The organism is Anabaena sp. PCC 7938 (assembly GCF_049315035.1).
In the GTDB taxonomy this organism is placed as follows: Bacteria; Cyanobacteriota; Cyanobacteriia; order Cyanobacteriales; family Nostocaceae; genus Anabaena; species Anabaena cylindrica.
In genome coordinates this window covers 2,426,347-2,522,500 of sequence record NZ_CP186034.1, presented here as the reverse complement: position 1 = coordinate 2,522,500, position 96,154 = coordinate 2,426,347, and the positions used below count along the sequence as shown (strand labels likewise).

The following is a 96,154-nucleotide window of genomic DNA, read 5'->3' as shown; positions in this document are numbered from 1 at the left end:
GATGCTAACTTGACTGGGGTTAATCTGGAAGGTGCCAAGCTGGAGGGAGTTACTTTCATTAATACCATCATGCCAGATGGTACTATTCGGAATGAAACCCCACGAAGATAGTGGAATCGCAATTCCTCGTAGGTTGGGTTGAGGAACGAAACCCAACATTAACGATATCTAAAAGAATTGATAAATATAAATTAACTGTACAAATATTCCTACATCATATATTCACTTTAACAATACCTTATCCAAATCGAAAAAAGTCTTAATTTGTAGGTTGAGGAATGAAACCCAAGGCATTTTTTGGGTTGCGCTATCGCTTAATCCAACCTACAAAAAATGGACAAGATATTGCTTTAAACCAACACAATATTTTGATATTGTTCACTCACTTCCTACATCATCTGGAAATTCTAACTTCATACCAACACCCCAATCAATTGTATATATACCCTGGGTGACATAACGATGAAAACTCGAATATTGCCAATCCTTGGGTGCCATTACATATCCATGTCGCACCGGATTATAATGAATGTAATCAACGTGTTGCTGAAAATCAAACTCATCACGAATTTGGTGTTCCCAAAACCGACGTTGCCAAACAGCTTGCTCTTTTTTGAGTTGACGTGATGCAGAGATTTTTCCCTTATATTGTGGATGACAAAGACGAGTAAAATTGCTCTTAATTAACCGCCACCGCCGCGAAAAATCATCATCTCCTGGTGGCAATGTCCAAATACAATGTAAATGGTTTGGTAAAATAACGATCGCATCTACAGTAAATGAATGCCGCTGGATAACTTCTCTAAAAACTTTGCGTAACAGGAAAATTTTTTCTGGCTCACACAAAAATTGACGACGATTGTAGCTGACTTGAGTAAAAAAGAAAGTCCCTCCTTCTACCTTAGCTCTGCGGTATTCCATAGATAATATTTTAGTGCGATGATCCGCCCCACCGCTATTTTTTGGATGTCTGGGGGGCTTTTGTCAGTACGCTGTTCTTGTAGCTCAGCACAAATTTCTAATTTTGCCAAAACTATAAGTTTCTACTTAGACGGGGTATAGTTCTGGTTATTTCAATGCTAATCTTACCGTTAAAGTCGGGAATGGGTGCGGCGATTTTAGTAAGAATAACCTGTACTTGGGTAATAAGAACGCTCTCTGGGCGATTGCTATCCTCTAAAATACTATCAGCTATAGCTCCAGCTAATTTTTCTAAAAGTGCAAACTTAGATGTCTTGACCAAATTTTGAATTAAGCTGATAGTGTGACGATAATCTATCGTATCTTCTATGGCATCAGTTTGGGCAGCTTTGGTAATATCCAACCACAATTTTACATCGACCTCAAACCATTGTCCTAATACCTGTTCTTCTGCTAAAAACCCAGTATAGCCGTAGCAGCGAATCCCTGTTAAGTGAATGCAGTCCATAAAAATTTGAGGTTTGAGCGTGAATTTAGCACTTTAGATTTTAAATTAAATACCTACAGAAAATCTAAAATTTAAAAATTGTTGTATCGGTTTATATTAATTTAATGCAGCTTAATTTTCATAATCTTAATCAACTTTGGTCTTATGTATTAACGGAAACCCTCAAACGCTTGGGTTTAAGCTGTGCTGTCATTTGTCCAGGTTCTCGTTCGACACCGTTAACTGTGGCTTTTGCTAAACAAGCACCGGATATTGAAGCTATTCCGATTTTAGATGAACGTTCTGCGGCTTTTTTTGCCTTGGGACTAGCAAAAGCAACTCAAAAACCTGTTGTATTAGTTTGTACATCTGGAACAGCAGGAGCGAATTTTTATCCTGCGGTAATTGAAGCTAAAGAAAGTCGTGTTCCTTTACTAATATTAACGGCTGATAGACCGCCAGAATTAAGAGAGTGTCATTCTGGGCAAACTATCGACCAGGTAAAATTATATGGTAATTATCCCAACTGGCAAACAGAGTTAGCTTTACCTAATGCAGATAGGGAAATGTTAAGTTATCTCAGGCAAACAGTAATTTATGCTTGGGAACGTTGCCAATTTCCTACAGGAGGAGTAGTACATTTAAATATATCCTTCCGTGACCCCCTTGCACCTGTTGCGGATGGTACAAATTTTACATTAGATTTAGAAGACTTCTTTGCTGGGATAGTTGCTTCATTTCCTATTCCCCATTCCCCATTCCCCATTCCCCAAGAATGGCAACAATGTCAAAGGGGTATTATTATTGCTGGTTTAGCCCAACCTAACCAACCTCAAGAATATTGTAAAGCGATCGCACACCTTTCCCAAACACTCAACTGGCCTGTTTTAGCGGAGGGACTCTCCCCAGTCAGAAATTATGCAGACTTCAATCCTTATTTAATTTCTACCTACGACATCATTTTACGTAATCAGCAATTTGCCGAAGTCTTAATACCAAAGATTGTAATTCAAATAGGAGAAATGCCGACTAGTAAAGAATTACGTCATTGGTTGATTTCTACCAAACCTCAACATTGGGTGATTGATAGTTGTTCTCAAAATTTAGACCCTTTACATGGAAAAACGACACATTTAAGAATATCTATAGAAGATATTGAACAATTAAAATATGAGGGAATGGGAAACCGGGAAGAAAATAAATATTTACAACAATGGTGTCAAGCTGAGATCAAAGTCAGAAAAAATATTGACCAAACTTTTAAAAATATAGATGAATTAATTGAAAGTAAAATTGCTTGGTTAATTTCTCAACATCTTCCACCAGGGACACCTTTATTTATTTCTAATAGTATGCCAGTAAGAGATGTAGAATTTTTTTGGAAACCGAATAATTTAGGAATAATTCCTTATTTTAACAGGGGTGCTAATGGGATTGATGGTACTCTTTCTACTGCTTTAGGAGTAGCACATATTCAACAAAGTAGCGTAATGTTGACAGGAGACTTAGCCCTACTGCATGATACAAATGGTTTTTTAATTAGTAAGAAATTTCTGGGACACCTGACAATTATTTTAATTAATAATAATGGGGGAGGAATTTTTGAACTGTTGCCAATTGCTAAGTTTGACCCACTTTTTGAGAAATTTTTTGCTACACCACAAGATATTGATTTTTCTCGGTTGTGCGCTACTTATGGTGTACAACATGAGTTTATTAGTTCCTGGCCGCAATTGCAGGAAAGATTACAGATATTACCAAAAATAGGGATAAGGGTTTTAGAGGTAAGGACAAATAGGAAATTGGATGCTCAATGGAGGAAAGACAATTTAGCAAGATTGTCATAATTATTTTGAAAGCTAATTGAAAAATGTGATCTCAGCGAACTAGGTATCAAACCTCAAACCTTAAATCACTAACGCAGAAAGCTGCTAATTATCCACATCAATATAAACGTCAAAACAGTAGAAAACTGATTTGATGTCAAGTTTATAAATGGCATTTGCTGTAATATCCAGGTGGCTATTAGCCCCCCTGATATTAAACCAATAATTAGACTTCCTAACGTGAATAATACGGCTCTGCCAAATTTGTTTTCCTTACGATTGAGAAAATAAATACTAACTCCTACTCCAACTACTAAGGCCAGCTGTAGAACCTGATCTCTAGCGGCAGGGTAAAACAAACTAATAGCGCTTAAACTCAGATACCAAGCTCCTGGTAATAGCACATCAGGCATACTTGGTTGATCCAACATTCTTCGCAGCCATGCAGGTGACTGCTCACGAGGGGTAGGATTTTCTTTCTGAGGAGATTGCGATCGCATTTCTGGAAAGCGGATACGCTCAGGTACTTTAATTTTACCTTCTTGACGCATCCGTAGGCGCTCCATTAAAATCGCATCATAAGCTGATTCAATTAGTTCTAGACCCTTGCCATCACCACCATGTTGATCCAACAGGCGATTGCGAGCGTCCTGAATTTCATCAAAACTAGCATCTTCTGATACCCCAAGTTTTTCGTAGGGATTTTGATCGCTCATGGCAATTTGTTACTTCAGCCTTGGTAAGCAGCAGTTTTCAGTTTACTAAAACACTAACCTGGGTCTATGTTGTTCCAAAAATAGTTGTCCCAACTTATTCCCATCCTTTAACAGGATATTAGCACGGGTTAGTTTGTTTGACCCAGGAATTTTAACTATGGACATTTTAACATATTGTTATAACACTGTGTATATCATCCAGTTGCTGAGTAGCTATAGCTTTACTTCCCATGGTAGTAAAAAAATATCTCCTGCATGAGTATCCATTTTGCTATCAGCAAGCTACAGAAGTCTGATTTGTATAACTAAATCTTACTTTGAGAGGATGTTTTAAATTTTTATCTGACTGGTAACACCGTGTTCTATTGAGACAAAACGCTACAAATAGGATCGGAACAACCATTTAGTGTATATACTGAATTGCAGACCTGATTGCCGGAAGATTGGTGCCTACATCGTTCATAATTATGACTACAGTTTACTGTGAATAATCAGGATACTTGTACCTAGACCCTGTAGATTCCTAATTATGGACGAAGTGTAAACTGTGTTTTTACACAATTCCCCTTGTTAATCCTATGAATTTTTGTGTAAAGTGATGATCATGGCTCCTGCCAAGATTCTTGTAGTTGATGACGACCCTGCGGTTCGGAATTTAATCCAACGCTTTTTGATTAAACAGAACTATCAAGTGGAAGCTGCCGAAGATGGTAAGGCAGCCCTGGCTCTATTTGAGCAATTTAACCCAGACTTGGTAATCCTAGATGTAAATTTACCAGATGTCATTGGCTTTAATCTCTGTCAAGAGATGCAAAGTCGTAATGGTGTTTTTGTACTCATGCTAACTAGCCGGACAGATGAAGCTGACAAAATTCGCGGTTTCTCTAAAGGCGCTGATGACTATCTCACCAAGCCATTTGGTCTGGGAGAGCTAGAAGTAAGAGTAGCAGCTATTTTGAGGCGGCAGCGAGTTGTAACTACCGCAGAACAAAAACGCCTCATTTTTGAAAAGCTGATGATTGATCCTGTACGGAGGGAAGTGACACTTAACGAGGAAATAGTACCTTTAACTGCTTTAGAATTTGACTTGTTACATTTTTTAGCCAGTCATCCAGGTCGAGTTTGGCGGCGAGCAGAACTTATTCAAGAGGTCTGGGACTATGAATATGTGGGTGATCAGCGAGTTGTTGATGTCCATATCGGTCAAATTCGCAAAAAGATTGAAATTGATGCTAGTCAGCCTGCATTAATTCAGACTGTGCGTGGTGTAGGGTACAAGTTTGAATGTTCCACTCATCTGCAACAAGAAGTCCAATCCTAAATCTGGAGTTTTGCAAATCTTGACTGTTTGAAAATCAGCTAAAGATTAGAATACTGTGCATCTGAAATGGTAATTACCGTTATCCTGCCTGCGTTATCAATTTTTTCACGATTGTCTTTGGCTCTGGCATGGCTAATGGTAAATTTCTCTGGCTTAATCTGACATTAAGAGTGTTCCCAGAAATCAATTAGCAAAGCAGAATGAAGCAATGACAATTGGACATTTTTTACTGGGAATACTCTTAGAGAACTCCACAAAAAGAAATGCCTCATTTCATTCTGTATAGCGTAGCGGATGACTCCTATGTCGCCACGCTACGCTATAACTATACAAACGAAGTACTGACATTAATATGTATTAACGTTTACCAAAAATAGTGGATATGTCTTCTGATTGTTCTATTACTTCCAGTTCTAATTCAGGTTCAGGAAAGGAAAATTCTACCACTGGTTCAGGTATGGAAACTCTGATATCAGCACTATTAATAATAGCTCCTAACAGTCCTAACTCAGCTTCTACCAACTGATCAATGGCTTCTCCGAGCATATTTTCTTGTGTATAGTTAGGTCGGGCAACTAGCACGATACCATCACTATAGGGTTGAATTAACAACGGATCATTGGAAATGCTGAGAGGATTTGTGTCTAAAATTACTAAATCATAACGTTCTCGTGCATCTTCTATCAGGCGGCGCATTTCGCTCGATTCGATAATTGCGGCAGATTGACGAACAGGTCCGACGCTGGGAATAATGTATAAATTTTCCACATCAGGAACTAAGCGAATACAGTCACTCAGGCTGGAATAATAAAGCAATGGTTCAACAGTGGCATAAGAATCAGGAGCTATTTTTAGGGATGCAGCTTGGGAGGGCGATCGCAAATCTGTTTCAATAATCAATGTTCTTTTACCAGCAAGTGCGGAAGCTATCCCCAAGTTGTAAGCACTGACGGTTTTACCTTCTTGGCTGCTGACGCTGGTAATCAATATCACTTTAACGTCATTGCCGCCAATCCGGCGCAAATTACTGCGAAACTTTTCATAAAACTCTAAATAGGGAGAATCTGGGGAAAGTATTACGGGTAAAGCTTCCGGAGCCAAATCATCAACTGGCATTAAAGGCAATTCTCCCAATAGTAAAACTTCCCGTGCCTTGAGACTTTCGCGGATATCTTCTTTGGTCTTGAAAGTTCCTTCCAGTGAACCCAGCAAAAATATTACCCCACCACCAATTACAGCACCTAAGAAACCACCGATAGCTAAGGTTGTAGGTATACTCCTGGTGGGAACGGCAACGTTAGTAGCTATGGGTGGTCTAGCAATGGTGAAACTGCTCACGGTTTCTGCTTCTGCGGCTTGAGCATCTGTTAGCTTGGCTTGCATTTGGTCATAGATAGCTTTTTTCAGACCAACAGACTGCTCCAAGCGCGATCGCTCTAATTGTTTATTAGGTATGAGAGAATATTCTCGACGTAATTGTGCCTCTTGTTGAATTTGCTGTTTTAGTTGTTGTTCGAGCGTCTCTCGTTGGGTTTGTAAAGCTACCATTTGGTTAGCTAATGCCTGACGCGTTGGATCTAAGCTACTTTGGGTGCGAATACCTGTCACATTCCCCCGCAGTGGAGCCGCAAGACCACCACCACCTAAAACTTCCGCAGCCCGTTGTTGCAGTAATTCTTCAGAAGCTTCTTTTTGACGCGTTAACTGAATCATTGTCGGGTGTTCAGGTCGTAAATCCTTGCGGAGAACGGCGATTTGTGACTCAGTTTGATAAATTTGCGATCGCAAATTAGCAATAATGGGATCAGCACTCAAAGCAGAAGAAACATAAGCCTGTCCAACTGTTAACCCCAACTTATCTTCTAAAGAACGAAGTTGAGCATCAATTCCAGAAATAGTTAGTTGAATTCCTCTTTGCTGATTTTGGCTAGCACTAATCCCATTAAGCAAACTACCATTTTCTGCTGCTAAAATAGCTGTTCTCTCCCGTCGATCATATTCTTCTAGTTTATTCTCAGCAGCTTGGAGTTCTTGTTTAATTTCTGGCAAACGCTCATTGATTTTTTGAATAATCGCCTTTAATCGTCCAGTATTAATCTCACTACTTAACTGAACTATTCCTTTCATCAATTCTTGCAATACATCTTTGGCTCTGTTGGCATCGCTATCTACATACTTCATTGTGATCGATGTAGATTCTAATTCTCCTGCTCTATTTCTACTCGGAAATTTAATTCCTACATTTTTAGCAATAGTTTTCGGGTTAGTCTTGACTTTGGCTGCCACCGTCTCAATGACTGGATCTGATAGTAAAACTTCTGGTGTTAGTTCTTTCCCCTGTGCTTGAATTTCACTACCAGTTTTTGAGAAAGAAACGGTTGGGGTATTATATGTCAACGCAGATTCGGCCATATAAGTAACTGGTGGATCTGGTTGTATAGCAACTACTGTTGACCCTATTACCACTAAACCAAAACTAGCTAGTCCAACCCACTTGTATTTTTCAAAAGCAATAAGATAGCGCTTAATAATTGGTGGTGTCATAGCATTTATCTAATCATTAGTTATTTTATTACTTACGAGTTATAAACTCTTACTTCTAAGTAAATTTTTAATTTGAACTACCACCGAATAATCCGCCACCAAAGTTCTGGAAAAAGTTTAGAAATGATTGCACATTAAAAAACGGTTGCGTGATGGTATTCAATAAATTAGTAATTTTCCCGACCAGATTTCTACCAACAACTATCACATCATTGTCTTGAAGTGCCACATTTTGAGAATTATCACCTGCGAGTACCTTTCTAGCATCAAGTCTTTGAGTAACAGCTTTACCCTGTTCAGGATCAAAGCGAACCAGAGCAATATCCCGAAGATTAGCCGTGTCGAGACGAATACCCCCCAAAGCATCTATAAATGTACTCCCATTAGGCAAAGATTGAGTTGCGATTCCTCCTGCGGCATAGTTTAAAACTCGGACTTTAATCTGAGGAATAGCTAAAGTTGAACGTGCCACGAGTTTGCGGTCATAACCGTCATCAGTACCAATTTCACGGCGCGGTACAATGATTGCATCCCCATCTTGTAAGCGTAAATTAGGGAGTGAACCACCATTTTGCAAGGCAGCATACAAGTTAATATTTTGTGAAATTATAGAACCATCCGTTAACTGACGACGTATTTGCACTTTTCGGAGGTCTGCGGTCAAAGTTGACCCCCCTGCTAAGGGTAAAATCTCAGTAATTCGCGGCATTCCTGAGTTAGCAGCATAAATTCCAGGGCGAAATACTTCTCCCGTAATAGTAACTTGAACTGGGCGCATCTGTGCTAAACTTATCACCACGGGATCTGTAGTAATACTGCTTAAAGCCAAACGAATTTTTTCTTGGGCTTCTTCCAAACTCAAGCCTAGTATAGAGACTTTCCCTACTTGTGGAATAACAACATTACCATCTTGACTAATAGCAGCTTGGAAACTCAAATCTGGACGTTGCCCAGTTAGTGATAAAGATATAATGGGGTCAATAACATAACGATTTAAGCCAGTGCGAATTTTTGCCTCTGCTTGCTGCAAGGTTAAACCTTGTAAGGAAATTACTCCCAATAGTGGTACGACAATATTGCCTTCTGGATTAATAGCAGCTTGAAAACTTAAATCTGGAAATCGCTGCACCGTAACACCAATAGAATCTCCAATTCCTAAGCGGTATAGACCAGGGGGTCGCTGAACTATCACACTGATTGTATCTCCTATACCTAAGAGATAACGGTTGAATTGCGGTGAGATTTCATCATTTTCACTGGGAGGCATCACCTCAAAACTTGCTGGAGGCAGAGGATTTTGTTCTGGTGATTGTTCTAATGATGGCAAATTTTGAGACATAACAGGTTTTATTGTTATTGATAAATCAATACCTACCTGAAGAGTGATCAAAAACAGGGCGCTGAATGTACGTATATGAGAACTGGACGTTATCAACATCTATACAGTGATAGTTGGTTAAATAGAATACTTTACAGAGCTACAGACATCAATGCTGCTTGCACTGTTTCACCGAGAGACTGAAGTTTCTTCCAAGATGTTTCCACTTGTCCAAAAGGCTCCATTGGTATCAGAATACTCACAGCCACCCAAGGAACACGCTTTTGCTGCCATTGTGCTATTTGGTCTACAACAAACCAGTAAACTGGCGATGAAGTTCCACTATTTGGCATTGCGTACCATTGTAAGACAGCAAAAGTTGATTTTTGTGTTGTTGCCCTAAAGAACCTAGCCTTAACTTTGATAGTGGCATTTGCTTCTGGACGAGATGGCTGTTTAACAGTAAATTCAGCAGCCCGATATTGAGCTATATCCCACTTTCCCCAAGTTGACTTGCCCCAGCCACTAACGTCTGTCCACTCTACTTCTGGTTGATCTCTTGGGCCATTTTGCGGTAGCAAAAGCAGTACAGCTTCAAGTGACTGATCTTGTTGTTCGAGTGTTTGCAATGACCATTTATGTTCACCTATTTGGGTTTCCGACTGTTGAATAGTTTGCCACCCAGGAATACTTAATCCTACTTTACGAATATTTTTCAATTGCTTGAGTTGAGTAACTGGTGGTGGCTGCTTCCATTGCCACTTTCCTGTTAGATATCCAGGAACTGCTCCCACTGCTAACAGCAGTAGCAGTAAGATTAACACTGCTACCTGATTCCATTGCTGTTTTCTGAAAAATTTGGATAAGGAAATCATTGAGTAAAATTTCCAACACTTAGAAAGGATTGTACTGGATAAAACGAGCAAATATTTCTTTTATGCTTCTTCTACTGTTTCTGCTAACTCAATTGCTGGTTTTTCTGGGAAATAACTATTCATCCAATTGAGTAAAGGTACTAATGATAAGAGCATACAAGCGGAGTAGAGATCACCACCCCAACCATCATGCAGCCATGTAAATGCTCCTTGATTACCAGTACCGTGAAAGAAAGTCAATAAGGTATTACGAATAATATTGGCTGTCACACTAATGACAATAGCAATGGATAAAAACCAGGCTGTTATACGCCGTGAAGACATGGTTTCTGTCCAATAAAGTAATATTAAGCTGACGTAGAGGGTGGTAAATAACATTTTCAACCCTGCACAGTAGGGGGCTACTTCCACAATTCGTCCATTTACGTAGAGGTTGATTCCATCTACTATGACGTTCATGCCAAACTGATTGAGGATAAAGGCTGCTGTACTGGCGATAAAGCTTTGTAAAGGAAAGGTATAGGGCGCTATTATGTAAGGTAACGCTGTTGGGGTAGCCAAAAACACTAATAAAAGGGGAAAACCTTGCAATTGTAAGCCTGGTATGCCCTTGAACCATAAGCATAGTCCGACCAGTATGGTAGGTAAGGACAGGTTAACCCATTCGGATACACCACTTAGGTAAAAAATCACGCCTGTTATTAATAAGCCGATGCTAACAGGATGGGATGAATCGGGCAACCGTTGCCATTTTTTCCGATTTGTCCAAGCGATATAACCAGCAAATGGTAAACCGATAATACCGTGGCTGAAATATTCATGTTCAATGCTGATACTTTTGTGTAACCAACCATCTAACCAATGTAGCAAGATCGGAGCATAAAGCAGGAAGAAAATTATTAAAATGCCTAAGTTTAACAATTGGCCTGTACTGCGGATTTTAATTTGTTGTTGGAATTCCATAATTTTAATTCACAATTAAATCAGGGTTATTTTCACGTTATGAAACAAAATCACTATTAAAATTTGCCGTGAATAGTGGTTATTAGTGAAAACTAAAATTTAATTTCAGCTCATTTTTTGGCGATGTTGAAGCTTGAAAAGATAGCAGTTACAACTTCTTTAATTTGACTATTGTTTAAACCTGGGTACATGGGCAAGGATAATATTTGTTGGGATAATTTTTCTGATTGAGGGAAGTCTCCTTGTTGATAACCTAATTGGCTAAATGCGGGTTGAAGATGACAGGGAATTGGGTAATGAATACCAGTTTGAATTCCGACTGCTGTCAGTTGATCTTGTAGTTGCTGGCGTTCGAGAGGACAAGAATCATCAATTTTGATGACATAGAGATGATATATATGTCCTGTGCCACTTTGGTTAACCATGGGGATTACACCAGCAGACTCTAATGATTCTAGTTCTATATTATACTGTTTAGCAATGGTAAAGCGATCGCTATTCCACCCAGATAGATGAGGTAATTTTTGGTGTAATATTGCTGCTTGCAAGGTATCTAAACGGCTATTAGTACCTGGTTCAAGATGCACATACTTTTGAGATGAGCCATAATTTCGCAACCGACGCATTTTTGCCGCTACGTCTGCATCTCGTGTTATTACCATTCCCCCATCCCCAAAAGCCCCTAAATTCTTGCTGGGATAGAAACTAAAGGCTGCTGCCATGCCCACCGAACCTGCTTTATATCCTTCTCTTTCTGCCAAGTGGGCTTGGGCTGCATCTTCAAAAATTAGCACTTTATGAGTATCAGCAAAGTCAAATAATTGGCTTGGTGATACCATTTGACCATATAGATGTACGGGAATAATAGCTTTGGTGCGGGGTGTAATGGCTTTAGAGGCTGCTTCCAAGTCAATTAAAGCTGTTTGGGGGTCACAATCTACTAAAATTGGTGTAGCACCAGCACTAACCACACCGATCAGTGTGGCAATAAAAGTATTAGCTGGTAAAATGACTTCATCACCAGCACCGATGTGACAAGCTTGCAGTCCGAGAGCGATCGCATCGGTTCCCGATGCCACACCAATTCCGTACTCCGTACCAGATGCCGCTGCAAACGCTTCTTCAAAATCGGATACAGCTTGTCCTAAAATAAAATCTCCCTTTGCCAATACATCCTGAATTGCCTGTTGCAACTGAGTTTGAATCGGCTGATGTTGTAAATTTAGGTCTACAAAAGGAACTTTAATAGTCATTTTATTTCTGTCCTGTGAGTATCAAAAATTCAGTAGCAACATACTATCTCACAAAATGTATTACATTTTCAATTTCACACATAGCTGTTGTCTGAGCAATTAATAAAAAAACAGTGAATTTTTGATGAAATTTCAATTTTTAACAAACATTAATAACTGATCATTTAAATCCCAACTCAAAATGAATATTCACAGCTTGTACCTGCCCAATATAAGATAGGATAGCCAATTCTCTTTGACACCAAATAATTAGGTTTATAGACTCGAATTTTTGCCCAAAATTATGAGGCCATAACAGGCGCAGTTTACATTCCCGCAACAGCAGCAAAAAACTGATTGTAGCGTTTTTCTGTATATGGTAAAGATTTGAGCCTAAGTTAATACTCATGGGTAAACCCCATTCCTACAGGCTTGACGATGCAAAACTATATCTCACTGACATATTCTCCTTAGTAAAAATTCTCTACTTAAGTAATATTTTTATTACTAGTATCTACCAATTTTAGAGATTCTCTCACCAACCTCTGGAAGCAAGTAAAAATTTTTTTGCCCAACCTGTTGATCGGAGGTGAAATTGGGGAATGCTGAGAAATAGAACATAATAACCACATGATAGTGGTTATAAAATTGACCGTATCGAAAGATTATCAAGGTAGTACTGGTGATGATAGAACCTGAAAATAAATTATTTGCCCCTGATGATGGTTGGAATTCTTTAGAAATTCAAGAGCAAAAACGCCTAAAAGTCTTGACAGAGTTAGGTTTACGACAATTAGAAACCATTCCGATATTTGAAGAAGCCACTCAAACCGCTGCCCACTTTTTGGAAGCCGAAATTTCCATTTTGGGATTTATAGATCAAGAAATTCACTGGTTCAAGTCATCGGTGGGTTTATCAAGGTTAGGACTGATGAATAATTTGGCAAAAAATCGTCAATTATTACGTCGAGAGTCCTTCTGCACACAGGTGGTAGAAAGCTCACAAACGATAGTCATTAATGATACTAAAAACAGCATAGATACAGAAATATTTACCAGCGATTTAGTGCAGAAGTATGGCATTCGTTCCTACTTAGGAGCGCCATTAATTGATGCTGCTGGATATTGCTTAGGTGCATTAGCAGTGATGGATCGCAAACCACGTAATTTTACAGAGCGAGACATTGAGTTTTTGCAAATCATTGCTCGTTGGAGTATGAGTGAATTTGAGCGTAATCGTTTGTTACAGGGGAAATCACCAAAAAGCAACATTAGAAGCATTTCTAGTTTGCCATTTTCAGAAGAACAGATCATTGACCTCAAAATTTCCCCACCAATTCTAGAAACAGCCTCTGGTTCTACTCAGCAACTGAAACTAGAACTCTTAGGCCAATTAACTCAAGAGTTGCGTACACCTTTAACATCTGTACTGGGTATGGCTGGTGTTCTTGGCCGGGAGATTTATGGGCCTTTGACAACTAAGCAGCGAGAATATCTAGAAATTATTCAACACAGTGGCAAGTATTTGCTTTCTTTGGTGAATGAAATTACTGAACTAGGAACAATAAATGATGCTTCGGATGTGCTGAACTTAGTTTCTGTGGATATTGAAATGCTGTGTCAACAAGCCATATATACACTAGCAGAAGTAGCTGTCCGTCGTGATCAAGATATTCGTTTGTCTATAGAGCCAGGACGCAATCGTATTTGTCCTTTAGATAAAGATAAGGTACGGCAGATTTTGTATCACTTGCTATTTAGTGTGATTCAACTTTCTGCCACAGGTAGCATTATTCGTGTTCATATTTCTGGCAGAGAAGATACGCTCTCTATTACTGTTTGGGTTTCCCATCCCTATTTGGGAGATGGAATTACTGAAATTGACCCTTACGTACACACTGATTCCTTGTCTATATTAGAAATAGTCGGTGGAGAGGAAAAGTATAATATTGCTACAGATAATCAGGAGAATTTGCCAAAAAGATTGAATACATCACAAAATCTGATTGAAGAGCAACAAGGAATACTGGTTAATACGTCAGATCAGGATTTAGCTAATTTATCTGGTCATCGATCTCGTGAAAAAATAGGTTTGTTACTTAGCTGTCATCTAGCAGAACTTCATGGCGGACACATTGCCATACAAGGTTCACTAGAGTCAGGATACCGCTATGTGATTTCTTTGCCACTGCAAGCGGCGAAACCCCGACAATTAATCAATAATGAAACCTAATCACAACCTGAGTTCGGTGTTAGGAGTTCGGAGTTTCTCCTATGCCTACGGCACGGCTTCGCCGAACGGAGACGCTACGGGAACGGAGTTATGATTTTTAAGAGCGAGAGAATAAGGGTTTGAGACTCCTACTGGGGGCGAGTTGTCCACAAATTATCTTATGTCTAGCTCAGGTTAATCATAAGGCACAATTTTTCAATTGCTAATCTCAGTTGTGATCTTTGGATAACGACCGGCATTATCATAAAAGCCAAGTTCTGCATATAAGTGCTAATTGGTGACAACGTTGTTTATGAATTTAGTCTGGCAAAAATTTACTTTATCTTCTTTACCGCTGAAGGAATACCTGTCTACGAGTTATTTGCATCGTTTGATGGTGGGAATTTTACGTCCTTGGCGGCAAACCAGTCTTTTAATGCAGTGGGGAGATACAATAGCGGCGGCTCTTCTCAGTCTGGTCTATGGTTTTGCGCCTTTTGTCTCCAGTGTTTTAATGCTGGTATTAATGGTGGCTTGTATAGGATTTTGGCTGTTGTTGACTTTATCTGATGAAACTACTTCTGTAAATGCAGCTTCTGTCACTCCTATTCATCTGTTGGTATTACTGTATTGGGGAATAGCTGCGATCGCTACAGCTTTATCCCCAGTGAAAAAGGCAGCGTTGAATGACTTGGCAATATTAACACTCTATTTATTACTCTTTACTGTCTGCGCTAGGGTGCTGAGATTTCCCCGCCTTCGGTCTTGGCTGATCACTGTTTATTTACATATATCCCTAATTGTCAGTGTCTATGGGATTCGACAATGGTTTTTTGGTGCTAAACCACTAGCAACTTGGGTTGATCCAGAGTCTGCTCTATCTAAGACGACTAGGGTTTATAGTTATTTGGGTAATCCCAATTTACTGGCAGGATATTTGATACCAGCAGTAGTGTTGAGCTTAGTGGCGATTTTTGCTTGGCATGGTTGGCTGAAGAAATCTTTAGCTGCAACGATGTTTGTTGTCAATACTTCCTGTTTGGTTCTTACTTATAGTCGTGGCGGCTGGATTGCTTTAGTAGTAGCACTTTTGACGGCGATGGCATTGTTAGTTTATTGGTGGAGTTTGGAAATGCCGCCATTTTGGCGCACTTGGTTATTACCAATTATTGTCGGAGGTTTGATTGGAGTCTTGGTGCTGGCTGTGATATTTGTCGAGCCTGTGCGTTTGCGGGTTGTGAGTATTTTTGCAGATCGTCAAGATAGTAGTAATAATTTCCGCCGTAATGTCTGGGATGCTGTTTTTAGGATGATACGCGATCGCCCAATTATTGGTATTGGCCCTGGACACAATTCTTTTAACAAGGTTTACCCTCTCTACCAACAACCCCGATATACGGCTTTGAGTGCCTATTCAATTTTTTTAGAAATGGTTGTAGAAACTGGCTTTTTGGGTTTAGCGAGTTTTCTCTGGTTGGTAATTGTTACTTTTAATATGGCATTTATTCAACTGCAAAAGTTACGGCAATCTAGAAGTGTGGAAGGACTTTGGATTATAGGTGCGATCGCAACTTTATTGGGTATGCTCGCTCACGGAACTGTGGATACTGTCTGGTATCGTCCAGAGGTTAATACTGTTTGGTGGCTAATGGTGGCCTTAATTGCCAGCTATTGGCAACCTTTAAATCAACCAGCAAATCAATCTAGAGTTGTTCAGTAGAATTATCCAGAAATTAGATATCAGTCCTGTATAAGGATTTGATATTCATTTGCCGATTAGTCTAGTTGTCAGCATTATTTCCACTGACAACTGACTATTTTTTTATAGCTAAATAGCTAATTGGTGTAACCTGAGTTCGAGATAAGATAATTTGTGGAAAACTCCTACTGGGGGGAGTTTCAAACCCTTATTCTCTCGCTCTTAAAAATCATAACTCCGTTCGCGTAGCGTCTCCAAACTCCTAACTCCTAACTCCGAACTCCGAACTCAGGTGATACTAGTCCCTATAGCTGCTGGCCCCTGGTGCATTAGGGTCACGATAACGGGTTGGTTCTTCGTTGCGCTTTTTACCTGCTAACCCAGCTAGACCTAAAAGACCAATTAATCCCAGCCAACCCCAATCAGTATTAGCGCGATCATCATACACAACCCTATTTGGTGCCGCAGTGTCAGTTCTAGGTTGAGTGTCTTGGGCTTGTGCGGGGAAACTTAAGGGTAAAATTCCCATAGTCAAAGTCAGAACCCCAACGCCTACTGTTTTGGTTAAATTACTTATCATGCTAAAAGTGCCTTATATCTTACTCAGATATTAAACAGTGTATCTATTTCCACAATTTGCTAAATCAATCTCTGGGTATAAACTCGGTTCGCTTCTAAATCAGGCTAAAGAAAGATATATATGTGAACTAATTTTATTTTTAACTAATTTATAAAAACCATTTATAAATGGTTTAGCGATCGCGTAAATTAAATACACGGGTGGTTTACTGGCGGTGAAATTAGGTGATGAAAAAACTCTGGCTGCTATTCAGCATATTATTTGTGGGACTATTAACAATTACCCAAGTATCAGCTCAGAAAAAAATACGACTAAAAATCAACCGCTACTTAGAAGTTCGCAGTACTTCTGGAAATGTTACCTACCGAAATAGACAGATTTCCCAATTAGCTCGCATAGGCATAAAACTACAAAATGTAGGAGATAGCATTAGTACAGGCCAGCGTTCGAGTAGTATGCTTGCCCTAGATACTGGTATTGGTTTTATTCAGGTTGCAGAAAATACAAAACTCGAAATTCAAAAACTGCAAACAACTAGTCAGGGTGGACACGTTACCAATTTACAGGTGACAGGTGGACAGGTACGGCTGAAAATACGTGCCTTTACACATCAAGATTCCACCTTGCAAATAGAGACTCCAGCAGGGATTACAGGCGTGCGAGGGACAGACTTTGGTGTGAGTGTTCAACCGACTGGTAAAACAGGTGTAGCAACTCTCATCGGCAGTGTAGCAACAACGGCTCAAGGTCAAAGAGTATATGTAAATAGAGGTTTTCAGACCATAGTGATTCCAGGAGAACCACCTTCAGTACCTACTCCATTGCGAAATGATACAAGATTAGATGTGCAAGTACTAGAAGAAAGAAGCAATCAACAAGTCCGTATTGTTGCTAAAGTTGATCCAGTTAACTTGGTCATGTTGCTAAATCAACCGCTGATTACTGATCGAAGTGGAAATTTTGACATTACTATCCCTATGCCAGCTAATCGGCGTGTTGCGATGAGAGTAACAACACCTTTAAGCAAAAAACAAGATTATGAATTAATTGTTCCTTAAAAGCTAGTGAATCAAGCCAAAAAAGAGAGATGCGATGACCTACGGTCGCGCGTAGCCTATCGCTGTATAATCCCATAGGTCAATTAAAAATCTGCATTGGTCTAGAGTTTTTATCCAATTCACGTAATTTTAAATTTTTCAACTATAATATTTAACTGCTTATTGTTTGTCACAATCAGCTAATCGCATACACCAACCCGCTATCCATCGTGCAAGATACCGATTCTATGAATGACCTTGCTGCTGCACTGCAACAGCCAGTAGATTTAGATTTTGAACTACCAGATCCCGAAGACGAACAGATTCTGGAGTCTGATTTTTTACAGCAGCTAGATGTAGCTTGGCAAGTATGCGATCGCTTTGATTTACAAACAGAAATTTGGCGTGGTCGCATTTTACGCTCAGTCCGTGACCGAGAGAAAAAAAACGGAGACGGACGCGGTGCAGGTTTTCTCAAATGGCTCAAAGAACGGGAAATTAGTAAAACTCAAGCCTACAGTTGGATTCAACTAGCAAATAGTGCTGATACCTTGATTGAAGATGGCAAACTTGACCCCAGTAGTGTCAATAACTTTAGTAAACGGGCGTTTGTAGAAACAGCCAAAGCCGCCCCAGAAGTGCAACAAATGGTGAGTGAAGCCGCCCAAAAAGGCGATCGCATCACCCGCAGAGAAGTCCGTCAACTCACTGACGAATGGACAGCTATGTCCTCAGATTTATTACCTGAAGAAGTTAGGGAAAAAGCCGCAGATAACACACTGCCACCGCGCTATATTGCCCCTCTGGTCAAAGAAATGGAGAAACTGCCAGAATCACACCAAAAGGCATTACAAAGAGATATAGCCGCCAGTCCTGATGTTGATACTCTCAAACAAGCAACCACAGAAGCCCGTCAATTAGGAAAATATCTCAAATCTGCTGCCCAAGTCCAAGCTTTGACTGAAGAAAATGTGGATATTGAAACAGCATTAGAAGAAGCGCAAAGAATCGGCTGTTTGAGCATCGCTGCTGACTTGGTAAATCAAGCATCTCAGATGGAACAAGGTATAGCCAAGTTATATATGACTTGGAAAAAAATTAGTAATTTAGCAGACAGATTATATGTTGATACTGGAGCGAGTACACCCAATCTGCGATCGCTCCTCACTTGCATAGAACCCCTTGGTGGTGAAATCATGGAACTGCAACTCAGTGGTGCGACTGAACACACCATTCGGTTACAGATTCAAGAGACAAATTAGGTAATGGGTAATTGGTGTTCTCTAAATACCAATAAGCGATCGCTATTAAGTTCATGTAACGAGGGATTAGCGATCGCTCTCCAGTTTAAGAATCATGGACATTGCAGCGAAATTGAGAATGTGCCGTACTTTCCCATAACGCACCCTGCAAGATCAGGCGATCACTCAAAAGTAAAATGTCTTTGATGAAAGATCCGCGATCGCAACAAAGTGTTCATTTTACCGTTGCCATCCCGTAAATAAATGGAATGTGAGATATAATTTATTTGTCACTCAATCAATCTATATTAACTTGTTATGGATTCTTTCAACCTACGCACACTACGCACAAAAGTTATTACGGAAATAAATCTTGTCCCACCAGATAAATTAGAAGAATTATATAACTTTATTCATTATTTTCGCTTAGGTATAGAAGTATCTCAACCTTCACTTAATAAAAATATGCAGTTTGCTGGATGTTGGAATGATATGTCAGATGAAGTATTTGCTAACTTCAATGAAGAAATAATCACCCGCCGCCACCAAGCATTTTTAGGAAGAAGAAGTGATGAAGCCAGCGTTGATTGACACAAACATTTTATCTTTTTTCTTCCGTAATCATAGTCTAGTTATCGAGCGTTTTCAAGCCTATTTGAAAGAGTATGACAAAATTAACATTAGCATCATCACTTATTATGAAATTGTCAGTGGATTAAAACATCGTGACGCGCAAAAACAACTCACATCTTTTCAGGAATTTGTCTCATACAATACGGTTTTACCTCTAACTACAAGCTCTGCCATAATTTCTGCTGATATTTATGCCAATTTAAGAAATAAAGGCACGCCAATTGACGATATTGATATTCTGATAGCAGGAATTGCCGTAGCCAACGATTTGATTATTGTCACAAATAATATCAGAGATTTTGGAAAAATAGAAAGCTTAGAAATTCAAGATTGGAGTAAGTAATATGACAATTTGCTATGCCTATTACTGATTATTGTAAATAAAAGGCGATCGCTCTTGGGGATAATTAGTGCGATCGCCATAAAAGATAGGGTGGGTTATGCTCCCGTCGCTAACCCACCTAATTTATTTAATTAAAATGACAGCGATGGTGTGTTAATTAAATATAACGTACCCTGCAAGATCAGGTGATCGCACTAGGCTTTATCTAGTTGTGAGTAACTTTGGAAAGCTTGACCACTTTGCTTAAAGTCAGCAGTAAAGACAGGGTAGAGGTTAAAAGTGGCTGTCTTTGTTACTGAACCTTCAGCCTCAGGAAAACGAGGCTTTACTGTCCACCAATAGCTAATTTGGGTGGAAGAAACTCCCGGTGCAAGATAGCCAAAATTTAGTACGGGTGCATTACTATCTATAATCTCGCCGTTACTATTAGTAATATGTGCATCAAATAGTGCTGAGTCATCATCAACATCTACATAAACTTGCACATCTTTGAGAGCAATGTTTCCGGTATTTTTCACAGTCACATTAGCGACTATAAAGCTACCATTGTCTACGACAGTTGTATGCGACCAGAAAGAATGCTGAAGTTGGAGATCGATTATTTTGTCTTTTGTGCTAAAAGAATCTGTTTTCCAACTGTTGCTGTAAGCAGCTACACCATTTTTTGCCATAATTTAAAACATCCTATCAGAACTTTTTTTTCCCACACCTTTTAGACGTTTACCAAACCCAATTTGTGAATTTTTCGAGTTAGTAGCAATTTTTTCCCCAAAAATCCACCCTCAACCCCCCAAACCCTTCTGCTCCTTACCTTTCAACCCCTGCAAAATCTTCTCAACTTCCCCAAGAGCCGGATACAACAACTGATGACTCAACGCACCTTCATAAGCCTGTATCGCCCCCAACCTATGCCCCAAGCCCGCCAAAGCTTTTCCCAGCCAGTAATCAGTTATAGCCGGAATCTAATAAAAAGCGATCGCCTTCCGCAAATCAGAAAAGCGATCGCTCTCTGGTAAAATGACTTTGATGAAAAATAAGCGATCGCCATTTCTGCGTAAAAACCAGCAATCACATTACAAAACAAACCTTACAAAAAATGGATGTACCAGCTTTTTGATTTCATTTAGGTTTCCCCAATTGACCCCATCATTGCAAGTGTAGAAGTTCGCACCAGAAATTGGTTTATTTAGACGTTTTACTAGCCCCATTTGTGAATTTTCTGAGTTATGGGCAAATTTTTTCTCTATCACAACTTACAGGAAAAAGCCAATAAAAAAAGTTATTATTTTTCTACAACTTCAAAGAGCCAGATTGATGTCTGATCTTTTTGTCTGATAAAAGCATTAACCCCAAAGGGAGCATTAAGGAGAGATTTATCACCAGGATCTGTCATTTTATCCCAAGTTAATTTTGCTGGCTGATTGCCATTTTGATTAATAACTCCAATATTAATTTTTTTATTCCCTTCAGTATCTAATGAAGTTGAAAATTGTAAATTTCTTTTTTCTTTACCTATCCCACAATCAATTTGATAATTAGATGCAAAAGAAAAACTATCACTATTAAATCTTTCAGCGACTAATCGCAATGAATCAATATCACCTAGAGGCCATTCTAAAGACTTATTGTAAGCACCTATAGGTTTAAGAATACATTGAGTCTTGTTAGCTATTTCAACCATCCTTTTATATGTTATGCTCATTGGTATTTCGATAGTTTGATTAGGAAGAATTTGTGGTTGTAGATCAGATGAACTAGCTTGATCGTGGTCTAAAAAACTTATAGGTGAAGAATTAGCATGATTATTAAAACTACCAAAGGCAATAGTTACACTCAACAATAAAGCAATAAAAATTTTAGTTAGAGATTTCATGAAATATATATCCTTATTTAACTCAAAATGATAATTGTTTCGCAAGATAAAAAATGACATTGGTGAAATTAAGCATCCAAACTTTGCAAAAACTCAGTAACTACTAAAAAAGAGGTAGAAAAAATACCTACCTCTTTTTAGATCAAGTTATTTCACTTGATATATCCACTGAACTCGGCCATTATTGTTACCCATTATGGCTCTACCGGTGAACTGACCATTGACTTTATTTTTGTCATCAGCATTAGACATCTCATCCCAACACTGTTCTGCTGGAGCATTGCCTTGATCATTACGGGTGCAGAGATTAATTTTTCTTCTTCCTACGGGAGGCCATGAAGCTCCAAATTGGAAATATCTTCCAGTATTTCCAACTGCATAGTTAGAGGCAAATGTAAAATACCCAGCACCACTCTCTGTCCAGTCTCTATATTGAGCAGTTAATGGAGGAACATCACCAAGAACCCAATTTCCTAAACTATTGTAACCACCCACACGGGTAAGTGTAGACCCAGTTTGATTAGCTATCACCATTTGAAATTTCTGTGTCGAGGTGATTAGCCCTACAATTTGATCTATGGTTTGATTAACATCAATTGCAACATTGACGTTAGCACCCACTGGTGACTGAGCATGGGCATTGCCTGAAAAACCACCGAAAGCGATGGTTATAGCCAGTAGGAAAGCAGCAAAAACTCTAGTTAGAGATTTCATCGTCACAAATCCTTGATGAGTATAATTTAATCAGTGGTTATTTTTTCCCCACATTATTTAGACTTTTCCCAACCCGCATTTGTGAATTTTTCGAGTTACGGGCAAAATTTTTCACCAAAACTTCACCCTCAACCCCCATAATCCTTTCTCCCCTTACCTTTCAGCCCCTGCAAAGTCTTCTCAACCTCCCCACGAGCCGGATACAACAACTGCTGACTCAAAGCACTTTCATAAGCCTGTATCGCTCCCAAGCTATCCCCCAACCCTACCAAGGCTCTCCCTAACCAGTAATCAGCCATAGCCGGGTTAAACGCCCTTAATTCCTGACATCCCTCACAAGCCGTTTTCCACCATTGTTTACTAGCTCCAACATCTCCCAGCCACACCGCAGCAGGTACGGATTGCAGATAACCCCCTCTTGGTAATATATGCCATCCTTTCTCCAACGCCTCCACTGCCTCCCGATGTCTTCCAGCCAAAGCTAAAACTCGTCCATGACGAAACCAAGCATCAGCTAATTGGGGCTGTAGTTGCGTCCCCTGTTCAGAAACACTACACCCTCGTTCAAACTCTTGAAAATGTTCCACCAACACCCGCCCCGCAGTCGCCCAAACACTCCAGCATTCAGGAAACCGCTTCAACATCTCCTCCAATATGGAAGCAAGAGTCGTCTTACTCCCCTCTCCTAGTAGTAGGGTAGGGGGAGAGGTCGCAACTGATAAAATTTCGCACAACGCCCGATAAATTTCGCAATCATGGGGATACAGATGATAAGCTTTCTCCATCATCTGTACCGCCTTCTGATATTCCCCCGTCTCGAACAAGCAGCGCCCGTAATAATACCAACCATAAGGATGATGCGGGTGTTCTGCGGTAAACTCTGTTAACATCTCCACACCTTGCACCCAATCCCCTCGGAGGATGTAATAATATGCCAGGGAATTGTGAGCCTCAACCCCATGAGGAGCCTGTCGCAGTGCAGAAGTAATCATCTTTTTAGTCAGTTTCCCTTCTTTACCAGATACCAAGCTCATCTGACAACGCTGATTAATTTGTCGTTGCAGTACCCGGAAATCATCTCCAGCTAAGGCTATAAGTCTGCTCAACCGCTCTCTAGCTGCTGGAATATCCCCCACCGCCATTAACCCGTCATAGCTGTAAATCAATGAGAAAACATCATCTGGGTTGATTGACAAAACCCGCTCACAGGCGCTAAGAGTACCAAAAGGATTTTCTCTTCTCTGATGCACCTGTGCCAAAGCCAGCCAATGAACTACTTTCTCCGGTTCTAAAGCAGCCGCTAAATTAAAGGCGATGATTGCCTTCTGACTCTCACCTCTGCAAACTGCAATCAATCCTTTTATGTGATGCTGAGTTCCTTCATTTTCAGACAACAATAAAGCTTTTTCATATATTTCTAGGGCCTCTTTTTCTAGTCCCATCAGATGCAAAACTTTACCCAGTTGCAGCCACACATCAATTAATTGAGGTTGTCGCTCAATCACTTGATAATATTCGGCAATTGCTTGTTGCCAGTTTCCCATTTCGTAAAATAAGTTAGCCAGTTTTAATCTTTTTTTCCATCCTTGGGGATATTTCTGAACATACTTACTTAAGGTGATGAGTTTCTGCTTTTGTCTAGCTAGGTTCTCCTCTACAAGTAAGTAAGCATTCATCTCCAGCCCAGAGAATTGGGTGAACTGTACCAAGGATATGGCAATTTTTCCAGACATATTACGGTTACTTTATAGTTAATTTCTTCGTACTGGTTTTTGCTTCTAATTGATGATTTACAATAAGGAATCACTGCATCACACTGAGCTTTTCGTTTGAGTAGCATCCCGTAGGGAAGTGTTTCATTAGATTGAATATTTTCTACTATCAAAGTTACCTTGTTCAAGGATGGTGATAAGAAATCAATACAAGTGTTATCTTCTCCTGTCAGATACTTCTCTAACTGCTTTTTTAGAATATTTCGTGCCTGTTGAATACGTTTGCGAACATTCTCTTCAGAGAGGGTGAGTTGTTTAGCGATATCTTGATAGGATTTTTCTTGGCAGCAGTGTAAAATAAAAGGATGGCGCAATCTATCGGGCAAGGATTCAATTTTGTAGCGGAGATATGTCCACATCTCCAAATTCAAAATATTGGATTCAGGAAGTTCTGCCCTAGAAGCAAACGCCGGATGATCGGCAAATTTAATATCATCAATGTTTTCAACTCCTATGGCTTCTCGTTCGCCTTTTCGATGCACATCCATGCAGAAGTTATAAATAATTCGAGTTAACCATGCTTTAGGATATATAATTTCATTGGCGTATTTTTTCCATTGATTACAGGCTTTGAGCATTGCCTGATTCAGTACATCTTCGGCATCATGAGAATTACCTCCCATCCACTTTAAGCAAAGGTTATAAAAATAATCTTGATATGATAGCCATAGTTCCCAAAAATCCCCACAATCATTTTGAGATAAATCCCTTAATTTGCTTTGTTTCGGCAATACATTCCTGATTTTCAGCCCTGATAAGCAGAACAAAAGTTCTTGTTCTGGGTTCGCTTGTATATGTGAATTCCTGCTCATTATTTAAAACCTGAGTGATGATGCACTGTACAAAAGACTGAAATATTATGCATGCTAGGAATCCAATTTGATTACTGTATCCCTGACGGGAAGCATAGCCATAATTACTCGTGAAGACTCTTAATAGGGAATAGGGAAAGAAGGCTGCTAGGTGTATATGTAATTTGTATGGCTACGCCACACAAGCCATCAAAAATTAAATAGGATATATAGCAATCCTAAATAAGATATGAACAACTCTTTTTCTCTACTTCTGCGCTCTCTGCGGTTTGTTTTAAAAATTCCGTGATGCCTCCGGCACACTACGTGAACATAAATCAAATAGGATTGCTATATGTTGTAATATGCATTTAGAGAACTCCACAAAAAAGATGATCCAATCTTGTGGGATGGGCATCTTGCCCGTCCTTATATTATTAGCGGGCAAGATGCCCGCACCACAAGAAATTTTGGGATATTTTTTTAATTGGAGAACTCCTAGAGAACTCCACAAAAAAGATGATCCAATTTTATGGGATGGGTATCCTGAATTTCTTTGTACTATTAGTTGGCAGGACTTGTACTGAGCTTGTAGATAGCGCGGCGTTAGCCATAGTATGTCTGTACCACAAGCAATTTTGGGATATTTTTTTTATTTGGAAGTCTCTTAAATGATACTTAGTTTTTATAATCAATAATTGAGTTAAATTCAGGATTTTTAATCTCAGTCAAATTCAAGTCAATTGAGTTAAATTCAGGTTGTAAAAACCTGAATTTGTTTCAGAGGGAACAGAGAACAGGGAAATCTCATGTTTTTAAACATGAGATTGAAATAATGACACTGTTTTTTTTGACTGAGCTTTAAACTCAGAACTAAAGTTTCTGATCTGTTGCCTTACAAACATCAAATAGGCTAAAACCCTCTTTTCCGTGCGGTTTCTTAATTACAAGTATTGAACTGGCAATATCATTTCCAGTTCTGGGCTGCTAATTCTTCCATTTTCTTTGCCAATTCCACATCTAAATTGCTGATAGCATTATCGATGTCGTGGGTAACAAGATTCACCCGGACGGTGTTGTAAACATTTAACCATTCCGGGTGATGTCCCATTGTTTCCGCGTGAACACCCACCGTTACCATCCAACCTAACGCAGTCGGAAAAGAGTTAAATTTGTATTCTTTATACAACTTACCTTCTTTAATTTGCCATCCAGGTAAACTACTCAAGGCTTCTTGTAGTTCTGCTTCACTGAGCTTATGTCCTGCCATTGGTGACTGTACTCCTGATTAATGTAGATATTGCTTCATAGTAACAAGTTCACTCAACTGGGGTTTGTTAACAGACATAGATGCACTCAGAGATGGGTAAGAATTTTCTCACTTACCAATTACCAACACTGGTGCGAAAACTTACTTCCCATAGATGAGTTGACGATAATCGCTCTTCATAAAATTAAACATATTTATCTACCTGTTGCTAGATATGTCTTTAACTCAATTTATGGTAGTTTACGTCATGGATTAAAAGTAACAGCTAAAATAGTCATAACAGGTATTGACCTATATTGATCAAACCACCACTTAATTTGTACTAAAATTTGCATAATTTATCCACTACTGCTGCTGCTTTGTCGGAATTAAAAATAAAAAATAATATAGCTTAAGGTTTTCAGTAATTTTGAATAGTAGGCTTTTTTCTGCAATGCTTTACTAGTAGTCGTTCAATAAATAATTGACCAGGAATTTTAGATTAAAAAAATGTGGTAAAATTACCGTTCTTCAGGACGGAAAAATCGTAAATCCCAAATCGAGTGACCGAAATCTAAAATCTAAGATTATTTGACAGGTTAATGACAGGAATAACTAATTTTATATGAACGATAAAAAGTCTTCTGAGCCAACCCAATCTGATACCAAAGCTGTCGAAGTCGGGGAAGAAAAACAACAAACTCAAAGCTATAAACCATTTCCAATTGTGGGGATTATAGCATCTGCGGGAGGATTAGAAGCATTCACCGAACTGCTGGAGAATTTACCAATTAATACAGGAATGGCATTTGTACTGATTCAGCACTTAGAACCGAATCATCAGAGCCTACTGACTGAAATTCTAGCTAAGACCACTCAGATGCCCGTCCATGAATCGTACTCTGGCATAGTCATAGAACCGAACCAAGTCTATATTATCCCCCCGAATGTGAAAATGACCCTGGAACAAGGGATATTAAAACTCGTACCCCGTGAGAAAGTTGAAGGGAGATACAGACCAGGTGATGCCTTTTTAAATTCATTAGCAGCAGAGCAAGGAAACAAAGCAATTAGTGTTGTCCTATCTGGAAGTGATGCAGACGGCACAATGGGAACACAGGCGATTAAGGCAGCAGGTGGTATTACCTTTGCTCAGTCTGAAACATCTGCTCAATTCCGGGAAATGCCGAACATTGCCGTTGCTACAGGTCATGTTGACTTCATTTTGTCACCAGAAGAAATTGCTGAAGAACTAGCAAAAATTGCTCTTCATCCTAACTTTACCCGGTCAAATCTTTCACCAACAGTTGAGCCACCTATAGAAAGTCAGGATGCCTTGCTTCAAGTCTTTGCTTTACTGCAAGGTGCCAGCGGGGTTGACTTTAGCCGCTACAAGCAAACCACATTAAAACGGCGGATTGATCGACGGATGATGCTGTACAATCTGGAAAGGCTGGAGGATTACGTCGAGTATCTCCAAAACCATCCGGCCGAAGTACAGGCTTTATACCACGAAATTCTCATCAATGTCACCAGTTTTTTTCGGGACAGTAATGCTTACCAAGCCTTAAAGGAGAGAGTATTTCCGAGTATTGTTAAAGGTAAGTCAGTACAGTCGCCAATTCGGATCTGGGTGACAGGATGTGCCACTGGTCAGGAAGTTTACTCGATTGCCATCTGCTTATTAGAGTTTTTGGAAGATGTCATCTCCAAACCTGCTATCCAAATTTTTGCGACAGATATTAATGAAATAGGAATCGAAAAAGCCAGGTCAGGTATTTATAAGCAGAACGAAATAACTGATATTTCACCAGAACGGCTCAGACGCTTTTTTGTTGAAGTGGACGGTGGATATCAAATCAACAAATCACTTCGTGAACATTGTATCTTTGCTAGACAAAACTTGATCAGTGACCCACCATTCTCTAATCTAGATCTGATTACTTGTCGGAATTTGCTGATTTATTTAGACTCCGGTTTACAAAAGCAGTTGATGACAATTTTCCATTACAGTCTCAAACCCACAGGGTTTCTGATGTTAGGTAATTCAGAGAGTGCGGGAGAATTCTCAGACTTATTTGCCTTAGTAGATAGAAAAAACAAGATTTATTCTAAGAAATTAGTACCTACTAACCTGAATTTTAACTTTTCCAGGGGTAACTATCCCGTAGCGAGAGTAAACCTTGACAAAAAAATGAGTGAGAAGTCTTGGGATATTGATGATTTACACAAAGAAGCTGACCAACTTGTCTTAAATCGTTATGCCCCAGTTGGTGTTTTGATCAGCGACAATATGGAAGTTCTCCAATTTCGCGGAGATACCAGTTATTATTTAAGACCCGCTCCAGGTCAGCCCAGCTTTAATTTACTGAAAATGGCTCGAAAGGGCTTACTAGAAGAGTTGCGTACCGCAATTCATCAATCCAAAAGGCTGGATGTTTCCGTAAGAAAGGAAAATTTACAGATTGATGGCAGTGAATCGCCCAAGAAAGTCAATTTTGAGGTGATTCCAGTCAAACTTCCCTTAGCAGTAAACACTCGCTACTTTCTGGTCTTATTTGAAGATGTACCTTCATTAGCAGAACAAACTTTTCTAAAACCTGAAAATCAAGAACAGGGAAACATAGTTTCGGAAATAGTTCAATTCAAACAGGAATTGTTAGCCGCTAAACAGGAACTTGCTCTGACTCAAGAGTATTTAGAATCAATGATTCAGGAGCAGGAAGCCACAACTCAAGACTTGAAAGTGGCAAATGAAGAAATCCTGTCAAGCAACGAGGAACTACAAAGCACTAATGAGGAGTTGCAAACAGCAAAAGAAGAAGTTCAAGCAACTAATGAAGAACTGAAAACAACCAACGATGAACTGCAAAGTCGAAATCTAGAATTACACCATGTCAACAATGATCTGTTGAATTTGCTTAGTAGTGTGAATATTCCGATTTTAATCTTGGCAAATGATTTGCGGATTCGGCGCTTCACTCCCACAGCACAGCATCTCCTCAATTTGATTCCTACAGATGTGGGGCGACCATTTAGTGATATTCGCTCTACAATCAATGTTGTTAATTTAGAGTCATTGCTATTAGAAGTAATTGACACTTTGAATGTCAAAGAACTAGAGGTACAAGATCAGCAAGGGCATTGGTATAATCTGCGAATTCGACCTTACAGGACGACAAGTAATCAAATTGATGGCGTGGTGATGGTATTGATGGATATTGATGACATTAAGTGCAGCGCCCAGCAGCTAGAACAGTCGCGTAATTATGCCGAAGCCATTGTGGAAACTGTACCACAACCTTTAGTGGTGATTGATTCTAGTTTACGAGTTATTACAGCCAATCACGCTTTTTATCAAACCTTCCAAATTTCCTCAGCGCAAGCAGAACAGCAACTGATATGCGAACTAGGAAATGGTCAATGGAACATTCCCAATCTAATCACGCTTCTAGAAGAAATTTTCCTGAAAAATACTCGGCTTCACGACTTTGAGGTAGAGAAAGTCTTTGAGAAAATTGGGTACAGAATTATGCTGCTCAATGGTTGTAAAATTACTCAACAAGATAATGAACCGATGATTTTGTTGGCAATTCAGGATATCACGCAGCAGAAGCAGTTCGCGGCAGAACGCGCTCAGTTACTGGCTCAGGAGAAGTCAGCCCGCTTGCAAGCAGAGGTATCTAACCGCGCTAAAGATGAGTTTTTATCTATTCTCTCCCATGAACTCCGCAATCCGCTGAATGCCATTTTGGGATGGTCTCAGTTACTCCGCACGCAAAATCTGAAGGCAGATCAAATCTCTCAAGGACTTGAAGTCATTGAGCGCTGCGCTAGGGCGCAAACTCAACTAATTGAGGATCTTCTAGACATCTCCCGCATTACGACTGGCAAACTCCATCTCAACAATAGCCTCATTGATCTCGTTTCTGTAATTGGTTCAGCCCTTGAAGTTGTACGGTTGTCCGCAGGAGCTAAAAATATTGAGATCATAGCTCGTTTGCAACCTGGAATTGGAAAAGTACTGGGTGATTTAGACCGCTTGCAACAGATACTCTGGAATTTGCTTTCTAATGCTGTTAAATTTACCTCTGAGGGGGGACGTGTTGAAGTCACTTTGGAACGTGTTGATTCCCAAGCCGAGATTCGAGTTAGTGACACAGGTATTGGGATAGCTAATGACTTTCTCCCTTATGTTTTTGAGCGTTTTCGTCAGGCTGATAGCACCAAAACTCGCGCCTATAATGGAATTGGGTTGGGATTATCAATTGTCCGTTATTTGATTGAACTTCATGGTGGTACGGTTTATGCAGAAAGTCCAGGTGAGGGGCTAGGATCAACCATAATCGTTAGGCTACCGCTTTCTGCCACGATTCAGGAAAAATATTTTCCTGGTGATACTGAGAAGTTCCCATTAGCAGAAGGTTTGGAATCATCCGTTGATGGTCTGCCGTCACTGAAAGGTTTGCGTATACTCGTTGTAGATGATGAGGCAGATATGCGTGAATTACTGATGATAATACTGGAGGATTATGGGGCCCAGGTAACGACGGCCAAATCTGCTCAAGACGCGCTCTCAATATTGACAAGCAACCCTGGGATATATGATTTGCTAATATCTGATATTGGCATGATGAACGAGGATGGCTATAGTTTAATCCGGCAGGTGCGATCGCTTAGTGCTGAGGCCGGAGGACAAATTCCCGCAGCAGCTTTGACAGGGTATGTTCGTGATGAGGAATGCCGAGAAGCTTATTTGGCAGGTTTCCAAATGCACATGGCTAAACCCATTCAGCTAAATCAACTGGTAATCATGGTTGCGAATCTAGCTGGACGAGGTGGTGTTTGAAAGGGCAGAGGGGCAGGGGCAGGGGAGCAGGAGGGCAGAGGGGCAGGGGAGCAGGGGGCAGAGGGGCAGAGGGGCATGGGGCAGGGGAGAGTTAGAAAAGTCTATTGTGTTTTCTTGTTTTTTCTGCGCCTGAGTTTTCTGAGCAGTATCTTGAAATAACGAAAATTCAAATAACGTTTATACCGTTGGGCGACTTCTTTACCTACCAATAACACACCTAACCAAAATATAACTTCAGCTAAAACCAATAATGCTGGGATTAATAAGGCTTTTTGAGCTACAGAAATTGGTAGAAATGGGACAATTATAGCGATCGCTAACCAGGGAAAAAATGAGACGATAATTAGAACCAAACCCAGCTTTTTCATAACTTATGTTTATAACAGAATCTGAGTTTAGTATTTTTATCTGTTGGGCTGGAGTGGCTTATCCTACATTAATACCTATTTCCGACGTTCTTGCAATTTGCGATATACATCCTTTAAGTCAACTTGATGATGTGCGATCGCCACGAGGGTATGATAAAACAGATCTGCAACTTCACCTGCGATCGCATCTGCATCATCATCTTTACAGGCCATTACGACCTCGGCGCTTTCCTCACCAATCTTTTTCAATATTTTGTTATCGCCACCAGCCAATAACTTACAGGTATAAGAGCTTTCATTGGGGTGGTCACGGCGATCGCATATCACATCAAATACCTGCGACAACATATCCCCTGGTGGTGGGATAACTTTCCCATCTATTTGATGAAAACAACTACGCTCCCCAGTGTGACAGGCAATATCTCCCAGCTGCTCCACTACCACCAGTATGGCATCGCTATCACAGTCATAACGAATACTCTGCACCTTTTGAATATGTCCAGAAGTTGCTCCCTTGTGCCACAACTCCTGACGCGAACGGCTCCAAAACCAAGTTTCTCCAGTTTCCAACGTCTTTTGTAAAGACTCCCGATTCATCCAAGCCATCATCAAGACAGTACCATCCAGATAATCTTGGACAATAGTTGCCACTAAACCCTTGTCATCGTAGCGAATTTTTTCCACAGGGATAGCAGATTGGAGCGATAGCGCAAGCGCTGACCGGGGGTTTCGCAGTTCGGGAGAAGACATACCAGAAATTTACTTTAAATTTAACAATGATTGATGCATTCACGATACCATTCTCAATAGAGCAACTGGCATCTTTTTAACAAACATCTTGATTAAGTCTAAGATTATCGTAGTCTGCAAATCTTAAAGATATCTAAGGGACTTCCAAATAAAAAAATGTACAAAGATTTCTTGTGGTGCGGGCAATCTTGCCCGAAAATCATCAAGGACAGGCAGGATGCCCATCCCACAAGATTGAATAATTTATTTTCTGATGTTCCCTAAAGAGTAAGTTTTGGTTCGATTTGTATTAAAATATTGTTATTTTTTTGATTCAGGCAACCCCACAAGGATAGAAATTTTCTGCCATTTTTGACCCTATCCTAAGATAGATAAGCTCTTTTTATTGCCCATTTTTGAGAGGAAACCTTGGTAAACACCACAATTAAAACGACAAAATCTCAAGAAATCTTTGCTGCTGCTCAAAACCTGATGCCAGGAGGAGTAAGTTCTCCAGTTCGCGCTTTCAAATCTGTTGGTGGACAACCCATAGTTTTTGATCGCGTTAACGGAGCTTACCTTTGGGATGTAGATGGCAACAAATACATTGACTATGTTGGGAGTTGGGGCCCTGCCATTTGTGGTCATGCCCACCCAGAAGTGATCACAGCACTGCATACAGCCTTGGAAAAAGGAACAAGCTTTGGCGCACCCTGTGTGCTAGAAAATGTTTTAGCAGAAATGGTGATAGATGCAGTTAACAGCATCGAAATGGTCAGATTTGTCAATTCTGGCACTGAAGCTTGTATGGCAGTACTCCGGTTAATGCGAGCCTTCACCAAACGGGATAAAATCATCAAATTTGAAGGTTGCTATCACGGACACGCTGATATGTTCCTGGTCAAAGCAGGTTCTGGTGTCGCCACACTTGGCTTACCCGATTCCCCAGGAGTACCCAAAGCGGCAACTAGCGATACATTAACAGCCCCTTATAATGATCTGGAAGCTGTCAGAGCCTTATTTGAGGAAAACCCCAACCAGATAGCTGGCGTAATTCTCGAACCAGTAGTTGGTAATGCTGGTTTTATTACTCCTGACGCTGGCTTCTTAGAAGGACTGCGGGAGCTTACCCACGAGTATGGGGCTTTACTAGTATTTGATGAAGTAATGACTGGCTTCCGTATTGCCTATGGTGGCGCTCAAGAAAAATTTGGCATCACTCCAGATTTAACAACACTCGGTAAAATTATCGGTGGTGGCTTGCCAGTGGGAGCTTATGGTGGTCGCCGCGATATCATGTCAATGGTTGCACCTGCTGGCCCTGTATATCAAGCTGGGACTCTTTCCGGTAATCCCCTAGCCATGACTGCTGGAATCAAGACACTGGAATTACTACAAAAACCCGGTACTTATGATTCTCTAGAACAGATGACTCAGAAGCTAACCAATGGGTTGCTCAAAATTGCTCAAGAAACAGGTCATGCAGTCTGCGGTGGTAATATCAGCGCCATGTTTGGTCTATTTTTCACCGCTGGCCCAGTACATAACTATGAGGATGCGAAAAAAGCAGATACAGCCAAGTTCGGGCGTTTCCATCGTGGAATGCTAGAGCATGGTATTTACTTAGCACCATCTCAGTTTGAAGCTGGGTTTACTTCTTTAGCTCATACAGACGAAGATATTGAACAGACCTTAGCTGCTGCAAGGGATGTGATGTCTAGCCTGTAAACGGGAACGCTTAACAGGGAACAGTGAATGAGTTTTCTTTCCTGTTAAGAGTTCCCTAACCCAACGCCTCGGCATTAAACACTACTTAGCAGCCACATCCATTATGACCACAGCCTTTGATGGTTTGATGACCCTCCGCACAACCATCAGAGCAATAGTGTTTATCGTCTTTGAGGATAGCGCTTTCTAATGAAACAACACACAAGCAACTTGGACAGGCGCATTTCATTTGATTTACGGTTGTCATATCAATTTCTCCATTTTGTTGTTGAAAACAATAATATAACATATGAACAACAATTCATACATTTTAGGAAAAATTAAACCTAAAATTTAACAACACACGAAAGTCGCCACCCTCAGTCCTATGGCTAATGCCACACTACCGAATTCGCGGTAATTGAACGGGGGAGCAGGGGAAAAAGGGTTTTAGGCTTGTTTACTTTTATTTATACAGTTTGGTTTGATTCTGCCTACCTAGTTCACGATTGTTGACTACGTAAATCATCATGATGAGCTGTTATACATTGATTTTGTATAATTAATAATTTACTTTTTCAGTATTTTTACATAAAAACCTAAGAGATAATAGCTTGATTTTAATGAGATAATAGTTGGGAGAAAAAAAATTAGTTTTAGCGCATAGTTTATTCTAATAGGAGTTACGCATTGACAGGAAATTTGAAATAGGCATCGTCGTAAAACCCGTATTTCTCGTAGGAGTTTAGCATTGCTAAACCCTTAGAATATCGTTATTTTTCCGATTAACATCATCATTCATTAAAGCCGGAAATACACTATATTGGTTAAAGCATACCATAATTAGTTTGTACAGTACCTAGATCCTATCTAAGTACTTTACTATCACTTCAATTAGCATCGTGTATAAATTTAAGAACTCTTTAAAGACTAGTTTTCAGCAAAAATTATCTGACAAAGTTGAAACTTGTTCTCAATAATAGAATCTGAGTCTAAATTTTCTACCTTATTTCGTTATTTCGTTGTGCAGCGAGTTAAAAGTGCATGAGCTATTGCTTCAATCCTACCTGTTCCCATCCTAAAAATGTGGCATCTAGTCCAAGATGCCAATCTTGTGACTCGCCACTAACGTTGCGTGGTAAATGTGGTCAATATCGAGTGTATAAACCTTTAGGACAGGGCGGTTTCGGAGCCACATTTTTAGCTAGAAATGAGGCCTTGCCAGGAGAACCAAGTTGTGTAATTAAGCAACTGCGTCCTTCAGGAACGGCTCCACACATATTGCAAATGGCACGAGAACTGTTCGAGAGGGAAGCCAAAACTTTAGGTCAAATTGGCAATCATCCACAAATACCGCGCCTACTGGACTATTTTGAAGACGATAAACAATTTTATTTAGTTCAGGAATATATCAGTGGTGCTACTCTCCAACAGGAAGTAAGAAAAACTGGAGTCTATAGCGAAGCTGGAGTCAAACAGTTCTTGAGTGAGATCCTGCCATTGCTGCAATACATCCATGAACTAAAGGTAATTCACCGCGATATCAAACCAGCTAACTTAATTCGCCGTTCTCAAGATGCCAGACTAGTACTGATTGATTTTGGAGCTGTCAAAAACCAAGTTACCCAAGTAGCTGCCGAGCAATCAGGACAGACGGCATTGACAGCTTATGCAATTGGTACTCCTGGTTTTGCTCCTCCAGAGCAAATGGCTATGCGTCCGGTTTACTCTAGCGATATCTACGCTCTAGGAGTGACGTGCATTTATCTTCTAACTGGCAAAACGCCTAAAGATTTGCCATACAATCCTACAACGGGTGAAATCATGTGGGAGCAGCTTGTAGATGTGAGCGCACATTTAACAACTGTGTTAAAAAAAATGTTAGAGGTTTCAGTCCGTAATCGCTACCATTCAGCCCCAGATGTTCTCAGAGCCTTGGAGATAGAACCATATTTAGATAGTTTAGCAAAGGGGTTAATAGTTCAATCTGATGTTGATCTCAAAGAATCAGCAAACAATAAGTCAGATAATTCTATTGGTGTGTCTACTCATCCTGGTTCTAATACTCATGGTGTAGCGGAAGTAGCAGCGGCAATCCGTGCTAGACGTGCTAAGTCATCGGAAACGACTGGATTCCGAACTGGGCGAATTCAGCAGAAGAAGTTAATCTCTAAATCTCCCGATATAGCTAACACTGATATTAATAATTCTCAAGCTGGCCGCAAATTAAATTCTCAAACTCTACTCCAAGCATATGTTAAGGGAAGACGGGATTTTGCTTCGTATAACATCAGTATGTTGAGCTTACAAGGTGCTGATTTATCGGGAACTAATTTCCATCACGCTCAATTAAAACAAACTAATCTCCAAGGTGCAAATCTCCAAAATACTGATTTTGGCAGAGCTAGTCTGATGCAAGCGAACTTAAGGGATGCTAATTTGACTAAAGCTTACTTAAGTAATGCTGATTTAGAGGGGGCTGATTTGAGGGGTGCTGATCTTAGTTATGCTTATATGAGTCAGGCTAATCTCCGGGGGGCTAATTTATGCGGTGCTAATCTCACCGGCGCTAAAGTTACCGATGAACAAATAGCACTGGCTAAAACTAATTGGTTGACAGTCCGCCCCAATGGTAAAAGGGGATTCTTGTAACTTTACTTTTGGGCTGAATTGACAATTGAATGTGTTAAAGCATCAATTCTAGGACTTACGCACTATACAAATTAGACATGATATCAATCAACGATGATTGGTGATTGCAGGCTTTTGAGATAGCAGATTATTCAGGTGCGTTAGATGTAGAAAATCTGTTAATTGTGCCAAATTATCGAGTCTGATGCACCCTACAAGAGACTACTGGTACTAACTGGAAATTTTTAAACCTTATTAATCAAGTAATAGAAATTGACTTGACAGATTATTATATTAATAATATGGGTAAAATTCTAGGTATTTTATCTAGTACCGTGATGGAATAGGTATTGTATATGCTTCTCCAATCAATTGCTGCTGAACAAAGAACGGTTTTATATAACGTTAGTTGGGATACCTTTGAAGCCTTATTGAGAGATACAGGGGAGGATAGAGGTTCTCGCTTTGCTTATGACTGCGGTACTTTAGAAATTATGACTCCACTTTTTGAACACGAAAGCCCGAAAATTCAATTTGATAGATTAATATTTTCCTTAGCTGAAGAATTAGATATAGAAATCAGAAGTGCTGGTTCTACAACATTAAAACGTAAACTCTTTGCAAAGGGAATAGAACCAGATAGTTGCTATTATATCCAAAATGAAGCAGCTATTAGAGGTAGGGAAACTTTAAATTTAGAAACAGATCCTCCTCCAGATTTAGCGGTTGAAATTGATATTACTAGCAGTTCTGTGAATAAGTTTAATATTTATGCGGCTTTAGGTGTGGCTGAATTGTGGAGATATGATGGTGAAGTTTTAAAGTTTTATCAATTGATGGAAAATCAATATATTGAGATTAAGTTTAGTATGGCTTTTTCTCTAGTTTCTGTTGGGGATATAAATAGATTTATTCAGCAAAGTAAAACTATGGGTGAAATTGCTTTGTTAAAATCTTTCCGCGCTTGGGTACGGGGGAAATAGGGTAGTTTGCTTACTCTAAAGACAAGGAGGAAATTTTGAATCAATTGTGACCATACTAATTCACCAGCAAGCTGTCCATAAATCATTACTGTTGCAACGTTTAGCATATATTTACGATTGACAGTATATTCTGGGTTGTAAATATGTGCTATTGCCAATCCTCCTATAATCTGACATGGAGTATATACCATAATACCAAATGCACCGAGTGAATTTAAAGTTGCAGCAGCCGGAATCAGTTCATGAATAACACGGTGTTTTATTTCTTCTACGGCTTCTTCCATGTCGTTAATATTTCGATCTGACCAGTTACCGTTAAAAATTGTTTTGAATAACTGCGAGTTTTCTTCTACTTTTGCGGGTAAGTTAAGAATTACATCACGTCCATCCTGTATGGATTGGATGACTCGGTTGTAAAGGCCAGCAATCTTGTTGAAAAATCCCATAAAGAGGTTATTTGTGTAATTTTGTCTATAGCACAATATCATTTTTTACAAATCTTATATAGTCAATAACTATTGATAAATCCCTATAGATGATTGATATAATGTAATCACATTATGTACATACACAACAAATGAGTAACTCCTATAATATTCGTAGCACCAAAATTGGTAACAGTTCAGGGTTTCGACTTCCTGCTGATTTTTATCGTGAACATCCCCAATTTGCTAATGCAGATGGTTGGATTGAGGTTTTATCCCCAGATACAGCAATTGTGCGAATTATTCCTCAATTGAATGATGATGAAGATGCAGAAGACTCTCTATTAATGCGGCTGTTTCTTGATTTTGCTACCACAGAAGCATTGAAAAATAATACACTACAACCTTATACAACAGAAATGTCTGAAGCTGCTCATCAACTAATTGAAGGTGTGCAGTTAGACGATGAGTAAATTTGTTAGTAATAACTGGGAAATTTATTTTCATCCTCAACTATTTGGTACTCAATATCAAGCATTATCAAACCGCGTTGTTAATTTGCGCGAACAATTACCAGAAGCTGAGTTTAAAACTCATGCAACAGTGAAACTTTTTGCAGCAATTACAATAGCAATTGAAACTAAAATTCCCTCTGATCCTTTTGCTAGTCATTTTGTATTAACGGGTGCATTAAAACGCTATAGTCGAGTCAAAAAAATGGGTTTACCAGAACGGTATCGACTATTTTTTCGGGTGTTTGATACCCCACAATTAAAAGCAATTGTGATTTTGTGGTTGGGATTTCCGCGTAAAGAAGGCGCTAAGGATGATTGTTATGATGTATTTACTAAAATGGTAGCGCGAGGGAAGTTTCCAGATAGTTTGGATGAGTTGTTAGCAGATTGTGAAGTGAATTTGGACAAAGTGGAGTAGCCGTAGTTTGGTTTGACGGAAGGAAACCCAACACCAACTTTTAAACAGCATCTAATAATTCAAACCAACCTATGATGAAACTTTACCATTATTATTTGTCGCCTCTGCACTAGTTACAATTAAATGGGTTAAAGCGTCAATCAAGCGATCGCTCTCCATGGGGATAATATCCTCACCATATAAAACTTTTTGAGTGATGGCAAAATGTGCTATTGAACCAATTAAGATTCTCGCTGTTGCTTCAGGATCGGGTATTTTTAATTCTGGATGTGATCCTAAGTATTGACTAATAGTCTCAATTGCTGGTTTGGCAATAGAACGGATAAAAACTTGCGCTAGTTCTGGAAACCGGACAGATTCACCAATCAGCACTCGCTCAAACGCCAGATATTCTGGATCTGTCATCATTTGCTCTAAAGCAGTTTTTGCCAAACTCCGTAAAACTACGAATGGTTCTCCCACCAGGGGATGTTGACCAAAAATTGACTGAAACTGTTTTCTGGCTAGTCGTTCTATCAAGGCGCTGAAAAGTCCAACTTTATCTTGGAAGTGGCTGTATACCGTCGCTTTAGATACTCCCGCTGCTTCAGCAACCCGATCCATGCTAGTTCCTGCGTAACCTTGTTTTAAGAACTCCCTCATTGCTCCTTGCAGAATCTTTTCTACTTTATCTGAATGCCCTCGCTCTATCTCCCCAATTTTTGGGCGTACCATATTTTACTATTATCCTTATTTGTCAACAGTTCTATATAAAGGAAGGCTGCCTAGTTGACTTAACTAGTCCTTCTAGCCTACAGTTTAAAACTAAACGGTTTAGTTTTTGATGCAGATCAAAAATATTTTTCTCAAGTGCAAACTTCTACCTTAATACTCCTCAGTTAAGCAATTTGCATTTTCATGAACAAATTTTGCATCGCTTAAAAGGTATGCTATTGTGCAGAACCCCAAGCTACAAGGTTCATTATCTTCTCACTCTCTGATTTGGCTACCAATTACGATATCTATAATTGCCTCATTTACTGTTGTAGGTGTTGGTACATTTACTGTGATGCGGTTGAGAGATAAAGCCGAGGATGCAGTAATGCCAGTGATCATCATACCCGAACTGAAAACAGTTACAGCTTTGGGAAGGATTGAACCACAAGGAAAAGTGATTAAACTCTCATCTGGTGGATCTGGTGAAGGTAGCCGGATAGAAAAGTTATTGGTGCAGGAAGGAGAGAAGGTACAAGAAGGACAGATAATTGCTATTTTAGACAATCGCGATCGCTTGCAAGCTGCATTACAGGAAGCAGAGGAAGAAGTCAAAGTAGCCAAAGCTAATTTATCCCGCATTCAAGCTGGTGCAAAACGTGGAGAAATTGCCACCCAACAAGCAACTATTACCCGTTTGATAGCAGAAAACCAAGGGAATATGGATACCCAAACTGCTGCTATTGCCAGCTTGCAAGCTGAGTTAGTCAATGCAAAATCAGAAAACCAACGTTATCAGGAACTATATGTAGAAGGTGCAATTTCAGCCTCTCAACTCGATAGTAAACGCCTAACTCTAGAAACTGCCCAAAAAAGCCTGCAAGCAGCACAGGCAGAGTTAAAGAGTATCCAGTTAACAGGCCAACAACGAATCAAAGAAGCGATCGCTACATTAGATCAAATTGTGGAAGTGCGTCCAGTTGATGTAGTCGCAGCCAAAGCCGAAATTGGTCGTACTCAAGCAGCTGTGAAAAAAGCAGAAGTTGATCTTCAACAAGCTTACGTGCGATCGCCCCAAAATGGACAGGTATTTGAAATTCACACCCGTCCTGGAGAATTAATATCAAATAATGGCATTGCCGATATTGGCCAAACTAGTCAAATGTACGCAGTTGCCGAAGTTTACGAAAGCGATATTAAAAAACTGCATCCAGGGCAACAGGTACGGGTATCTGGTGATGTTCTACCGATGGAATTACAGGGAACGGTGGAACGGATAGGTTTACAGGTACAGCGGCAGAATGCAATTAATACTGACCCTTCTACCAATATTGACAACAGGGTGATAAAAGTCCATATCCGACTAGATCCAGCTTCGAGTCAGAAAGCTGCCAATTTAACCAATATGCAAGTCAAGGTAGTGATCGAACTTTAATTTGCACGCAACAGTTACTCTTTAGGGAACACCAGAAAATAAATTATCCAATCTTGTGGGATGGGCATCCTGCCCGTCCTTGATAATTTGCGGGCAAGATGCCCGCACCACAAGAAATTTTTGTATATTTTTTTATTTGAAAGTCCCTTACTCAAAGAATACGGATTGAATGAACCGCAAAGACGCGAAGGACGCGAAGGAAGAAGGAAGAAGGAAGATAAATATTCCCCTTCTTGTTCTCCTTATTCCCTCATCTCTAATATGATGCGAATACTTCAACAGTTGCGACGACGGACACCTCTGGGGTGGTTGCAACTAAGTCATGATAAAAGTCGCTTGCTAGTAGCGTTATCAGGTATTGCCTTTGCTGACATTCTCATGTTTATGCAGCTAGGCTTTCAAACTGCACTCTATGACAGCAACACTAGGTTACATCGCAGTTTGCACGCGGATATTATTTTAACTAGTCCCCAAACCCGTAATTTGCAAAGTATGTCTACTTTTTCTCGACGGAGACTATACCAAGCAATGGATATACCAGGGGTGCAGTCAGCAGAAGCAATTTATCTCAATGTCATCACCTGGAAAAATCCTCAAACTCGTAAAGAAACAGCAGTGTTGGGAATCGGCTTTAATCCCAATAGACCAGTTTTTGATTTACCAGAAGTCAATCAACAATTAGCTGCAATTAAACTACCAGACACAGTTTTATTTGATCGGGGTGCGAGAGGAGATTATCAAAAAGCGATCGCACAAATTGACCAAGGTAAAACCGTTACGACTGAAATTGATGGACGCACGATTACTGTCGGTGGGTTATTTAAAATAGGTGCTTCTTTTGGCACTGATGGCAGCTTAATCACTAGTGATCAGAACCTATTACGGTTAGTTCCCAAACGTCCATCTAGCAGTGTCAGTCTTGGTTTGGTGAAAATTAAACCAGGCTATGACTCGCAACAAGTAGCCAAAAATTTGAGACTGTACCTTACAGATGATGTGAGAGTATTAACCCATGCAGAATTTATTGAATTTGAGAACAATTTTTGGAGAACCAATTCACCCATTGGATTTATTTTCAGTTTAGGTGTCTCAATGGGATTTGTGGTGGGGGTAATTATTGTTTATCAAATCCTTTCCGCTGATGTCAATGCCCATCTACGTGAATATGCTACCTTTAAAGCCATTGGCTATCGAAATTATTACCTGTTAATTGTGATATTTGAAGAAGCTTTGATTTTGGCTATTCTAGGCTTTATACCTGGTTTAGCGGTATCATTGGGGCTTTATCAATTAACCAGACAAGCCACTAACTTACCAGTATACATGACGATCATTCGTGGTATGCAAGTTTTAGTGCTGACCATTACCATGTGTGCAATTTCTGGTGCGATCGCAACTCGTAAACTCCAAGCCGCTGATCCTGCCGATATGTTTTGAACATTAGTCTTTCATAACTCTTGTAAAGACGTTGTATGCAACGTCTCTACTTTGTCACCAGATGTTTATTTTCCCAGATAATTAACTAGCTTTGACATTGACATCCATAAGGTTTTCAATCAAAGCATAAACATCACTACGGCTGAGTTTTTCCTTGCCACTAGCCAAAGCATCAAGAGTACCATGAGCTAAAGCCAGAGGAATTTGGCAGAACTGTAAAGCCGGCCCCGCAGGAAGAGAACTAGTATAAGCATCTGCCAAAGCCAAATTACGACGTGCATATTGTTGGAGATTGTCGTTATTCCAACCTTCTGGGAAAAAGTCTACCCCACGGGTTAAATCTTCAGTATTATTACGTAAAATATTCACCGCTTGTAAACCCCGTCCAAACCCAATCGCTTGAGTCCGATTAGTTTCCGTGCCATCGTACCAAGACCATAAATCTGATAGTAACAAGCCTACAGCACCTGCTACCCCAAATGTATAACGATCTAAATCAGATTCTGTTGCAATTTTCCAATTTATTTCTGCCCAATCAGCCATCCTATCTGCCATTGCTGCTGTTGCATCCCAAATTCGAGGCGCAATACTTTCTGGTGCTAAAATTGACCATTCTCTGACTCGCAGACTGACTTCTGCTAAAGAATCTTCATATCCACGAAATCCTAGAGAAAACGCATCTACGGCAAAACCATCAACCCCAGCTTGTAAAGTGCGGCTAATACTTCGCAACAAATGTGACTTGGTTACATTATCCAATTCTGGATGATCTTCAATTTCATCAATAGCGCGCATACACAAGTAGGCTGATGCAACAGCTTCTTGCAACCCTGACGGTAAAGTACTTATTGGAATATAAAAAGTTCGGCTAGTTTCTCTGAGGATTTGCAATGCATCTCCACGTAAATCCATTTGTTCATTCCCCTCTTGATTTTCACACCACATGAATGTCGGTTTTTTCTGATGATAGTGGATTTAGTTCCTACTAAATAATCTTAAAAACTATCTAGCATTTCATCTAAAAATTAATAGTTTATGGTATTGCAATTAACAAAAAGCTCAAATTTCACTAAATTCTAGTCTAGTATATAGGGTTTTGGTAACAATAGAAGGTTCTTGTGATGTGTAATCTAGGTAATATTCAGTTTGTTTTAAGAAAAAATTAAGTAAAATATATGTATAAAATAATTAGTGTCAAAAAAACAATGGATATACTAACAGGACTTACGCAACAGACTTGCTTTGTAGGGTGCGTCAGACTTCATGAATCCTGCAAACAAACAGATATTTGATGTTTGATTCACCATAAAATAGATGTTTGGTGTGACATTTGCCTAAATCCTAACTAAAGAATGTTCCATATTTCAGATTTGCATAATAATAGCAACTACGCGTTATAGACACGCTAACATAAAAAAATCCGCTTGAGTGGATAAAATTGACTCCAAAACTTAAAAATCAAAGATATTTACCGAATTAGTTGGTAAAATTGCTATACCAACTTAGTTGGTGAAAATTACTTTACATCCAGCAATAAAAAATTAATTGTATTATACAATACATCTTTTAGGGTGTAGATATGCAAATATTTACCAACTTAAACGGTAAACACCTGATAACATTACAAAGACTCTACTGAGTATCACTTCTCATGAAACGAAAGTTCTCCAACAAGCTTTTTTCAATGAAAAGAAGATGGTTGATGATATCAATTGTGACAGCATTGACTACAGTACTAATAGCAATTGGCTTACCAAGCCTAACTTCAGTCCCTGTCATAGCACAATCCAAAATAAACTTGCTGGTATCTGCTGCGGCAAGTCTGCAAGATGTACTAAAAGAAATTCAGCCTCTCTACCAACAAAGTCAGCCAAACATCAATATGAATTATAACTTTGGTAGTTCTGGTGCTTTGCAACAACAAATCGAGCAAGGGGCCCCTACGGATATATTTATCTCTGCTGCAAAAAGACAAGTAGATGCTTTAGAACAAAAAAATCTTTTAATTCCTGGTACTCGTACCATCATCGCTAAAAACAAGCTTGTGTTAGTTGTACCAGCTAATTCTTCTGGTGTAACCAGCTTTTACAATCTTAAAGATGCAAAAGTTAAAAAAATCGCTATTGGTGAACCTAGAAGCGTACCTGCTGGACAATATGCACAACAAGTTTTGGAAAAATTGAAACTCTGGCCACAGATCAAGTCAAAACTGGTTTATGCTAATAACGTGCGCCAAGTTCTAGCATCTGTAGAAACTGGGAATGCTGATGCAGGTTTGATTTATACTACTGATGCAAAAATTTCCAAAAACGTAAAAGTTGTAGTTGCTGCTGACGAAAAATATCACTCTGCAATTATTTATCCTTTAGCAGTTCTTAAACGTAGTAAAAACGTTGATGCAGCTAAGACTTTTTCCCGATTTTTATCTAGTGATCAAGCTAAAGCTATATTCAAAAAATATGGGTTTATTCTACCTTAGTCATAGCTGAGTATCAACAATTTTTCATAGATTCAATATTCCTGCATTTATGAAATATGTAGGAATATTAAGTAAACAAGATTAGGTATTGTAGGGTGCGTTACGCTGTTGCTTTAGCCTAGCCATGCCGACAGGGCTATACAAACCCTACGTATATTTTCAATAATCAAACCGGATTCCTATACAAATTAAATATAATCCTTAATCTTCGCTAACTTTGATATTTCCAAATGATTTAGATATCCAAGGAATAGTGATGAAAATTCCTGCTAATACTAATAGAAATACAGAAATTCCAAAAATTTGATCACGCGGAATTTCTAGCACACCGCGTAGAATAATTTCTCGTAAAGCAGAAACAATAGTAATTTCTACTGCTGCACCGACAGAGATGCTATGTTCTTGAATGTAATCAACTAACAGTCTAAATAATTCAACAAGTATCAAGATAAACAAAATATCAGATGTTACTTGCCGTAAATCAAGTGGATGCAAAAATGAGAAAAACATATCTCCTAATCTGATTAACATCACACAGAATAGGCTGACGCATAGAGAGATAACAATAATATCTTGGAAAACTTCTAAATTGCGGACAATTCTATCTCGCTGAAACCAACTATTGACTTCTACAAGAATGCGTTTTGGCATAATCACTCCAGTATATTTATGTTGATTTATTTTATCTATGCTAATTAATAATATTAAGTCAAAAGTTGAAATTACAATGTTTATCTAGAGCATTAATCAAATTATTCCACTCACACTCATTTATCAATATCTGCTTTTATAAAAAATAAGAAACAAACGCATAATTGCCCCTTGAGAAAAACACTTTAACTTTTTAGCTATGTCAGAAATGGGATTGAGAATATGCTGATGAAAAGTTCACACCGTAGGGTTACAGATGCGATCGCTTGTAGAACCCTGTAGAACCTCACAGGAAGTGCGCGTTCCACCGCAAACAAGTTAAAAATCCTGAACATATTTACATAATGTGATGTGGAAAACAATGCTAAATCTCAAATATTCAATCTCTCAGACTCTTACTCTCTGTGCCTCTGCGCCTCTGCGTGAGACAAAATCATACGTTGTCGTAATGCGAAGTGCATTTCAGCAATGTGTGTTGCACCTCTGCATTTAAAGTTGGCTAAAAATTTATATATTTACCAAATAATTTGGTAAATATTAGTAAAAAATACAGTTTTCCCCAGAAAATTCAGTTTTGATGATTTCTATAACGCACCGTTAACAACGAAAAGTTTTCAGGTGTAAGTGAAAAGATTTTCAACAATTGATGGTTTGTAGAACTGAAAAAGTTCTTTATCCTGATTGCACTATTATGCACCAGTCATGGAGAGAATTATGATTACTGAAGAAAAATTAGCCGATAACTTTAACACCATTATTGAAGAAATGCACCCGCGAGTATGGGAATTACTACGACACTGTTATGTGAAAGTAATAACTCCTTGCTTAAAATATGACTCATACGTAAGTCCTGAATTTATTGGCAATTACCACAAAACTTAATGTAGTTTTGTATCTAACTTGCTAAGAAAATAAGTGGAAAATTGATGTGCAAGACATACGAACCATATAAACATTCGTATGGGAGTGAACGGTTGTCACTTTGGAAAATCTTAACATCTGACGTAACTCACTAATTGATCATGCGGAATTATTCAGATTACGTCAGTCTATTGTTCTTTTGAAAAAGGACGAAATCCCATGACTAAACCATATCTATCTCCAGATGATTTGCCTACTTATAAAACTACACAAATAAGTGAATTATTGCTCAGTCAACTGGAAGAAGTCACTAAAAAGCGATTTTTCCTAGCTTGTAATAGTATGGTACGCATCTTATTATCTAGTTGCCATTGGTATTTCAAAGTCAATAGCGGTATTTTGATGTTAATCATGGTTTGTCATAATATTGAAAGTTACCAGAACATCATGACAACTGTTCCCTACTTAGCCGAAACGTTAAAACGGTTTGCGAACAAAGCCAAAATTAGTATTAGTTCACCAGTTAATAACGGTATCCCTTGGGTAATTAGTATAGACAAAACTTGGCCTGGTGAAGAGTTACCCAATACGTAAATATAGAGTTTCCTAATCACATAAAGTATATCATAGCACCGGGTGGGTGGGGTTTTTATACGCTCACTCAGCCGATAATCGCTATAATCAGAAATTGTTGAATCCTGATTTAGCGGTATGGATAACCATTCTGATTAAGAATCCATTTCCGCTAATTCTAACCAGCGTTCTGTCGCTACATCAATCGCTTTTTTGAGTGTTTCTACCTGTTCATAAAGCTTTTGGACTTGGGTATAATTGCCAGGAGAAACAGTTACTAATGCTTTCTCTGCGGCTGTTTTTTCATCTTCTAATTTGGCAATTTTACCTTCTAACTGTGCAAATTCTTTTGTTTCCCAGTTAGATAATCTGCGTCGCTTTTTAGTTTCTATCTCTGGTTCTGAAAATGTAGGTTTTTCTTCAGTGCTATTTTTTGGTTTTTCTGTAGTATTAACTATTTCTTGTTGTGCTGCTTCCTCAGCTTTTTTGTAATCTAAATAAACTGAGTAGTTACCAGGATATTGCTTAAAATTACCACCGGGTTCGAGTGCAAATACAGTATCTATGGTGCGGTCTAAAAAGTAGCGGTCATGGGAAACTACAATTACACATCCAGAAAAATCTTCTAAATATTCTTCTAATACCGCTAATGTTTGCACATCTAAATCATTAGTTGGTTCATCTAAAATCAAAACATTAGGCGCACTAATCAGCAAGCGTAATAGAAATAACCGCCGTTTTTCACCACCAGAAAGTTTATTAATTGGCGCATATTGCTGACTTCCAGGAAACAAAAACCTCTCTAACATTTGGGAAGCAGTAATTTTAGTACCGTCAGCTATTTGAATAAATTCTCCTTCTTCTTTGATGTAATCAATTACCCGTTGATTTTCATTTAATTCCGTAAGTAATTCTTCAGAATGTTGGTCAAAATAACCAATGTGAATTGTACTACCAATTTCTACAGTCCCGGAGTCTGGCTGAATTTGTCCGGTAATGATATTCATTAAAGTAGATTTACCCGCACCATTAGCACCAATAATGCCAATGCGGTCTTCAGGACTAAATTCGTAGGTGAAATTATTAATTAAAATCCGATCATCGTAAGCTTTGCTAATGTTATTGAGTGCAATAACTTTTTTGCCAATCCGACGACTCACTGTAGAAATATCAACTTTGCCTTGAACTTGTTTAAACTCAGTATCACGCAGTGCATGAGCGCGATCAATTCTGGCTTTTTGTTTTGTACTTCTCGCTTTGGGGCCTCGTTTGAGCCATTCTAACTCGCGCCGTAATACACCTTGATGTTTCCTTTGACTACTAACGGCAGATTCCTCAGCTAGAGCTTTCTTTTCAAGATAATAGGAATAGTTACCTGTATAAGTGTAAATATCACCTCTATCAATTTCGATGATTCTATTCGTAACTCTATCTAGAAAATAGCGGTCGTGGGTAATTAGGAAAAGTGCGCCACGATAGCGACTTAAATAAGTTTGTAACCATTCTACAGATAGTGCATCAAGATGGTTTGTTGGCTCATCCATGAGCAATACATCTGGTTCTGCTAATAACGCCGTTGCTAGTGCAATCCGCTTGCGATAACCTCCAGATAAAGTGCCAACTTTAACATCAAAATCAGCAATTCCTAATTTAGTGAGAATGATTTTGGCATTAGTTTCTAGTTCCCATGCACCAGTTGAGTCCATTCTCTGCATTACCACAGAGAAGCGAGACATTAGCTGGCTATCTTCTGAATGATGAGCTAATTTATCAGAAAGTTCTTCGTACTCCTTTACTAAAGCCATTTGTTCCCCACTGTCAGCAAAGACTTGCTCTAAAACAGTGCGATTTTCATCTACATTTGGTTGTTGGGGTAAGTAGATAATTTTAGAACCAGAGTTCACCAAAATTTGACCGCTATCCACTGATTCTAGTCCTGCAATCATCTTCAGTAATGTTGATTTACCAGAACCATTAGTACCAATTAGACCAACTTTATCTGTGATATCAAGGCTGAAACTCGCATCTTTTAAAACTTCTTTGATACCAAAATCTTTTTTAACTGATTGTAAAGTGATAATACTCATAAAATTTTAATCATTAGTTATTAGTTATTTGGTGGGCAATGCCCACCAAAGTTTGCAGTTGATTTACTAGTTGATTTATTATAAATACTATACAAATAAATCTAGGGGTAAGTGTCCATACATCTCGTTGATTCCTGTTTCTTGATAAGATTGACAAGAAACTAATACTCCCCGATGATGTCCATAATAAGAATCAAGATAACACAGTCCATTTTTACCATTTAATTTGATATAAACTGGCCCATCAGGTGTTTGCAAATTACTTGGTGCTTCATAATGAAAAGCATGAGAATAGGTTTTCATTGCCAGAATACCTTCTTCGGCTGTATCAGCACAAATTCCTAAAATTTGGTAATCTGAAAGGCTGGCCATGAAAATTAATGCCTGACGGGTTAAAACTTTTTCTGATGGTTTAAGAACCGGGGCAATATCTAGACAGTTGAATTTGTTGAGTATTTTTTTGGCTTCTGAGATTGTCAGGTTGGGATCTTGGGGAGTAGGCATATATTCGTTTATTATGCTTCTGGTGTTGCTGTTGGATGGAAGATGGGACTAGCCCACCTTACTAGTATTTTTGATTAAAATCAAGATTGATTTGACATCTTACCTAAGTTGAAAATAAATGGGATACTACCTTGGGAACCTTCTCCCATCACAAGTACATTTGGCATTTGTGAACCGCCATTTCTCCAAGCTTCAATGGCTTCTTTTTGCAGAACCAATTGTCCTCCCTGAGCTTTGAGGGTTTCTGCCAAGAGTCGTTGAGCTTCGGCTCTACCTTTAGCGCGATTAATGTCTGCTTGGGCTTCTTGTTCAGCTTCTCGTGCTATGTAGACGGCTCTTTGCGCTCGCTGTTCCGCTATTTGTTTTTCTTCAACTGCTCTGGCAAATTCTGGTGAGAAGGCCAAGTCAACAACACTGGTATCTAATACGATTATCCCATATTTATCTAAGCGATCGCCTAAAGCATTATCAAAATCTTCTTTTAATTCGCTTCTTTTGGTGATTGCTTCTTCTACTGTTCTTCTCGCTGCTGCAATTTTAAATGCTTCCTGTGTTTGGGGAGCAATTATTTTTGAGACGATATTTGCTAAAGTACCTTGTTTCCTTCTGACTCCAACTACTTGGATAGGATCAAGACGAAAGTTAATAGCAAATCTGGCAGATAAATTTTGCAGATCCTTAGTAGAACTCTCTGCGGGAACTTCAAATTTTTGTACCGTTAAATCATACACATCTATCACTGAGATAAATGGTGGTCTTAAGTGAATACCCTCCAGCAAAGCACCATCTCTCGCTTTACCTAAAATACTGATTACTCCTGCTTGTCCAGGATTAATAATCACAAAAGAATTGAGTCCAAAAAGTACTAATATTGCCAATACAATTCCGAATGTGGTAGTTTGCCAATTCCCTAGTTGTTTAGTATTCAAACTTTTATCTCCTGTTAGTTTTAAATGCTGATTTTTGAGCCAAGTAACACATTTAACTCAAATACCCTCAAAGTTATTTTACTTAAATTAGTACTCAAGACTGATCAAATTGATTGTGTGGTAATAATATCTTAACTCCTAGCGTGGCATGGATGGCAATGTTGCCTATGCCTTTTATTTTAGCTGGTTTGGTAGCTTTTCAGAAATTACTAGCATCCCGCTACGCTGAAGTACGGAAAAAAGTTGGTTTGCTTAATGGCAGGTTATCGAATAATCTCAGCGCTATTACTACTATTAAAAGTTTCACGGCTGAAGATTACGAAGCCAAATGCTAGAGTCTGAAAGTTATGCTTATCGCCAAAGCAATCCTAAGGCAATTACTCTTTCTATGACAAAACTTTTGTAGCGATTATACGAAGTACAGGACTGAAATATAACTGTAGATGGTGTGAATTTACAAAGAAAGTTTGAATTTACGAGATTTACGCCGTTGTATTGGTTTGGTAAAGTCAGGATGTGTTTTTATTTCGTGGTACTGTAGCTGAAAATATTGCTGATGGGACTGTTGATGCCAAAAATAAAGATATGATCATGGCTGTGAAAGTGGCTAAAGCAGATGATTTTATTATGCTTTTGCCCCAATGTTATGAGACAATTGTGGGGGAGAGGGGGCAAATAAAGAGACAACGGATTGCGAATTGACAAGTCGGCGCTGGCGCGATGCCTGCGGTGTTTGCGTAGCGATCGCACTCGCAGTGCTAAAATATCCACCCATTTTGATCTTAGCCGCATTGACCTCAGCAGTGGATAATGAGACAGAAGCAGTGAGAAACCCATGAACAACTGTATTAGAGAAAGATGGCATTTATACAGGCCTCTAGCGTGTACAATCAGGGTTGAGATAGAAGAAACCCAACTCCTCTCCACAAGCAAAGAGGGGAAAATTTAAACTTACGAATTAAGAATTAAGAATTATTTATGATGTTTGGTAGTACTCAACCGGAAACAGAAGATAGTAAATGGCGGCGACAATTGGATAGATTTGTCAAAGCAAATCAGCAAGAATTAGCAGCATTATTTTGGGGACTGCGATTGGAACATGGTAACAGTCAAGGTACTATTGGTATTGATTTACAGCCAAAGCCACATTTCGTTTATTGTCCCCAAGCCGAGATAGAAAAACTAAATGATAGAGTTGAAAATCGGTTGCAAGAACTTCTAGGAATTATTGAAAATAATCAACCAGAAACAGAAGTTGTAATGATTGGTATTGGGAAAGGGGAAATTAAGTTAATTCAATTTGCACCCGAACCCAAACCGGAAGTTTGTTTTGAGCAAGTTAGTAAGGATGTAGATAGTTTGTTGGAATTGTTAGAAGAGAGAATGAGTGAACAGATAAGTGCCTTTTAACACAGAGGAATGCTAAGGTAAGCGCAGAGGGACGCTGAGGATTTATGGGGATGGAAAAAATTAGAAGTAAAATTGTTAATAAGTTAGAACGTCTATTTGTAAACTATTTAGTTCCTCGCTTGGTAGTTTGGGAAGAATACGTCCAAACCAAAATCAGACGATATAAACATCAACAAATCAAGCCTCAATTAAAATTTTGTGGTGAAGGTGTTCGCTTTAAACGCGATTTGGAAATTTCTCATCCCCAGAATGTATCTCTTGGTAATAAAGTCTATATCGGTCCAGATGTTTTATTAGATGGTCGCGGAGGAATCACAATTGGCGATAATACTACAATCGGGTTTAATGTGATTATCCTTTCGGCCAATCATGACTATCAAAGTAATGATTTACCATATCAACATAATGTTTATATTCATAAGCCTGTAATTATTGGTAGTAATGTTTGGATTGCTGGAAATGTCTTAATTGTTCCAGGAGTTTCTATTGGTGACGGTGCAATTATCGCTGCTGGGACAGTGGTAACAAGTAATGTTGAACCTTTGGCTATTGTTGGTAATCAACCAATGAGAACAATTAAATATCGTGATAAAGAACATTACGAACGTCTAGCTAATCAGCGAGAAATGCTAAATGAGGTATTAACTGATAATTCTTAAGTACAATGCCTAATGAACTATAAATATAACAAACCAAATATTACCCGTAATATGACTCGCAAGGTGATTTCTTGCATGGATTCTCGGATATTGAAGGGCTTACCTATCTGCCAATTATCACTTACTTGCTGGGTAATTTCCTGGATATATTGACCATAAGTCCGCATTCTTTCCCCATGAAAAGGAGGGGCTAAAAGTTGCCCTTGACGTTGGTGGGGCAATTTTTTTAAATTGCAAGTCCCCAAAAAGCGGTACATTTATGTAATAACAACTTGAAATAGTTAGTAATTTTAATCCAAAATCTAAAAACCCGAATTAGGATCAGGCTGGGTCAGAAGTAAAAAGTGCCAAAAATCATTGCTATCCTTAATGGTAAGGGCGGAGTCGGTAAAACGACTACCGCAGTCAACTTAGCTGCTAACTTTGCTCAAAACAAAAAAGTCCTGCTGATAGATGCAGATGTTCAAGGTTCTGCTAGTTGGTGGTTTCGACGAAATCAGCAAGGCATGGGATTTGATTTAGCTCAAGATACAAATCCGCAACTTTTAGGTGAATTACCGAAAATAACAAGTTACGATTTAGTAATAGTAGATACGCCTCCGGCATTGCGTTCTGAAGCTTTAGCGGCGGTAGTAGGGATTGCAGATTATCTGGTTTTGCCCACACCCCCAGCAGCAATGGATTTAGCTGTCTTGATTGAGACAGTTAGACAAACCGTTATCCCTATGGGTACTCCCCATCGGGTACTGTTAACTAAAGTGGATACCCGCAGTTCAGGAGAAGCACTAGAAGCACAAAAAACTCTTTTACAACTAGGTATTCCAGTTTTTAATACTTTTATTCGTACCTATAAAGCGCATGAAAGAGCCGCCCTTGAGGGTGTAGCAATTACTCAATGGCGAGGAAAAAACGCACGGGAAGCAGAATCTGATTACCGTCGTGTGGCTGATGAATTAATGCATGATTGGAGGAAATAATGGCTAAGAAAAATCTTTCTGACTTACTACAAGAAGAAGCTCAAAAATTTACACCCCAGGTTGGTGACACAGCAATTGAAGTAACTGCACAAAAAGTTGAAGAAGATAATTCTTCTCCATTGGAGGAAGAACCAGCATCAACTTCTAATAGGCGCACAACTCCGACTAAGGCAGATTTAGAAATTACAATTAAAGAATTGACTGCGACTTTAGAAAAAGTACAGAAAAAAGAAGTTTCTCTCAAGGAGCAAATTAGCGATTTCAAAACAGATTTATCTGTACAGAAGGCTTTGGCAGAACGTTTGAATACAGAACTTCATGAAACTAAGAAAACAGCCCTGCAACTAGCAGAATCCAATTCTAAATTGATAGCAGAAATTAATGAATTAAAAAAAGTCAAAGAACCTGTTAAGGAAACTTTCATAGAACCTGTCAAAGAAACTTCCAGATCTTTATCCATTAATCCCAAAAAATCACACAGGTCAGCGGAAAGACTCCAAGAGATGCCCAATCAGTCAAATGATAATTTTGCAGATAATACATGGTTATACGATTAGAATTTAACCGCGAAATTCTAAAATGTGTTGGGCGGTAATTTGTGGTTTTTCTAAGTGGGGGATATGTCCACAATCTTGAATCCAAATGAGTTGACTTTCGGGAATTGCTTTTTGAAACTTTTTCGCATCCCCAGTTCCCAAAATTTTATCGTTATCGCCCCATAAAATTAGCGTTGGTTGCCCAATTTGTGCAAGTTGCTGAAGTTTAAAAGCAGTATAACCGCCACTTTTAGTAAAAGCAATCAACGCCTGATTCCAATTAGGCATTTTTAGATGCAAATCTCCACAACATAAAGCATCCGCAGAAATTAGACTAGGATTATTGTAAGCAGTACGACAAATGCGATCGCGCACTTTGGGATTTCGCAAAAACTCAGCTGCTAAAGAATACAACGGCGCAAACATCAATTTACTTAAAGCTGAACCGCCTTTCAACCCTGCACTATCTATCAACACCAACTTCTGCACCACTTCAGGGTAAGTCAGGGTAAAATCAATTGCCGCTGCACCACCCATCGAAGCACCCACCAGAATTACAGGTTGGTTAATCAGGGTTTTCCAGAAAGAATAAAGATGAGTTTTAATGGCTATGGGGCTGTAATCAATCCCCGCAAGTCTATCTGTAAAGCCAAAACCCAATAAATCCACCGCCCAAGTTTCATTCTCTTCAGCTAACAAAGGTAACAGCCGCCGAAATTCTAGAATAGAACTATCAAAACCGTGAATTAATAGGATTGGTATACCACCACTACCTTGCTGTATATAAGTAGTAGCGATTGATTCATTATCTACGGAGGTAGCGATTATCGCTTGACTTTGGATATTTTTAGCCAAAGCGATAGAAGTAGGTTCACTTAGTTGCCCAACTGCGGCAGGTAAAAAACTTGGAAACATAAAAATCAGTTTACCTGACAACTGACAAAAAGAAAATTTTCCCAAATGTTAAACCTGTTACCAAAGCCTCGTACAATAAATATTGCTTATCCATGACTGAGGAGAGTGAAGCCATGCCAATGGCGGTTGGCGTAATTGAAACTTTAGGTTTTCCGGCAGTATTGGCATCAGCAGATGCAATGGTAAAATCTGCCGCTGTCACCATTGTATATTATGGTATAGCCGAAAGCGGTCGCTTATTAGTGGCTGTGAGGGGACACGTTGCGGAAGTCAGAACAGCAGTTGAAGCAGGAATCACCGCCGGAGAAGAAGTTTATGGTGGGCAAGTAATTACCCATTATATAGTTCCCAATCCCCCGGAAAATGTGGAAACCATTCTACCCATCCACTTCACTTCAAAATCTGAACCTTTTCGGATGTTCTGAGCAAGTTCCCTATCAAAATTGGCAGCACAACTTCTTAAAATTAATTTGTAGCGCCATATAACTTTTATTCATACAGGAGATTACTAATGTCACTACAGGCAGTTGGCGCACTTGAAACTAAAGGTTTTCCGGCAGTACTTGCAGCCGCAGATGCAATGGTAAAAGCTGGAAGAGTCACTCTAGTTGGTTATATCAGAGTTGGTAGCGCCCGCTTTACAGTTAATATTCGTGGCGACGTTTCAGAAGTTAAGGCAGCTATGGCTGCTGGTGTAGAAGCAGCAGAAAACGTTTATGGTGGTACTCTCGAATCTTGGGTAATTATTGCCCGTCCCCATGAAAACGTCGAAGCTGTTCTCCCTATCGCCTACACAGCAGATGTTCAACAGTATCGGGAATCAGTAGAAAATCCCATCGTCAGATCATCCAACGCCATATAAATGCAGCTTTGCAAGAGTCCACAGTCAGCCTAAATTGACTACGGACTCTCAAAGATAGGTAGTCGGATGAAATTAAATTCACTCATTGAGAGAGGGAACTTTTAACAGGGAACAAGAAAATCAGTTGTGCAATTAATTCTGTCCCATTACTTATACTTGTTTATTACAAAATTTTAGTCTTATTATTGAATGTAACCCAAAAGAATTACTTAAACCTAGTGATCTCAGTCACAGTACACTTACAGCCTATTTATAGTAGTATTCTAATACTGAATTAATTGATGAGGAGTTTTCACTTATCCCATTTGATCAAGATAACTTCCTAGGTTTTTAGAAATATGATTTTTTCAGAAAAAACCTGAAACTTTAGTTAGTTTTGTTTTTCAAATTCATTTCTAAAAACTATGCACGGATGTATGTAAATTGATAAAACTGTTACTTTTCTTATTCTCTAATAAACACCAAGAATTGTAAAGAGATTTAACCACAAATAACGACAGAAATCTGAAACTTACATAAGTAAATACACGTCCTATGATAGTGAATCATCATTTTGATATTGGGAAAGCAAATTAACTAAACCAAAAGTTCCTATATAACTTTAGTGACTCAAAACCTAATCAAGAATTAAGTACAGACATTGATTAATCAGGATTTTGAGATCAGGGGCAGCTACTAGTTAATAACTTAAGTTGGTATGGGGGTTGTGATGCAAACTTTAAAACAGAGTTTCGAGGAGCGCAATCTCACTATGGAAAACGATGCGGCAAACCTGGCGCAATATTGGCAAAAGCGACTCGCTGCTGAATGTCCAGAACAAAGTGAGGTTGCTAGAGAAAGTATTATGTTTTGGCTTTTGGGGGTAGATTTAAAACGATTTGATCTACTCAACCCCAAAGAATTGGAAATTGCCAAGCAAGCAATGGAGTACCGCTGGCGGATTTTACAGCAGCGTTATTTGGGAGTAGGGCGAGAACGTGCTTATCGTAACTTGCTCAGTCGCTTGGGTAGTGTGATGACGCTGAGAAATAAAATTCAAACTTGGGTAGCTCTGAGTCGCGATCGCCAGCGCAGTGTCATGGATGTATTACAAGAAGTACTCCAAGAACTACTCCAAAGTGACTCATATATGCAGCAGCAAATGTCTTCAATTGCTGAAATCAGTGCCGACAGAAGATTGCAGGATACTTTACTATTTGCCAGTATAGAGGAATATTGTTTGCGTCCAGTCCGCAACCAACCCTTATTAGTGTATCGCTTTGTTAACTATCTGCGCCGGATTCAACGGGGGGGCTTAACTCAAGTTCCAGTCAGTGACTTAATTAGACTAGTTTCCGACGAAGTTTTGACTGAAGATACTGACAATCCACTCAACTTAGTCGATAGTCAAGCGATCGCTCAATATCAAGAAACACAAAAAGTAGAAGAACAACAATCACTACGTCAAGCCGTACATCAAGAATTTGAGCAATATTTACTGCAAAATTTAGGGCAACCGGCAGTAGACTGGCTGCAATTATATCTCCAAGGTAAATCTCAAGAAGAGATCGCCAAAAAACTCAATAAGCCTATCAAGGAAGTATATCGACTGCGCGAAAAAATTAGCTACCATGCTGTCCGCGTTTTTGCTATCAAAGGTAAACCAGAACTCGTAGATAACTGGCTTTCAACTTCCTTGCAGGAAAATAACTTGGGGCTAACACAACGCCAATGGCAGCAGCTTGACGAAACATTAACTCCTCTGGGCAGGAACATTCTTCAGCTACGGAGAGCAGGTAACTCTATGGAAGCTATAGCCCAAAGCTTACAACTCAAAACCCATCAAGTAATAGGCGAATGGACTAAAGTATATCTTGCTGCCCAAACCTTGAGAACTCAAGATTAACTCAACACAGTAGTTGGAAAACTCTGTTTTTGATCACAATACATAATTGTTATATTGTCATCAAAGCATTGATATCAAATCTGGTTAATTATTTAGCATAAATTTGGACTTGTTGTTAATAGCTAATTGCTGTTTACTTACCATCATTCATCCCGTGGTTATAGCGGTATGCATTTGAATGAAATACATCATAGCCCCTCCCCGCAAGCGATGAGGGGGTTGGGGGTGGGGTTCTTGTATCTCACTCAACCGAGAACCGCTATATGATTATAGCAAGCCTGGCTGACCAATTAGTCCTAACAAATTTGATAAGTGTTAGAACTGACATAGTATCATTGCTCAGTTTTTTAAATACGAATAGCTTATATTACATACATAATACAAGTAATCTATGTTAAAAAACTGAAAAGTTACAATCTTATTGAATTAATTCCTTGTGAATGTTTCATGCAAATAGAGGTTTTTAGTGATCTTTTTCCCTTGTTGAGTACAGCCAACCCACAAACTTTGGAATGGTTACTCAACATAGCCGTTGAACACGAATACCCATCTGGACGAGCAGTTTTGATGGAAGATGCCTGGGGTAATGCAGTTTACTTCTTGGTTTCTGGCTGGGTTAAAGTTCGACGCACCAATGGTGATGATTCTGTGACAATAGCGATTTTAGGCCGGGGCGATTTTTTTGGAGAAATGGCGGTTTTAGATGAATCACCACGCTCAACAGATGTCATTGCCCTTTCATCGGTAAACTTATTAACTGTCTCTAGAGAACGTTTTATCCAAATATTGTTCAAAGATCCGCAGTTACATCATCGGATGCTGCAACTAATGGTGCGACGAGTGCGGCAAATTAATATCCGTTTGCAAATGCGGTCTTCACCACCAGCAGTCAAACTCGCCCACACTCTAGTTGGCTTGAGTGATAACTATGGTAAAAAGTCAGGCCAAGGACAGGAAATTTTTTACATTCCTTTTAAAGATTTGGCAGAAGTGACCGAAATTACCATTGATGAAACTACCAAAATTATGGAAAAACTTCATGAAAAAGGATGGATTAAAATTGATCCCCCTAATAACTCCATAGATATCATTAATGTTAAGCAACTAGTGAATTTGGCTAATAAATTCTAGTTGGTACTTAGTAGTAAAAAAACCTGAATTAAGTGAACATTTACTACTATCTATCAACTTTTGACTATTCACTAAATAACACTACAATCAGGACACAAAATGACTGAAGCAATAGCTGTTCGTTTTAACACTCCAGTTCAAGGAGTGTATCCACTAATTCATTATTGGGTAGCAATGCCTCAACCAGAAAATCATCTGTTTGAGGTAACTCTACATTTTGTAGGTTATCCATTGCCGATTCTTGATCTGAAAATGCCAGTTTGGACACCTGGTTCTTACTTAGTGCGAGAATATGCTAAAAATTTACAAGATTTTGCGGCATTTTCAGAGGAAGAAAAACCTTTACCTTGGCGGAAAATCAGTAAAAATCATTGGCAGGTAGAGAAAGGTGATGCGGCTAAAGTCATCTTGCGCTACCGAGTTTTTGCTAATGAACTATCGGTACGCACAAATCATTTGGATGCTACCCACGGTTATTTTAATAGTGCGGCGCTATTTTTGAGAATCCCTGGTTGGCAAGAGCAACCAATTCACATTACTATTGTACCACCGCACCCAGAGTGGCAGGTGACGACAGGTTTGCCGAAAGTTGCTGATCAAAACAATACTTTCTTAGCTGCGGATTTTGATACTCTTGTCGATAGTCCTTTTGAAATTGGTAATCATCAAATTTTTGACTTTGAAGTATTAGGCAAATCTCATGAATTGGCAATTTGGGGACAGGGTAACTATCAAGTGCAACAGATGCTTACTGACTTCAAAAAAATTATAGAAGTCGAAGCCGAAATATTTGGTGGTTTGCCCTATGAAAGATATATATTCATACTACATTTATTTAACCAAGCCTATGGCGGATTAGAGCATAAAAATTCTTGCTCGTTAATTTATCACCGTTTTGGTTTTCGCAATCAAGATAAATATGAGCGCTTTATTCAATTAGTAGCACATGAGTTTTTTCACTTGTGGAATGTGAAAAGAATTCGCCCAAAAGCCTTAGAGGTGTTTGATTATGACCAAGAAAACTATACATCATCTCTTTGGTTTTGCGAAGGAACAACCAGTTACTATGATTTGCTAATTCCTCTGCGGGCAGGAATTTATAATGCTACATCGTATTTGAACCATTTAAGTCAGGAAATTACCAAGTATAACAATATTCCCGGACGTAAGGTACAACCTCTTTCTGAGTCAAGTTTTGATACTTGGATTAAACTTTATCGTCCTGATGCTAATAGTTGTAATTCACAAATCTCTTACTATTTAAAAGGGGAAATGGTATCACTATTACTTGACTTATTAATTCGTTGTCGCCATAGAAATCAGCTTTCTTTGGATAACGTCATGCTGAAAATGTGGCAACAATTTGGACAAGCAGAAGTAGGCTATACGTCAGGGCAGTTAAAGGAAATAATGGCATCTGTAGCAGGAATAGATTTATCTGATTTCTTTAACAAGTATATTCATGGTCTAGATGATTTACCATTTAATCAATATTTAGAACCTTTTGGTATACAACTGTTAGAGGAAAAGGATGAAGAACCTTTCTTGGGTGTGAAAACAAAAACTGAATATGGAAGGGAAATAGTTAAATTTGTTGAAATAGGTTCACCTGCAAATATAGCAGGAATTGACCCAGGTGATGAATTATTAGCAATTGACGGGATTAAGGTAGGAACAAATCTGTTAAGCGAACGTTTAAAAGATTATTTACCTAATGATACTATCGAAATTACAGTTTTTCACCAAGACGAATTACGTCAATATTGTGTATCTCTTGCAATACAACAACCGGCTAAATATCATCTCAAATCAGTTGATCATCCTTCTCCCACTCAGCAAGATAATTTTGCAGGTTGGTTGGGTGTATCGTTAAAAACTATTCAGTAACAGATTCTAGTTGACCTACCGGAAACTACAGTGGCGAAATTGTAGTTATCAAAGACTTAGTTTTCGGTTGGAGATGTCTATGAAGGTTGTCAAAAAGATTTGAATATACTGAATATTACGATATAAAGAAGAAAGTTTTGAGATCATCTGGCAATTCTTACAATTTAGCAAATTAAAATTTACCCCTTACGAAACTTTTGCTTATAAGGGGTAAATCTAACCAGAAAAAATAATTTTTTGGTTATTTATTATGACTTTTTAAAACACCAGGCTCCTGCTGAATAGGTAGGATATCTAAAATATCAGTTTGGGAACAATATTTTAAATCTTCTAAACATTCCAGGCGTAATAATCGTTTACCGTGACTGGCTTGGTAGAATAATCCCAGTAAGTCATTTTGCCATTGTGAATAGAGAGCGATCGCACTGGTGACTTCATCATTACCAGTTAAATCTTCTAAAGAAGAATTCGTTTGTTGGCAAATGCTATGAGCGATCGCACCAGCACAAACAGTATCCTCTAAAGAAAAACTGCCTTCCCAACCAGAACCAACAATCCAGACTGTCTCCGGTTGCTTTTCTAGGAGAAATTTCACCACCGCAGCCCGGTTAATTAAAGCAGCAGCGAGAACAATTGGCGCATTCTGTATCCGTTTTAAGGCGCGAGTTCCATTAGTGGTACTGATAAATAAGCGCCGCCCCTGTACTAATTCTGCGGTGCAATCTAAGGGTGAATTACCCAATTCAAAGCCAGCTACCTTTGCACCGCCACGTTCTCCAGCACGTAATCGTTTTTCCGATGGCCATTTTTCGCTAACTTCTACTAGTTGGTCTAAATCACTAAAGACTTGCACTGCTTCGCCTCCAGCCGCTAAAACTGTCGCCATTGTGCTAGTTGCTCGCAAGACATCAACAGCGATCGCGCATTCTGGCGCTTCATCAGTTGGAGTTAATTCTGGAGTATGATATACAAATATCTTCACGCGCTGGATATACCTGCTTTATAAATACTGCGGTTATATTTTACCCACTTGATGACACCAACTGTTGATACTTAACTCTATCTTTCTATCAATACATAAATACTATAAAATTATCAAAAGCATATTTATCAAGGTTTTAGCCTTGGTATTGCATATTCTAATCTCAAAGATAGAAAAACACAGAGATTGTCTGAATCATGATTTCCAGGATTAACATAACCATTTGCTTAACTTCTAGACTCAACTTCAGCAAATATGTCATAAGTAAATAAAAAGGTTGTTCAACACAAATTGACTTATGACGGTTTCTGTAACATCAACTCCTGACTTACCTTCCCGGCTCGTGAATGGCATTCTCTCAATTCAACCTTTAGCGAACCTCGCCAAACACCAAGCCAGACAAATGATGATCAAACGGGCTGAAAGAATTGGCGTTTTTTGGACACAAGAAGTAGAAAAACTGCGATCGCGTGATTGGTCAACAGATTTAGCTCAAGTCCAAAATTCTCAGCTAACCTACCCAGACTACTACGTTACCTCATTCCACGCTTACGAAACCGGAAATCTCAGTTGGCAAGCTGCCTTTGAGGTAGAACCTGCTGCTCATGCCGTCCACGCTAAAATTTGGCAAGATACCGAAGCCCAAGGTGATGCGAAACTACGCCAAAGTTACCATAAAATCCTCGAAAGTTCCATTTCCCAACCACCACAAGACATCCTAGATTTAGGTTGTAGTGTGGGAATGAGTACCTTTGCCCTGCAAGCAGCTTATCCCCAAGCCAAGATTACAGGTTTAGATTTATCTCCCTACTTCTTAGCTGTAGCTAACTATCGCAGCCAACAGCATCAAGCTACAATTAACTGGGTTCATGCTCAAGCTGAAACTACAGGACTGGCAGATGCTTCCTATGATTTAGTTTCCATTTTTCTCATGTGCCATGAATTACCCCAATCAGCGACCCAAAAGATTTTTGCAGAAGCAAGACGTGTTTTGCGTCCAGGTGGGCATTTAGCAATTATGGACATGAATCCCAAATCGGAAATTTACAAGAAAATGCCAACATACATCTTAACCCTGCTCAAAAGTACCGAACCTTATTTAGATGAATACTTTAGTTTGGATATTGAGCAAGCTTTAGTAAAGGCAGGTTTTCAAACTCCTACCATCACTAGCAATAGCCCCCGTCACCGGACTGTAATTGCTCAGGTGTGTGGCTAATTTATCTCTCATACTATGGGCAGTCATTCCACCGCTGCTGTTTTTGTGGTTTTATTACCGCCGGACTCATGCTGCCCCGCCACCGCTACAATTGCTCTTTTTCTTCATCTTTGGCGCAATTTCTGGTTTCGTAGCCCTGGGACTAGAATGGACGGTGGAAAATGTTGCTAACTCAGTTATAGACTGGGCAAAAATACAGCGTTCTTTTTTTGGCTTTTCCCTGCGACAGATCATGGTAATAGCACCAATTGAAGAAGGCTGTAAGTTAGCCGCAGTTATCTTGCCTATCTGCTATCTTCAACGCAGATACCAATTTCGTGCTACTACTGTTTTCCTTTTTACCATCGCTGTCGCTTTAGGATTTACGGCTGAAGAAAACTGGATTTACTGGTTTCACGGTACAGCATCAATTCTAGAAAGGTTGATTAGCACTCCTGTACATTCTATGTTTTCTGCACCTTGGGGTTATGCACTAGGAATATATATTGCTTCCACAAGGCGTTTAAATCGAGACAGAAATTTGATTTTTATAGCTTGGTTAAATGCTGTCTTTTTTCATGCTTTGGTGAATATTTTATCCAGGGCTTGGGTTTATCCACTTCCAATACATTTTCTTGCTTATGCTTTATTTCCTTTATTGTTGTGGATGTTTTGGCGGTTAGAGCAACTACTACGAAAAGTACAACGCAAACCGCCTATTACTTTAATTTCCGGTTACACACCCCAAACTCGTTATTGGCAAAGAAGTTTAGTATTATTAATACTTTTGCTAGGGGGAAATGCTATTTTTGGATTATTTCTTCTCGCTAGAAAACTCAGTCCATTGAGGTTAGAGCAACTGTTTGAGCCGGATATTTTCTCGTTTATACTTAAACAAATAGCAATCAATCTCTCTTTAGGAGTTTTGTCCTGGTTAATTTATCGCTATTTACGATATTTAGCTGGTCGTCGGTATTTTTTACAGTTAGGAAAATACTAGGAGATTTTTATGCAAGCAACTCCAGTACGTTGGACTACTGCTGATTTAGAGTTATTCGCAGGCGATAAAAGAAATCGCTATGAGATTATTGAGGGAGAATTATTCATGACCAGAGCGCCTCATTGGGATCATCAGTTTAGCTGTGCTAATATTGCTACTGTTCTCAAGGTTTGGTCAGATGAGAGTGGTTTGGGTAAGGTGGCTGTTGCACCAGGAATTATTTTCTCAGATAGTGATAATGTGATTCCTGATGTAGTCTGGGCTAGTCATGAATCTTTAGAACGTCTCCTAGATGAAGCTGGACACCTAACCGGCGCACCAGAATTAGTGGTTGAGGTGTTGTCCCCAGGAGAGAAAAATGAAAAACGTGATAAAGAAGCGAAATTAAAGCTTTACTCAGTCCAAGGAGTTCGAGAATATTGGATTTGTGATCCCATCGCTAAAAAAGTAGAAGTTTATCATCGTCAACAAGCTGTTTTAAGATTAGCCGCTACTTTTTTTAGTGCAGATGAATTGATTAGTCCTTTATTCCCAGGATTCAAGTGTTTAGTGAGTCAACTTTTTTAGCAATGAAGGTAATTGCCAATATTTTAAAATAATTCGTAATTGATAATTTGTAATTCCTAAATAATTTTTATTTGCTTCCGTAAAAAAGCCATCTATAGACCAACGCAAATGCGTCTCCAATATCTGGAAAATTAAGCCTAAAAATTAATTACGAATTACGAATTACGAATTACGAATTACGAATTAGCTAAACTCTTGCTAAGACTGGTTGACTTACGGCTGCAATAACAGAAGTTGTTTCTGAGTCAGCGGCGTAAATTTCACAGGAATTATTAGGGCTTTCAATGAGTTTGACCTTGTAAAGCTTGGCTCCTAGCTCTTGAATAGGCGATCGCAATACGTTACTAATATAAAGGGCGATATTCTCAGCAGTGGGGACAACTTTGGCAAAGAAAGCAATATCTTTGTTTAAAAAGGTGTGATCAAATGGTTCCACTACATAATCTTCAATCACCTGATTCAAAGCACCTAAATCTACAGTCATACCCGTGCGAGGATCAATTTCGCCTTTCACAGTGACTTCTAAATGATAGTTATGTCCATGTCCATTCACACGAGCGCATTTACCATAAATCTCTGTATTCTCTTCTAAACTCAAGTCAGGATGAGCGAGTCTGTGCGCCGCGCTAAAGTGAGTGCTAATACTTAGATATGCTTCCATTCCGTTGCCCATATATTCTGCCCAAAGTTCAGGATGTTCAAATAACTGCACGCGGACTAAAGGTAAATGGGGTGCTAGACGTTCCCAAATCACCCGCGCAATATTTTCTGTGGTGGGGAGAGTTTGCTGAAATTCTGTCCACACATCATTGAGATAAGAAAAATCTAGTTGACCAGTAACTTCCCGTTTGATGACGTGTTTCACATCAGACAAGTTCAGCACCATACCATATTCATCTAGTTCCCCAGCGAGGGAAACAAATAAAACATAGTTATGTCCGTGACCGGGAAATTTCGCGCAAAGACCAAATTTTTCCACATTTTCGTTTTCACTCAGTTCTGGCAACCAATACCGATGACTTGCCGAAAACTGAGCGCGGCGATTTACAATACATTGCATGACTACTCTGGTAACAGAACTTAAAATTTCTTAATCTTTTTCTGTTATCAGTATAAACTAATTTGCTTGCTTAGTGGTCAGTTAAATGAGTAATCTCCATAAATTTTCCGTATAATTATCATCTAAGTAGGCAACTACACCTTGTGGGCAACAATACAATAAGATTCGCTGTTAGAGTTAAAATAACCGTAAAATTAATTTTCAATTCGTGCTTTAGTTGAACCCTAAAATAACTTGACTACCTTCTTTTCTTCTGACTTCGCGCTCTTTCCTTCGGAATGCTGCGCGAATGCGTCTTTGCGGTTTATTAAATTAAAAATTATGTCAGCATTATTATAGATTAACTACTGATTCAAGCTTCTGTCCTAAAATGAGTGTAGAAATTCACTCAAAATTTTAACTTGTAAATTATCTATATGCCTTACCCTAAACTCAGTGGTGAAGAAATTACTAAACGTGGCAAAAAACTTTATGAAAATAATATTCGCCCTCTAGTAGAGAATACAGAGAACATTGGCAAAATTATTTCAATTAATGTAGAAACAGGTGAATATGAAATTGGTGATGATTTAATAATTACAAGTCGCCAATTACAAGCAAAACAAGCTGATGCACCAATTTGGGCCGGAAGAATCGGCTTTAACGCAGTTTATGCCGTTGGTGGTACATTGATCAGGACAACATAGTGATACATTGAACTGTTGTTGGGCTGCAAGCTCGAATTAATGTAATTTTTCATTTATTCAGAAGGATTAAATATAGAAATTGGATGTGTTGTTGATACAGGATTTCAAGGTTTCTTGACTTTACCAGCATATGCAATTAGTAAACTTGGTCTGCTCTATATTGCTCGCATCGACGCAAATCTAGCTGAATAATTCTAATATTCCAGTCATTGAAACAATTTTGTATGGATATAAAGATAATGTATAATATAAGGAAATTGATCAAAATAGGAGAATTAACTCTATGCTACAAAATATCTATCAACTACCATTGACATTTGAGCAAATTCTGACTCTAGTTAAACAACTCTCTAATTCTGAAAAATTATTACTTAGCAAAGAACTAGAAAAAGAAACCTTGAATCATAAATTAACAGAATTGTTGGAAGTATTTCAAACTGATGAATTATCATTAGCAGAAATTACTGAAGAGGTTGAAATTGTCCGCTCTCAAATTTATGACAGAAAACAAAGCAGTTAAGATCATTATTGATACTAATCTTTGGATTAGTTTTTTGATTGGTAAAGAACTGAAAGATTTAAAAAAACTTTTAGTTGCAGAAAAAATTCTAGTAGTAATTTCTGAACAAATATTAGAAGAAATTACTTTAGTAACTCAACGTCCTAAGTTACAAAAATATTTTCCGTCTAACAAAGTCGATGAATTAATTCAACTTTTACGAACTATTGGTGTATTTATAAATATAACCTCAGAAGTTTTTATTTGTCGGGATGCGAAAGATAATTATCTTTTAGCACTAGCAAAAGATAGTGACGCAAATTTTTTAGTCACTGGTGATGAAGATTTATTAGTGATTACAAAATTTGAAAATACTGAAATTGTTACTTATAAAGAACTTTTACATAAATTATAGAATTGATATTGCTACATTTTTCAACCTACCGATTCTTGGGCTTCACGATGCAATCTTTTAGCTATCCTAAATAATTCTTGACCTGTGTGCAAATACCGATCATCGTAGCTTAACGGAAAATATGCTAACTCTTCTATTCCGTCTGCCACTTGACTTAGACAGTAGTAAAGATGCGCTGCCGCAGCGGCAAAAGTAGCAGGATTCGGCAAAGAACGAAACCTAATTTGAGCTTCTTTGAGGTCTTCTCGACAGGATTCTAAATAATTCTGAAATTCGTCTAACAATTCATCATCAAAAGGATCTGCGGCTAATTCCTCAATTTGTTCTTCTAGAGAACTGAGAATGGTACAAAGTATCCGATTTACTGGTTTATAAACTCGGCGCAACCATTCTTCGATTTGTTCATCAGCATCTCTTCCCGTTGGCCTGGTTGTTTTGTAAGGTTTTTGGTCAGAATTGCGCTTTGGCTTGGGAATACTTGATTTTTGAGAATTATGTCGCAGTTTTTGATCGTAGTGCTGGCGATTGTGGGTGTCGCCTAAAACCTCATAGGCGGCATTAATGAGAATAATCTGCTCGTTATTTGCTATTTCCTGATTAGTATCAGGATGAAATAACTTAACCAAGCGGCGATAGGCTTGTTTAATTTCCGCTTGGCTGGCTTTGGAATTAACTTTGAGGGTTTCGTAGTGGTTAGAATCGACCATGATCAGCTAACAGTTATCAATCATCAGTTATTGGTTAACTGATTTAATCTAACGTATCGTTAGCTGATACTACTTGCAACTTTTGCTTCTAAATCTTGGAATAGTGGCGTACTCAAATATCTCTCGCCAAAACTGGGTTGAATCATCACTATTAAGCGTCCCTGATTTTCTGGACGTTGGGCGACACGAATAGCAGCACAGAGAGCAGCACCAGTAGAAATCCCAGAGAGTAGACCTTCTTCTTTCGCTAAACGGCGACTATAAGCGATCGCATCTTCATCACTGACAGTAACCACTTCATCAATCAATTCTACCCTCAACACTTGAGGAATAAACCCTGCCCCAATCCCCTGAATTTTGTGTGGGCCTGGTTTACCGCCAGATAAAATAGGGCTATTAGTTGGTTCAACAGCGATCGCTTGAAAACTTGGTTTCTTAGCTTTAATTACTTCCGCTACACCAGTAATCGTACCACCTGTACCCACTCCTGCCACAATCATATCTACCTGTCCATCAGTATCTTCCCAGATTTCCTCAGCTGTAGTTTCCCGATGAATTTTCGCATTGGCCGGATTGCGGAACTGTTGCAACATATAAGCATAAGGAGTTCTCTCTACAATCTCCTGCGCTCTGCGAATTGCCCCAGTCATCCCCTCAATTCCTGGTGTGAGTTCCAGTTCAGCACCATAAGCCCGCAACATAGCCCGTCGCTCTGCACTCATGGTCTCCGGCATCGTCAAAATCAATCTATACCCCTTAGCTGCCGCTGTCATTGCCAAAGCAATTCCTGTATTTCCCGATGTCGGTTCTACCAAAATTGTCTTGCTGGGAGTAATTAAACCTTCCTGTTCAGCATCATTAATCATGCTTACCCCAATACGGTCTTTCACCGAAGAAGAGGGGTTCATGCTTTCTAGTTTCACCAAAATCTGCGCGACACAACCTTCTGCTTGGGGAATCCGGTTTAACTTTACTAGAGGTGTCCGGCCAACTAATTCTGTAATATTCTGAGCAATCCGCATAATAAATTGTGAATCCTTTAAATGTAATACATGATATCTAACTGACGGCGTGAATCTCTTTTTTCACAAAGATCCTGAAGCGAATGTTTTTGTAAGACTGCATTTGCCGCCTGACGAGCTTCTTGCCAAATTTCGTCCACAATAGAACTATCTACACTTTTGAGGTTGTTGGTATCTTCTTCACTAATCCGTACATCTAAGCCTTCTAAACATTCCAATATATCTAAAATGCTAATTTTCCAAGGTTCCCGTGCCAAAAGATAGCCACCTTTTGAACCACGTTGACTCTTAACTATACCGCCGCGCCTCAATGTAGCTAATAGCTGTTCTAGATAACGATCCGGTATATTTTGTTGAGCAGCAATTTGTCGAATTTGCATCGGTTCGCAGCTTTCGTAATGAATTGCCATCTCTAATAACGCCAAAATTGCGTATTCAGATTTACACGATAGTTCCACAAGCAGCAATTTAAAAATAAAGGATAAACAATGAAAGCTAAAGGACCGAGGATAAATGATAGGACTTACGCATTAACAAAATCTATCAAATATGGTTCATGAATTTTATCTTTTGTAGGGTGCGTCAGTCCCGATAATTGAGCATCTAACAGATTATCTCTATCTGACGCACCGCACTAATATGCGATTCCAAAAGCCTGAAACTAGGCAATTTCCTTCATACATATCATGTGCAGTTTGTACAGTGCGTAAGTCATCAATGATCAAAATTGTTCATGACTTTTCATCTTTGCCCTCTTAGAGACATAACTCAAATCCACTTCACTCCCTTTCTAGTATACTCCGGTTCTCCACTGGGGTTTGTTATTTTTTTCTACCCAAAAAAAATCCCCACCTCATGGCGGGGATAAACAAGTTTTAAACTTGTCAGCAAATCGTCAACTTCTTAGAAAGTAAAAGTTGTTCTCAAAGTACCGATAAAGGTATCTTCGCTGCTGCTACTTTGTCCGATGGATGGCAACCAAATCACACCAGGGGTGACAGAGATGTTATCAGAGACGCGATACTTGTAGAAACCTTCAACTTGGTAGGGAATATCACCAGAATTAGCACCACCATTATTGTTAAAGGAATAAGGTTGAGCGCCACCGAAAATACCCAATACGTTGCCTTTTTTACCAAAGTCAGGTAATGCTACACCAACACCGTAGCTCCAAGCCTCATAGTCATCACCAGCACCAAAGCCTGTGATATCGTGGTAAGAAACAAAACCACTAACGGACAGTTTGTCGCTAGGTCTGAAGGCAGCAGAAACACCGTAGGAGTTGCTGGACGAGGCGCTACCTAAACTGAGATTATTAGCTAGTGATGTACCTACGATATCATCACCCTCTCCTGAGTCAAACAAACGGCTACTAGCACCATGATAACCATGTACATAAGTAGCAGCTAAGGCAATGCGATTACCAACGTTAAAGTTTAACTGACCTAAAGCAGCATAGTTACCGTCGAACAAACCTTCACCAGCAGCAGGACTATTAGCCTCAGAAGCCAAATAACCCAATGTCAATGAACTTGGTTTGAGAATACCGCCACCTTGACCAAAGGGTACATTAAGGGCAATACCAGAACCACCACCAATTCGATAGATGGGGTTTTCAGAACTAAAGGTACTTAAAGCACCGTTACCACCATCAGTTTTATCAAAGAAGTAAGGGTTGTTAACAGCAGCATAATGGCTGTGTTTACCACCTGTAGCTGCTATGTAGACCTGTGCTGGACCAACAGGAGCTTCATAGGTCAGTTTGTCTAACACAACATTGTTAGTCCCAGTGCTACCAACGTCAAAGGTTTGTCTACTTTCCCCAGTGTTTCCAAAGTTTTGTGCATTACCCGCAGCCAAACGGGTATTCAACATATCTCGACCTGTGAAGCTGCTTTGCAGGTTCAAACGCACTCTATCTTGAAAAACGGTCTTACCGGCAATGTCACCATTAAAAGCATCGGTCAGAGCAAAAATAGCTTCACCTTGCAATTTGGTGGTAGTAGAGAATTGATTAGCTTCTAACTCAGCAGTGCGTGCTTCCAAAGCATCGACACGACCGCGTAAAGTTGCCAATTCAGCAGAAAATTCTTCTTGCAAGCGCTGTAAGGTGGCTAAATCCTGTTTTGTCACCATGTCAGCTGTTGCTGTGGCAATCAATTCATTCACCCGGTCTAAACAGGCATTCAAACCAGCGGCAAATTCATAACGGGTTAAAGCACGGTTTCCGCGATATGTACCATTGGGATAACCTGCGATACAACCATAACGTTCCACCAAGGACTGCAAAGCTTGGAATGCCCAGTCAGTTGGTTGGACATCGGAAAACTGAGAGACTGATGTTACTTGAGATTGTAGATTTTGACCTTCGTTACTGTAGCGTTTAACTTGATCTAAAACCTGAGTGTCTTGCTTGACTTGAGCCAATACTACAGGTTGTTGAACAACCTCTGTTGCCGCTTGTGTTTCTAGTATTGATACTTCAGTAGCAGCATTTGAGGCTGAGTTGCCTGCGGCGGGCGATGCGATCGCTGTTCCTGAAACTAATAAGGCGGCTCCCAACACGGCTGGGCTAACCACCAAGGATTTCCACAATAGATTAGACATCTTTCCTTTACTCCTCACACCTTATATAGATAAACGGTTTCGCTGTACTTGCTGCTTAGAAATGTGGCATTTTGCCGAAACCTTTGGAAAGGGCATGGCTACCGTTACTACAATTTTAGTTTTTACAAAGCTAATAACTGATTAATTTATCGTTAAATATTCATGCAATTAACTTATGTAAAGACTAATTCTTGATAGTTCCTCATTATATAATATCTGCATCTGAATGATCAAGATCAGGTTTTCGATTCAATTACTGTATCTTTGCTCATATCCGATAAACACAGAAAGTCGAAAACCAGCCAAAGAAAATTTTGACAAATAATTCATTAGCTGAGATGGGAAAATTACTCTGCAAGGGCGAAATCCTGCAATAGCATTTGGGTGCTTTGATCTAGGTTTAGACTGGTGACAATAAACCTATACAATTTACATGAAGTAGCGCTGAGTCAAAATGTTCCACTAAACTGATTTACAGACTCAATTTATTGGATGAAGATTTGGTCGGTTAATTCATAAAGTTAATAAGCTTTTATGCGGGCGGCTCTATGCTCAAAACGGCGATAATTTTGACTTTTCGATACAAAGAACAAGTTCAAACGCCCTCACCGTTCACGGGAATAGTTACTCTTCGAGAAGCCGCTTCGCTTCTATAGAAAGTGGTTCCATATTTAGCTAAACTATGAACCGGTTGCAGTATAACTTAATAAGCTTATTCAATAGCCCAGCGTGGATTTAGCTATAAATTAGGTTTTGTTCCTTGACTTGTAAAGCTCTGAGGTTAATTTACAGATATTTCTAATAGACTTATATTGATAAACCAAATGTTCCCATAAACAACTATCCGCCCTGACTTAAATCTGATGATCTAAATCAGGGCGGTCTAGCGGGTCTTCAGGTTGCAACCAGACTGCCGGAAGGAACTCCGACTTTTAACCTAGCTACTTGAGCTAACTTAGTATCTCAGGATAACTAAGGCTAAGTTTTAGAGAACAGCCCCGGCCCACAGCCGGCTAACTGCAACCTGATGACCCATGGTTATACTACTTTCTATCATGGGCATCACCTCCTTGTTGCCTAAGTGGTCTTAAATTTCAAAAGGGCAGAGCATCTTGCTCTGGGTTTGTAACCTTCGATTACTATAACACATCAAATTTGCTTTGCAATATTAACCATAAAAAAACTCCACCAATTTGTTTGGTGGAGGATAAATTGAAAATGATGAATGTTAAAGATGTATTAATTCATCATGCAACTAGAGAGCGTTACCGCGTGGTAATACTTCTTCAGGGAATACAAATTGTTCGTGGGGTTGATCTTGAGGAGCCATCCAAGCGCGGATACCCTCATTCAGCAAAATATTTTTGGTATAGAAAGTTTCAAACTCTGGGTCTTCTGCTGCCCGTAATTCTTGGGAAACGAAGTCATAAGCCCGCAGGTTGAGTGCCAAGCCAACGATGCCTACAGATGCCATCCATAAGCCTGTGACTGGTACGAACAACATGAAGAAGTGCAACCAACGTTTGTTAGAGAAAGCAATACCGAAAATCTGTGACCAGAAACGGTTTGCTGTCACCATTGAGTAGGTTTCTTCAGCTTGGGTGGGGTTGAATGCAGGGAAGGTGTTGGAACCTTCGCCGTCATCAAACAGGGTGTTTTCTACTGTGGCTCCGTGAATCGCCGACAGTAATGCTCCACCTAAGATTCCCGCTACACCCATCATGTGAAAGGGGTTGAGTGTCCAGTTGTGGAACCCTTGCAGGAATAGTAAGAACCGGAAGATTGCTGCTACACCAAAGCTGGGTGCAAAGAACCAGCTTGATTGTCCCAAGGGGTACATCAAGAAGACGCTGACAAAAAACGGCAATTGGTCCTGAGAATGCTAGTGCGTTGTAAGGACGAATTCCTACTAGTCTGGCGATTTCAAATTGACGCAACATGAAGCCAATTAGACCAAAGGCTCCGTGTAATGCTACGAATGGCCATAGGCCACCTAGTTGAAACCAACGGGTTAGGTCTCCTTGAGCTTCATATTTTCCCAGAGTAACAACAGGGAATGTCCCATGCTGTTGGCTGGTGTGGATACTGCTACTGTGAGGAAGTTAGCTCCTTCTAAATAGGAGGATGCTAATCCGTGGGTGTACCAGGAGGTGACGAAGGTTGTACCGGTCAGCCAACCGCCTAGTGCGAGGAAGGCGCAGGGAAATAATAATATTCCTGACCAACCTACGAATACGAAGCGATCGCGCTTTAACCAGTCGTCTAATACGTCAAACCACCCTCTACTTGGGGCGCGTCCAACTGCGATGGTCATTACAAAGAATCTCCAAAAGTTTATAAGTACAGGTTTTATCTATATATAGATGGCTATGACATAACCGCCTATATGCAGAAAGTTAACCGGGTTGTTAATCCAGTTTACAATTTTTTACGCTCTTTAATTATAATAGGTGCAAATCTCTAATTTTTCCAGTGCTGATGGAAATAATTTCATCTTTGAGACACCTGTAATCCTTTCAGGGTAAAGAAACAACAATATAAAACAAAATCTCATAATTCTTCCCTCCTTTCACAATTCACACCGAATCAGCCAGGTAACGCTAGAATTAGTCCTACAGTCAGTGAAATGTGATTAATTTTAAATGTTTACCATCGACTTAAGCATCAAAAATACTGCTTTCCCGATATCAGTACAACGTAAGTCTACTGAAGACGCTGAAGCTGTTTATCAGCTGATTCTGGCAGCAATGCGCTCTGGGAACCCTGATATTGTGGAACTCAAGTGCGAAGGCAAAACAGAGAAAAAAATTGCTGTCCGTGCTAGTGAAATTTCGGGAGTACAAATTGTACAGAAAGATGGTACTGCCGTTGGTGGTACTAGACCACCCGGATTTTTCGCTTTAGCAACTGAGTAAACCAGGTGTACAAATGACGGCTGTAGGCATCGAAGTTCAAGATTTAAACTTCTTATGGCCTAATGGGGAGCAAGTGATCAAATCTTGCTCTCTTAAAGTACCGCAAGGCGAATTTTGGATGCTTTTGGGTACTAATGGCAGTGGCAAATCAACTCTCCTGAGACTGATAGCGGGGTTATTAGCTCCCCAGTCTGGCGAAATTGGCATTTCACCCCCAGTTGGTTTTGTTTTCCAAAATCCCGATCATCAATTAGTTATGCCAACGGTTGGTGCTGATGTGGCTTTTGGATTAGTGGCAGAAAAGTTGCCTCCTGCTATGGTCAGAGCTAGGGTGGAAGAGGCTTTAGGGGCAGTGAATTTGCTGTCTCTACAACGTCGTCCTATCTATGCTCTTTCTGGTGGACAAAAACAGCGCGTGGCTATTGCTGGTGCGATCGCTCGTCACTGTGAAGTCCTATTATTAGATGAACCCACTGCTTTACTAGATCCAGATAGTCAACTCGACTTAGTGTCCAGTGTTCGTCATCTAGTTAAAAGTCGCGGAATTACAGCTTTATGGGTAACGCATCGCTTAGATGAGTTAAACTATTGTGATGGTGCTTTTTTATTGGAAGAAGGCTCACTAGTTGATGCAGGTGAAGCCGAGCGTCTCAAACAGCGACTAATGAAAGCACACAGCGAAACTTCTTAAGACAAAACTCCAGCAGCATCTTAACCTGTCAGGTTTTCTAGAAAAAGTATTGGCAGACTTTTTATTTGAAAGCCCCTAATATCAATATTTTCAACAATTTTTAATCATCAAAAACTCATAACCAGATACCAGACAAACACTTTGCTGTATAGGTATCTGGTTTTTCATTATGGAATTTTGACGACTCAAAAAAATTATTTATTTCTATAAATAAACTGCGACAACCCTTATTTAGAGAGGCTTGTTAGACATTGTTGCTTCTACCTTAGGGTTTAGTTTTTCGGCAATTGGGCATTTTTTATTCTCTGTAGCATAGTGTTACAAGTGATGCTTCAATTACTATAAGTCTTATGAATGATTTTTGTTAACTCTAGATAATTGTGATTAAAAACCATGCCCCGTTCTATCATCCCGTCCATTTTATTAGTGGACGGTTACAACATTATAGGCGCTTGGACTTGCTTAAAGAAAACCCGTGATCATGCCGGACTAGAGGCAGCACGGGGGGAACTAATAGAAGCAATAACAAACTACAGCGCATTTCAAGGTTATGAAACTCAAATAGTTTTTGATGCCCAATATCAAAACACCCCCAGCAATAGAGAAAATATTACAGACTTTCTCACTGTTCATTACACAGATTTTGGTCAAACCGCAGACACCTATATTGAAAAATCCTGTGCGTCCATGCGTCACCAAATAGCACAATGTTTAATTTCTCGCGTGATTGTTGCCACATCAGACCGAGCGCAGCAGTTAATGGTACAGGGGTATGGTGCTGAATGGTTATCAGCGCATCAACTATGCGGAGAAGTAGAAACAACTGTGTGCCGGATGCGTCATAGATATCAACCACCCAAACAATCGAAAAGCCGATTTTTAGCTAATGCTATTGATGATAAAGCAAGGCAGCGTCTGGCTCAATTGCGGATGGGATTATAGAAAAGAGTATTCATAAATCCTTGAATTGCTCTTCTAGAGCGAGTTTGGGCTGTCAAAAAATTTAACTTTCAGCAGCTACCAAAGAAAATTAAAAAAATTTTCTCCAAAGTAGTTGACATCATCTGGTTTTAAGTTTAATATAGTAATCGTTGCGAGCGTTCCTCAGTAGCTCAGTGGTAGAGCGATCGACTGTTAATCGATTGGTCGCTGGTTCGAATCCGGCCTGGGGAGTTAAAAAATAAAGGATAAGGCATGAAGGGAGAAAGCAGAAATTTCTAACTTCATGCTTTTGAATTTATATAAAGATTTGTGGTGAGATATTTGTCGTCAATGTTGGGTTTCATTCCATTGCTCCGCAAACGTTTACGTTCCACAACCTAACCGACAAGATCAGCGAACTGAAAAAAGACCTCCGGGCATCCAAGAAACGGCGCTGGCGCTATCGCACTACTTAACTTTAGTCTTTTATTAAATGTTCCTAGTAAAATAGTGAACAAGCAGAGCCTAAAGACAAAGAGGTATGAAAATCCTTATTTAAGTAGTTCCCTCTTGGTTGATAGAGAAACTAACAATTTTTCATCCATGAATAATCTCAGGTCCGACGATAATCCTGCCATCACCCACAATAGTATTTTGGAACAACGCATTGTTAATTCGACCAAAATCACTGAGGTAAGACCCTTTGAGGTTAGCATTTTCAAATCTGGCACCAACTATGTCAGCATCAGTCACATTAGCACCCTCCAAATTTGTACCAATGAACCTAGCCAGAGTCAATTTGGCATAGCTGAGATTAGCCCCACTCAAATTAGCCCCACTCAAATTAGCTGCCAAAAAATTAGCTCTACTCAGGTTGGCATTGCTCAGGTTAGCCCCACTCAGATTAGCCTCTTCCAAATTAATCCCACTAAAGTCTCTCTCTCCAGCAGCATAACGCTTGAGCAAGTCTTCAACATCCATAACTCACATCTTGTGCATCAATCAACACATTCAAAAATAGCGCACTTGCTCTCTGAAAACAATTATTTTAAAAATCAAGCTTGATTTTAAAAGTAGCTGATTTCACAAACGATATTTGATGAAATGTTTACCTAAATTGCATCTTATAACCGCTAAGTCATAACCATTAAAGGTAACAAGGATAATATTTTTTAGAATGGGAAAATAATTTATTTTGAGGCTTATAAAATATTGATATCTATGTTATTGTTGGGATAGGAATCAAAAACATCAAAGTCAAAAAAAACTTCAAGTGTAAATTGAGGTCAACTAAATCAAGTTCTTTTGTTCTGCTAAATCCACTTCAGTTTATATATCTTTTCTGTACGAAGAGATAAGGACAAATGAATTAGAAGAGTTACCCTCGTAACAACTTGAAGTCAATCAGAATTCCTTTGAGTATTTGCCGATAAGAATTGGCTCACTAGATAACATTATCAACCAGATGGGACTAACCTTGGAGTTTGGGAAGAAAGACTCTTAGAGGATGTCTGGTAAATGTATAGGAATCAAAACTGTTAGCGACTTAGAGCAAGAAAGATATTTTTAACTGTGAAGCAGTACAAAAATGAGATTTATCCTCATGTCATGTATCAATCAAAGTGAAATTTATTGATTCTGAAAAATATCCAAAAGCAACATCAATAGAGCGAATTTTCAGAAATTAGGAAAATAGTTTTTTGGACTGGAAATTAGAAATTTTTGGCAGCAAAAATACAAGCAAAATCGTCATAATTGTAGCAATCATTGAGAGTGAACTACAATGTTGGTTGATTGGGTGGTTCAGGGGGAAAATCTGCATAAAGGTGAATCCCTATTGTAACCACTCTCCAGGATTAAACATCCTCCGAGGATGCCGCGACAACAAGCGATAATGCCGTATTTAAGCCGTTAAATATTTCTTGATTTAGGAGATGTGGATTTCTTCTGAATAAATTTCCTGCATTCATATTTTGTTTTCCTACAAAAATCTGAATCTGCGTTTGGTAGTGCCTTGAGTATGCCTTAAGTCGCTATACAAATTCTGTTTCCTAATCGCACAAAATCTCAAATCAAGTTTCAGACCCATCAACACAATAATTGTAGGAATAAACTCATCATGGCTACTGATTCAAATATTAGACAGATTGCTTTTTACGGTAAAGGTGGTATTGGTAAATCTACCACTTCTCAAAACACCCTTGCTGCTATGGCAGAAATGGGTCAACGCATCATGATTGTAGGTTGTGACCCTAAAGCTGACTCTACCCGTTTGATGCTCCACTCCAAGGCTCAAACCACCGTTCTTTCCTTGGCTGCTGAAAGAGGTGCTGTTGAAGATTTAGAACTCAGCGAAGTACTTTTGACCGGTTTCCGTGGTGTTAAGTGTGTAGAATCTGGTGGTCCAGAACCCGGTGTTGGTTGTGCTGGTCGTGGTATTATCACTGCTATTAACTTCCTAGAAGAAAACGGTGCTTACCAAGACTTAGATTTCGTATCTTACGACGTATTAGGTGACGTTGTATGTGGTGGTTTCGCCATGCCAATTCGGGAAGGAAAAGCGCAAGAAATCTACATCGTGACATCAGGTGAAATGATGGCGATGTATGCTGCTAACAATATTGCTCGTGGTGTTTTAAAGTATGCTCACACTGGTGGTGTGCGTTTAGGTGGCTTGATTTGTAATAGCCGTAACGTTGACCGGGAAGTCGAATTAATTGAAACCCTGGCAAAACGCTTGAACACCCACATGATTCACTTCGTACCTCGTGATAATATTGTTCAACACGCAGAATTGCGTCGGATGACTGTTAACGAGTATGCACCTGATAGTGATCAGGGTAATGAATATCGGACATTGGCTAAGAAGATCATCAACAACAAAAATCTAACTATTCCTACTCCTATTGAAATGGAAGAATTAGAAGAATTGTTGATTGAGTTCGGTATTCTTGAAAGTGACGAAAATACTGAAAAGCTAGTTGGTAAATCAGCTACTGAAGCACCAGTCAAAAAGTAGTAATACAAAGCAATTAGTGCTTGAGATTGGGGAGGGTAACTCCCGCCCTTTCCTCAATTTATGAAGATGTGAAAATTCAAATACGTTTTTTCACATCTTATTTGCATTTGGTTAAAATGCTTACAAAACAAGGGTTATATCTTGTTTAATATGCAAGTTATAGGCCTTTTGATTTCCTATTTTAACCAGAGATGCTTCCTGAATCTAGTTTCCATTCATGCTTAAGTAATTGTTGGTAGCTTGTTTCTTGAATCATCATCTGCTCGTACAACTTGAGCAGAAATATCTGAGCTTGTTCACGAGACATTTGGTGTACTTGGTCAGCAAAGATTCTGAGGCCAAATTCTTGTTCTAAAGATAATTTTATAGGCTGATTCATTGCTGGCTCCTATGCCGAATTGGGGCAAATAAAGGGTTAATACTCGCTATTTAAGTTTTAAGCAGTCATACACCCATTGATTTCGAGGGCATTCCCGATTTGAGGGGTGTAGCGCCAGAATTTTATGTTTTACGAACTTATGTTAACAAGTATAACGAATTATTTACAATTCTGACGTAATGGGAGTCAGATCGACATGAAAAAAGATGAGCAACTAGTGATACGACACGTTAACCCTGAAGTGAGACGGTTGATTAAGGTATATGCAGATGTTAATAACTGTACACAGGCGGAGATGTTAGAACGCATTGTTTTGGAGTGGCACGCGCAACAAAGCCTGAGTGAAAGGCCTCCAGGGAATGAGGATGAGTAGGGTAATTCAAAAAACTGTAGTTTTGTTCCGAAAAGCTTTCAGGCTTTCATCCTGCTGTAGGACACGTTGACTAATGCGATCGCACGCTAATTCACAAAGCTCAAAAATAATCGGGTCAGCAATCTCGTAATAAGCACTAGTCCCTTTGGGCTGACGAGATAAAACTCCTGCTTGAGTTAATACTTTCAGATGCTTAGACAGATTTGCCTGCCCTAACCCAGTCGCTTCTGCTATCTCCATAACATTCATCGAACCTGATTTGAGACAGGTCAAAATTTGTAGCCGACTTCCTTCTGATAGCACCTTAAAATAGTCAGCAACGGCAGCAAGAATAGCTGGATTAGCCTGAGACGGATTTGTTTTTGGCATAGGGCAACTTAAATCATCAGCAAAAAACTTCATCACTATTTAGTAGTGTAACTAAATATCAATCAGTAGGGAACAGGGCAATGAAATGATTAGATTTTACCATTAAAATGCTAAAATTACTCCACAGCTATTTAGTTAATTAATGAAAAATTATCGTTAACCCTTATCCTCCCTTCCCGGAGTTATTTCAATACTTGTCGGTTAAGCTCAAAACCATGAAATTATGTAGGTTGGGTTGAGGAACGAAACCCAACATTTACAGGGGTTTGTTGGGTTTCACTTTGTTCAACCCAACCTACGAAAATCCTTAACCGAGCAGTATTGGGAGTGATTTTCCCAACCCTAAGTATTACAGAGAAAATCTCTGAAAATTGTAGGGTATTTTGAATGTTGTTTGAATTGAGAATTTTGAAGAATTTATTTATGAATGTAGATGAAATTATCAAACGCTATTCTGCTGGAGAACGAAATTTTCAGCGAATTAATCTCCAAGATGCAGAGCTAACGAACGTAAATTTAGAAGGTATAGATTTTAGCTATGCTGATTTGCGTCAGACACGGCTAGGCAAAACTAACTTCAGTCAGGCTTGTTTGCGAGAAGCAAATTTAAGCGAAGCTATTCTGTGGGGAATAGATTTAAGTGCAGCAGATTTATATCGCGCTATTCTCCGAGAAGCAGATTTAACAGGTGCAAAATTAACTCAAACCCGACTAGATGAAGCAAACCTCATCAAAGCTAGTTTATGTGGTGCAAATTTACATGGTGCAAAACTATCTAGTGCTTTGCTGATTCAAGTAGACTTACGTCCTAGTTCCAACCAACGGACAGATTTAGGATATGCAGTTTTGAGTGGAGCAGATTTGAGCTATGGAGACTTACGAGCTGCTTCACTACACCATGCTAATTTGGATGGTGCGAAGTTGTGTAGAGCTAATTTAGGTCGAATAATTCAATGGGGAGATTTAGCAACTGATTTAACTGGAGCTAGTTTGCAAGGAGCAGATTTGAGTTATGCAAATCTGACTAATGCTATATTGCGAAACGCAAATTTACAAGGAGCAGATTTAACGGGAGCAATTCTCACAGATGTTAATCTGGAAGGCGCAATTATGCCCGATGGGAAAATATATAGCAATCCGATTTGAATTTTGAGAAAAACAGATTTACAGCGGATTTAGCTATTAGGAGGTACATACCTAGCGGGCAAGATGCCCGCACCACAAGAGTTTCATCATTCAATTTTGTATCTCATTTAAATGAAATCTGCTGTAATAAAAATATAATTTTTAGGTTGGGTGAAGCACAACGCAACCCAACCTAAATAATGAGTGATCTAACGTACTGTTCCCCGCAATACTTCTGTATCAATTGGTTTAATTAAATATACGAGTAGGAGATTCCAGAGAATTGCCGTTATTAAAGGCAGTTTGCGGATAAATTTCACTACTTTATTGCTAGAACTGCGTGAAATTTCTGCTATTTTCAAGTTGTAATTTGAGCAGTTTTGCAGACGTGGGAAAAAGTGGGGATGTTCGGTATTTAACATGACTGGAAAAGCACGTCCAGCAGTTTCGTTGGTGTTGCGAACTACTTGCTGGTCAAATTCTGTGGGTTCAAGTCCCAGTAAATGGTAAAAACTAGCCCGTTCGTGAACTGTTAAAGTGTGGGTAGCAAATACTGATAATAGGAAAAAGCGACTCCATAGTCTTGATCTCCAATTATTCCAGAGTTGAGGTTGCGACCGCAATAATGCCTTGAATATATCCCCATGTCGGTTTTCGTCTTGACACCAACTCTCAAATTTGCGGAAGATGGGATAAAACTGGTGTTCTGAATGCTTTTGTAAATGGTGATAAATAATAATGTAACGCCAGTAACCAATTTTTTCTGATAAATAGACCGTGTAAAGCACCCACTCAAGAGGAAAAAATGTATAGGTGCGGACTTTAGTCACCTCACCCAAGTCTAGCGAGAGTTTAAAATCTCCCATCGCTTTATTGAGAAATCCAGCATGACGGGCTTCATCACGCGCCATCAGTTGAAATATTTCCGCCAGCAAGGGACTACGCTGTTTTAGCTTTCGGGATAGTTCCTTGAACAGCAAAAACCCAGAAAATTCGGAAATGCATGAGCGTTCCAAATACTCAATAAAAGCTCGGCGTGCTTCTCCGTCAATATGTTCCCAAGATTGCTCAAACTCTTCATCGCGAACGAAATGATGACGGTTGTAGTCAGCCCGCATTTCTGCCAACATGGCTTGCAACTCTTTTTCTTGGGCTGAGAGATCCAAACTAGCAGCAGCTTCAAAGTCTGTGGTGTAAAACCGAGGAGTGAGTACGGTTTCTTTAGCTGGCGCTTTAATTCCTGGCTTCACTTCAGGCTGGGGTAGGGTATTTACCATGATTCCTCTATTAATAAGCTAAATACTTACATAGCTATCAAGTTATAATAACTGTAATTCCTGAACTGGACTCTGAATATGAAACCTTTACAATCCTTAAGCAAAGTTTAGATTTATCCATTTATCGCGGAGAAAGTCAACAGAGGTAAGGGAATTGTTGGCAGAGATAATTTATTAAGTTTTGAAACATTTATATTTTTACTAGTTTAATAGCTATATAGTTATTAAGCGAATTGCCACTTTTACTCAAAAATTAAGAGGTATTCAATATGAGTCGTCATTTAGAGAATTATCTGCGGGAATCAACAAATCAAACAATATTGCTTCCCCCTATCGCTAACTCAGTCCATACACCACCTGAGAATTCGCGTCAGCGGGTGAAGCAGTTGATGCAAGACTTACAGGATCAAATCTGCGCTGGGCTAGAGCAATTAGATGGGGAAGCTTGTTTTCGGGAAGATCTTTGGGAACGAGCCGAAGGTGGTCAAGGACGCACCCGTGTGATTCGAGAAGGGCGGATATTTGAACAAGGTGGTGTTAATTTTTCAGAAGTTTGGGGAGATAGTCTACCTGCGGCAATTTTGACTCAACGCCCAGAAGCAGCTGGAAATGACTTTTTTGTAACTGGAACTTCGATGGTGTTACATCCTCGTAATCCATACATACCAACGGTACATCTTAACTACCGCTACTTTGAAGCTGGTTCGATTTGGTGGTTTGGTGGTGGGGCTGATTTAACGCCTTACTATCCTTTTGCTGAAGATGCTGTTCACTTTCATCAAACTTTAAAAAATGCTTGTGATGCGTCCCATCCAGAATATTATCGGGTTTTCAAACATTGGTGTGATGAATATTTTTATTTACAACATCGTCAAGAACAACGTGGGATTGGTGGTATTTTCTTTGACTATCAAGATGCTAGTGGTAGGCTTTATGTAGGTTCTCAACTGGATACTCAAGCAGCGCTGGCAAGTCAGCAAGTGGGAACAGTATCACGCAACTGGGAAGATATGTTTGCATTTGTAAAAAACTGCGGTGAAGCATTTTTACCAGCATATTTACCCATAGCCCAAAAGCGACAAGAAATAGAATATAGCGATCGCCAGCGTCAATTTCAATTATACCGTCGGGGTCGTTACGTGGAGTTTAACTTGGTATATGACCGGGGAACAGTTTTCGGACTGCAAACCAATGGCCGGGCAGAATCTATTTTAATGTCTCTACCACCCTTGACTCGCTGGGAATATGGCTATCAACCAGAGGCAGGAAGCCCTGAAGCACAGCTTACCAAAGTTTTTCTCAAGCCCCAAGATTGGGCAAATGGCTTTATAGAGCCGGAATACAGCATTTAGCTAATTTGTTATTTGGATTAGTTCTCTAATTTTGTGAATTTTTGAGGAGTGTTAGTGACGTTGAATTCATCAAATCTATTAGGGAATGGCCAACCTCTGCGCCTTCATTGGGTGTCTGTAGCCTTTTTTGGTACTATTCATGCGATCGCACTACTAGCTCCTTGGCATTTTTCCTGGGCTGCGGTGGGTGTAACTGTGTTTCTGCACTGGCTATTTGGCAGCATTGGCGTTTGTTTAGGTTATCACCGTTTGTTGAGTCATCGCAGTTTTCGAGTTCCCAAGTGGTTAGAATATGCGATCGCTATTTTAGGTGCATTATCTATACAAGGAGGCCCCATTTTCTGGGTAGCTGGACACCGATTGCATCATGCTTACACCGAAGACGAAGATAAAGATCCTTACTCTGCCCGTAAAGGTTTTTGGTGGAGTCATATGCTTTGGATTTTTTATCCCCGTTCCGAATTTTTCGATTATGAGTTATACCAACGATTTGCCCCCGACTTAGCACGAGATCCCTTTTACATCTGGCTGAATCGCTACTTTCTACTGCTGCAAATTCCCGTTGCATTATTACTCTATGCCCTGGGAGGCTGGTCATTTGTCATTTATGGCGTGTTTTTGAGGTCAGTCATTCTCTGGCATACCACCTGGCTAATTAACTCGGTTACTCATATGTGGGGATACCGCACATTTGCCAGCGATGATAATTCTCGTAATCTTTGGTGGGCTGCCATTCTCACCTATGGCGAAGGCTGGCATAACAATCACCATGCTTATCCTCATGTAGCCAAGTGTGGCTGGCGTTGGTGGGAAATTGATCTCACTTGGTGGACAATTGCGGTATTAAGAACACTTCGTTTGGCAACGAATATCAACCTACCGCCAGATCAAGCGATGAAACCAGGAAATGTGTAAGTCAGGAGTTCGGAGTTCGGAGTTCGGAGTTCGGAGTTCAGGAGTTCAGGAGTCAGGAGTCAGGAGTCAGGAGTCAGGATGAAGGATGAAGGATGAAGGATGAAGGATGAAGGATGAAAGAAGGATGGAGAATATTTTTCTCTTCTGTTCCCTATTCCCTATTCCCTACTTCCCTTTTTTTTGTAACTCAAGTATGAAAAACGACTGTTAGTAAGGGTAGAAACGCCAACAAAAAAATATGCCAGGACTGTAATTGAGCTTCTGAAGTTGTTTCTGAAGTTGTTTCTGGTGGTGTTAATAAAGCTTCTATTCTCTGTTCCAAGCGATCGCCTGCACCCAAAGCGGCACAGCAAACTTCTTCTGTTATGGGGTTGTTACTGACTACTAATAACAATGATTCCGCTAACACCAAGGGATCTACTTGGGATGCGGCGTAACTGTCAGCCCGTAATTCTCGCAAAACTAACAATTCTTGCCATAGTGGCTCTGTATTTGGCAACCAAGCAGTGCAGGAACGCATCCAACCCAGCCAAAAGAACCAGAACGTATCCCTATACTGATAATGCCCTTGCTCGTGTGCTAAAACACTTTCTAAATGGGCTGGTGAGAGAGTTTGTAGTAATCCTTGACTAACTACTAGTTCTGGTTGCCAAAAACCCATTTGTCCGGCGAATAATGCTTTAGTTGGCAGGATTCGGGCTTGTTTACCTGCGAGATTTACTTGGGGACATTCACGGGCTGATTTAATGGATTTCCAGCCTTGGAAAGCTAGTTTGATACCCAAGATGTTAAAAAATCCGAGAAAAATTGATGCTAGAAGAAAACTGAAGGAACCAGTATACATTCCGCCCATTGTCCCTTGTGTACCCATGCAGACTACAGCAGTTGCTGTCATGAAAATGAGTAAGGGGGGAAAGAGGAATAAAAAGAGCGATCGCTCCCAGCGCAAATTCCAATTACCCTGGGGTATATGAGCAGAGTATCTTAACCAGCAAGCAATGGTTACAGCAGAGACAATAATGAGTAGATGCATAATTCTATTTTTCTCCTCTGGCTTCCCGTGCGTCTTGAATGCGTTTTGCGATCGCTTCTATTTGGTCACTAGCAGCTTGATCTAAACTATCAGCAAAGGCCGCAATTACATCAGGATTACCCACTGCCAGAAATCTTTGCAATTGCTCATGAGCTTTAATCATCTCTGCTTGTTGCTTGGTTAGCAATGGCCGCCAATAAAATGCTTTACCCTGTTTATCGCAAGCTAACCAACCTTTTTCCGTAAGACGACGGAGAACGGTAGTAACTGATGTATAAGCTAATTCGCGGTTAGGATCAGCCAAAATGCGATCGTGTACATCTTTAACTGTTGCTGAATTCAGTTCCCAGACAATACTCAAAATTTCTGCTTCTAAAGGACCAACAGATAGTTGCTTGGGACGATAATCTGGTAATGGAGCCATGTTGATAATTTTGGGGGAACCTACTTTTATATTTTCACATTTTTTATCTCACGCAGAGGCGCAGAGCCACAAAGAGATTAAAATTCGCTGTAAGGTTGAGTTAGGTCACTCAAAGGAGACAAAGCAATGACACAGACGCAGATTGCAGTATCTTTATATGAGCAAGACTATCTACTTTGGATTGAAGATATCGTCAATAAGTTACGGAATAGGGATATTGAGGGTCTAGATTTTGAGAATCTGATTGAGGAGATAGAGGATTTGGGGCGATCGGATAAACGTGAACTGGAAAGTAGACTCAGGGAACTTTTGGAACATATTCTCAAGCGGAAGTATGTAAATATGCCTGATTGTTATCGTGGGTGGGTAGAATCTATTGATAAGCAAAGGATTGGAATTAGAAAATTGCTAAAGGATTCACTTAGCCTAAAGCCTTATTTTAGTCAAGTGTTTGATGAAGCTTATGAAGATACTCTCAAAATTGTTCGCAGGGGTTATCCCCAATGCAAGTTCCCTGATATATGGCCGTTTAGCCGTGATTTAGAAGCAATGCTAAATGTCGATTTTTGGGATTGATACTTACCCACACAGTTAAAATTGGTAATCATCTTAACAAGTTCCGTGGGTTTATGTCCCCATTACAAAACTTAATTACGAATTACGAATTACGAATTACGAATTATTTAATCCTGTTCATCCTGAAATCCTGAAAATCCTGATTCAGACAATATGTGCGAAAATTGTCAAGCAGGTGTGAGGAAGTAACATGACAGACAACAGGTGGGAAGACGAAGAACTATGGATCGTCACCGCAAGCACTCCAGGCGATCGCACAAAAGAAGGTGTAAAAGCTGTTACAGGCAACGGTAATCCTTATAGCAGTCCCCCTGTTACCGTTGAAGAAATAAAAGAAAGTCGGCTAAAAGCAGGGAAATTAGCGGCGCAAATGTCGCAATTTGTGGGCATAGTGAGTCATCTTTTTAGTCATGTAGAGAAGCAAATCAAACCGCAAGCAGGACTTGAACTAGACGAAGTTACCCTCACAGTAGAAATTAGTAGTGAAGGTGAAATTAAATTACTAGGTACGGGTGTAAAAGCAGCTGGTAAAGGCGCAATAGAGTTAAAATTTAAGCGATCGCCTAAAACCCCGGAAAATTGACCGCAATATGGCCAAGAATTGCGCCGTTGTCATTGGCATTAACAAATACAATCGAATTCAACGCCTTCAGTATGCAAAAATTGATGCAGAACGGGTGCGGGATTATTTTAACCGTGATTTGGGTGTACAACCAGAAAATCTATATTTTTTCTCTGATGATTCTCCACCTGACCAGCATGGACTTGATACTCAACCAACTTACGGTACATTAATTTCGTTTTTAGGCGATCGCTTTGCACAGCCTTTTTTAAACCCTGGAGATACCCTCTGGTTCTACTTTAGCGGCCACGGCATCCCCCACGAAGGACGAGATTATTTATTACCCATAGATGGAAATCCTCGCACTGTTCCCAATTTAGCCATCCCCATCACCTACATTACAGAACGCTTGCGGCGGAGTGGTGCGGATAACATAGTGTTGTTTATTGATGCTTGTCGCAGCACAGGAGAAAAAAGTGCAGGTTTGGGAATTGGTGAAGAAAAACAGCAAGGTGTAATTACCTTCTTTTCTTGTAGTCCCAGTCAAGTTTCTTACGAAATTGAAGAACTTCAACAAGGTGCATTTACCCATGTTTTACTCAACGGTTTGCAAATTCAAGGTCAAAGCAACTGTGCCACCGTTGAACGGCTGTATAACTATTTGCGTCATCAAGTTCCCCAATTGACCCTAAAGCATAAAAATTATATACAGACTCCCTATGCAGCCATAGAACCCGCTACAAAACTGCATTATATTTTACTCCCCAAGTCTGCTAACGATAGGGATATTAGCGCCCTCAGAGAAGATGCTTTTCATGCAGAAATTGAAGGAAATTTCGATTTAGCATTTCAGTTGTGGGTGCGTGTGAATGTGGCCGCAGGTGGACAAGATATGAAAGCCATTACAGCCTTTCAGCGTTTAGCAAATAAGCAATCTCAGAGTCAATCAGAACAGCGTCGAGAAGCAGAAGCACAGGGACAGAAAATAGCAGCAGCAAAACGCCGTGAATTGATTGTAGATTTAGGTCAAGGTATAACCCTGGAATTAGGGTAGTGGTAAATATGTAGTGAAATCTTATATTTTCTAACTCAAATTATTCATTTGTAGCCGTTGCAATTTGAATTACATTTAACCAACTAATTGAAACTCCTCTAAAGTATAAAGTTTCTAAATATATGATTTAGCGAGAACGTGTTAAGTGTTATATGTAGTATAGTATCAGTGTTTTTAAATTCAACTATTTCAGTATTGATGTCAATCTCCAGACCTACTTGCCCCAATTGTGGTTCTCAACACATTGTCAAAAATGGGAAGATTCATAATCAAAAACCAAAATACCAGTGTCAAAACTGCAAAAGACAGTTTATAGAAAATCCCACTAATAAAGTTATTAGCAAAGATACTATAGAACTGATTGATAGACTTTTACTTGAGAAAATACCTCTCGCAGGTATTGCTCGTGCTGCTCGTGTTTCAGAGACTTGGTTGCAAAAATATGTGAATAATAAATATGCCCAGATTCCGACTCAGGTAAATGTTTCAGCCAAACCAAGAGGTAAATTGACTATTGAGTGTGATGAGGCTTGGTCATTTGTAGGTCATAAGGGTAATAAGCAATGGATTTGGTTAGCTTTGGAAAAAAACTAGAGAAATAGTTGGAGTTTACATAGGCGACCGCAGTGAAGATGGCGCTAGGGGATTATGGAATTCTCTACCACCAGTTTATCGTCAATGTGCTGTTTGCTATACAGATTTTTGGGCAGCTTACGCACAAGTTATTCCTAGCAAACGTCATCAGGCAGTAGGGAAAGAAAGTGGCAAGACTAACCATATTGAACGCTTTAATAATACAATGCGTCAAAGAATTTCTCGTTTGGTTAGAAAGACTTTATCCTTCTCTAAAAAGTTAGATAATCATATTGGTGCTATCTGGTATTTTATTCATCATTATAATTCTTGTTGTAGCGCCTAATTTTATTATCACTACATATTTACCACTACCAGAAAAGGTATTATGGAGTTACTAGAGACTGTTTTGTTATCCAAATTCTCGCAATTAAGCCGTCAGGAGATTGAAGCGATGTTTTTAGTCAGTGATATCAAGCAAACAAAAGTATATCAAGAAGCAAAGCAGGAAGGTATACAGGAAGGTATACAGGAAGGTAGACAAGAAGGTAGACAAGAAGGAGAGATGATTTTACTTATGCGTCTGTTATCCAAGCGATTTGGAAAACTGAGCAGTAATTACATCGAAAATATCAACAAACTCACCATAGAACAACTAGAAGACCTGGGAGAAGCATTATTAGACTTTGTGGACATTTCTGACCTGGAACAATGGCTCAAATCCCACATAGAATTATAGAAAATGCACACAGACCTAATATTTTTAGTGAATGGTATCAAGCAAACAAGAGTATATCAAGAAGCAAAGGAGGAAGGTAGACAAGAAGCTAGACAAGAATGGCAGACAAACTTACTAGTACGTCAGTTATCCAAGCGATTCGGAAAATTGAGCAGTAATTACATCGAAAATATCAACAAACTCACCATAGAACAACGAGAAGACCTGGGAGAAGCATTATTAGATTTTGTGGACATTAGCGAATTGGAACAATGGCTAAAAACTCACACAGATAAGTGATTAACCCAAATTGCTAATTAGATCCAGAGAAATATAATCAGGTGCAAGGAGGAAAAGGTATTGTTACCTGAGTTCGACATAAGATAATTTGTGGAAAACTTGCCCCCAGTAGGAGTCTCAAACCCTTATTCTCTCGCCCTTAAAAATCATAACTCCGTTCGCGTAGCGTCTCCGTTCGGCGAAGCCGTGCCGTAGGCATAGGAGAAACTCCGAACTCCGAACTCAGGTTTTGTAGGGACAATTGATGAATTATCCCTACGCCTTGTTTGGAGATGTGTATTGCCCTATTACAAGTAATTTAATTTACTTTGCAGTAGCAGGCTTCAGAGACAATAACATTTCCATTTGACTGGTAGATTTATCAGGGCTATTCACAGTCACACCAATACCACGAATGGAACCCAGGATAGCACTAGCATCGGGAGGAAGAGGTTGACCTGCTGTGGCAAAACGAGTAATCAGGGACGTGGTGTTGTCCATATCTAAGTAAAAATAACCTGCGTTGGGTTTTTGCAAAGAAGCAGTTACGGATTTAAATGTGTCCGTATTATCGAGGGATTGACCTTTTTTATCTGCCAGGGTATCGGCAACGGGTCCACCAATAGCAAGAAATACGGTGTCCTGATCTAGCCAACCATGTGCTACTAAAGCGCCTTGTTGGGGTATTTGCCATTCTGTGATATTTTTACCACCAATGCTTTTTTGAGCAACGTTGAGGGATTGCTTTTTGGCTAAATCATCTAGTTTAGTGAAGGTGGCTTCGGCTGTTTTGCGATCGCTCGTATCAAATACTATCGCTCCTCCAAATCCTACATTAGCTAACCATCCTTGACTTGATTTCACTGCACCCAAAGCAAATTCTTGATTCATCCAACCAAAAATATCTTTATCTAAATCAAGATTGGCAAATTGTTGTAGTTGTCCGCGAGTCTGTTCAACTACTTGCTTCAGTTCAGGATAATCTTTTGATTGTTCTACCAAGGTTTGCCAACTACGATTAAGATTCTGTCCAGTGACTAAAGCAAAGGTATCGCTAGGAAATTGTCCCACTATCTTCGCAGGAGTCGTTTGATACTGAAATTTGCTCAGTTGCGGATCTAAATTCACAACAGCTTTTAACCGCAATCCTGCATCATCAACACCAATACCCGCTACCATCGACTTTACTTGTTTAAGTTGTGCCAAGGTTTGGGGAGGTAATGGCCTAGCTTGGGGACTTAATGCTGTTAATTGCTGTGCCATATTGGCGTAGTCAGGAACATAAATTTGAGCAAGGCTGTTTTTTACATCCACACCTTTGGAGAGAATGCTGCTTGCACCTTCTTTAGTCGCAAAAGAAGGTTCACCTTTATAAGTGTCAATAGCTTTTTCTACAGCTTGTTTTTCTGGTGCTAACAGCAACTGGCTATTATTCAAAACCGTTGTGTATGTCGATTTGCCCTTATTTTTACTAGCAATAATTTTCTGACCTTTATAATCTGATTCCTCAGTTTGCAGATTTTTTTGCTCTTTCAATTTCTTAGAAAAATTCAAGGCACTGAGTTTATCCTTGATACCTACTACTAACAGGATATTTGGCTCCTGTTTTGGCTGAATAGGTGCATTCGGCTGAGTAGGTGTAGGGGCAGTAGGTGGTAATACAGCAATCATCACACCACCTACCCAAGGCTTAATGTCTGTTTCGTAAGAAATATTACTATCACTAAATATTTCTTTGTTGACATTTTCTAGACTTTTTGTTATCAACTGTTGTGCTTGCGGATTACCAAATTGCCGCAATTTATCCCAAGACTGATCATCTGTATTGATATAAGTTGCTATTAAGGCATTAGCCGGTACTACTTTAGCACTGCCCAGAGGACTGGAACTATCTCCAGTAGGAGATTTCAAATACATATAAACTGCAATACCTCCCGCCACGACTATAGCAGCACTAATAGCAGGAACTAAAAACTTTGATTTACTTTCAGGCATTGTTATTGTCCTCTTTTGAGCAGATATTTGAGCAAATAAATTATTATCAGGCAGTTAAAACAGTGATAGTCAATATTTAGGATTTTTATCACCGATTTCCACTAATTTAGCGGTTTTTACTGATAAAATTAGTGTTTATACACACGCAGAATTTATAGTGGCTCTAAAAAAGACTTCACTAGAGTCAGGAGTCAATCCGCAAATGGTATCTTAGTTGATATCCAAAAAATAGTCGGACTCTTAGCCACAAGCTATTCTAAGCTAGAAGAATGATCGATAGTATTTGTGCTTAACGGAAATCGATCGCCTAACGGCACGCTACCTGAACACAGCGCGGTGCAAGAAACTCTTGTCCCGAAGATGCAAAAGTGCAAAATATTCAGATGACATCAAAACATCGAGACTTGGGCGCAAAATGAGAAGGTTAATACCAATCATCCCATCCCAGAGAAAAATCCTCATTAAATAATCGTGTTGATTGAGGATACGCATCTACGATGCCGACGGCAAGCGTAGCTATCGGTATTTTTATGAAAGTTTCAGGATTACAAGGTCAGTAATTATCAATGTTGCATTCTTATTTTGATACAGAGAATAACGGACATAAATCGTTTGAGTTGCCAGGGGCTAAACCACACTACAACCCTGACAAACCCGGACAGGTTGAGCATATTTTTCTCGACCTGAGTTTGGATATCCCGAACCAAAGTTACTATGGCAATTGTAGTATTAGATTGTTGCCTATCCGTAATAATATTGAGCGTTTGACCTTGGATGCTGTAAACCTGAATATCCAATCTGTACAGGTAGACGAAGTACCGCAAAAGTTTGAATATGATGGAGAAAAGCTGGCAATTCAACTGTCTCAACCAACTCAGATAGGTAAAAGATTGTTGATTGCGATCGCTTACTCGGTGGAAAAACCCCAACGGGGAATTTACTTTATTCAACCAGACAAACACTATCCAGACAAACCCACCCAAGTCTGGACTCAAGGAGAAGACGAAGATTCTCGTTTTTGGTTTCCCTGTTTCGACTACCCAGGACAATTATCAACTTCGGAAATTCGAGTTCGTGTTCCCAAACATCTGATCGCTATTTCCAACGGTGAATTAATTGACACCCAAGAAAATGGCAGTGATAAAATTTACCATTGGTTACAGCAGCAAGTTCATCCTACCTACTTGATGACATTAGCAGTAGGAGACTTTGCCGAAATTCGAGACGAGTGGAAAGGTAAACCCGTCACCTACTACGTAGAAAAAGGCAGGGAGGCAGATGCTAAACGCAGTATGGGAAAAACTCCCCGCATGATTGAATTTTTGAGCGAAAAGTATGGTTACTCATACCCTTTTCCCAAATATGCCCAGGTCTGCGTCGATGACTTCATTTTTGGAGGGATGGAAAACACCTCCACCACTCTCTTAACCGATCGCTGTTTACTAGATAATCGGGCCACATTAGATAACCGCAATACAGAAAGCTTAGTTGTCCATGAACTCGCACACCAATGGTTTGGTGATTTGCTGGTAATTAAACATTGGTCCCACGCTTGGATTAAGGAAGGAATGGCTTCCTATTCTGAAGTAATGTGGACAGAATATGAATATGGTATCCAAGACGCAGCTTATTATCGCCTATTGGAAGCCCGGAGTTACTTAAGCGAAGATAATAGTCGCTATCGTCGGCCAATGGTAACTCATGTTTACCGGGAAGCAATTGAGCTTTATGATCGCCATATTTACGAAAAAGGATCTTGTGTTTATCACATGATTCGCACAGAATTGGGAGATGAATTATTTTGGCCAGCAATTCAAACCTTTGTTAATGATTATGCTCATCAAACTGTCGAAACAGTAGATTTATTAAGATCCATTGAAAAAGCAACTGGACGAAATCTCACTTTCCTTTTTGATCAGTATGTTTATCGCGGTGGTTATCCCGATTTTAAAGTTGCTTACTCTTGGGATGGGGATGCGAATTTAGCTAAGGTGACGGTGACTCAAACCCAAGCCAGTACAGATAATAATGGGCAGAAGGATTTATTTGATCTAAAAATTCCCATCGGTTTTGGTTATATTCAGCCAAAATTAGAACTCAAAAGTTTCACTGTGCGTGTGAATGAACGAGAACAAAGTTTCTACTTTCCCTTGACAGAAAAGCCTGATTTTATCAGCTTTGATGTGGGTAATAATTACCTGAAAACTGTAACTCTAGAATATCCAGTCGCAGAGTTGAAAGCACAGTTAGAATTTGATCCAAATCCCATTTCTCGCATCTATGCAGCTGAGGCTTTAGCTAAAAAAGGCGCATTAGAATCGATGAAAGCACTATCAGCAGCTTTGGAAAATGATTCCTTCTGGGGTGTGCGTGTAGAAGTGGCTAAACAGTTAGCAGAAATTAAGTTAGATCAAGCTTTTGATGCTTTAGTTGGTGGTTTGCAAGATCAAAGTCCTTATGTACGTCGTGCGGTGGTAGAGTCTTTGTCTCAAATCAAAACCCATACTAGTTATAAAGCTGTGAAAGGTTTTGTGCAGGATGGTGATCCCAGCTACTATGTGGAAGCTGCTGCTTGTCGTACCATTGGCACAATTGCATCTGCTAATTTGGAAGATAAACCCCATGAAAATAAGGTTATTAAGCTGCTAAAATCTGTTTTGGAAGAAAAAGCAGGTTGGAATGAAGTAGTACGCAGTGGCGCAGTTGCTGGACTGGCTGAGTTGAAAACTTCTGAAACGGCTTTGAATTTGCTGATTGAATACACCAAACTGGGCATCCCTCAACCGTTACGACTGGCGACAATTCGGGCTTTAGGCAAAATTTCTGTTGGTCAAACTCCTGCTAATTTAGAACGAATTTTAGACAGATTGGCAGAAATAGCTAGAGAAACATTCTTTTTGACACAGGTGGCAGTGGTGTCAGCATTAGGACAAATGGAAACTTCTAAAGCGATCGCTATTTTACAATCTTTAGCTAATCAAACAGCTGATGGGCGTGTTCGTCGTTATGCTGAAGAAGAAGTTGCCAAAGTCCAAAAGAATATTGGCCCAGAAAAAAGCTTGCGTCAAATGCGTGAAGAACTCGACCAACTCAAACAACAAAATCAGGAACTAAAAAGCCGCTTGGAAACTTTAGAGGCCAAATCAAAGTAAACTCAATATCCTCAATTATTCCTGAATAACAACCAGATTCCCGACTTCTTGGAGATTCGGGGATCTCAACCTTTTTAACTCAACAAATTACAGAAAATATAAAATACTCCAGCTGGAGAACAAATGTTTGTACTTTTATAAAGTATAATTAAGAAAAAGATAAACAACTCTAGACAGTTGAAGTAGGCTACTTAAGCCTGACATAGTGTCTGTCAATAGGCAAAGCTCAATACTTTGTCAACCAATTATCTATCGTAAAATTCCCAGTTGAAGAGGCAAATAAAGGCGTGGGTCAGTATCAACCTGCTCAACTAAAGCAGTATAATCCAGACGCGATCGCTCGTTACTATCGTTACCGTCCCTGGTTAGCTTGGGGCAGACTGCTAAGAATCATCCTATCTTTTGCAGGATTTATACTCGGTCTCAAGTGGGATGAATGGCAAAATCAAGTTGAGCAGAACAAGGGGAAACGAGCTACCCAGTTGCGAGAACTGCTCACTCACCTTGGACCTACCTTTATTAAAGTAGGTCAAGCACTCTCCACCAGACCTGACCTAATCCGCAAAGACTTTTTAGCAGAACTGATAAAGTTACAAGACCAGTTACCACCCTTCGATAATGCCCTGGCTTACCACATTATTGAAACTGAACTAGACCGACCAATTCAGGAAATATTTAAGGAACTCTCACCCAAACCAGTAGCAGCAGCCAGTTTAGGTCAAGTCTATCGTGGTCGCTTACTCAGTGGTGAAGAAGTAGCCGTAAAAGTGCAGCGTCCGCACCTACGTCCAGTCATTACAAAAGACTTGTACTTAATGCGCTGGGC

General features: G+C 39.5%; 91 protein-coding genes, 1 tRNA gene and 3 pseudogenes (2 of these 95 running past the window's edge). 54 read left to right on the top strand and 41 right to left on the bottom strand.

Features of this window, described 5'->3' with window-relative positions:
- A protein-coding gene (locus ACOWPH_RS11640) for a pentapeptide repeat-containing protein (protein WP_015215549.1) crosses the window boundary here: on the top strand, positions 1-111 show its end. It extends 561 nt beyond the left edge of the window; the window shows 111 of its 672 coding nt (coding positions 562-672); the start codon falls outside the window, past its left edge; the stop codon is at positions 109-111.
- A gap of 267 nt (positions 112-378) precedes the next feature.
- On the opposite strand, the gene ACOWPH_RS11635 is transcribed toward ACOWPH_RS11640, so the two are convergent.
- Positions 379-921, bottom strand: a complete 543-nt coding sequence (locus ACOWPH_RS11635) for an REP-associated tyrosine transposase (RefSeq protein ID WP_015215548.1) — start codon at positions 919-921, stop codon at positions 379-381.
- A 112-nt stretch (positions 922-1,033) separates the two neighbouring features.
- The gene (gene folB, locus ACOWPH_RS11630) at positions 1,034-1,429 is read right to left on the bottom strand and encodes a dihydroneopterin aldolase (RefSeq protein WP_015215547.1); all 396 of its coding nucleotides are present in this window, start codon (positions 1,427-1,429) and stop codon (positions 1,034-1,036) included.
- A 104-nt stretch (positions 1,430-1,533) separates the two neighbouring features.
- On the opposite strand from folB, the gene menD reads away from it, so the two are divergent.
- Positions 1,534-3,255 (top strand): 2-succinyl-5-enolpyruvyl-6-hydroxy-3-cyclohexene-1-carboxylic-acid synthase, encoded by a 1,722-nt coding sequence (gene menD / locus ACOWPH_RS11625; protein ID WP_015215546.1) that lies wholly within the window; start codon positions 1,534-1,536, stop codon positions 3,253-3,255.
- 68 nt (positions 3,256-3,323) lie between these two features.
- Here the strand turns inward: menD and ACOWPH_RS11620 are convergent, their stop codons facing one another.
- The gene (locus ACOWPH_RS11620) at positions 3,324-3,950 is read right to left on the bottom strand and encodes a CPP1-like family protein (protein ID WP_015215545.1); all 627 of its coding nucleotides are present in this window, start codon (positions 3,948-3,950) and stop codon (positions 3,324-3,326) included.
- A 604-nt stretch (positions 3,951-4,554) separates the two neighbouring features.
- Between ACOWPH_RS11620 and ACOWPH_RS11615 the strand changes: the two genes are divergently transcribed.
- A complete protein-coding gene (locus ACOWPH_RS11615; RefSeq protein ID WP_015215544.1) occupies positions 4,555-5,271 on the top strand; it encodes a response regulator transcription factor in 717 nt (238 codons plus the stop codon).
- A 357-nt stretch (positions 5,272-5,628) separates the two neighbouring features.
- Here ACOWPH_RS11615 and ACOWPH_RS11610 read toward each other — a convergent pair whose 3' ends face one another.
- The 5 genes from ACOWPH_RS11610 to ACOWPH_RS11590 form a co-directional block, all read right to left on the bottom strand.
- Complete coding sequence (locus tag ACOWPH_RS11610) at positions 5,629-7,815, bottom strand: GumC family protein (RefSeq protein ID WP_015215543.1); 2,187 nt, start codon at positions 7,813-7,815, stop codon at positions 5,629-5,631.
- Between the two features lie 67 nt (positions 7,816-7,882).
- Positions 7,883-9,253, bottom strand: coding sequence for a polysaccharide biosynthesis/export family protein (locus tag ACOWPH_RS11605; RefSeq protein WP_015215542.1), 1,371 nt, complete (start codon positions 9,251-9,253; stop codon positions 7,883-7,885).
- A 32-nt stretch (positions 9,254-9,285) separates the two neighbouring features.
- The gene (locus tag ACOWPH_RS11600; protein ID WP_015215541.1) at positions 9,286-10,008 is read right to left on the bottom strand and encodes a cyanoexosortase B system-associated protein; all 723 of its coding nucleotides are present in this window, start codon (positions 10,006-10,008) and stop codon (positions 9,286-9,288) included.
- 60 nt (positions 10,009-10,068) lie between these two features.
- A complete protein-coding gene (gene crtB / locus ACOWPH_RS11595) occupies positions 10,069-10,971 on the bottom strand; it encodes a cyanoexosortase B (protein ID WP_015215540.1) in 903 nt (300 codons plus the stop codon).
- Positions 10,972-11,081: 110 nt separating this feature from the next.
- The gene (locus ACOWPH_RS11590) at positions 11,082-12,224 is read right to left on the bottom strand and encodes a DegT/DnrJ/EryC1/StrS family aminotransferase (RefSeq protein WP_015215539.1); all 1,143 of its coding nucleotides are present in this window, start codon (positions 12,222-12,224) and stop codon (positions 11,082-11,084) included.
- 664 nt (positions 12,225-12,888) lie between these two features.
- Between ACOWPH_RS11590 and ACOWPH_RS11585 the strand changes: the two genes are divergently transcribed.
- Positions 12,889-14,436 (top strand): GAF domain-containing sensor histidine kinase, encoded by a 1,548-nt coding sequence (locus ACOWPH_RS11585; protein WP_015215537.1) that lies wholly within the window; start codon positions 12,889-12,891, stop codon positions 14,434-14,436.
- Positions 14,437-14,728: 292 nt separating this feature from the next.
- Complete coding sequence (locus tag ACOWPH_RS11580; RefSeq protein WP_015215536.1) at positions 14,729-16,135, top strand: IctB family putative bicarbonate transporter; 1,407 nt, start codon at positions 14,729-14,731, stop codon at positions 16,133-16,135.
- Positions 16,136-16,412: 277 nt separating this feature from the next.
- Here ACOWPH_RS11580 and ACOWPH_RS11575 read toward each other — a convergent pair whose 3' ends face one another.
- On the bottom strand, positions 16,413-16,694 hold the full coding sequence (locus tag ACOWPH_RS11575) for a WGxxGxxG family protein (RefSeq protein WP_015215535.1): 282 nt from the start codon (positions 16,692-16,694) through the stop codon (positions 16,413-16,415).
- Positions 16,695-16,921: 227 nt separating this feature from the next.
- Between ACOWPH_RS11575 and ACOWPH_RS11570 the strand changes: the two genes are divergently transcribed.
- The 5 genes from ACOWPH_RS11570 to ACOWPH_RS11550 all read left to right on the top strand — a co-directional run bounded on the left by ACOWPH_RS11570 (position 16,922) and on the right by ACOWPH_RS11550 (position 20,083).
- Positions 16,922-17,752 carry a FecR family protein gene (locus ACOWPH_RS11570; RefSeq protein WP_015215534.1) on the top strand — a complete coding sequence of 277 codons (831 nt, stop codon included), beginning with the start codon at positions 16,922-16,924 and terminating at the stop codon, positions 17,750-17,752.
- A 227-nt stretch (positions 17,753-17,979) separates the two neighbouring features.
- A complete protein-coding gene (locus ACOWPH_RS11565; RefSeq protein WP_015215533.1) occupies positions 17,980-18,993 on the top strand; it encodes a hypothetical protein in 1,014 nt (337 codons plus the stop codon).
- Positions 18,994-19,290: 297 nt separating this feature from the next.
- Positions 19,291-19,563 (top strand): hypothetical protein, encoded by a 273-nt coding sequence (locus tag ACOWPH_RS11560; RefSeq protein WP_015215532.1) that lies wholly within the window; start codon positions 19,291-19,293, stop codon positions 19,561-19,563.
- Positions 19,544-19,948 carry a type II toxin-antitoxin system VapC family toxin gene (locus ACOWPH_RS11555; RefSeq protein WP_015215531.1) on the top strand — a complete coding sequence of 135 codons (405 nt, stop codon included), beginning with the start codon at positions 19,544-19,546 and terminating at the stop codon, positions 19,946-19,948. Before ACOWPH_RS11560 ends, ACOWPH_RS11555 begins: the two co-directional genes overlap by 20 nt.
- Before the next feature lie 9 nt (positions 19,949-19,957).
- Positions 19,958-20,083: a hypothetical protein gene (locus ACOWPH_RS11550; protein WP_277882401.1), complete on the top strand. Its 126-nt coding sequence runs from the start codon at positions 19,958-19,960 to the stop codon at positions 20,081-20,083.
- A 59-nt stretch (positions 20,084-20,142) separates the two neighbouring features.
- Here the strand turns inward: ACOWPH_RS11550 and ACOWPH_RS11545 are convergent, their stop codons facing one another.
- Positions 20,143-20,619 (bottom strand): hypothetical protein, encoded by a 477-nt coding sequence (locus ACOWPH_RS11545; RefSeq protein ID WP_015215530.1) that lies wholly within the window; start codon positions 20,617-20,619, stop codon positions 20,143-20,145.
- Between the two features lie 195 nt (positions 20,620-20,814).
- Here ACOWPH_RS11545 and ACOWPH_RS11540 point away from each other — a divergent pair, with 195 nt between their 5' ends.
- Positions 20,815-20,964: a hypothetical protein gene (locus ACOWPH_RS11540; protein ID WP_171815799.1), complete on the top strand. Its 150-nt coding sequence runs from the start codon at positions 20,815-20,817 to the stop codon at positions 20,962-20,964.
- Between the two features lie 266 nt (positions 20,965-21,230).
- On the opposite strand, the gene ACOWPH_RS11535 is transcribed toward ACOWPH_RS11540, so the two are convergent.
- The 5 genes from ACOWPH_RS11535 to ACOWPH_RS11515 all read right to left on the bottom strand — a co-directional run bounded on the left by ACOWPH_RS11535 (position 21,231) and on the right by ACOWPH_RS11515 (position 26,368).
- Positions 21,231-21,821: a hypothetical protein gene (locus tag ACOWPH_RS11535; RefSeq protein WP_015215529.1), complete on the bottom strand. Its 591-nt coding sequence runs from the start codon at positions 21,819-21,821 to the stop codon at positions 21,231-21,233.
- A gap of 147 nt (positions 21,822-21,968) precedes the next feature.
- On the bottom strand, positions 21,969-22,535 hold the full coding sequence (locus ACOWPH_RS11530; RefSeq protein WP_015215528.1) for a hypothetical protein: 567 nt from the start codon (positions 22,533-22,535) through the stop codon (positions 21,969-21,971).
- A gap of 128 nt (positions 22,536-22,663) precedes the next feature.
- Positions 22,664-24,268, bottom strand: coding sequence for a tetratricopeptide repeat protein (locus ACOWPH_RS11525; RefSeq protein WP_199327463.1), 1,605 nt, complete (start codon positions 24,266-24,268; stop codon positions 22,664-22,666).
- Positions 24,208-25,119 carry an RNA polymerase sigma factor gene (locus tag ACOWPH_RS11520; protein ID WP_015215526.1) on the bottom strand — a complete coding sequence of 304 codons (912 nt, stop codon included), beginning with the start codon at positions 25,117-25,119 and terminating at the stop codon, positions 24,208-24,210. The genes ACOWPH_RS11525 and ACOWPH_RS11520 overlap by 61 nt, the downstream gene beginning before the upstream one ends.
- A 946-nt stretch (positions 25,120-26,065) precedes the next feature.
- A complete protein-coding gene (locus tag ACOWPH_RS11515) occupies positions 26,066-26,368 on the bottom strand; it encodes a 4a-hydroxytetrahydrobiopterin dehydratase (RefSeq protein ID WP_015215524.1) in 303 nt (100 codons plus the stop codon).
- A 604-nt stretch (positions 26,369-26,972) separates the two neighbouring features.
- Between ACOWPH_RS11515 and ACOWPH_RS11510 the strand changes: the two genes are divergently transcribed.
- Entirely contained in the window at positions 26,973-31,196 is a 4,224-nt protein-coding gene (locus tag ACOWPH_RS11510; RefSeq protein WP_015215523.1) for a CheR family methyltransferase, read from the top strand.
- A 101-nt stretch (positions 31,197-31,297) separates the two neighbouring features.
- Here the strand turns inward: ACOWPH_RS11510 and ACOWPH_RS11505 are convergent, their stop codons facing one another.
- Together ACOWPH_RS11505 and hisIE are read right to left on the bottom strand one after the other, a co-directional pair.
- Entirely contained in the window at positions 31,298-31,564 is a 267-nt protein-coding gene (locus ACOWPH_RS11505) for a transporter suffix domain-containing protein (RefSeq protein WP_015215522.1), read from the bottom strand.
- A 75-nt stretch (positions 31,565-31,639) separates the two neighbouring features.
- Positions 31,640-32,314, bottom strand: a complete 675-nt coding sequence (gene hisIE, locus ACOWPH_RS11500; RefSeq protein ID WP_015215521.1) for a bifunctional phosphoribosyl-AMP cyclohydrolase/phosphoribosyl-ATP diphosphatase HisIE — start codon at positions 32,312-32,314, stop codon at positions 31,640-31,642.
- Positions 32,315-32,722: 408 nt separating this feature from the next.
- Here hisIE and hemL point away from each other — a divergent pair, with 408 nt between their 5' ends.
- Entirely contained in the window at positions 32,723-34,021 is a 1,299-nt protein-coding gene (gene hemL, locus ACOWPH_RS11495; RefSeq protein ID WP_015215520.1) for a glutamate-1-semialdehyde 2,1-aminomutase, read from the top strand.
- A gap of 85 nt (positions 34,022-34,106) precedes the next feature.
- Here hemL and ACOWPH_RS11490 read toward each other — a convergent pair whose 3' ends face one another.
- Entirely contained in the window at positions 34,107-34,250 is a 144-nt protein-coding gene (locus tag ACOWPH_RS11490) for a metallothionein (RefSeq protein WP_313933850.1), read from the bottom strand.
- 794 nt (positions 34,251-35,044) lie between these two features.
- Here ACOWPH_RS11490 and ACOWPH_RS11485 point away from each other — a divergent pair.
- Together ACOWPH_RS11485 and ACOWPH_RS11480 are read left to right on the top strand one after the other, a co-directional pair.
- Positions 35,045-36,652: a serine/threonine-protein kinase gene (locus ACOWPH_RS11485; RefSeq protein WP_015215518.1), complete on the top strand. Its 1,608-nt coding sequence runs from the start codon at positions 35,045-35,047 to the stop codon at positions 36,650-36,652.
- A gap of 335 nt (positions 36,653-36,987) precedes the next feature.
- Positions 36,988-37,614, top strand: coding sequence for a Uma2 family endonuclease (locus ACOWPH_RS11480; protein ID WP_015215517.1), 627 nt, complete (start codon positions 36,988-36,990; stop codon positions 37,612-37,614).
- Here the strand turns inward: ACOWPH_RS11480 and ACOWPH_RS11475 are convergent.
- Entirely contained in the window at positions 37,545-38,060 is a 516-nt protein-coding gene (locus tag ACOWPH_RS11475; protein ID WP_015215516.1) for a hypothetical protein, read from the bottom strand. The two genes, ACOWPH_RS11480 and ACOWPH_RS11475, sit on opposite strands and share 70 nt — an antisense overlap.
- Positions 38,061-38,191: 131 nt before the next feature.
- On the opposite strand from ACOWPH_RS11475, the gene ACOWPH_RS11470 reads away from it, so the two are divergent.
- Entirely contained in the window at positions 38,192-38,512 is a 321-nt protein-coding gene (locus ACOWPH_RS11470; protein ID WP_015215515.1) for a hypothetical protein, read from the top strand.
- The gene (locus tag ACOWPH_RS11465; protein WP_015215514.1) at positions 38,505-38,972 is read left to right on the top strand and encodes a type II toxin-antitoxin system YhaV family toxin; all 468 of its coding nucleotides are present in this window, start codon (positions 38,505-38,507) and stop codon (positions 38,970-38,972) included. Before ACOWPH_RS11470 ends, ACOWPH_RS11465 begins: the two co-directional genes overlap by 8 nt.
- Before the next feature lie 69 nt (positions 38,973-39,041).
- Here the strand turns inward: ACOWPH_RS11465 and ACOWPH_RS11460 are convergent, their stop codons facing one another.
- Complete coding sequence (locus tag ACOWPH_RS11460) at positions 39,042-39,686, bottom strand: TetR/AcrR family transcriptional regulator (RefSeq protein ID WP_015215513.1); 645 nt, start codon at positions 39,684-39,686, stop codon at positions 39,042-39,044.
- A 220-nt stretch (positions 39,687-39,906) separates the two neighbouring features.
- On the opposite strand from ACOWPH_RS11460, the gene ACOWPH_RS11455 reads away from it, so the two are divergent.
- Positions 39,907-41,100 carry an ABC exporter membrane fusion protein gene (locus ACOWPH_RS11455; protein WP_015215512.1) on the top strand — a complete coding sequence of 398 codons (1,194 nt, stop codon included), beginning with the start codon at positions 39,907-39,909 and terminating at the stop codon, positions 41,098-41,100.
- A 264-nt stretch (positions 41,101-41,364) separates the two neighbouring features.
- Positions 41,365-42,537, top strand: a complete 1,173-nt coding sequence (gene devC, locus ACOWPH_RS11450; RefSeq protein ID WP_171815830.1) for an ABC transporter permease DevC — start codon at positions 41,365-41,367, stop codon at positions 42,535-42,537.
- A gap of 81 nt (positions 42,538-42,618) precedes the next feature.
- Here devC and ACOWPH_RS11445 read toward each other — a convergent pair whose 3' ends face one another.
- Positions 42,619-43,449, bottom strand: coding sequence for a squalene/phytoene synthase family protein (locus ACOWPH_RS11445; protein ID WP_171815798.1), 831 nt, complete (start codon positions 43,447-43,449; stop codon positions 42,619-42,621).
- A gap of 772 nt (positions 43,450-44,221) precedes the next feature.
- Between ACOWPH_RS11445 and modA the strand changes: the two genes are divergently transcribed.
- Complete coding sequence (gene modA / locus ACOWPH_RS11440) at positions 44,222-45,016, top strand: molybdate ABC transporter substrate-binding protein (RefSeq protein ID WP_042465129.1); 795 nt, start codon at positions 44,222-44,224, stop codon at positions 45,014-45,016.
- Positions 45,017-45,217: 201 nt separating this feature from the next.
- On the opposite strand, the gene ACOWPH_RS11435 is transcribed toward modA, so the two are convergent.
- Positions 45,218-45,667: a phosphate-starvation-inducible PsiE family protein gene (locus tag ACOWPH_RS11435; RefSeq protein ID WP_015215508.1), complete on the bottom strand. Its 450-nt coding sequence runs from the start codon at positions 45,665-45,667 to the stop codon at positions 45,218-45,220.
- Positions 45,668-46,369: 702 nt separating this feature from the next.
- On the opposite strand from ACOWPH_RS11435, the gene ACOWPH_RS11430 reads away from it, so the two are divergent.
- Complete coding sequence (locus ACOWPH_RS11430) at positions 46,370-46,549, top strand: hypothetical protein (RefSeq protein WP_150111023.1); 180 nt, start codon at positions 46,370-46,372, stop codon at positions 46,547-46,549.
- A 198-nt stretch (positions 46,550-46,747) separates the two neighbouring features.
- Positions 46,748-47,122, top strand: a complete 375-nt coding sequence (locus ACOWPH_RS11425; RefSeq protein WP_015215506.1) for a hypothetical protein — start codon at positions 46,748-46,750, stop codon at positions 47,120-47,122.
- A gap of 134 nt (positions 47,123-47,256) precedes the next feature.
- On the opposite strand, the gene ACOWPH_RS11420 is transcribed toward ACOWPH_RS11425, so the two are convergent.
- The 3 genes from ACOWPH_RS11420 to ACOWPH_RS11410 all read right to left on the bottom strand — a co-directional run bounded on the left by ACOWPH_RS11420 (position 47,257) and on the right by ACOWPH_RS11410 (position 50,621).
- Positions 47,257-49,188, bottom strand: a complete 1,932-nt coding sequence (locus ACOWPH_RS11420; protein WP_015215505.1) for an ABC-F family ATP-binding cassette domain-containing protein — start codon at positions 49,186-49,188, stop codon at positions 47,257-47,259.
- Between the two features lie 87 nt (positions 49,189-49,275).
- The gene (locus tag ACOWPH_RS11415; RefSeq protein WP_015215504.1) at positions 49,276-49,692 is read right to left on the bottom strand and encodes a DUF1824 family protein; all 417 of its coding nucleotides are present in this window, start codon (positions 49,690-49,692) and stop codon (positions 49,276-49,278) included.
- A gap of 80 nt (positions 49,693-49,772) precedes the next feature.
- On the bottom strand, positions 49,773-50,621 hold the full coding sequence (locus tag ACOWPH_RS11410) for a prohibitin family protein (RefSeq protein WP_015215503.1): 849 nt from the start codon (positions 50,619-50,621) through the stop codon (positions 49,773-49,775).
- A gap of 128 nt (positions 50,622-50,749) precedes the next feature.
- Here ACOWPH_RS11410 and ACOWPH_RS11405 point away from each other — a divergent pair.
- The 3 genes and pseudogenes from ACOWPH_RS11405 to ACOWPH_RS11395 all read left to right on the top strand — a co-directional run.
- Positions 50,750-51,445, top strand: a pseudogene (locus ACOWPH_RS11405) (ABC transporter ATP-binding protein); the annotation flags it as partial.
- A gap of 154 nt (positions 51,446-51,599) precedes the next feature.
- Positions 51,600-52,031 (top strand): beta-carboxysome assembly chaperone CcmS, encoded by a 432-nt coding sequence (ccmS, locus tag ACOWPH_RS11400; protein WP_015215502.1) that lies wholly within the window; start codon positions 51,600-51,602, stop codon positions 52,029-52,031.
- 50 nt (positions 52,032-52,081) lie between these two features.
- The gene (locus ACOWPH_RS11395; RefSeq protein WP_015215501.1) at positions 52,082-52,690 is read left to right on the top strand and encodes an acyltransferase; all 609 of its coding nucleotides are present in this window, start codon (positions 52,082-52,084) and stop codon (positions 52,688-52,690) included.
- Positions 52,691-52,719: 29 nt separating this feature from the next.
- Here the strand turns inward: ACOWPH_RS11395 and ACOWPH_RS11390 are convergent.
- A pseudogene (locus ACOWPH_RS11390) lies at positions 52,720-52,905 on the bottom strand (cytochrome P450); the annotation flags it as partial.
- A 129-nt stretch (positions 52,906-53,034) separates the two neighbouring features.
- Here ACOWPH_RS11390 and ACOWPH_RS11385 point away from each other — a divergent pair.
- Positions 53,035-53,667 carry a ParA family protein gene (locus ACOWPH_RS11385; RefSeq protein ID WP_015215500.1) on the top strand — a complete coding sequence of 211 codons (633 nt, stop codon included), beginning with the start codon at positions 53,035-53,037 and terminating at the stop codon, positions 53,665-53,667.
- Positions 53,667-54,224, top strand: a complete 558-nt coding sequence (locus ACOWPH_RS11380; protein ID WP_015215499.1) for a hypothetical protein — start codon at positions 53,667-53,669, stop codon at positions 54,222-54,224. Before ACOWPH_RS11385 ends, ACOWPH_RS11380 begins: the two co-directional genes overlap by 1 nt.
- 3 nt (positions 54,225-54,227) lie before the next feature.
- On the opposite strand, the gene ACOWPH_RS11375 is transcribed toward ACOWPH_RS11380, so the two are convergent.
- Positions 54,228-55,118: an alpha/beta fold hydrolase gene (locus ACOWPH_RS11375; protein ID WP_015215498.1), complete on the bottom strand. Its 891-nt coding sequence runs from the start codon at positions 55,116-55,118 to the stop codon at positions 54,228-54,230.
- Positions 55,119-55,231: 113 nt separating this feature from the next.
- Here ACOWPH_RS11375 and ACOWPH_RS11370 point away from each other — a divergent pair, with 113 nt between their 5' ends.
- From ACOWPH_RS11370 to ACOWPH_RS11350, 5 genes are all read left to right on the top strand, one after another.
- Entirely contained in the window at positions 55,232-55,543 is a 312-nt protein-coding gene (locus ACOWPH_RS11370) for a carbon dioxide-concentrating mechanism protein CcmK (RefSeq protein WP_015215497.1), read from the top strand.
- A gap of 86 nt (positions 55,544-55,629) precedes the next feature.
- Positions 55,630-55,980, top strand: coding sequence for a carbon dioxide-concentrating mechanism protein CcmK (locus tag ACOWPH_RS11365; RefSeq protein WP_015215496.1), 351 nt, complete (start codon positions 55,630-55,632; stop codon positions 55,978-55,980).
- 697 nt (positions 55,981-56,677) lie between these two features.
- Complete coding sequence (locus ACOWPH_RS11360; RefSeq protein ID WP_015215495.1) at positions 56,678-57,865, top strand: HetZ-related protein 2; 1,188 nt, start codon at positions 56,678-56,680, stop codon at positions 57,863-57,865.
- Between the two features lie 447 nt (positions 57,866-58,312).
- A complete protein-coding gene (locus tag ACOWPH_RS11355; RefSeq protein WP_015215494.1) occupies positions 58,313-58,996 on the top strand; it encodes a Crp/Fnr family transcriptional regulator in 684 nt (227 codons plus the stop codon).
- A 99-nt stretch (positions 58,997-59,095) separates the two neighbouring features.
- Positions 59,096-60,883 (top strand): M61 family metallopeptidase, encoded by a 1,788-nt coding sequence (locus ACOWPH_RS11350; protein ID WP_015215493.1) that lies wholly within the window; start codon positions 59,096-59,098, stop codon positions 60,881-60,883.
- Between the two features lie 241 nt (positions 60,884-61,124).
- Here the strand turns inward: ACOWPH_RS11350 and ACOWPH_RS11345 are convergent, their stop codons facing one another.
- The gene (locus ACOWPH_RS11345; protein ID WP_015215492.1) at positions 61,125-61,865 is read right to left on the bottom strand and encodes a 2-phosphosulfolactate phosphatase family protein; all 741 of its coding nucleotides are present in this window, start codon (positions 61,863-61,865) and stop codon (positions 61,125-61,127) included.
- 298 nt (positions 61,866-62,163) lie between these two features.
- Here ACOWPH_RS11345 and ACOWPH_RS11340 point away from each other — a divergent pair, with 298 nt between their 5' ends.
- From ACOWPH_RS11340 to ACOWPH_RS11330, 3 genes are read left to right on the top strand one after another with little or no spacing between them, the layout of a single operon-like run.
- Positions 62,164-63,084: a class I SAM-dependent methyltransferase gene (locus ACOWPH_RS11340; protein WP_015215491.1), complete on the top strand. Its 921-nt coding sequence runs from the start codon at positions 62,164-62,166 to the stop codon at positions 63,082-63,084.
- Positions 63,077-64,063: a PrsW family intramembrane metalloprotease gene (locus tag ACOWPH_RS11335; protein ID WP_015215490.1), complete on the top strand. Its 987-nt coding sequence runs from the start codon at positions 63,077-63,079 to the stop codon at positions 64,061-64,063. Before ACOWPH_RS11340 ends, ACOWPH_RS11335 begins: the two co-directional genes overlap by 8 nt.
- 9 nt (positions 64,064-64,072) lie before the next feature.
- The gene (locus tag ACOWPH_RS11330) at positions 64,073-64,630 is read left to right on the top strand and encodes a Uma2 family endonuclease (RefSeq protein WP_015215489.1); all 558 of its coding nucleotides are present in this window, start codon (positions 64,073-64,075) and stop codon (positions 64,628-64,630) included.
- 187 nt (positions 64,631-64,817) lie between these two features.
- On the opposite strand, the gene ACOWPH_RS11325 is transcribed toward ACOWPH_RS11330, so the two are convergent.
- Positions 64,818-65,690, bottom strand: coding sequence for a 6-carboxytetrahydropterin synthase (locus ACOWPH_RS11325; RefSeq protein ID WP_015215488.1), 873 nt, complete (start codon positions 65,688-65,690; stop codon positions 64,818-64,820).
- Between the two features lie 416 nt (positions 65,691-66,106).
- Here ACOWPH_RS11325 and ACOWPH_RS11320 point away from each other — a divergent pair, with 416 nt between their 5' ends.
- The 3 genes from ACOWPH_RS11320 to ACOWPH_RS11310 all read left to right on the top strand — a co-directional run bounded on the left by ACOWPH_RS11320 (position 66,107) and on the right by ACOWPH_RS11310 (position 67,290).
- Positions 66,107-66,376, top strand: coding sequence for a hypothetical protein (locus tag ACOWPH_RS11320; RefSeq protein ID WP_015215487.1), 270 nt, complete (start codon positions 66,107-66,109; stop codon positions 66,374-66,376).
- A 283-nt stretch (positions 66,377-66,659) separates the two neighbouring features.
- Entirely contained in the window at positions 66,660-66,896 is a 237-nt protein-coding gene (gene vap15, locus ACOWPH_RS11315) for a type II toxin-antitoxin system VapB15 family antitoxin (protein WP_015215486.1), read from the top strand.
- Positions 66,874-67,290, top strand: coding sequence for a putative toxin-antitoxin system toxin component, PIN family (locus tag ACOWPH_RS11310; protein ID WP_015215485.1), 417 nt, complete (start codon positions 66,874-66,876; stop codon positions 67,288-67,290). Before vap15 ends, ACOWPH_RS11310 begins: the two co-directional genes overlap by 23 nt.
- Positions 67,291-67,310: 20 nt before the next feature.
- Here ACOWPH_RS11310 and ACOWPH_RS11305 read toward each other — a convergent pair whose 3' ends face one another.
- The 5 genes and pseudogenes from ACOWPH_RS11305 to psbD form a co-directional block, all read right to left on the bottom strand.
- Positions 67,311-67,997, bottom strand: coding sequence for a J domain-containing protein (locus ACOWPH_RS11305; RefSeq protein ID WP_015215484.1), 687 nt, complete (start codon positions 67,995-67,997; stop codon positions 67,311-67,313).
- A gap of 59 nt (positions 67,998-68,056) precedes the next feature.
- Positions 68,057-69,019: a cysteine synthase A gene (gene cysK, locus ACOWPH_RS11300; RefSeq protein WP_015215483.1), complete on the bottom strand. Its 963-nt coding sequence runs from the start codon at positions 69,017-69,019 to the stop codon at positions 68,057-68,059.
- Positions 69,020-69,036: 17 nt separating this feature from the next.
- Entirely contained in the window at positions 69,037-69,477 is a 441-nt protein-coding gene (locus tag ACOWPH_RS11295; protein ID WP_015215482.1) for an RrF2 family transcriptional regulator, read from the bottom strand.
- 445 nt (positions 69,478-69,922) lie between these two features.
- Entirely contained in the window at positions 69,923-71,626 is a 1,704-nt protein-coding gene (locus ACOWPH_RS11290) for an iron uptake porin (protein ID WP_015215481.1), read from the bottom strand.
- 1,255 nt (positions 71,627-72,881) lie between these two features.
- Positions 72,882-73,940, bottom strand: a pseudogene (psbD, locus tag ACOWPH_RS11285) (photosystem II D2 protein (photosystem q(a) protein)).
- A gap of 328 nt (positions 73,941-74,268) precedes the next feature.
- On the opposite strand from psbD, the gene ACOWPH_RS11280 reads away from it, so the two are divergent.
- From ACOWPH_RS11280 to ACOWPH_RS11265, 4 genes are all read left to right on the top strand, one after another.
- Complete coding sequence (locus ACOWPH_RS11280) at positions 74,269-74,541, top strand: hypothetical protein (protein WP_015215480.1); 273 nt, start codon at positions 74,269-74,271, stop codon at positions 74,539-74,541.
- A 13-nt stretch (positions 74,542-74,554) separates the two neighbouring features.
- Positions 74,555-75,232 carry an ABC transporter ATP-binding protein gene (locus ACOWPH_RS11275; RefSeq protein WP_015215479.1) on the top strand — a complete coding sequence of 226 codons (678 nt, stop codon included), beginning with the start codon at positions 74,555-74,557 and terminating at the stop codon, positions 75,230-75,232.
- A gap of 393 nt (positions 75,233-75,625) precedes the next feature.
- The gene (locus ACOWPH_RS11270; RefSeq protein WP_015215478.1) at positions 75,626-76,174 is read left to right on the top strand and encodes an NYN domain-containing protein; all 549 of its coding nucleotides are present in this window, start codon (positions 75,626-75,628) and stop codon (positions 76,172-76,174) included.
- Positions 76,175-76,333: 159 nt separating this feature from the next.
- Positions 76,334-76,405, top strand: a tRNA-Asn gene (locus ACOWPH_RS11265).
- A gap of 345 nt (positions 76,406-76,750) precedes the next feature.
- Here ACOWPH_RS11265 and ACOWPH_RS11260 read toward each other — a convergent pair.
- The gene (locus ACOWPH_RS11260; RefSeq protein WP_015215477.1) at positions 76,751-77,134 is read right to left on the bottom strand and encodes a pentapeptide repeat-containing protein; all 384 of its coding nucleotides are present in this window, start codon (positions 77,132-77,134) and stop codon (positions 76,751-76,753) included.
- Positions 77,135-78,272: 1,138 nt separating this feature from the next.
- Here ACOWPH_RS11260 and nifH point away from each other — a divergent pair.
- On the top strand, positions 78,273-79,172 hold the full coding sequence (gene nifH / locus ACOWPH_RS11255; RefSeq protein ID WP_015215476.1) for a nitrogenase iron protein: 900 nt from the start codon (positions 78,273-78,275) through the stop codon (positions 79,170-79,172).
- A 181-nt stretch (positions 79,173-79,353) separates the two neighbouring features.
- On the opposite strand, the gene ACOWPH_RS11250 is transcribed toward nifH, so the two are convergent.
- Both ACOWPH_RS11250 and ACOWPH_RS11245 read right to left on the bottom strand, forming a co-directional pair.
- Positions 79,354-79,551 carry an NblA/ycf18 family protein gene (locus ACOWPH_RS11250; RefSeq protein ID WP_015215475.1) on the bottom strand — a complete coding sequence of 66 codons (198 nt, stop codon included), beginning with the start codon at positions 79,549-79,551 and terminating at the stop codon, positions 79,354-79,356.
- Positions 79,552-79,930: 379 nt separating this feature from the next.
- Positions 79,931-80,293 carry an ArsR/SmtB family transcription factor gene (locus ACOWPH_RS11245; protein WP_042466054.1) on the bottom strand — a complete coding sequence of 121 codons (363 nt, stop codon included), beginning with the start codon at positions 80,291-80,293 and terminating at the stop codon, positions 79,931-79,933.
- Between the two features lie 423 nt (positions 80,294-80,716).
- On the opposite strand from ACOWPH_RS11245, the gene hetL reads away from it, so the two are divergent.
- Positions 80,717-81,439, top strand: a complete 723-nt coding sequence (hetL, locus tag ACOWPH_RS11240) for a heterocyst differentiation pentapeptide repeat protein HetL (RefSeq protein WP_042466053.1) — start codon at positions 80,717-80,719, stop codon at positions 81,437-81,439.
- A gap of 188 nt (positions 81,440-81,627) precedes the next feature.
- Here the strand turns inward: hetL and acsF are convergent, their stop codons facing one another.
- Positions 81,628-82,695: a magnesium-protoporphyrin IX monomethyl ester (oxidative) cyclase gene (acsF, locus tag ACOWPH_RS11235; RefSeq protein ID WP_015215471.1), complete on the bottom strand. Its 1,068-nt coding sequence runs from the start codon at positions 82,693-82,695 to the stop codon at positions 81,628-81,630.
- A 269-nt stretch (positions 82,696-82,964) separates the two neighbouring features.
- Between acsF and hemF the strand changes: the two genes are divergently transcribed.
- Entirely contained in the window at positions 82,965-84,047 is a 1,083-nt protein-coding gene (gene hemF / locus ACOWPH_RS11230; RefSeq protein ID WP_015215470.1) for an oxygen-dependent coproporphyrinogen oxidase, read from the top strand.
- A 54-nt stretch (positions 84,048-84,101) separates the two neighbouring features.
- Positions 84,102-84,962: an acyl-CoA desaturase gene (locus ACOWPH_RS11225; protein WP_015215469.1), complete on the top strand. Its 861-nt coding sequence runs from the start codon at positions 84,102-84,104 to the stop codon at positions 84,960-84,962.
- Between the two features lie 187 nt (positions 84,963-85,149).
- On the opposite strand, the gene ACOWPH_RS11220 is transcribed toward ACOWPH_RS11225, so the two are convergent.
- Together ACOWPH_RS11220 and ACOWPH_RS11215 are read right to left on the bottom strand one after the other, a co-directional pair.
- Positions 85,150-85,995: a M56 family metallopeptidase gene (locus ACOWPH_RS11220; RefSeq protein WP_015215468.1), complete on the bottom strand. Its 846-nt coding sequence runs from the start codon at positions 85,993-85,995 to the stop codon at positions 85,150-85,152.
- A 4-nt stretch (positions 85,996-85,999) separates the two neighbouring features.
- The gene (locus tag ACOWPH_RS11215; protein ID WP_015215467.1) at positions 86,000-86,419 is read right to left on the bottom strand and encodes a BlaI/MecI/CopY family transcriptional regulator; all 420 of its coding nucleotides are present in this window, start codon (positions 86,417-86,419) and stop codon (positions 86,000-86,002) included.
- 126 nt (positions 86,420-86,545) lie between these two features.
- Between ACOWPH_RS11215 and ACOWPH_RS11210 the strand changes: the two genes are divergently transcribed.
- The 6 genes from ACOWPH_RS11210 to ACOWPH_RS11185 all read left to right on the top strand — a co-directional run bounded on the left by ACOWPH_RS11210 (position 86,546) and on the right by ACOWPH_RS11185 (position 90,202).
- Complete coding sequence (locus tag ACOWPH_RS11210; RefSeq protein ID WP_015215466.1) at positions 86,546-86,995, top strand: DUF29 domain-containing protein; 450 nt, start codon at positions 86,546-86,548, stop codon at positions 86,993-86,995.
- A 190-nt stretch (positions 86,996-87,185) separates the two neighbouring features.
- Positions 87,186-87,578: a Pepco domain-containing protein gene (locus tag ACOWPH_RS11205; protein ID WP_015215465.1), complete on the top strand. Its 393-nt coding sequence runs from the start codon at positions 87,186-87,188 to the stop codon at positions 87,576-87,578.
- A 7-nt stretch (positions 87,579-87,585) separates the two neighbouring features.
- Complete coding sequence (locus ACOWPH_RS11200) at positions 87,586-88,611, top strand: caspase family protein (protein WP_015215464.1); 1,026 nt, start codon at positions 87,586-87,588, stop codon at positions 88,609-88,611.
- A gap of 198 nt (positions 88,612-88,809) precedes the next feature.
- Positions 88,810-89,530, top strand: a protein-coding gene (locus ACOWPH_RS11195) for an IS1 family transposase (RefSeq protein WP_422665724.1) whose coding sequence is annotated in 2 segments (ribosomal slippage) — positions 88,810-89,195 and positions 89,194-89,530 — 723 coding nt in all. Because the reading frame shifts where the segments join, the coding sequence is not laid out codon by codon here.
- Positions 89,531-89,572: 42 nt separating this feature from the next.
- Positions 89,573-89,923, top strand: coding sequence for a DUF4351 domain-containing protein (locus tag ACOWPH_RS11190; RefSeq protein ID WP_015215463.1), 351 nt, complete (start codon positions 89,573-89,575; stop codon positions 89,921-89,923).
- Between the two features lie 3 nt (positions 89,924-89,926).
- Positions 89,927-90,202 carry a DUF4351 domain-containing protein gene (locus ACOWPH_RS11185; RefSeq protein ID WP_015215462.1) on the top strand — a complete coding sequence of 92 codons (276 nt, stop codon included), beginning with the start codon at positions 89,927-89,929 and terminating at the stop codon, positions 90,200-90,202.
- Positions 90,203-90,505: 303 nt separating this feature from the next.
- On the opposite strand, the gene ACOWPH_RS11180 is transcribed toward ACOWPH_RS11185, so the two are convergent.
- On the bottom strand, positions 90,506-92,176 hold the full coding sequence (locus ACOWPH_RS11180; protein ID WP_015215461.1) for a DUF3352 domain-containing protein: 1,671 nt from the start codon (positions 92,174-92,176) through the stop codon (positions 90,506-90,508).
- A gap of 566 nt (positions 92,177-92,742) precedes the next feature.
- Here ACOWPH_RS11180 and ACOWPH_RS11175 point away from each other — a divergent pair.
- Together ACOWPH_RS11175 and ACOWPH_RS11170 are read left to right on the top strand one after the other, a co-directional pair.
- The gene (locus ACOWPH_RS11175; protein ID WP_015215460.1) at positions 92,743-95,328 is read left to right on the top strand and encodes a M1 family metallopeptidase; all 2,586 of its coding nucleotides are present in this window, start codon (positions 92,743-92,745) and stop codon (positions 95,326-95,328) included.
- 287 nt (positions 95,329-95,615) lie between these two features.
- Positions 95,616-96,154, top strand: the beginning of a protein-coding gene (locus tag ACOWPH_RS11170) for an ABC1 kinase family protein (RefSeq protein WP_015215459.1). Its footprint extends 1,138 nt past the window's final position; only the first 539 of its 1,677 coding nucleotides appear in the window; the start codon lies at positions 95,616-95,618; the stop codon falls past the right edge of the window.

Coding starts and splice junctions, on each gene's coding strand:
- ACOWPH_RS11205 (WP_015215465.1), top strand. CDS start 87,186: ATGACAGACAACAGGTGGGAAGACGAAGAACTATGGATCGTCACCGCA.
- ACOWPH_RS11490 (WP_313933850.1), bottom strand. CDS start 34,250: ATGAAATGCGCCTGTCCAAGTTGCTTGTGTGTTGTTTCATTAGAAAGC.
- menD (WP_015215546.1), top strand. CDS start 1,534: ATGCAGCTTAATTTTCATAATCTTAATCAACTTTGGTCTTATGTATTA.
- ACOWPH_RS11395 (WP_015215501.1), top strand. CDS start 52,082: ATGGAAAAAATTAGAAGTAAAATTGTTAATAAGTTAGAACGTCTATTT.
- ACOWPH_RS11605 (WP_015215542.1), bottom strand. CDS start 9,253: ATGTTGATAACGTCCAGTTCTCATATACGTACATTCAGCGCCCTGTTT.
- ACOWPH_RS11460 (WP_015215513.1), bottom strand. CDS start 39,686: ATGGTACGCCCAAAAATTGGGGAGATAGAGCGAGGGCATTCAGATAAA.
- ACOWPH_RS11445 (WP_171815798.1), bottom strand. CDS start 43,449: ATGGATTTACGTGGAGATGCATTGCAAATCCTCAGAGAAACTAGCCGA.
- ACOWPH_RS11570 (WP_015215534.1), top strand. CDS start 16,922: ATGAAAAAACTCTGGCTGCTATTCAGCATATTATTTGTGGGACTATTA.
- ccmS (WP_015215502.1), top strand. CDS start 51,600: ATGATGTTTGGTAGTACTCAACCGGAAACAGAAGATAGTAAATGGCGG.
- ACOWPH_RS11525 (WP_199327463.1), bottom strand. CDS start 24,268: ATGTCTGGAAAAATTGCCATATCCTTGGTACAGTTCACCCAATTCTCT.
- ACOWPH_RS11350 (WP_015215493.1), top strand. CDS start 59,096: ATGACTGAAGCAATAGCTGTTCGTTTTAACACTCCAGTTCAAGGAGTG.
- ACOWPH_RS11380 (WP_015215499.1), top strand. CDS start 53,667: ATGGCTAAGAAAAATCTTTCTGACTTACTACAAGAAGAAGCTCAAAAA.
- ACOWPH_RS11260 (WP_015215477.1), bottom strand. CDS start 77,134: ATGGATGTTGAAGACTTGCTCAAGCGTTATGCTGCTGGAGAGAGAGAC.
- ACOWPH_RS11475 (WP_015215516.1), bottom strand. CDS start 38,060: ATGGGATTTTTCAACAAGATTGCTGGCCTTTACAACCGAGTCATCCAA.
- crtB (WP_015215540.1), bottom strand. CDS start 10,971: ATGGAATTCCAACAACAAATTAAAATCCGCAGTACAGGCCAATTGTTA.
- ACOWPH_RS11270 (WP_015215478.1), top strand. CDS start 75,626: ATGCCCCGTTCTATCATCCCGTCCATTTTATTAGTGGACGGTTACAAC.
- ACOWPH_RS11470 (WP_015215515.1), top strand. CDS start 38,192: ATGAGTAACTCCTATAATATTCGTAGCACCAAAATTGGTAACAGTTCA.
- ACOWPH_RS11615 (WP_015215544.1), top strand. CDS start 4,555: ATGGCTCCTGCCAAGATTCTTGTAGTTGATGACGACCCTGCGGTTCGG.
- ACOWPH_RS11375 (WP_015215498.1), bottom strand. CDS start 55,118: ATGTTTCCAAGTTTTTTACCTGCCGCAGTTGGGCAACTAAGTGAACCT.
- cysK (WP_015215483.1), bottom strand. CDS start 69,019: ATGCGGATTGCTCAGAATATTACAGAATTAGTTGGCCGGACACCTCTA.
- hetL (WP_042466053.1), top strand. CDS start 80,717: ATGAATGTAGATGAAATTATCAAACGCTATTCTGCTGGAGAACGAAAT.
- ACOWPH_RS11505 (WP_015215522.1), bottom strand. CDS start 31,564: ATGAAAAAGCTGGGTTTGGTTCTAATTATCGTCTCATTTTTTCCCTGG.
- ACOWPH_RS11360 (WP_015215495.1), top strand. CDS start 56,678: ATGGGGGTTGTGATGCAAACTTTAAAACAGAGTTTCGAGGAGCGCAAT.
- ACOWPH_RS11480 (WP_015215517.1), top strand. CDS start 36,988: ATGCTTCTCCAATCAATTGCTGCTGAACAAAGAACGGTTTTATATAAC.
- ACOWPH_RS11245 (WP_042466054.1), bottom strand. CDS start 80,293: ATGCCAAAAACAAATCCGTCTCAGGCTAATCCAGCTATTCTTGCTGCC.
- ACOWPH_RS11190 (WP_015215463.1), top strand. CDS start 89,573: ATGGAGTTACTAGAGACTGTTTTGTTATCCAAATTCTCGCAATTAAGC.
- ACOWPH_RS11545 (WP_015215530.1), bottom strand. CDS start 20,619: ATGGCAAAAAATGGTGTAGCTGCTTACAGCAACAGTTGGAAAACAGAT.
- ACOWPH_RS11435 (WP_015215508.1), bottom strand. CDS start 45,667: ATGCCAAAACGCATTCTTGTAGAAGTCAATAGTTGGTTTCAGCGAGAT.
- ACOWPH_RS11250 (WP_015215475.1), bottom strand. CDS start 79,551: ATGAATCAGCCTATAAAATTATCTTTAGAACAAGAATTTGGCCTCAGA.
- ACOWPH_RS11535 (WP_015215529.1), bottom strand. CDS start 21,821: ATGAAATCTCTAACTAAAATTTTTATTGCTTTATTGTTGAGTGTAACT.
- ACOWPH_RS11320 (WP_015215487.1), top strand. CDS start 66,107: ATGCCTTACCCTAAACTCAGTGGTGAAGAAATTACTAAACGTGGCAAA.
- ACOWPH_RS11370 (WP_015215497.1), top strand. CDS start 55,232: ATGCCAATGGCGGTTGGCGTAATTGAAACTTTAGGTTTTCCGGCAGTA.
- ACOWPH_RS11465 (WP_015215514.1), top strand. CDS start 38,505: ATGAGTAAATTTGTTAGTAATAACTGGGAAATTTATTTTCATCCTCAA.
- ACOWPH_RS11415 (WP_015215504.1), bottom strand. CDS start 49,692: ATGCCTACTCCCCAAGATCCCAACCTGACAATCTCAGAAGCCAAAAAA.
- ACOWPH_RS11560 (WP_015215532.1), top strand. CDS start 19,291: ATGGATTCTTTCAACCTACGCACACTACGCACAAAAGTTATTACGGAA.
- ACOWPH_RS11600 (WP_015215541.1), bottom strand. CDS start 10,008: ATGATTTCCTTATCCAAATTTTTCAGAAAACAGCAATGGAATCAGGTA.
- ACOWPH_RS11620 (WP_015215545.1), bottom strand. CDS start 3,950: ATGAGCGATCAAAATCCCTACGAAAAACTTGGGGTATCAGAAGATGCT.
- ACOWPH_RS11420 (WP_015215505.1), bottom strand. CDS start 49,188: ATGAGTATTATCACTTTACAATCAGTTAAAAAAGATTTTGGTATCAAA.
- ACOWPH_RS11515 (WP_015215524.1), bottom strand. CDS start 26,368: ATGGCAGGACATAAGCTCAGTGAAGCAGAACTACAAGAAGCCTTGAGT.
- ACOWPH_RS11590 (WP_015215539.1), bottom strand. CDS start 12,224: ATGACTATTAAAGTTCCTTTTGTAGACCTAAATTTACAACATCAGCCG.
- ACOWPH_RS11365 (WP_015215496.1), top strand. CDS start 55,630: ATGTCACTACAGGCAGTTGGCGCACTTGAAACTAAAGGTTTTCCGGCA.
- ACOWPH_RS11575 (WP_015215535.1), bottom strand. CDS start 16,694: ATGATAAGTAATTTAACCAAAACAGTAGGCGTTGGGGTTCTGACTTTG.
- ACOWPH_RS11340 (WP_015215491.1), top strand. CDS start 62,164: ATGACGGTTTCTGTAACATCAACTCCTGACTTACCTTCCCGGCTCGTG.
- ACOWPH_RS11530 (WP_015215528.1), bottom strand. CDS start 22,535: ATGAAATCTCTAACTAGAGTTTTTGCTGCTTTCCTACTGGCTATAACC.
- folB (WP_015215547.1), bottom strand. CDS start 1,429: ATGGACTGCATTCACTTAACAGGGATTCGCTGCTACGGCTATACTGGG.
- ACOWPH_RS11325 (WP_015215488.1), bottom strand. CDS start 65,690: ATGCAATGTATTGTAAATCGCCGCGCTCAGTTTTCGGCAAGTCATCGG.
- ACOWPH_RS11485 (WP_015215518.1), top strand. CDS start 35,045: ATGAGCTATTGCTTCAATCCTACCTGTTCCCATCCTAAAAATGTGGCA.
- ACOWPH_RS11280 (WP_015215480.1), top strand. CDS start 74,269: ATGTTTACCATCGACTTAAGCATCAAAAATACTGCTTTCCCGATATCA.
- vap15 (WP_015215486.1), top strand. CDS start 66,660: ATGCTACAAAATATCTATCAACTACCATTGACATTTGAGCAAATTCTG.
- ACOWPH_RS11290 (WP_015215481.1), bottom strand. CDS start 71,626: ATGTCTAATCTATTGTGGAAATCCTTGGTGGTTAGCCCAGCCGTGTTG.
- ACOWPH_RS11310 (WP_015215485.1), top strand. CDS start 66,874: ATGACAGAAAACAAAGCAGTTAAGATCATTATTGATACTAATCTTTGG.
- ACOWPH_RS11210 (WP_015215466.1), top strand. CDS start 86,546: ATGACACAGACGCAGATTGCAGTATCTTTATATGAGCAAGACTATCTA.
- ACOWPH_RS11425 (WP_015215506.1), top strand. CDS start 46,748: ATGACTAAACCATATCTATCTCCAGATGATTTGCCTACTTATAAAACT.
- ACOWPH_RS11540 (WP_171815799.1), top strand. CDS start 20,815: ATGACTCAACGCACCTTCATAAGCCTGTATCGCCCCCAACCTATGCCC.
- ACOWPH_RS11355 (WP_015215494.1), top strand. CDS start 58,313: ATGCAAATAGAGGTTTTTAGTGATCTTTTTCCCTTGTTGAGTACAGCC.
- hemF (WP_015215470.1), top strand. CDS start 82,965: ATGAGTCGTCATTTAGAGAATTATCTGCGGGAATCAACAAATCAAACA.
- ACOWPH_RS11430 (WP_150111023.1), top strand. CDS start 46,370: ATGGAGAGAATTATGATTACTGAAGAAAAATTAGCCGATAACTTTAAC.
- ACOWPH_RS11305 (WP_015215484.1), bottom strand. CDS start 67,997: ATGGTCGATTCTAACCACTACGAAACCCTCAAAGTTAATTCCAAAGCC.
- ACOWPH_RS11510 (WP_015215523.1), top strand. CDS start 26,973: ATGAACGATAAAAAGTCTTCTGAGCCAACCCAATCTGATACCAAAGCT.
- ACOWPH_RS11610 (WP_015215543.1), bottom strand. CDS start 7,815: ATGACACCACCAATTATTAAGCGCTATCTTATTGCTTTTGAAAAATAC.
- devC (WP_171815830.1), top strand. CDS start 41,365: ATGCGAATACTTCAACAGTTGCGACGACGGACACCTCTGGGGTGGTTG.
- ACOWPH_RS11200 (WP_015215464.1), top strand. CDS start 87,586: ATGGCCAAGAATTGCGCCGTTGTCATTGGCATTAACAAATACAATCGA.
- nifH (WP_015215476.1), top strand. CDS start 78,273: ATGGCTACTGATTCAAATATTAGACAGATTGCTTTTTACGGTAAAGGT.
- ACOWPH_RS11635 (WP_015215548.1), bottom strand. CDS start 921: ATGGAATACCGCAGAGCTAAGGTAGAAGGAGGGACTTTCTTTTTTACT.
- ACOWPH_RS11175 (WP_015215460.1), top strand. CDS start 92,743: ATGTTGCATTCTTATTTTGATACAGAGAATAACGGACATAAATCGTTT.
- ACOWPH_RS11585 (WP_015215537.1), top strand. CDS start 12,889: ATGATAGAACCTGAAAATAAATTATTTGCCCCTGATGATGGTTGGAAT.
- ACOWPH_RS11185 (WP_015215462.1), top strand. CDS start 89,927: ATGCACACAGACCTAATATTTTTAGTGAATGGTATCAAGCAAACAAGA.
- modA (WP_042465129.1), top strand. CDS start 44,222: ATGAAAAGAAGATGGTTGATGATATCAATTGTGACAGCATTGACTACA.
- ACOWPH_RS11580 (WP_015215536.1), top strand. CDS start 14,729: ATGAATTTAGTCTGGCAAAAATTTACTTTATCTTCTTTACCGCTGAAG.
- ACOWPH_RS11180 (WP_015215461.1), bottom strand. CDS start 92,176: ATGCCTGAAAGTAAATCAAAGTTTTTAGTTCCTGCTATTAGTGCTGCT.
- ACOWPH_RS11520 (WP_015215526.1), bottom strand. CDS start 25,119: ATGAGCAGGAATTCACATATACAAGCGAACCCAGAACAAGAACTTTTG.
- ACOWPH_RS11555 (WP_015215531.1), top strand. CDS start 19,544: ATGAAGCCAGCGTTGATTGACACAAACATTTTATCTTTTTTCTTCCGT.
- ACOWPH_RS11565 (WP_015215533.1), top strand. CDS start 17,980: ATGAATGACCTTGCTGCTGCACTGCAACAGCCAGTAGATTTAGATTTT.
- ACOWPH_RS11275 (WP_015215479.1), top strand. CDS start 74,555: ATGACGGCTGTAGGCATCGAAGTTCAAGATTTAAACTTCTTATGGCCT.
- ACOWPH_RS11215 (WP_015215467.1), bottom strand. CDS start 86,419: ATGGCTCCATTACCAGATTATCGTCCCAAGCAACTATCTGTTGGTCCT.
- ACOWPH_RS11330 (WP_015215489.1), top strand. CDS start 64,073: ATGCAAGCAACTCCAGTACGTTGGACTACTGCTGATTTAGAGTTATTC.
- ACOWPH_RS11220 (WP_015215468.1), bottom strand. CDS start 85,995: ATGCATCTACTCATTATTGTCTCTGCTGTAACCATTGCTTGCTGGTTA.
- acsF (WP_015215471.1), bottom strand. CDS start 82,695: ATGGTAAATACCCTACCCCAGCCTGAAGTGAAGCCAGGAATTAAAGCG.
- hisIE (WP_015215521.1), bottom strand. CDS start 32,314: ATGTCTTCTCCCGAACTGCGAAACCCCCGGTCAGCGCTTGCGCTATCG.